The sequence below is a fragment of the Acinetobacter sp. Z1 genome, from assembly GCF_024296945.1.
Taxonomy (GTDB): domain Bacteria; phylum Pseudomonadota; class Gammaproteobacteria; order Pseudomonadales; family Moraxellaceae; genus Acinetobacter; species Acinetobacter beijerinckii.
This window is the reverse complement of sequence record NZ_CP101115.1, coordinates 1038082-1153424: the sequence shown is the minus strand read 5'-3', so window position 1 is coordinate 1153424 and position 115343 is coordinate 1038082. Positions and strand designations below refer to the sequence as shown.

The 115343-nt window shown below is 37.7% G+C and carries 91 protein-coding genes, 1 other RNA gene and 3 pseudogenes (1 of these 95 running past the window's edge); 40 read left to right on the top strand and 55 right to left on the bottom strand.

The window, feature by feature from the left end; all coding sequences use genetic code 11:
* Positions 1–119 precede the first annotated feature (119 nt).
* Positions 120–1058, top strand: a complete 939-nt coding sequence (locus NGC85_RS05285; protein ID WP_254805085.1) for a hypothetical protein — start codon at positions 120–122, stop codon at positions 1056–1058.
* 252 nt (positions 1059–1310) lie between these two features.
* Here the strand turns inward: NGC85_RS05285 and serC are convergent, their stop codons facing one another.
* Positions 1311–2390 (bottom strand): 3-phosphoserine/phosphohydroxythreonine transaminase, encoded by a 1080-nt coding sequence (serC, locus tag NGC85_RS05280; RefSeq protein ID WP_254805084.1) that lies wholly within the window; start codon positions 2388–2390, stop codon positions 1311–1313.
* 346 nt (positions 2391–2736) lie between these two features.
* Between serC and NGC85_RS05275 the strand changes: the two genes are divergently transcribed.
* From NGC85_RS05275 to NGC85_RS05260, 4 genes are read left to right on the top strand one after another with little or no spacing between them, the layout of a single operon-like run.
* Positions 2737–4233, top strand: a complete 1497-nt coding sequence (locus NGC85_RS05275; protein ID WP_254805083.1) for a TolC family protein — start codon at positions 2737–2739, stop codon at positions 4231–4233.
* A gap of 12 nt (positions 4234–4245) precedes the next feature.
* Positions 4246–5400: an HlyD family secretion protein gene (locus tag NGC85_RS05270; RefSeq protein ID WP_254805082.1), complete on the top strand. Its 1155-nt coding sequence runs from the start codon at positions 4246–4248 to the stop codon at positions 5398–5400.
* A gap of 3 nt (positions 5401–5403) precedes the next feature.
* Positions 5404–6534, top strand: coding sequence for an ABC transporter permease (locus NGC85_RS05265; RefSeq protein ID WP_254805081.1), 1131 nt, complete (start codon positions 5404–5406; stop codon positions 6532–6534).
* On the top strand, positions 6531–7643 hold the full coding sequence (locus NGC85_RS05260; protein WP_254805080.1) for an ABC transporter permease: 1113 nt from the start codon (positions 6531–6533) through the stop codon (positions 7641–7643). The genes NGC85_RS05265 and NGC85_RS05260 overlap by 4 nt, the downstream gene beginning before the upstream one ends.
* A 26-nt stretch (positions 7644–7669) precedes the next feature.
* Here the strand turns inward: NGC85_RS05260 and gyrA are convergent, their stop codons facing one another.
* A complete protein-coding gene (gyrA, locus tag NGC85_RS05255) occupies positions 7670–10399 on the bottom strand; it encodes a DNA gyrase subunit A (RefSeq protein WP_254805079.1) in 2730 nt (909 codons plus the stop codon).
* A gap of 223 nt (positions 10400–10622) precedes the next feature.
* On the opposite strand from gyrA, the gene NGC85_RS05250 reads away from it, so the two are divergent.
* Entirely contained in the window at positions 10623–11216 is a 594-nt protein-coding gene (locus NGC85_RS05250) for a hypothetical protein (protein WP_254805078.1), read from the top strand.
* A 209-nt stretch (positions 11217–11425) separates the two neighbouring features.
* Here NGC85_RS05250 and NGC85_RS05240 read toward each other — a convergent pair whose 3' ends face one another.
* From NGC85_RS05240 to xerA, 5 genes are all read right to left on the bottom strand, one after another.
* Positions 11426–12073: a hypothetical protein gene (locus NGC85_RS05240; RefSeq protein WP_254805076.1), complete on the bottom strand. Its 648-nt coding sequence runs from the start codon at positions 12071–12073 to the stop codon at positions 11426–11428.
* 179 nt (positions 12074–12252) lie between these two features.
* Complete coding sequence (locus tag NGC85_RS05235; protein WP_016164293.1) at positions 12253–13188, bottom strand: FAD-binding protein; 936 nt, start codon at positions 13186–13188, stop codon at positions 12253–12255.
* Positions 13189–13205: 17 nt separating this feature from the next.
* Positions 13206–13955, bottom strand: coding sequence for an electron transfer flavoprotein subunit beta/FixA family protein (locus NGC85_RS05230; protein ID WP_005055047.1), 750 nt, complete (start codon positions 13953–13955; stop codon positions 13206–13208).
* A gap of 470 nt (positions 13956–14425) precedes the next feature.
* Positions 14426–15004 carry a phosphohydrolase gene (locus NGC85_RS05225; protein WP_254805075.1) on the bottom strand — a complete coding sequence of 193 codons (579 nt, stop codon included), beginning with the start codon at positions 15002–15004 and terminating at the stop codon, positions 14426–14428.
* Entirely contained in the window at positions 14994–15887 is an 894-nt protein-coding gene (xerA, locus tag NGC85_RS05220; protein ID WP_254805552.1) for a site-specific tyrosine recombinase/integron integrase, read from the bottom strand. The genes NGC85_RS05225 and xerA overlap by 11 nt, the downstream gene beginning before the upstream one ends.
* Positions 15888–16044: 157 nt before the next feature.
* On the opposite strand from xerA, the gene NGC85_RS05215 reads away from it, so the two are divergent.
* Complete coding sequence (locus NGC85_RS05215) at positions 16045–16656, top strand: LysE family translocator (protein ID WP_254805074.1); 612 nt, start codon at positions 16045–16047, stop codon at positions 16654–16656.
* Between the two features lie 52 nt (positions 16657–16708).
* Here the strand turns inward: NGC85_RS05215 and dapF are convergent, their stop codons facing one another.
* The 5 genes from dapF to NGC85_RS05190 form a co-directional block, all read right to left on the bottom strand.
* The gene (dapF, locus tag NGC85_RS05210) at positions 16709–17563 is read right to left on the bottom strand and encodes a diaminopimelate epimerase (RefSeq protein ID WP_005062796.1); all 855 of its coding nucleotides are present in this window, start codon (positions 17561–17563) and stop codon (positions 16709–16711) included.
* A 6-nt stretch (positions 17564–17569) separates the two neighbouring features.
* Positions 17570–18820 (bottom strand): diaminopimelate decarboxylase, encoded by a 1251-nt coding sequence (gene lysA, locus NGC85_RS05205; RefSeq protein ID WP_254805073.1) that lies wholly within the window; start codon positions 18818–18820, stop codon positions 17570–17572.
* Positions 18821–18857: 37 nt separating this feature from the next.
* On the bottom strand, positions 18858–19082 hold the full coding sequence (locus NGC85_RS05200; protein ID WP_254805072.1) for a lipoprotein: 225 nt from the start codon (positions 19080–19082) through the stop codon (positions 18858–18860).
* A gap of 116 nt (positions 19083–19198) precedes the next feature.
* The gene (locus NGC85_RS05195; protein ID WP_005055064.1) at positions 19199–20611 is read right to left on the bottom strand and encodes an amino acid permease; all 1413 of its coding nucleotides are present in this window, start codon (positions 20609–20611) and stop codon (positions 19199–19201) included.
* Positions 20612–20912: 301 nt separating this feature from the next.
* On the bottom strand, positions 20913–22406 hold the full coding sequence (locus tag NGC85_RS05190) for a sodium:alanine symporter family protein (RefSeq protein WP_254805071.1): 1494 nt from the start codon (positions 22404–22406) through the stop codon (positions 20913–20915).
* Positions 22407–22766: 360 nt separating this feature from the next.
* Here NGC85_RS05190 and radA point away from each other — a divergent pair, with 360 nt between their 5' ends.
* Both radA and NGC85_RS05180 read left to right on the top strand, forming a co-directional pair.
* Positions 22767–24158: a DNA repair protein RadA gene (gene radA / locus NGC85_RS05185; protein WP_254805070.1), complete on the top strand. Its 1392-nt coding sequence runs from the start codon at positions 22767–22769 to the stop codon at positions 24156–24158.
* 82 nt (positions 24159–24240) lie between these two features.
* Positions 24241–25212: a Tim44 domain-containing protein gene (locus NGC85_RS05180; RefSeq protein ID WP_254805069.1), complete on the top strand. Its 972-nt coding sequence runs from the start codon at positions 24241–24243 to the stop codon at positions 25210–25212.
* Positions 25213–25729: 517 nt separating this feature from the next.
* On the opposite strand, the gene NGC85_RS05175 is transcribed toward NGC85_RS05180, so the two are convergent.
* Positions 25730–27358, bottom strand: a complete 1629-nt coding sequence (locus NGC85_RS05175; protein ID WP_254805068.1) for an inorganic phosphate transporter — start codon at positions 27356–27358, stop codon at positions 25730–25732.
* A gap of 437 nt (positions 27359–27795) precedes the next feature.
* On the opposite strand from NGC85_RS05175, the gene metH reads away from it, so the two are divergent.
* Positions 27796–31482, top strand: coding sequence for a methionine synthase (metH, locus tag NGC85_RS05170; protein WP_254805067.1), 3687 nt, complete (start codon positions 27796–27798; stop codon positions 31480–31482).
* A gap of 174 nt (positions 31483–31656) precedes the next feature.
* Positions 31657–32490 carry a TIGR02391 family protein gene (locus tag NGC85_RS05165; RefSeq protein ID WP_254805066.1) on the top strand — a complete coding sequence of 278 codons (834 nt, stop codon included), beginning with the start codon at positions 31657–31659 and terminating at the stop codon, positions 32488–32490.
* Positions 32491–32582: 92 nt separating this feature from the next.
* On the opposite strand, the gene NGC85_RS05160 is transcribed toward NGC85_RS05165, so the two are convergent.
* Together NGC85_RS05160 and NGC85_RS05155 are read right to left on the bottom strand one after the other, a co-directional pair.
* Positions 32583–32966: an endonuclease domain-containing protein gene (locus NGC85_RS05160; protein WP_254805551.1), complete on the bottom strand. Its 384-nt coding sequence runs from the start codon at positions 32964–32966 to the stop codon at positions 32583–32585.
* Between the two features lie 146 nt (positions 32967–33112).
* Complete coding sequence (locus NGC85_RS05155; protein ID WP_254805065.1) at positions 33113–34333, bottom strand: MFS transporter; 1221 nt, start codon at positions 34331–34333, stop codon at positions 33113–33115.
* Positions 34334–34439: 106 nt separating this feature from the next.
* On the opposite strand from NGC85_RS05155, the gene NGC85_RS05150 reads away from it, so the two are divergent.
* Positions 34440–35222, top strand: coding sequence for a helix-turn-helix domain-containing protein (locus NGC85_RS05150; RefSeq protein WP_005055082.1), 783 nt, complete (start codon positions 34440–34442; stop codon positions 35220–35222).
* Between the two features lie 6 nt (positions 35223–35228).
* Here NGC85_RS05150 and NGC85_RS05145 read toward each other — a convergent pair whose 3' ends face one another.
* Positions 35229–36512 carry a glutaminase gene (locus tag NGC85_RS05145; protein ID WP_254805064.1) on the bottom strand — a complete coding sequence of 428 codons (1284 nt, stop codon included), beginning with the start codon at positions 36510–36512 and terminating at the stop codon, positions 35229–35231.
* A gap of 185 nt (positions 36513–36697) precedes the next feature.
* Positions 36698–37180: a peptide deformylase gene (gene def, locus NGC85_RS05140; RefSeq protein WP_254805063.1), complete on the bottom strand. Its 483-nt coding sequence runs from the start codon at positions 37178–37180 to the stop codon at positions 36698–36700.
* Positions 37181–37310: 130 nt separating this feature from the next.
* Between def and NGC85_RS05135 the strand changes: the two genes are divergently transcribed.
* Positions 37311–37514, top strand: a complete 204-nt coding sequence (locus NGC85_RS05135) for an amino acid transport protein (protein ID WP_254805062.1) — start codon at positions 37311–37313, stop codon at positions 37512–37514.
* Between the two features lie 46 nt (positions 37515–37560).
* On the opposite strand, the gene NGC85_RS05130 is transcribed toward NGC85_RS05135, so the two are convergent.
* Positions 37561–38052 (bottom strand): DUF2505 family protein, encoded by a 492-nt coding sequence (locus tag NGC85_RS05130; RefSeq protein WP_005062818.1) that lies wholly within the window; start codon positions 38050–38052, stop codon positions 37561–37563.
* A gap of 108 nt (positions 38053–38160) precedes the next feature.
* Positions 38161–38451, bottom strand: coding sequence for a hypothetical protein (locus NGC85_RS05125; RefSeq protein WP_169109620.1), 291 nt, complete (start codon positions 38449–38451; stop codon positions 38161–38163).
* 213 nt (positions 38452–38664) lie between these two features.
* Between NGC85_RS05125 and NGC85_RS05120 the strand changes: the two genes are divergently transcribed.
* Both NGC85_RS05120 and NGC85_RS05115 read left to right on the top strand, forming a co-directional pair.
* Complete coding sequence (locus tag NGC85_RS05120) at positions 38665–39105, top strand: universal stress protein (protein ID WP_005055092.1); 441 nt, start codon at positions 38665–38667, stop codon at positions 39103–39105.
* Positions 39106–39341: 236 nt separating this feature from the next.
* Positions 39342–40583: pseudogene (locus NGC85_RS05115) on the top strand (OmpP1/FadL family transporter).
* A gap of 96 nt (positions 40584–40679) precedes the next feature.
* On the opposite strand, the gene NGC85_RS05110 reads toward NGC85_RS05115, so the two are convergent.
* The 4 genes from NGC85_RS05110 to icd all read right to left on the bottom strand — a co-directional run bounded on the left by NGC85_RS05110 (position 40680) and on the right by icd (position 46557).
* Entirely contained in the window at positions 40680–43439 is a 2760-nt protein-coding gene (locus NGC85_RS05110) for a pitrilysin family protein (RefSeq protein WP_254805061.1), read from the bottom strand.
* 144 nt (positions 43440–43583) lie between these two features.
* Entirely contained in the window at positions 43584–44402 is an 819-nt protein-coding gene (locus NGC85_RS05105) for a PhzF family phenazine biosynthesis protein (RefSeq protein WP_254805060.1), read from the bottom strand.
* 235 nt (positions 44403–44637) lie between these two features.
* A complete protein-coding gene (locus NGC85_RS05100) occupies positions 44638–45147 on the bottom strand; it encodes a hotdog fold domain-containing protein (RefSeq protein ID WP_254805059.1) in 510 nt (169 codons plus the stop codon).
* A gap of 153 nt (positions 45148–45300) precedes the next feature.
* On the bottom strand, positions 45301–46557 hold the full coding sequence (gene icd, locus NGC85_RS05095) for an NADP-dependent isocitrate dehydrogenase (protein WP_005062826.1): 1257 nt from the start codon (positions 46555–46557) through the stop codon (positions 45301–45303).
* Between the two features lie 193 nt (positions 46558–46750).
* On the opposite strand from icd, the gene NGC85_RS05090 reads away from it, so the two are divergent.
* Positions 46751–47569 carry an rRNA large subunit pseudouridine synthase E gene (locus NGC85_RS05090; protein ID WP_254805058.1) on the top strand — a complete coding sequence of 273 codons (819 nt, stop codon included), beginning with the start codon at positions 46751–46753 and terminating at the stop codon, positions 47567–47569.
* A 249-nt stretch (positions 47570–47818) separates the two neighbouring features.
* On the opposite strand, the gene NGC85_RS05085 is transcribed toward NGC85_RS05090, so the two are convergent.
* Complete coding sequence (locus tag NGC85_RS05085) at positions 47819–48367, bottom strand: hypothetical protein (RefSeq protein ID WP_254805057.1); 549 nt, start codon at positions 48365–48367, stop codon at positions 47819–47821.
* A gap of 154 nt (positions 48368–48521) precedes the next feature.
* Positions 48522–50753, bottom strand: a complete 2232-nt coding sequence (locus NGC85_RS05080; RefSeq protein WP_254805056.1) for an NADP-dependent isocitrate dehydrogenase — start codon at positions 50751–50753, stop codon at positions 48522–48524.
* Between the two features lie 481 nt (positions 50754–51234).
* Here NGC85_RS05080 and uraH point away from each other — a divergent pair, with 481 nt between their 5' ends.
* On the top strand, positions 51235–51633 hold the full coding sequence (gene uraH / locus NGC85_RS05075; RefSeq protein WP_169109627.1) for a hydroxyisourate hydrolase: 399 nt from the start codon (positions 51235–51237) through the stop codon (positions 51631–51633).
* A 528-nt stretch (positions 51634–52161) separates the two neighbouring features.
* Here uraH and pepP read toward each other — a convergent pair.
* Together pepP and NGC85_RS05065 are read right to left on the bottom strand one after the other, a co-directional pair.
* Positions 52162–53484, bottom strand: a complete 1323-nt coding sequence (gene pepP / locus NGC85_RS05070; protein ID WP_254805055.1) for a Xaa-Pro aminopeptidase — start codon at positions 53482–53484, stop codon at positions 52162–52164.
* A gap of 64 nt (positions 53485–53548) precedes the next feature.
* A complete protein-coding gene (locus NGC85_RS05065) occupies positions 53549–54181 on the bottom strand; it encodes a UPF0149 family protein (protein WP_254805054.1) in 633 nt (210 codons plus the stop codon).
* 66 nt (positions 54182–54247) lie between these two features.
* Here NGC85_RS05065 and NGC85_RS05060 point away from each other — a divergent pair, with 66 nt between their 5' ends.
* From NGC85_RS05060 to ssrS, 3 genes are all read left to right on the top strand, one after another.
* Positions 54248–54802: a hypothetical protein gene (locus NGC85_RS05060; RefSeq protein WP_254805053.1), complete on the top strand. Its 555-nt coding sequence runs from the start codon at positions 54248–54250 to the stop codon at positions 54800–54802.
* A 2-nt stretch (positions 54803–54804) separates the two neighbouring features.
* A complete protein-coding gene (locus tag NGC85_RS05055; RefSeq protein WP_005052918.1) occupies positions 54805–55092 on the top strand; it encodes a cell division protein ZapA in 288 nt (95 codons plus the stop codon).
* 79 nt (positions 55093–55171) lie between these two features.
* Positions 55172–55355, top strand: a non-coding RNA gene (gene ssrS / locus NGC85_RS05050) — 6S RNA.
* A gap of 52 nt (positions 55356–55407) precedes the next feature.
* Here the strand turns inward: ssrS and NGC85_RS05045 are convergent.
* From NGC85_RS05045 to NGC85_RS05035, 3 genes are all read right to left on the bottom strand, one after another.
* Positions 55408–55848: an SMI1/KNR4 family protein gene (locus NGC85_RS05045; RefSeq protein WP_254805052.1), complete on the bottom strand. Its 441-nt coding sequence runs from the start codon at positions 55846–55848 to the stop codon at positions 55408–55410.
* Between the two features lie 172 nt (positions 55849–56020).
* Positions 56021–57259: a putative solute-binding protein gene (locus tag NGC85_RS05040; RefSeq protein WP_254805051.1), complete on the bottom strand. Its 1239-nt coding sequence runs from the start codon at positions 57257–57259 to the stop codon at positions 56021–56023.
* Between the two features lie 159 nt (positions 57260–57418).
* The gene (locus tag NGC85_RS05035) at positions 57419–60133 is read right to left on the bottom strand and encodes a heavy metal translocating P-type ATPase (RefSeq protein ID WP_254805050.1); all 2715 of its coding nucleotides are present in this window, start codon (positions 60131–60133) and stop codon (positions 57419–57421) included.
* A 98-nt stretch (positions 60134–60231) separates the two neighbouring features.
* Here NGC85_RS05035 and NGC85_RS05030 point away from each other — a divergent pair, with 98 nt between their 5' ends.
* Positions 60232–60624 carry a MerR family transcriptional regulator gene (locus NGC85_RS05030; RefSeq protein ID WP_005057971.1) on the top strand — a complete coding sequence of 131 codons (393 nt, stop codon included), beginning with the start codon at positions 60232–60234 and terminating at the stop codon, positions 60622–60624.
* 36 nt (positions 60625–60660) lie between these two features.
* On the opposite strand, the gene NGC85_RS05025 is transcribed toward NGC85_RS05030, so the two are convergent.
* The 13 genes and pseudogenes from NGC85_RS05025 to NGC85_RS04965 form a co-directional block, all read right to left on the bottom strand.
* Entirely contained in the window at positions 60661–60861 is a 201-nt protein-coding gene (locus tag NGC85_RS05025) for a hypothetical protein (RefSeq protein ID WP_005052909.1), read from the bottom strand.
* 245 nt (positions 60862–61106) lie between these two features.
* Complete coding sequence (locus NGC85_RS05020; protein WP_254805049.1) at positions 61107–63251, bottom strand: SWIM zinc finger domain-containing protein; 2145 nt, start codon at positions 63249–63251, stop codon at positions 61107–61109.
* Entirely contained in the window at positions 63248–64384 is a 1137-nt protein-coding gene (locus NGC85_RS05015; RefSeq protein ID WP_254805048.1) for a VWA domain-containing protein, read from the bottom strand. The genes NGC85_RS05020 and NGC85_RS05015 overlap by 4 nt, the downstream gene beginning before the upstream one ends.
* Positions 64384–66879 (bottom strand): DUF5682 family protein, encoded by a 2496-nt coding sequence (locus tag NGC85_RS05010; protein WP_254805047.1) that lies wholly within the window; start codon positions 66877–66879, stop codon positions 64384–64386. Before NGC85_RS05010 ends, NGC85_RS05015 begins: the two co-directional genes overlap by 1 nt.
* A gap of 256 nt (positions 66880–67135) precedes the next feature.
* Complete coding sequence (locus NGC85_RS05005; RefSeq protein WP_005057962.1) at positions 67136–68227, bottom strand: AAA family ATPase; 1092 nt, start codon at positions 68225–68227, stop codon at positions 67136–67138.
* Between the two features lie 12 nt (positions 68228–68239).
* On the bottom strand, positions 68240–72028 hold the full coding sequence (locus NGC85_RS05000; RefSeq protein ID WP_254805046.1) for a DUF4132 domain-containing protein: 3789 nt from the start codon (positions 72026–72028) through the stop codon (positions 68240–68242).
* Positions 72029–72280: 252 nt separating this feature from the next.
* Positions 72281–72427 (bottom strand): annotated as a pseudogene (locus NGC85_RS04995) (outer membrane assembly protein BamE); the annotation flags it as partial.
* Positions 72428–72706: 279 nt separating this feature from the next.
* On the bottom strand, positions 72707–73840 hold the full coding sequence (gene proB / locus NGC85_RS04990) for a glutamate 5-kinase (RefSeq protein WP_254805045.1): 1134 nt from the start codon (positions 73838–73840) through the stop codon (positions 72707–72709).
* Between the two features lie 15 nt (positions 73841–73855).
* Positions 73856–75073 carry an Obg family GTPase CgtA gene (gene cgtA, locus NGC85_RS04985; RefSeq protein WP_005057986.1) on the bottom strand — a complete coding sequence of 406 codons (1218 nt, stop codon included), beginning with the start codon at positions 75071–75073 and terminating at the stop codon, positions 73856–73858.
* 153 nt (positions 75074–75226) lie between these two features.
* Positions 75227–75703 carry a hypothetical protein gene (locus NGC85_RS04980; RefSeq protein WP_254805044.1) on the bottom strand — a complete coding sequence of 159 codons (477 nt, stop codon included), beginning with the start codon at positions 75701–75703 and terminating at the stop codon, positions 75227–75229.
* A gap of 47 nt (positions 75704–75750) precedes the next feature.
* On the bottom strand, positions 75751–76431 hold the full coding sequence (locus tag NGC85_RS04975) for a hypothetical protein (RefSeq protein WP_254805043.1): 681 nt from the start codon (positions 76429–76431) through the stop codon (positions 75751–75753).
* A complete protein-coding gene (locus tag NGC85_RS04970; RefSeq protein WP_254805042.1) occupies positions 76431–77174 on the bottom strand; it encodes an MFS transporter in 744 nt (247 codons plus the stop codon). Before NGC85_RS04970 ends, NGC85_RS04975 begins: the two co-directional genes overlap by 1 nt.
* A gap of 353 nt (positions 77175–77527) precedes the next feature.
* The gene (locus NGC85_RS04965; protein ID WP_254805041.1) at positions 77528–79228 is read right to left on the bottom strand and encodes a M61 family metallopeptidase; all 1701 of its coding nucleotides are present in this window, start codon (positions 79226–79228) and stop codon (positions 77528–77530) included.
* A 170-nt stretch (positions 79229–79398) separates the two neighbouring features.
* Here NGC85_RS04965 and NGC85_RS04960 point away from each other — a divergent pair, with 170 nt between their 5' ends.
* From NGC85_RS04960 to NGC85_RS04920, 9 genes are all read left to right on the top strand, one after another.
* Positions 79399–80718 (top strand): D-alanyl-D-alanine carboxypeptidase PBP6B, encoded by a 1320-nt coding sequence (locus NGC85_RS04960; RefSeq protein ID WP_254805040.1) that lies wholly within the window; start codon positions 79399–79401, stop codon positions 80716–80718.
* 93 nt (positions 80719–80811) lie between these two features.
* On the top strand, positions 80812–82098 hold the full coding sequence (locus NGC85_RS04955) for an NAD(P)/FAD-dependent oxidoreductase (protein WP_254805039.1): 1287 nt from the start codon (positions 80812–80814) through the stop codon (positions 82096–82098).
* A gap of 122 nt (positions 82099–82220) precedes the next feature.
* On the top strand, positions 82221–82703 hold the full coding sequence (locus NGC85_RS04950; RefSeq protein ID WP_005055116.1) for a peptidylprolyl isomerase: 483 nt from the start codon (positions 82221–82223) through the stop codon (positions 82701–82703).
* 121 nt (positions 82704–82824) lie between these two features.
* The gene (locus NGC85_RS04945; protein ID WP_254805038.1) at positions 82825–84267 is read left to right on the top strand and encodes a deoxyribodipyrimidine photo-lyase; all 1443 of its coding nucleotides are present in this window, start codon (positions 82825–82827) and stop codon (positions 84265–84267) included.
* Positions 84268–84433: 166 nt separating this feature from the next.
* Positions 84434–85180: a hypothetical protein gene (locus NGC85_RS04940; protein ID WP_254805037.1), complete on the top strand. Its 747-nt coding sequence runs from the start codon at positions 84434–84436 to the stop codon at positions 85178–85180.
* Positions 85181–86086: a hypothetical protein gene (locus tag NGC85_RS04935; RefSeq protein ID WP_254805036.1), complete on the top strand. Its 906-nt coding sequence runs from the start codon at positions 85181–85183 to the stop codon at positions 86084–86086.
* The gene (locus NGC85_RS04930; RefSeq protein ID WP_254805035.1) at positions 86073–87323 is read left to right on the top strand and encodes a glycosyltransferase family 2 protein; all 1251 of its coding nucleotides are present in this window, start codon (positions 86073–86075) and stop codon (positions 87321–87323) included. Before NGC85_RS04935 ends, NGC85_RS04930 begins: the two co-directional genes overlap by 14 nt.
* On the top strand, positions 87324–89171 hold the full coding sequence (locus NGC85_RS04925) for a hypothetical protein (RefSeq protein ID WP_254805034.1): 1848 nt from the start codon (positions 87324–87326) through the stop codon (positions 89169–89171). It abuts the gene before it with no gap.
* Positions 89149–90051: a hypothetical protein gene (locus tag NGC85_RS04920; RefSeq protein ID WP_254805033.1), complete on the top strand. Its 903-nt coding sequence runs from the start codon at positions 89149–89151 to the stop codon at positions 90049–90051. The genes NGC85_RS04925 and NGC85_RS04920 overlap by 23 nt, the downstream gene beginning before the upstream one ends.
* Here the strand turns inward: NGC85_RS04920 and wecB are convergent, their stop codons facing one another.
* Positions 90052–91179 carry a non-hydrolyzing UDP-N-acetylglucosamine 2-epimerase gene (gene wecB / locus NGC85_RS04915; protein ID WP_254805032.1) on the bottom strand — a complete coding sequence of 376 codons (1128 nt, stop codon included), beginning with the start codon at positions 91177–91179 and terminating at the stop codon, positions 90052–90054.
* A gap of 2 nt (positions 91180–91181) precedes the next feature.
* Positions 91182–92396, bottom strand: coding sequence for a M48 family metallopeptidase (locus NGC85_RS04910; protein WP_254805031.1), 1215 nt, complete (start codon positions 92394–92396; stop codon positions 91182–91184).
* A gap of 229 nt (positions 92397–92625) precedes the next feature.
* Here NGC85_RS04910 and NGC85_RS04905 point away from each other — a divergent pair, with 229 nt between their 5' ends.
* Positions 92626–93327 (top strand): VIT family protein, encoded by a 702-nt coding sequence (locus tag NGC85_RS04905; RefSeq protein WP_254805030.1) that lies wholly within the window; start codon positions 92626–92628, stop codon positions 93325–93327.
* Between the two features lie 112 nt (positions 93328–93439).
* Positions 93440–94483 carry a nitronate monooxygenase family protein gene (locus NGC85_RS04900; RefSeq protein WP_254805550.1) on the top strand — a complete coding sequence of 348 codons (1044 nt, stop codon included), beginning with the start codon at positions 93440–93442 and terminating at the stop codon, positions 94481–94483.
* 44 nt (positions 94484–94527) lie between these two features.
* Here the strand turns inward: NGC85_RS04900 and ppk1 are convergent, their stop codons facing one another.
* Positions 94528–96606, bottom strand: coding sequence for a polyphosphate kinase 1 (ppk1, locus tag NGC85_RS04895; RefSeq protein ID WP_254805029.1), 2079 nt, complete (start codon positions 96604–96606; stop codon positions 94528–94530).
* Between the two features lie 112 nt (positions 96607–96718).
* The gene (gene mtgA, locus NGC85_RS04890) at positions 96719–97393 is read right to left on the bottom strand and encodes a monofunctional biosynthetic peptidoglycan transglycosylase (protein ID WP_005055138.1); all 675 of its coding nucleotides are present in this window, start codon (positions 97391–97393) and stop codon (positions 96719–96721) included.
* A 72-nt stretch (positions 97394–97465) separates the two neighbouring features.
* On the opposite strand from mtgA, the gene NGC85_RS04885 reads away from it, so the two are divergent.
* The gene (locus tag NGC85_RS04885) at positions 97466–98272 is read left to right on the top strand and encodes a rhomboid family intramembrane serine protease (RefSeq protein WP_254805028.1); all 807 of its coding nucleotides are present in this window, start codon (positions 97466–97468) and stop codon (positions 98270–98272) included.
* Here NGC85_RS04885 and NGC85_RS04880 read toward each other — a convergent pair.
* Together NGC85_RS04880 and NGC85_RS04875 are read right to left on the bottom strand one after the other, a co-directional pair.
* On the bottom strand, positions 98269–100755 hold the full coding sequence (locus NGC85_RS04880; protein WP_254805027.1) for an ABC transporter permease: 2487 nt from the start codon (positions 100753–100755) through the stop codon (positions 98269–98271). The genes NGC85_RS04885 and NGC85_RS04880 overlap by 4 nt on opposite strands.
* The gene (locus NGC85_RS04875) at positions 100752–101456 is read right to left on the bottom strand and encodes an ABC transporter ATP-binding protein (RefSeq protein ID WP_005055143.1); all 705 of its coding nucleotides are present in this window, start codon (positions 101454–101456) and stop codon (positions 100752–100754) included. Before NGC85_RS04875 ends, NGC85_RS04880 begins: the two co-directional genes overlap by 4 nt.
* 36 nt (positions 101457–101492) lie before the next feature.
* On the opposite strand from NGC85_RS04875, the gene NGC85_RS04870 reads away from it, so the two are divergent.
* Positions 101493–102122 (top strand): arylesterase, encoded by a 630-nt coding sequence (locus NGC85_RS04870; RefSeq protein ID WP_254805026.1) that lies wholly within the window; start codon positions 101493–101495, stop codon positions 102120–102122.
* A gap of 377 nt (positions 102123–102499) precedes the next feature.
* Here NGC85_RS04870 and NGC85_RS04865 read toward each other — a convergent pair whose 3' ends face one another.
* The 3 genes from NGC85_RS04865 to NGC85_RS04855 form a co-directional block, all read right to left on the bottom strand.
* Positions 102500–102832 carry a lysozyme inhibitor LprI family protein gene (locus NGC85_RS04865; protein WP_254805025.1) on the bottom strand — a complete coding sequence of 111 codons (333 nt, stop codon included), beginning with the start codon at positions 102830–102832 and terminating at the stop codon, positions 102500–102502.
* Positions 102829–103278, bottom strand: coding sequence for a hypothetical protein (locus tag NGC85_RS04860; protein ID WP_254805024.1), 450 nt, complete (start codon positions 103276–103278; stop codon positions 102829–102831). Before NGC85_RS04860 ends, NGC85_RS04865 begins: the two co-directional genes overlap by 4 nt.
* Before the next feature lie 489 nt (positions 103279–103767).
* A complete protein-coding gene (locus tag NGC85_RS04855) occupies positions 103768–104382 on the bottom strand; it encodes a carbonic anhydrase (RefSeq protein WP_005055153.1) in 615 nt (204 codons plus the stop codon).
* A gap of 234 nt (positions 104383–104616) precedes the next feature.
* On the opposite strand from NGC85_RS04855, the gene NGC85_RS04850 reads away from it, so the two are divergent.
* Both NGC85_RS04850 and NGC85_RS04845 read left to right on the top strand, forming a co-directional pair.
* Positions 104617–105621: an alpha/beta fold hydrolase gene (locus NGC85_RS04850; protein WP_254805023.1), complete on the top strand. Its 1005-nt coding sequence runs from the start codon at positions 104617–104619 to the stop codon at positions 105619–105621.
* A gap of 25 nt (positions 105622–105646) precedes the next feature.
* Positions 105647–106657 (top strand): hypothetical protein, encoded by a 1011-nt coding sequence (locus NGC85_RS04845; protein WP_254805022.1) that lies wholly within the window; start codon positions 105647–105649, stop codon positions 106655–106657.
* A 28-nt stretch (positions 106658–106685) separates the two neighbouring features.
* Here NGC85_RS04845 and NGC85_RS04840 read toward each other — a convergent pair whose 3' ends face one another.
* Together NGC85_RS04840 and nfuA are read right to left on the bottom strand one after the other, a co-directional pair.
* Positions 106686–108950: a TonB-dependent siderophore receptor gene (locus NGC85_RS04840; protein ID WP_254805021.1), complete on the bottom strand. Its 2265-nt coding sequence runs from the start codon at positions 108948–108950 to the stop codon at positions 106686–106688.
* A gap of 226 nt (positions 108951–109176) precedes the next feature.
* The gene (gene nfuA / locus NGC85_RS04835; RefSeq protein WP_005062874.1) at positions 109177–109815 is read right to left on the bottom strand and encodes a Fe-S biogenesis protein NfuA; all 639 of its coding nucleotides are present in this window, start codon (positions 109813–109815) and stop codon (positions 109177–109179) included.
* Between the two features lie 153 nt (positions 109816–109968).
* On the opposite strand from nfuA, the gene NGC85_RS04830 reads away from it, so the two are divergent.
* The 4 genes and pseudogenes from NGC85_RS04830 to NGC85_RS04815 all read left to right on the top strand — a co-directional run bounded on the left by NGC85_RS04830 (position 109969) and on the right by NGC85_RS04815 (position 114636).
* Entirely contained in the window at positions 109969–110586 is a 618-nt protein-coding gene (locus NGC85_RS04830) for a rhomboid family intramembrane serine protease (protein ID WP_169109640.1), read from the top strand.
* A gap of 130 nt (positions 110587–110716) precedes the next feature.
* Positions 110717–112399 carry an arylsulfatase gene (locus NGC85_RS04825; protein WP_254805020.1) on the top strand — a complete coding sequence of 561 codons (1683 nt, stop codon included), beginning with the start codon at positions 110717–110719 and terminating at the stop codon, positions 112397–112399.
* On the top strand, positions 112396–113391 hold the full coding sequence (locus NGC85_RS04820) for an SUMF1/EgtB/PvdO family nonheme iron enzyme (protein WP_254805019.1): 996 nt from the start codon (positions 112396–112398) through the stop codon (positions 113389–113391). Before NGC85_RS04825 ends, NGC85_RS04820 begins: the two co-directional genes overlap by 4 nt.
* A gap of 118 nt (positions 113392–113509) precedes the next feature.
* Positions 113510–114636, top strand: a pseudogene (locus NGC85_RS04815) (helix-turn-helix transcriptional regulator).
* Positions 114637–114656: 20 nt separating this feature from the next.
* Here NGC85_RS04815 and epmA read toward each other — a convergent pair.
* Positions 114657–115343, bottom strand: partial view of an EF-P lysine aminoacylase EpmA gene (gene epmA, locus NGC85_RS04810; RefSeq protein WP_254805018.1) — the 3' portion only. The gene runs 297 nt beyond the window's last position; 687 of the gene's 984 nt are visible here — the last part of the coding sequence; the start codon falls outside the window, past its right edge — the gene reads right to left on this strand; the stop codon is at positions 114657–114659.

Here is a 115343-nt window from a genome sequence, read left to right as displayed (position 1 = left end):
ATGAGACTAAATAATTTTCAAGATTAAATTAATTTTAGAGTTTTACATATCAGGACTTGAAAAACGCAGCTTACCCTCGATTTAATAGAATAAGTTCAATCTTTTTAGCATCATGCTTTATGAAAAATCAAAACAGTCCAGAAATCATTAGAATTCAAGATCAAAACTTCGGTAACCATGTCGAGCATTGGAATATACTAACTGATACGCCTGAAACTGATGTTCCTAAATGGTTGGGATTAGCACTTGATTCTCCTGTCATGCCGATGGGTCTGTGTGAAGATGAACATGAGATGGATCAATCATTTTGGTTAATACAAGGACCAAGTGGTCAAGCAGCCTCAATTAACCAAATTATTGCAGTCGAAGATCAAAAGCCCCGCGCATTAAAAACAGCATTTCCAAGTTTTGAAAGCCCATATAAATATGATGCGAAAATTGACCGTATTATTACCTGTGATTCTGAAACGCAGGCTGTATTGCGTTTAAATTTAAATACCAATACGGTTATTTATGCATTCGATAATTTATTCAGTGTAAATAGTTGTCAATATGATAAGGATCAGACCTATCAAGTTCAATTTAATGCTTGGGCATATGAATTAGAAACTGTCGCAAAAGATGAGAAAATCATTGTTGATGATCCAGCTTCAATAAAACATCATCGTGCTTTAAATGCCATTTTGACTGAACATAATGGCGTTGCTCCAGAAAATTTACAAGAATTGATAAATGACTGGCAACCAAAAACACCTGAAGATCAAGAACCTGTCACTGTAGACTTTTCTAAAATGGTCGCCTATTTATTCGGTGAAACATTAGGTCAAGAAGATGAAGCTTGGTTTCAAGGTAATATCGTAGGTAAAACAACGATGCAGTTTATGGATGTTGAATATACGCTTTATGACGTCACTTTAGTTTTAGAAGATGATTTACCAGCAATCTTAATTCGTATTGCAACTAAAAATGATTTGTATAAAAACTTTATCATTGGCGAATATATTCGCGGTAACCTATGGATTCAGACCAATATTTATGCTAAAACTGCAATTAAGTGACAAAAAATCACATAAATGGCATTTTTAGGCGTTCTAATGAAAATTATACCAGAACAGACGACCACTAGTCTTATTCACACAAGTGATCAAGGTCTTAAACTTGATGTTGGTGCTTTTTGCTTTTTTTTACTTGGTATGTTTTTAGCAGCACTTATATTTCATCAAATTGGCTTATTCTAATTTTCGACCATATTCCAATTATGAAAAAGCCCTCAATCAATGAGGGCTTTTATTTTATACAAAAATCATGAATCAACCATGACGTTTAGCAAAATCATCCATAAAGTTTACAAGTGCTTGTACGCCTTCTAAAGGCACAGCATTGTAAATACTTGCACGCATACCACCTACAGAACGATGCCCCGCCAAATTAAGCAAATGATTTTGCTCTGCTTCTTTTAGGAATGTCTTTTCCAGTGCTTCATCCGCTAATGTAAACGGTACATTCATCATTGAACGGTTTGGAACAGCGATCGGGTTATTATAAAAACTACTTGCATCGATATAACCGTAAAGTAATTTTGCTTTCTCTTGGTTTACTTTATAGATTGCATCTACCCCACCCTGCTCAAGTAACCATTCAAAAACCAAACCAGATAAATACCATGCATAAGTAGCAGGAGTATTCACCATTGAACCATTTTTAGCTTGATCAGCATATTTAAGGATACTTGGGATTTCTGGTTTTGCCTGATCAAGTAAATCATCACGAATTATGACAATCGTTAAACCAGCAGGACCAATATTTTTTTGTGCCCCAGCATAGATTAAGCCAAATTTACTTACATCTAACGGTGCAGACATAATACTTGATGAATAGTCACAAACTAGCGGTGCATCCACTTCTGGAATAGATGCAAATTGCAAACCACCAATCGTTTCATTATCTGCATAATGTACATATGCAGCATCATTTGAAAGATTCCATGTATTTTGCTCTGTGATTGCATGCTTACCATCAATTAAAGTGCCTGCTTCCACGATATTAATATCGCCATAACGCTTTGCTTCTTTTAATGCTTTTTCAGACCAAATCCCAGTATGAATATAGTCAGCTTTAGCATTCTTACCTAATAAATTTAATGGAATTGCTGAAAATTGTAGAGAAGCACCACCTTGTAAGAAGAGTACTTTATAGTTTTCAGGAATATTCATGAGCTTACGTAAATCAGCTTCAGCTTTTTCTGCTACAGCAACATAGTCATCACTACGATGACTCATTTCCATGATCGACAGACCTTTACCTTGCCAATCCAACATTTCTTGTTGAGCTCTTTCTAAAACGGCAGTAGGTAATGCAGCAGGACCAGCGCAGAAATTATAAGCACGCATGAGTTTTCCCTTGTGAAAGTGAAACAAATTGAGATGGGAATTTAATCATAGATTGGCGAAGCTTGCAGCAGCTAATCAAGTAAATATTTCAATTAGAATGAAAAAAGATGATAAATTTTTCAATAAGCTTTTCTCAATTATTTATTTTAACAATGCTTTTGAAACGATAATGATTTAAGTTAAAAACCCTCAGTTTAATGCAATTTAATTAGATTAAAAACTCTACTTTTTACAAATTCACAACACCAATAGGAGTGATATAACTATTTAATTAAAAACATAATATTTAAATTTTAAAAAAAGAATTTAGACTAGCGCAGGTATTATTAAATTGCGACATAATCGAATGTTGAATCGACATGATCGATCTTTCCATAAGGTCAAACGGTTTCCTAAAGAATTAAGCTTAAGTATAGGCTTAATCAGTTGTGCTTTATTTTCAACTTATCTATACGCCCAACCATTGAGCTATAGCGAGGCTGAGCAATATGTTGTAGAAAATGCTTATGCAACTCAAGCTCAGCAAGCACTTCAACAAGCGTCTCAGCTCGAAATGGAAGCCGTTAAAAATCTCGGTTTACCTCGAATTGATCTTAATGCGCGTGCTTATTCATTTCATAGTGAAACCAGTGTTCCTTTAGAATCAAGTAAACGCAGACTCGAGAACTCACTAACGCGTGGTTTTGATGATAAGTTATCTCAATGGGAAAATATTTTACCACCAGAAGTGATCGATCAAGTCAGTCAAGGATTCGATCAAGTTGTCAGTGATGGTCTAAACAAAGTTCCAAATAACTTAGATGTCACGATTGAAGATCATGACGTAAGAACATCAATTTCTATGGTAATGCCTTTATATGTGGGCGGAAAAATTAATAGTGCCAAGCAAATAGCGTCAATCCAAGCTCAAAGATCCAATATCAGTGAAAAGCAACAGCAAGATAGCCAACGTTTAGAAATGATTCAGTCATATTTTAATGTGCAATTACAACAGCAGTTGGTGAATACAACACGCTTCAATTTAAATGCAATGCAAGAACACTATAACAACGCACTGAAATTAGAAAAACAAGGATTTATAAACAAGGGGCAGCGCATGCAATTTGAAGTTGCCCGTAATAATGCTGAACGTACTTATCAAAATGCTCAATCTAATCTTCAAGCCAGTCAATTTAGTTTGCAAAATCTTCTAAAAACCAAACAAGGTTTAAATCTTACGACTCCACTTTTTGTGAATACAACACAAAATCATTCACTAGATAAGCTTCTCGCCAATTATGATCAAAACTCCAGTTTGATTAAAAAGCTGCAAATGGATACTCAACTCGCCAATGAAAATATCAAAGTTCAGCAAGCTGCTAAAAAACCAAGTGTTTTTGCTTTTGGTGAATATGGATTGGACAGTAAAGAGAATTGGATTGTCGGTGTGATGGCAAAATACAATCTATTTTCAGGTATTGATAATAATAAAAATATTCGGGCAGCAGAATTAAAAAAATATGCAGCAGAGTTAATGACTGAGCGAACTAAACAAGAAGTTGAAAATGTTTTGTATAAATCCTTCAGTGAATTAAATTCTGCGCAAACCAGCCATCAATTACTTACCCAAAATACGAAAGCAGCTCAAGAAAATTTGCGTATTCAACAGCTTTCATTCAAAGAAGGTATGGGCACCGCGACTCAAGTGATTGATGCACAAAATGCATTAAATGCACTTCAATCTGAAATGGCACTCAATGCTTATAAATATATTTTGTCTTTAGCAACCTTACTACAAAGCTATGGTTCTGTTGATGAATTTAAGCTGTATGTCAATCAACCACGTACTGACTATATCCGCTAATTGGAGAAAATTATGAGCCAGAATCAATCATCATCCAATTCAGAACGTGATAAAGATCAAACTGTTGAAAATCAAGAGACAGATAATCAATCAGAACAAGCGATGAGTTCAGATAAAGCGGAAGAGACAGAATCAAACGCTGCAATGTCTCAGCAACAAAAGCAACAAAAGCAACCACCAAATCGTGGAAAGATTAAGCTTATTATATTTGTCATCATTATTTTAGTTTTAGGTTTAATTGCCTATGGCTTATGGAAAGCTTATTCACCAAAAACAATCGAATTACAGGGTCGTGTTGAAGCTGAAACAGTACATATCAGTACTAAAGTCCCTAGCCGAATCGAAGAGTTTTATGTAACCGATGGGCAACCTGTAAAGAAAGGGCAAGCGCTTGTTCGCTTTATTAGTCCAGAGCTAGAAGCCAAAAAAGAACAAGCTCAAGCTGCGTTACAAAGTGCAATGGCCTTTCAATCCACTGTTTACCGAGGTTCTCAACAAGAAAACATTGAGACCTTATATGCCAATTGGCAAGCAATGAAAACTCAAGCTGATTTAGCAGCGACAACGTATAAACGTGGAGAAAATCTCTATCAACAAGGTGTCATTTCTCGTCAACGTCGAGATGAAATGCTCGCTGCACAAACCTCTGCCAGTGAAACATCGGAAGCAGCTTATCAACAATACGCACGAGCTAAACGTGGTAGTACAGAACAACAAAAATCGACTGCCGATGCTCAAGTTGCAATTGCTCAAGCGGCTGTTAAAGAAGCCGATGCGCTCACGGCTGAAACAAAACTCTATTCGCCTACTGATGGCACTGTATCGAAAACCTACGGTAAACCCACTGAGCTTGTTGCTACAGGTGTACCTGTCGCCAGTATTATTGAGGATCGTGATTTATGGGTAAGTTTAAATATCCGTGAAGATCTTTATGACTCCGTTTATAAAACTAAGACCCTCGAAGGTTTCATTCCTGCGCTCAATCAAAAAGCACAGTTCAAAATCAAAAAAATTGATGCTGAGGGTGATTTTGCAACGATTAAAAGTACACGCCAAACAGGTGGCTATGATATTCGAAGTTTTAAATTTCACTTAACTCCTGAACAGTCGATTTCGGATTTAAAAGTCGGCATGAGTGTTTTATTTAAAATTGAAGAGGCTAAATAACTCATGTTTGCAGTGATGCTGCGAGAATGGCGTTATTTAAAACGCCATAAAGCCGATTTTTTTATGGCAATCATTGCACCATTACTTGTGATTCTTCTCTTTGGAAGTATGTTTTCATCGGGAAAAGCTGAACATTTGCCCATAGTGGTGATCGACCAAGATCAAAGCGAAATGAGCCGCAAAGTGATTCATGCACTCAGCATTAATCATACTTTAAACATAAAAACTATTACCACTAGTCAAGATGAAGCTGAACAACTGATTAATAAAACAGATGCTTGGGGTTTTGTATTGATTCCTGAAGGAGCTGAACAACGACTGGTTAGAGCACAAGATGCGCAAATTAGTATTGCCTATAATCAATCCTTTTTTAGTATTGGTAATACAATTTCATCTGCCATGCTGATCAGTACTTTAAATGGTATGTCGGATTACTTGGGAGATAGTTATTTTTCAAACGTTATCCCCTATCTAGATATCCCAACGCCACACATCAAGATTTCTACACTCTATAACCCGAATATGAGTTATGAATTATTCCTTGAGCCATTCATGGTTCCAGCAGTATTACATCTATTACTGTGCTGTTGTGTGGCATTTGCGATTGGGCAAGAATTTAAAAAGAATACGCTAAACCAATGGGTCAGTACAAAACATATTGCTACTAGTTTATTGGGTAAAATATTAGTTTATGTCTTCATCTTTTGCGCTTGGACATGGGCTTGGATGTTTTGGTTAGCGCACATTCGAGGCTATTTTATCGCAGGGTCATTGAGTCTCATTCTAGTCGCACAATTCTTACTTTACTTTTCTTATGCTGTTATTAGCAGCACCGTGGTTCTCGCGACTAAGGATTTACCAAAAACTTTCGGATTTATTGCACTGTATGGTGGCTCATCACCAAGTTTTTCAGGCATTACCCTTCCCTTAAATAATGCCCCTGCATTTACCCAATTTTGGTCAATGATCATTCCTTATACACCTTATGCGAAATTGCAGACTGAACAATGGGTCATTGGAAGCGATATATTGGTATCTTTAGTACCTTTAGGCATTCTAGTTATTTTTTCGGGGCTTTATCTCGCGTTAAGTATTCATCTTTTAAAAAAGAATACTTTGGAGCTTAGCTCATGAAAACATTTTTGGCTTATTACTTACAAACTTTTAAAAATATCATCGCAAATAGTTCCGTATTTACGACGTTGATTGCCGCAGTTTTTTTATATAGTTTTTTCTACCCGACTGCTTATAAAGCCCAATCTGCGGAAGATATTCCAATTGTTATCGTAGATAAAGAACAAAGCATCCTAACTTCTAAAATTATTAGCCAAGCCTCAAACAGTCCACATATTCGGATTACTACAGTTACAGACAATTTTTTAGAAGCAGAACAATTGGTTAAAAACCAAAAGGCTGAAGGTATTTTACTGTTACCTGAAAATCTGACCAATAGCTTAAAACGTGGTGAAATGGGAGGGATTGGACTTTATTTAAGCACTGCTTATTTTATTCGTACCAAAGAAGTAGGACTTGGTTTAGCGGGTTCAATTGAATATACCTTACAGGAATATTTAGAAAAATTTGGTCAAGTTACTCAATTTCATCCTGAGATTTCTATTCATCAAATTCCACTGTTTAATACGCTATCAGGTTATGGAAGTTATATTTTTCCAGCAGTTTCAAGCTTGATTATACATCAAACGCTTTTGCTTGGGCTTGCTATGCTGATTGCAAGCTATCGAGAAAGGGGATGGATTGCAAAGCCCGCTGAATTTTGGGCTATTTTCACAGCGATATTAACAATCGGCTGTTTGGGTTGCCTTTATTTATTTGGTTTCACTTTCTGGTTATATGATTACCCTCATGGAGGCAATTTTTGGGGAATGTTGCTTGCTGTTCCAATTTATGTAAGCTGTATTATTGGCTTAGCCATGTTGGTAGGTTCGCTGGTTGATATGCCTGAACGAGTTGGGCATCTAATTGTTGTGACCTCAGTGCCTTTATTTTTATTGACTGGTACAGCATGGGCTCATGCAGCTATGCCTGAATGGATGCAATGGTTCGCATGGATTCTCCCCTCAACGCATGGAGTTCAAATGTTTGTACAACTGAATCAAATGGGCGTACCTATCTCGATTGTTATCCCAAAATTAATTTATTTAGCGACGCTTGGCTCAATTTTATTAGCATGTTCTTACTATCGCCTTGTCATGATGGAACCAATAAAAAAGGAAGCTAATTAGCTTCCTTTTTTACGATCTTAAAGCAATTATGCTTCAGGATTATCTTCTTTAGGTTCAATAGCAACTTCTTCAGAAACGGTTGTTTCAGTTTCAGTGTTCGTCACTTCGTCTATAGCATCTAACTCTTCGTCATCTTCTACAGCATCAATCGAAACAACACCAACAAGTATTTCTGCATCACTTAAGCGAATTAGACGAACACCTTGCGCATTACGACCTGTTGTAGCAACTTCGGCAGCACGAGTACGTACTAAAGTACCACCATCAGAAATCAACATGAGCTCTTTGGTTTCATCGATCGATACAGCACCAACGAGTTCACCATTACGCTCACTCATCTTGATCGCAATAACACCCTTACCACCACGTTTCTTAGTAGGGAAATCATCGACAGGTGTACGTTTACCATAACCATTCGCACTTGCACAAAGCACTTCGCCCGTTTCAGGCACAACCACAAGTGATACGATACGACTCACTACATCTGAGTCAGATGAATCATCATTGTCATCACTTTCGTCATTTTCAATTTCAGATTCTTCAACGTCTACGCTAGCACTTGCTAAACTTACGCGCATTCCACGCACGCCTTTAGCAGTACGTCCCATGGCACGAACATCGGTTTCAGCAAAACGAATTGCTTTCCCTTCATTCGAGAACAACATGATTTGTTGATTGCCATCAGTAATTGCAACGCCAATCAGTGTATCTTCTTCATTCAACTCAATTGCACGTAAACCATTCGCACGAATATTACTGAACTGCGATAACTCTACACGCTTCACTGTACCTGAAGCAGTCGCCATAAATACATAGTGGTTTTCAAGGAATTCTGTCAACGGTAAGATCGCAGTTACTTTTTCATTGGCATCCAATGGAAGTAAATTAATGATTGGACGGCCTTTTGCACCGCGAGAAGCTTGTGGCACTTCAAATACACGTAAACGATAGACCTTACCGACATCTGTAAAACATAATACGGTTGCATGGTTCGAAGCTACGATTAAATGCTGAATAATATCATCATCTTTCATCGAGGTTGCCGACTTACCACGACCACCGCGACGCTGAGCTTGATAGTCAGAAAGTGGTTGGGTTTTTGCATAACCCGTTTGAGAAACAGTCAATACGACTTGCTCTTCTGGGATCAAATCTTCACGACAGAAATCCACACCAGATTCAACAATTTCAGTACGACGCCCATCACCGTATTGCTGCAAGATCAAAGCAAGTTCTTCACGAATCACATTCATCAATAAATTAAAGTCATTTAGAATCGCTGTTAATTCAGCAATTTGACCTAAAATCTCAGTATATTCAGCGTGTAATTTGTCTTGTTCTAAACCTGTTAAACGATGTAAACGTAACTCAAGAATTGCAGATACTTGCGTTGGTGAGAGGCGATAAATTTCACCTGACAAACCAAATGGACGTGTAGTATCTTCGCCTTCAATCTCATCTGGGCGAACTGATATTGCACCAGCCTTCTCTAATAAAGCAACGACACCACCACCTGCCCACTCACCTGCTTGTAAACGCTCACGCGCTTCAGCTGGGTTTGCAGAGGTTTTAATCGTTTCAATAATGGTATCAATATTAGCTAAAGCAACTGTTAAACCTTCTAAGATATGACCACGTTCACGTGCTTTACGCAATTCGTACATAGTACGGCGCGTAACAACTTCTTGGCGGTGACGAATAAATGCCGCAATAATATCTTTCAAGTTCATTAACTTAGGTTGTCCATTATCTAGGCAAACCATGTTAATACTGAACGAGTTTTGAAGTTGAGTATGTAAGAACAGATTATTGACGATAACTTCTGCGTTTTCACCACGTTTTAAATCTATGGCAATACGCATACCATCTTTATCAGATTCATCACGTAACTCAGAAATACCTTCTAATTTCTTTTCTTTTACCAGTTCAGCAATACGCTCAATCGTTCTTGCTTTGTTAACTTGATAAGGAATCTCAGTAAAAACAATAGTAGTACGACCTGTTTTTTGGTCTTCCTCAAAATGGTACTTACCACGGATATGTAGGCGCCCTTTACCTGTACGGTAGGCATCCACAATACCTGACTTACCATAGATAATGCCGCCTGTAGGAAAATCTGGACCAGTCACATGTTCCATTAAACCTTCGACAGTAATGCTAGGGTTATTTGCATAAGCCAAACACGCATTAACGACTTCAGTCATATTGTGTGGCGCCATATTGGTCGCCATACCTACTGCAATACCTGTTGTACCATTAATCAAAAGATTTGGAATACGCGTTGGCATTACTTGAGGAATACGTTCTGAACCGTCGTAGTTGTCTTCCCAGTCAACCGTATCTTTTTCCAAGTCAGCCAAAATTTCATGGGTTAACTTTTGCATACGGACTTCGGTATAACGCATTGCTGCTGCGCTATCCCCATCAACAGAACCGAAGTTACCTTGACCATCCACCAACATATAGCGCAAGCTAAAGTCTTGCGCCATACGAACAATCGTTTCGTATACTGCACTGTCACCATGAGGGTGATATTTACCGATCACATCCCCGACAACACGAGCAGACTTTTTGTACGCTTTGTTATAATCATTACCCAATTCATGCATTGCAAACAACACACGACGGTGAACAGGTTTTAGACCGTCTCTCACATCTGGTAATGCACGAGATACAATTACGCTCATCGCGTAATCTAAATATGAATGCTTGAGTTCGTCCTCAATGGCAATCGGTCTGATTTCCGATACGCTCATGCATACTCCTTGTTTACAAGTAGATATTTCTACTTGTTTTTATGTATTCAATCTTGCAAGTCTTTAGCTCAGAAACTTGAACTAAAAATAAAAAATATAGCAAAAAATTATAGCATAAATGGCTATTCAACAGGGAGTCTTTTGATACAAATAGATTGTCGTATTTTCTTTATTTATATAGAATTTACATAAAACCATTAAGCAAAAATTTACTTTAAAAAATATGTCAAAACCAAATCAAGAATATCGTTACCGTGTCTCAAAACGCATGTTCAAATACTATAATGACGAAAATCGCAATATGTTATTTGGAATTGGTCGTATGCTATGTAATGCCCCATTTTCAAATGTATTTTCTCAATCAATTTATCCTATAAAAAACAAACACAGAAAAATTGATATTGAAATTTTAAAACAAAGTCTTATCCCTCATCAGTTAGATTATTTTAGTAACACCCTACATTACAATCCATACATCGAAGGTGGCATTTCTTTACATAAAGATGATATTCATTGGAATCTTGAAATTTTTCCATCAGAAAAAATCCAAAGCTATATTTCTGAACAACTCACCAGCACTTTACAAACATTGGAATCATCTGAAAACCTAGAAGAAATATTTAAATACGGTATTCAATATATTTCATGGAAACTGACTGACAATCTTACATTTATGAATAATGATTGGAGTATCAGAGTTCCTACATGGAAATGTGAAATCTCATCACCTTACTACAAATATCATTTATTAATCATGCAATTAACACATGGTCTAGTCCTTATTTCCTTTTGTTATCCTAATCAGCGATATAAATAGGCATATTCTCTTTGAAAGAAAATTAAGTCTAGCTCCAAGGACTTTGTTATTTGCTCAAAGAGCATGCTATTAATTTGACCTCGATGATGCGTGTGATGGCTAAATACGTATGCCAACATTCAATCAAAGGCTCAGTATAAACTTCACCTCGATGCACATAAGTAATTGCTTGATGGAATGAAACTTCATCCTAGCGATAAAGGTTTATTTTACTTATGAAATAATTTTAAATCTAAAAATGTCTCCAACCGTTCCACTTTAGATGATTTATCCAACTTCATAAAGTATAAAGCGGATAGAAATAGCGCCAAGATAAATGGAAACTCATATAATTCTTCAATCAGATCAACGTTACTCCCCTCTCTCATTAGCCATGTATCAATAAAACGATGATGTTCAATACTATCTGCGAAAAATAAAGATAGGATTGCAATAAACAAATACCAAAAAGGAAACTTTACAGACTGAAGCTTATATTTAATCTCAGTGCGTAACTGTGCAGAAAACAACATGAAGATAACAGGCGCAATCACAAAGATAGAGATGATACGGAAATACAAATGTGGAACTTCGGGAAAGAAATCACGCCCCCAACTGATACTACGCCCAAAGAACATTGCCCACCATGCAATTGCCCAAAGCCAAAACCATTTTTTCTGTTCCGACAGCGTTTTAGGCTTCATGTAAAACCACGTAAATGGAACACAGAGCAGCAATATAAGTGCCTGAATATCCTCTATTAGATGAACATTCCAATTTGATAATAAATGAGTTTCTGTAATCGCTAATAATAAAATACCAAATAAAAGGACGAGCAAAACTAGCGCTACAAAATTAAAGCGAAAATTAAATTTCATTGACGGGAGATAACCTATCCAAATTGGATCAAAGACAGTACATCTGTTATTTTAGCAAAAGTGTACTTACAAGTACACTTTTGGTAGTAATTAATATTATTAGAAATTTAGTTGTATTAAATTTTCGTTTCAATAAAAAACGCCCCTTTCGGAGCGTTTTTTCAACTTAATTCAAAGAATTAAAGTTTAGATACCAACTCTGGTACAACAGTATTCAAATCACCAACTAACCAGTAGTCAGCAACGCTGTTGATTGGCGCTTCTTCGTCTTTGTTGATTGCAACAATAACTTTAGAGTCTTTCATACCTGCTAAGTGCTGAATCGCACCAGAGATACCGATTGCCATGTAAAGATCTGGTGCAACGATTTTACCCGTTTGACCAACTTGGAAGTCATTTGGTACGAAACCAGCATCAACCGCAGCACGTGAAGCACCTTGTGCAGCACCAAGCTTGTCAGCTAATGGGTCAAGTACTTTGTGGTAGTTCTCACCAGAACCAACACCACGACCACCAGAAACAACGATACGTGCAGCAGTTAACTCTGGACGATCAAGCTTCACGATTTCTTCGTTTACAAACTTAGAAATACCAGCGTCTTTCGCTTCAGCTACAGCTTCAACAGCAGCAGAACCGCCCTCAGCAGCAACCGCATCAAATGCTGTACCGCGAACTGTACCAACGATAATTGCTTCGTCAGATTGAACAGTTGCGATTGCGTTACCTGCATAGATAGGACGCTTGAAAGTATTTGCAGACTCTACAGCAATGATGTCTGAAATCATGCTTACGTCAAGAAGTGCAGCAACACGTGGAAGAATGTTCTTACCAGTCGTTGTAGATGCAGCTAAAACGTATTTGTATCCGCCTTTCGCGATATCAGCGACTAAGCCAGCAACGTTTTCAGCTAATTGGTTTGCATAAGCAGCGTTGTCAGCAAGCAATACTTTGCTTACACCAGCAACTTTAGCAGCAGCGTCAGCAACTGCTTGAGCGCCTGAACCAGCAACTAGTACAGTAATATCACCACCGATTTTTTGAGCTGCCGCAACAACGTTTAAAGTTGCACCGTTAAGTGTCTGGTTGTTGTGATCAGCGATAACTAAAATACTCATGATTGTATCCTTCTGTATTAGATCACTTTCGCTTCGTTTTTCAATTTTTCTACAAGCTCATCTACAGATTTCACTTGTACGCCAGCTTTACGTTCAGCAGGTGCTTCAACTTTAATTGTTTTAAGTTTGGTACCAGTTGCAACGCCATAATCAGCAGGAGACTTAGTATCAAGCGGTTTTTTACGCGCTTTCATGATGTTTGGAAGAGCAGCATAACGTGGCTCATTCAAACGTAAGTCAGTTGTGATGATTGCTGGAAGACCAAGTTCAACAGTTTGCAAACCACCGTCAACTTCACGAGTAACTTGTACTTTACCGCCGTCAACTTTAACTTCAGATGCAAAAGTACCTTGACCAGCACCAAGTAAAGCGCCAAGCATTTGACCTACTTGGTTAGAGTCGTCATCAATTGCTTGTTTACCAAGAAGAATAAGTTCTGGTTTTTCAGCATCAACAACGCCTTTTAGAATTTTAGCAACTTCTAAAGCGCCAACTTCGTCAGCAGTTTCTACTAAAATACCACGATCAGCACCTAAAGCCATTGCAGAACGAATTTGTTCTTGCGCGTCTTTAGAACCCACTGAAACAACAACGATTTCTGAAATCGTTCCTTTTTCTTTTAAGCGAACCGCTTCTTCCACTGCGATTTCACAGAATGGGTTAATTGACATCTTAACGTTGGTAAGGTCAACCCCACTATTGTCCGGCTTAACACGAACTTTAACGTTGGCATCAACCACACGTTTTACAGCGACAAGAGCCTTCATGTAATCCTCGGCTGTTCTAAGCAAGTAAATGTAGTGAAGAGTATTCTATCTCTTCGATCGAAACTTTTTAGGTGCCCTATCTTGCAATGTATTTGGCATTTCGGTCAAGTCACAATTTCCGTTCAACTCATAAAAAAGATGAAACGCTCAGTTCATTAATTGAAAGTTATGTTTAATCATTGCTATTCAAAACAATTAAACTGAAATTATTATGCTTTGATTTATTTAATATTTTAATAAATTCAATGCTCTAAAAAACGCGTGATTCATTTAAAAGGTAAATCGTTAATTGATGCATTTAACTCATGGTTTGACACATTTTTCATTTTAATAAAATTTGGCAAAAAAGTAAGAACACGAATTAAACATTCTCTAACTGAAAAGCATGCATATAGCTGCTTATTAATCAGCCAATTTTGAAACATAATGTATCGCTAAAAGTTAATCGACAATACGATCATTCATTCTTGCTACAGTTTAAACATTGGTAGTGGGCTCCACGGCTTTTGCAATAGACGCTTTATTCCCAAATAAATTAAGGTCTTATGAAAGCCTCTATTTGGAAAATCTCTTGTCAGTTTGCGAAATTCATCTAGTGGAATACTTGATCGGACCAATCCCAATGTAAAATCTGCATAATCAGCCCGCCGAAAGTTTTCAACTAATTGATCTTCAGAGCATTCAACCTTAGTCATTTTGTGATGCTCCGTAATCATTAATGTGATTTCTTTTTCCCACATTAACAACTCATTTGATGCAAGGTATTGTCGCATTTGCTCAACCGAAGGCTTGATATAATCTATGGTGTTCGCAGTCCATATGCCAATATCATGAAAGGCGACAGCAATAGCAATTTTATGCAATGTTTCATAACTGCGATCTGCACTTAAAATCAAACAACATGCAGCAACACGTTTACAATGATTGGAATAACCTTGATAACTTCGATTTATAACTACTCGATAATCTTGCAAAATCTCATCTATTAAGTCACAACATCGTTTAAATGCAATTTGATCTAATAATTGTGGATGTTTTTCAGTGTTCATTCTTTTGTGCTCTTGGGTGAGCTTGATCATAGACTTTTGCGAGTTGATCAAAATCGACATGGGTATAGATTTGGGTAGTAGATAAATTACTATGCCCAAGCATTTCTTGTACAGAGCGTAAATCACCACTTGCTGAAAGCATATGACTTGCAAAACAATGTCTCAATAAATGTGGATGTAAATCAACATTTACCCCCGCTCTTTGTGCTTGTAGTTTGACACGATTTTCAATTTGTCGAGGTGTTAAGACACCACCTTTTTGTGAAATGAATACCGCAAAATCGGCACTCAAATTGCCTTGCCATATTCGATAAATTTTAAGCCATTCGATTAAACTTTGTTTGGCTTGCTGCCCAAAAGGAACAATTCTGGTTTTATTTCCTTTACCTGTAATACGTAATAATTGTCGATTAAAATCGATATCTTTAATGGTCAATCCTTGCAATTCAGCCAAACGTAGACCACTTGAATACAATAATTCAAGCATAGCCTTATCACGTAACCATAATTGTTGTTCTAAAGGTTTTTCTGGTGCTGGTTGATCCAAAATTTGATGCACTGTTTCAATATCTACCATCCCAGGTAAAGGTCGCGGTTGTCGTTTTAACCTAAAATCTTCAGATGGATTTTGTTGTAGATATTGACCTTGTTCTGCCCACTTCATAAATTGACGTATTGCAGTTAAATGACGTTGTAAGCTACTTGAACTGAGTTGATTCTTTTCAACACGAGCTGCCAAATATTCTCTTAAATCTGAAGCCTCTATATCTTGTAATTGTAACTGCTTAAGCTCGCAGAAATGAAAGAAATCTGTGAGATCACGTTGATAAGCTGAAATCGTATGCTCAGACTGATTTTGAATGATGCGTTCTTTTAACCACATGGATAACAGTTTTTCAGGGCTTTCCAACATGCTCTCCAATGTTTTAAAAAATATCTAAAATTTAGCAAATTTCAATGTGATTGATGATTAAACAAATATCGAAGTATATACAGCAGTGTAATACAATAGATTTCAAGTTTTAAGTGATGATATAAAAATGTCAACAATGCTTATCCCCTATCTTTTTGCAATTACAATCCTAACAATTACACCCGGTTTAGATACAACATTAATTATTCGTACGGCAACGATTGAAGGTAAAACAAAGGCATTTCAAGCAGCACTAGGCATTAATCTAGGCTGTATTGCTTGGGGAGTCATTGTGGCATGTGGTTTAGGTGCTTTACTGATGGCTTCAGATTTCGCCTTTAATGCATTGAAGTGGATGGGGGCAATCTACCTGACATGGTTAGGACTTAATCTTATTTTAAAACCGCGTAGTCAACTTGCCAATATCGATGATATTGCAGCTACTCATAATTGGTTTATGAAAGGCTTTTGGGGAAATCTACTCAATCCCAAAGTTGGTATTTTCTATATTTCTTTTCTACCACAATTTATCCCGCAGTCTTCGTCTCCAGTCATTTGGACCATGGGACTTGTAATGATTCATGTCGTGATTGGATTTATATGGTCAATCTTTTTAATTACAGCAATGCAATCAATATCTAAATTTTTAAAGCAACCCAAATTTATTCAATATATGGATCGAATTACAGGCAGTATTTTTATTTTATTTGCACTCAAACTCGCCTTCAGTAAAAGATAGATCATAAAAAAGCGCGTTCCAATCAACGCGCTTTTTCTTAAACCTTAGATCATCAGCCTTGGAAATATCGTAAATCCAAACGCGCATCATAAACATGAGTAGTTGGACCTGTCATCCACACCACATCACCTTCACGCCATGCAATATGCAACTTACCACCAGCTAATTGCACTTCAACTTCATTCGCAAGTAAACCACGACGCATACCACTGACTGCTGCTGCACACGCGCCAGTACCACAAGCCAAAGTCTCACCTACACCACGCTCAAATACACGTAACCGAATATGCTTTTCATCAATAATTTGCATAAATCCAGCATTTACACGCGCAGGGAAACGGACATGCGACTCAACTTGTGGTCCCATTCCAGCGACATCAGCCGTTAAAACATCAGGTACGATAGTTACAGCATGGGGGTTGCCCATGTTTACCACATCGATATTGATGCTTTTATTATCTGCAAGCTCAAGTTCATATAAGCCTTCAGCATCTTCATGTTCCTGAGTAACAAATGGGATTTCTTCAGGAAGAAATTTTGGTGGACCCATGTTGACACGTACCCAACCATTTGCACCCAACTCTGGCTCTACAATACCTGCTTTAGTTTGTACACGAATTTTAGTTTTGGTCGTGAGTTGACGCTCATGTACGAAACGAGCAAAACAGCGTACACCATTACCGCACTGCTCGACTTCTGAACCATCTGCGTTAAAAATACGATATTTAAAATCAACATCTGGAAAATCAGGTGGCTCAACAATCAACAATTGATCAAAACCCACGCCAAAATGACGGTCTGCTAAACGTTGAATAGTTACCGTATCTAAATAAGCGCGTTGGGTAATTAGATCAACAACCATGAAATCATTGCCCAAACCATGCATTTTGGTGAATTCTAAATACATGCCAATTTACTCCTCAGGTAACAAACGCTCTTTTTCCCAGAGTGATTCTATTGTTTCGCGCTCACGAATTAAATAGGATTGATCACCACTGACCATAACTTCAGCAGCACGACCACGTGTATTATAGTTTGAGCTCATCACAAAACCATAAGCACCTGCACCTAATACAGCAAGCACATCATTTTCTTGAAGCGCTAAATCACGCTGTTTACCCAAGAAATCACCCGTTTCACATATTGCACCGACCAAATCCCAAGTTTTCACTTCAACGTGAGTATTTGGATTGACCGATTGAATATCCATCCATGCTTCATATAAAGCTGGACGAATTAAGTCATTCATTGCAGCATCAATAATTGCAAAATTACGGTGATTGGTTGGTTTTAATAAATCAACTTTAGTCAGTAATACGCCAGCATTTGCTGAAATACTACGCCCCGGTTCCATATAGACTTTTAAACCCAGTTTTTCTAAAGCTGGACGCATTGAATTTGCATATTCTGCAACACTTGGCGGTGTTTCATCTTTATAACAAACACCTAAACCACCACCGATATCAATATGTTTGAGGTTGATACCCAGTTTTTTCAACTCTTCAATCATTAAAATCACACGGTCAAGTGCATCAACAAAAGGTTTAGTTTCCGTAAGTTGAGAACCAATATGACAATCAATACCTACAATCTCTAAATTTGGTAGTGATGCGGCATATTGATAAGTTTCATTCACCGTATCACTTGGAATACCGAATTTATTTTCTTTCAAGCCTGTTGAAATATAAGGATGCGTCTTTGCATCGACATCTGGATTAACCCGCAATGAAATCGGCGCTTTTTTAGCTAATTTTGCCGCAACTTTTTGAATACGATCTAGCTCAGCATAAGATTCCACATTAAAGCAAGCAATACCGACGTTTAAAGCTTTTTCAATATCTGCTTCAGATTTACCTAGACCTGAAAATACGATTTTTGCAGGATCACCACCAGCAGCTAAAACACGCGCAAGTTCACCACCTGTAACAATGTCAAAACCAGCACCCAACTTTGCCAACACGTTTAGAACAGCGATATTTGAGTTTGATTTCACCGCAAAACAGATTTGATGATCTATAAAATCAAAAGCACGATCCATATCTAAATAATGTTTTTCCAAAGTAGATTTTGAATAAACATAGAGTGGTGTGCCGAATTGCTGGGCGAGCTGATCTAATGAACATTGCTCCGCATGCAATACTCCATTAATGCGCGTGAAACTCATGAAGGTGTCCTTGTTTACAAACTTGAAAGGTTGTTGTCTATGGTTGAGCTATAGATGATGTTTCTGGAGTTTCCGTATTTTCATCATCTGCTTTGACATCAGAAGAATTCTTTGCTGAAGATGCTTCATTTTTATAAAGCAAATATTTTGCACGTTTGTCGTGATTTGGGTCTGAAGGTAATTGTAATGCACCCGATTGACCACATGCAGTTAATAGCATACTACTGAGCAACAAACTGATAGAACAAATGGCTTTAAGCATCTGCGCACCTAACTTTTACATTTTGCAGCAGTATAGCGTGATCAATCGATGCGCTAAAGCCTAAACATAAAAAAACGCCAACTTCTTGTTAGCGTTTTTATTTTCAACTGACAAATTTATTTTCTTTTCGCAAAGAAATATCCTATCGCTAAGATGATGAACCAAACTGGACTTACTTTTAATGATTCTAAAGTTGTTTCATCCAATGCAAGGAAATAAATTGTCGCTAAGAAAAAGACAATCACAACCCAACAAGTGAATACGCCGCCAGGTAGCTTAAATGTCGATTGCGCATGTAATTCAGGACGATTTTTACGGTAGTTAATATAACTCCACATAATAATCATCCAAACACAGATGAACAGAATCGTAGATAAGGTTGTTGCCAATGTGAAAGCTGTTACTTCATCATTGGTGCCTGTTTTGACTTTATAAATAAACTGTACGAATGCACCGATAAAGATACAGATCGAAGAGAATACCAGCGCTTTAGATGGAACAGCAGACTTTGATAAACGAGCAAATAGTTTTGGTGCTTGCTTATCCGTTGATAAACCAAACAACATACGACTCGTTGAGAACACACCACTATTCATCGATGACATCACTGAAGATAACACCACCAAATTCATGATAATTGCTGCTGAAGCAATCCCCGCTTGCGAGAAAATATTGACGAATGGGCTGACCTTAGGATTAATCTGATCCCAAGGTGTCACACACATCACAACAAACAATGCCAAAACATAGAAAATAATGATACGGATTGGAATTGAGTTAATTGCTTTCGGCAAATTACGCTTTGGATCTTGAGTTTCCGCAGCCGTTGTACCTACCAGTTCTACACCAACAAAAGCAAAAATAGCAATTTGGAAGCCTGCCAAGAAACCATCCAAGCCTTTAGGGAACATGCCGCCATGTGTCCACAAATTACTGATACTTGCAGTTGTACCAGCGGTATTAGTAAAACCAGTGAAAATCATCCATAAACCTACAAATATCAGTACGATAATTGCAGTAATTTTGACCATCGCAAACCAGAATTCCATTTCACCAAATAGTTTTACAGTGACAAGGTTTAATCCCAGTACAAAAAGAATTGCGACAGAACTAATCAGTAAACCACCTAAAGCAGTAAACGACTCTCCGCCATTAAAGAATTCTAGATAATAGATAATCGCAGACAAGTCAGCGATACCAATCGTGACCCAACATAACCAGTACGTCCAACCAACAAAATAGCCTGCCCATGGACCAATAAGATCAGTAGATAAGTCAATAAAAGACTTATAATTTAAGTTCGATAAGAGTAATTCACCTAATGCTCGCATAACAAAAAACACCATCAAACCGATGGTCATATAGATGAATAAAATTGAAGGACCAGCCAAACTAATGGTTTTGCCAGAGCCCATGAAAAGCCCTGTTCCAATTGCTCCACCAATCGCAATCAACTGTAGATGTCGATTAGAAAGACTACGGTGAAGTCCGCCTTGATCGGTCGCTTCACTCAGATTTTGATTCGACATTTTACAAAAATCTCCAGTATTGTTGTCCGTTAACCTGAAATCGAATCAAAATAACCTGCACCATTATTAGGCATCTTTTTTTAACACGTATTTTTGAAACGCTTTCAGTTCAACAATTTCTGCCTGTATTACTCAATATTTCAAGTGAAATAAAAATTGGATAGGATGATACGCACTAGAATAGGACAATACAATCAAGTCGCTTACAGATACTGTGACTTATTAGGTTTTAAAAAAAAAGCAGCGATAATCGCTGCTTATTTTTATTGAAATATAGAGTTATATTTCGACTACTTAATACTTATTTTTGTTTGTTTTTAATACGCTCTTCCCAGAAGGTTGCATTACGAATGCCGAGCTTAACAGGATCAAAGGTAAACTCTTTAACGCCTGCTTTTTGCTGCTCTTCATAATCTCTCAACGCTTTAATGGTTGGTTTCCAAATGAAGTAGGTCATGATAATACCAATGATGTTAATCCAAGCCATTAAACCAACACCGATATCTCCAATTCCCCAAATATACCCAGTTGCACTGAGGACACCGTATGAAACTGAAATAATGATAAAACATTTAGTTAGAAATAAAAGAGAAGGTGTTTTAGTAATGTAACTTAAATAAGTAATATTGGTTTCAGCAATATAGTAGTAAGCAACAATCGTGGTGAATGCAAAGAAGAACACAGCTAATGCTACGAAAACTTGCCCAAAACCACCAAATACTGTACTTACTGCCATCTGTGTAAATGCAGGAGAGCCAATTTCAGCTGTTGCAGCAACATTCTGTACAATAAATTGACCAGCTTCTAAAGTACCTTGAACATTATACATTCCAGTAATAAGAATCATAAATGCGGTAGCTGAGCAAACAAATAAGGTATCGATATAAATTGAGAAAGATTGAACAAGTCCTTGTTGGGCTGGATGTTGTACCTCTGCTGCTGCTGCTGCATGAGGACCCGTACCTTGTCCTGCTTCGTTAGAATACACTCCACGTTTCACACCCCAACCAATTGCAGCACCAATGCCTGCCATCGGTGAAAAAGCATCTGCAAAGATTAATGAGATCACACCCGGTAGTTTATCAATATTGATAAAGACAATAATTAATGCCATTACAATATAGCCAGCTGCCATAAATGGCACTACAAATTCAGCGAATTTTGCAATACGTTTGATACCACCAAAAATGATGACTGCAAGTAATGTGACAATCACAATTAAAGCGAGTAGTTTATAAGTGCCGACATTTCCGAAAACGATCGCACCTTCGCCTGTGATTTGTGTAAAAGCATTACCTACTGCATTTGCTTGAATACCGGGTAAAAACAAACCACATGAAATGATCGCGGCAATCGCAAATAAAATACCCAACCAGCGCTGACCTAGACCTTTGTCAAAATAAAAAGCGGGTCCACCACGATATTGTCCTTGATATTCAACCTTATATATTTGACCTAAAGTTGATTCCACATAAGCAGTACTTGCACCTAAAAATGCAACCACCCACATCCAAAATACAGCACCAGGACCACCAAAACCAATTGCGGCTGCAACACCAGCAATATTACCAACACCGACACGACCTGAAAGCGACACAGCTAAGGCTTGAAAAGATGAAATACCCTGCGCTGATGAAGTTCCTTTAATTAAGAGCCTTATCATGTCTTTAACTTGACGGACTTGAACAAACCGAGTCAAAACAGAAAAAAATAAACCTGCACCTAAACATAAATAGATCAGAGCTTTGCTCCAAATAATACTATTTACCCAATCAACAATTTCTGCTGCACTCATAAACACCAACCTTTTTTATATATGTTGAAAATATAGCGAACGTTATATTTTCATATGTTTGAGCAAGAGCAATATCTATGCCATTGATTATTAATATCCTGACAATAAATAATCAAATGCTCAAAATCCTTCCATAGTAAAAGTGAACCGAACGAAATATTGATCAAAAAAACACATCGTATCTTACTTGTAAAAGTCACATATCATGTTATTTTTCTGAACACTTCCCTTTAACTAGTGAGTTACGAAAAACGCTCTATTTCCTTTAATCCTTTTGAAGAAAATAAGTTCTAGGTTTTCACCTTGTTTCCGTAATTACTCTACTTTTATCCAATTTACAGAATTTTTTCAATTTTATATATGGCAAAAATTAAAACTATTTATCGATGTGAACAATGTGGTGCAGATCATTCTAAATGGGCTGGTCAATGTTCTGAGTGTGGCGAATGGAATAGTCTAGTAGAAGTTCGACTAGAACCAACAGTTAGTCATAGAGCTCAGCCTAAAATGGGCGGTGGTTATGCTGGTCAAAGTGCCAATATCACAACCCTTAATCAAATCTCGGTTTCGCATGAAACTCGTCTACAGACAGGTATTAGCGAATTCGATCGTGTCCTCGGTGGCGGTTTGGTTACAGGCTCTGTAGTGTTGATTGGTGGTGATCCTGGTATTGGTAAATCAACCATCTTGTTGCAAACTGCAACACACATGGCCAGTAAAAAAAGCTCAGCGCTTTATGTGACTGGTGAGGAATCACTTTCACAAGTAGCCTTACGTGCACAACGTTTAGATCTCCCCACAGACTCACTTAAAGTCATGGCTGAGACCTGTGTCGAGCGTATATGTGAAGTATTAACACACGAACGTCCTGCTGTTGCGATTTTGGATTCGATTCAAACCCTATATACAGAAACTCTGCAATCTGCGCCCGGCGGTGTTTCACAAATCCGTGAATCTGCCGCCCTTCTGACTCGGTTTGCAAAAAATAGTGGCACGGCGTTATTCCTTGTAGGTCATGTCACCAAAGAGGGTGCATTGGCTGGTCCACGTGTTTTAGAACATATGGTGGATTGCGTGCTCTATTTTGAAGGTCAATCGGACTCACGTTATCGAATGATTCGTGCAGTCAAGAACCGTTTTGGTGCAGTCAATGAATTAGGCGTATTTGCAATGACCGATAAAGGTCTCCGTGAGGTTGCTAATCCTTCCGCAATTTTTCTAAGTCGATACGATGAAGCCATTCCTGGTTCAATCGTGATGATCAGCCGTGAAGGTACTCGTCCATTGTTAGTCGAAGTACAAGCTCTAGTCGATGATGCACATGGACAACCTCGACGCGTTGCATTAGGTCTAGAACAAAACCGTTTGAATATGCTCCTTGCAGTGATGCATCGTCATGGCGGAGTGCAGACTGCGGGTCAAGATGTTTACGTCAATGTTGTTGGTGGTTTGAAGATCACTGAAACAGGCTCAGATTTAGCGGTATTACTAGCTTGTGCCTCCAGCCTACGCGGTAAAGCCTTACCACAACAATTGGCTGTTTTTGGTGAAGTCGGTTTGTCAGGTGAAATTCGTCCTGTGCCAAACGGACAAGAGCGCTTAAAAGAAGCGGCTAAGCACGGTTTTAAATATGTGATTTTACCTAGAGCGAATGCTCCACAAAAAGCAATCGAAGGCGTTCAAATCATTACAGTTGCACGTTTACATGAAGCTTTAACTGAAGCAATGCAATTGAGTGACGAATTGACATAAAAAAACATACTTTTTTAGTTGAAATTAATGCTTAATACCTGCATAAATACACTTACAAATTAAATTTGAATAGGAATTTTCGATGCAAGTACACCAGCGTGGCTTGATGGCAGCTCTTTTAATGGCAACACTTGTTGCTGCACCGCTTGCAGAAGCAAAACGTGCAGGTGGTGGAAAAAGTCATGGTATGAGTAGATCTAATTCATCTAGCCAATCTTATCAACCATCACGTCAAGCTGCTCCTGCTCAACAACAAACTGCACCACAAAAATCAGGTCCAGGCGTTGGCTCTATGGTTGCAGCTGGTGTAGCTGGTGCTGCTGTAGGTGCTGTTGCAGCGAATGCCTTAGCAGATGATAAAAACCCTACTTCAACTGAACAACAGCAAGCTGCTCAACAGCAGGAAGAAAAAGGTGGCATCCCAAGCTGGATTTGGGTATTACTCGCTGCCGCTGCTGCTTTCTTCCTATTCCGTAAAATCGGCGCAAAAAAAAAATTAGCAGCTAATAATCCATATGCACCAAATAATGGCGGTCACAATAATTTTGGCCGTCAAACTCCGCCTCAATCAACTGTTCGTCAAACGAGTGACAACACCAATATTTTTGGTCAGTCAGTTGCAGGTGGAACATCAACAGCAACACAAGCACCTTTCGGCTCAGCTTCGATGAGCAGTGGCAACCAATTACCAGATGGTACTGAACCTGCTGCATTCTTACGTATTGCACGTCAACGTTTCAATCATATCCAGTCGGTAAACAGTGCAAATAATGTAGAAGAAATTCGTCGTTACTTAACACCAGAACTTTATAGTTCGATGTACAGCGATATCATGGCGAACCAAGATCAAGATGTAGCAGAATTCAGCAATCTCAATGCTATGGTAGTTGAAAGCACGACTGAAAATGGTCAATACCTTGTCAGTGTGCGTTTCACGGGTACTGTAAGCGAGGATTTGAACAGTTTGCCGCAACCTTTTACAGAAATTTGGCACTTTGTTAAGCCTGCTGGCTCACAACAAGATTGGGTTGTTGCTGGTATTCAACAAGCTTAAACATTGCGTATGGTCTTTTAAAAGAGCTATTTAAATAGCTCTTTTTTATTGTCTACACTTTTAAAAAGAAAGATACGATAAAAAAAGCCACTCTCTAGTATCGAGAATGGCTGAGTGTAAACAAAATCAGAAAGTATTATTTGAGTTTTAAGCACAACCGAAGCACGATCGGTAGATTCATACTAGCTGATAAATTTTTTAAAAAATATTCCTCGTTTGGGGAATAAAGCTTATTGAAATTTGAAAAGTATTTTTTGGATATTACAAAAATAGTTTTATTTAACTCAGCTCTACAGCAATCAAAGAGAATCAAAATGCTACTCTGGCATGAAGTACTTATCTGCTATTCCTAGCAATCAATAAGATATTTTCAGCTATGACTCATGACTCTAATCAAAGCAAACAGTTTGCTAAACTATGTCTCACTTCAGCAGAAGATATTAGGACTATTCAAATAAAAAAAGGCTTTGCCGAAGCAAAGCCATAAAACGAGAAACTCAATAAACTACTAATTTTATCAGCCAACAAATTGTAAAAACAACCAGTACAAGCCACCGGACAATGTAATTGTTGCTGGTAAAGTAAAGACCCAAGCTGAAAGAATTGTTTTTACTGTCGCAAAATTTAAACCTGATCGATTGGCTACCATAGTACCCGCAACCGCACTGTTTAAAACGTGTGTAGTTGATACTGGCATACCGAGACCATCAGCAGCAGCAATGGTACTCATCGCCACTAATTCAGCAGACATACCTTGACCATAAGTCATATGGTTTTTACCAATACGCTCACCTACAGTAACTACGATACGTTTCCAACCCACCATTGTTCCTAAACCAAGTGCCAATGCAACTGCAACTTTCACCCAATTTGGAATGTACTGAAGGAATGAATCTAAGCTACTACGATATTCTTTTACCACCTTCGCTTGAGCAGTATCCATAGCAGGTAAAGCTTCAGCTTTATCCAGACGCTTAAACGTTGTTGTACTTAAATACATATCATTGCGAATTTCACTCACCGCAGCTTCTGGAATCGCTTTCAGATCACCATAAGTTGCAACACGAGTGCCCAAATGCGCAGTCATACTTGCAAGTGCTGGAACAACCTCAGCTGTTTGCTCTTTGGTTTGAATAAATTTCGTTAATACTTCACGCGACTTTTCGTCAGATAACTCATTTTGACTTACATTTAATACGGTCGCTGTTTGAGCAGATAGCTGTTCAAATGACTGTAAATGTTGAGCATCTAAACTTTTGTTTAAAGAATAAGCCAACGGTACTAAACCAATCAAAATCAACATGATTAAACCCATGCCTTTTTGACCATCGTTTGAACCATGCGCAAAACTTACACCAGTACAAGTGAAAATTAGAATGGCACGAATTAATGGTGGCGGTGGTTTATTACCTTCTGGTGGCTGAAATAATTCCAATTGGTTTTTAAATATTTTTTTCACCAATAAAAATACAACCGCAGCAAAAGCAAAACCAATGAGTGGAGAGAATAATAACGCTTTACCGACTTTAATCACTTGATCCATATCAATGCCACTGGTTGCGCCAGTTGATGCATTTAACAAGTGATTCATGATGCCCACACCCAAGATTGAACCAATCAATGTATGTGAACTTGAAGCAGGAATTCCTAAGAACCAAGTTCCTAAATTCCACAAAATAGCAGCAATCAGCAAAGCAAATACCATTGCAAAACCTGCGCCACTACCTACATTCATAATCATTTCAACAGGAAGTAATGCAATGATGCCATAAGCAACCGCACCACTTGCAACCATAACTCCTAAAAAGTTACAGAAACCTGCCCACATTACAGCAACTGGTGCAGGTAATGCATTTGTATAGATTACAGTTGCAACAGCGTTTGCAGTGTCATGAAAACCATTTACAAACTCAAAAGCGAGTGCAATAAAAAGAGCTGTCGATAAAAGAATGACAGAGTACAAACTCAATGGCGGTACATGTGCTAGATCAGCACTGACCTGAAAACCAATATAAATAAGTGTTGCAACAATAATTGTCAAAAACACCGGCATGAAAAATTTCGGTGTTGGTACATGTACATTCGTCGATTTTGCCGTAGAGCTGGCAAGCGGTGAATCCGAAGCAGGAGGAAGATTTGAATTCATGTAGACGGTTAGAGGATAGTAAAATCCCCTGTATTGTTTAATTAAATTGTGACAATTATATGACAACGACTTGTCATATAAAGGCTAAATTTCATATTTTTTTGAAATTATCTTGTGTTTTTCTAGCAAAAATTCACCCTAAATTTAAAAATAAACCATATAAAACAATAAATTAAAATAAAACAAACTTCTCAATAACTGTTTGTCTGAATTTGCAACAAACGCACCAAAATATGAAATTTATTTGTCATATTTCATCTGATGAGCTTTTACTATGACCATTATTAAGACGAATTATTGCACTTTGATGAAAGTTTTATGACATTTAAAATGTGTACTGATGAATCACCACTCACTCGTGCTTAAAATACGCGCTTTATCGTAGCTTCTGTTACAATGCCCCTGCTTTTTATATTGACTATCTACTGGGGTTCCTTATGTCCACGCTTGCCACCCTAAAATCTCTTCTTACTCAACGCATTCTGATTATTGACGGTGCAATGGGAACCATGATTCAACGCCATAAACTAGAAGAAGAAGATTATCGTGGTGAACGCTTTGCAGATTGGGCATCAGATCTAAAAGGCAATAACGACTTATTGGTTTTAACCCAGCCGCAGATTATTCAAGGCATTCATGAAGCTTATTTAGATGCTGGCGCAGATATTATTGAAACCAACAGCTTTAACGGCACTCGTGTTTCAATGTCAGACTATCACATGGAAGACCTCGTTCCAGAGATCAACCGTGAAGCGGCACGCTTAGCTAAAGCAGCATGTGAAAAATACTCGACCCCAGAGAAGCCTCGTTTTGTTGCAGGTGTCCTCGGTCCGACATCTCGCACCTGTTCTATTTCACCCAATGTAAATGACCCAGCTTTTCGTAACATTACCTTTGACGAATTAAAAGAAAACTATATTGAGGCAACACACGCCCTGATCGAAGGTGGTGCTGACATCATCTTGATCGAGACTGTATTTGATACATTGAACTGTAAAGCTGCAATCTTCGCAGTTAAAGAAGTATTCAAGCAACTTGGTCATGAACTGCCATTGATGATCTCAGGTACGATTACCGATGCATCGGGTCGTACTTTAACAGGTCAAACAGCAGAAGCTTTTTGGAACTCGGTGCGCCACGGTGATTTACTCTCGATTGGTTTTAACTGTGCTTTGGGTGCAGATGCGATGCGCCCACACGTTAAAACGATTTCTGATGTTGCTGATACTTTTGTTTCTGCGCATCCAAACGCAGGTTTACCAAATGCCTTTGGTGAATATGACGAAACCCCAGAACAAACAGCGGAATTCATTAAAGAGTTTGCCGAAAGTGGTCTGATCAATATCACGGGTGGTTGCTGTGGTACAACGCCTGATCATATCCGTGCCATTTATAATGCAGTTAAAGATATCAAGCCGCGTCAAATCCCTGAAACCAAACCTGCCTGTCGTTTAAGTGGGTTAGAACCATTTAACATTTATGATGATTCACTATTCGTCAATGTCGGTGAACGTACCAACGTTACGGGTTCAAAAAAATTCCTACGCCTTATCCGTGAAGAGAAATTTGCCGAAGCTCTAGAAGTTGCACAACAACAAGTGGAAGCTGGTGCACAGATCATCGATATTAACATGGATGAAGGGATGCTCGATTCGCAAGGTGCAATGGTGCATTTCCTGAATCTGGTTGCATCTGAGCCTGATATCTCTCGTGTGCCGATCATGATTGACTCATCAAAATGGGAAATTATTGAAGCAGGTTTAAAATGCGTTCAAGGTAAACCCGTCGTCAATTCGATTTCCTTAAAAGAAGGTTATGACGAGTTCGTCGAAAAAGCACGCCTATGCCGCCAGTATGGTGCTGCGATTATTGTGATGGCCTTTGATGAAACAGGTCAGGCCGATACGGCTGCACGTAAACGTGAAATTTGTAAACGTTCTTATGATGTTTTGGTCAATGAAGTGGGCTTCCCTGCTGAAGATATTATTTTTGACCCGAACGTGTTTGCCGTGGCAACAGGGATCGAAGAACACAACAACTATGGCGTCGATTTTATTGAAGCAACTGGCTGGATTAAACAAAACCTACCACATGCGATGATTTCAGGTGGCGTTTCTAACGTTTCGTTCTCATTCCGTGGTAATGAACCTGTACGTGAAGCGATTCACTCAGTATTCCTTTATCATGCCATTAAACAAGGCATGACCATGGGGATCGTGAATGCTGGTCAAATGGCGATTTACGACGATATTCCAAAAGAACTGAAAGAAGCGGTCGAAGATGTTGTTCTGAATCAAAACCAAGGTGAGTCAGGTCAAAACGCGACAGAAAAACTGCTTGAAGTAGCGGAAAAGTTCCGTGGTCATAGTGGCGCACAGCGTGAAGCTGAAAACCTTGAATGGCGCAATGAGTCGGTAGAAAAACGTCTTGAATATGCCTTAGTCAAAGGCATCACTACTTATATTGATGAAGATACCGAAGAAGCGCGTTTAAAAGCAAAACGTCCACTTGATGTGATTGAGGGCGCATTGATGGATGGTATGAATGTCGTTGGTGATCTATTTGGTTCGGGCAAAATGTTCCTACCACAAGTGGTCAAATCTGCGCGTGTGATGAAGCAAGCAGTGGCTTGGTTGAATCCATACATCGAAGCCGAAAAAGGTAATGCACAATCTAAGGGTCGTGTATTAATGGCAACCGTAAAAGGTGATGTACACGATATTGGTAAAAATATTGTAGGTGTGGTGTTGGGTTGTAATGGTTACGACATTGTTGATCTTGGCGTGATGGTACCTGCGGAAAAAATCTTGCAAACAGCGATTGATGAAAAATGTGACATCATCGGTTTATCTGGTTTGATCACCCCGTCTTTGGATGAAATGGTGTTTGTTGCCAAAGAGATGCAGCGTAAAGGCTTTGATATTCCTTTATTGATCGGCGGTGCAACTACCTCTAAAGCACATACCGCAGTCAAAATTGATCCGCAATATTCAAATGATGCCGTGATTTATGTGGCTGATGCTTCTCGTGCGGTCGGTGTTGCAACGACCCTGCTCTCTAAAGAAATGCGTGGCAACTTTATTGCTGAGCATCGCGCTGAATATGCCAAGATTCGTGAACGTTTAGCCAACAAGCAACCGAAAGCTGCAAAACTTAGCTATGCCGAATCGATTGAAAATGGTTTTAAGGTGGATGACAACTATGTCCCACCGATTCCAAATAGTTTAGGTACGCAAGTTATTACCAATTATCCATTGGCGACCTTGGTTGAATATTTTGACTGGACACCATTCTTTATCTCTTGGAGCTTGGCAGGTAAATTCCCGAAAATCCTGACAGATGAAGTTGTGGGTGAAGCAGCCACTGATTTATATAACCAAGCGCAAGCGATGCTGAAAGACATTATCGAGAATAATCGTTTCGATGCCCGTGCTGTATTTGGTTTATACCCTGCACAACGTACAGGCGCGGATACAGTCAGCGTGTTTGATGAATCTGGTCAAAGTGTTACACATACCTTTGAGCATATTCGTCAGCAATCTGACAAAGTGACAGGCAAACCGAATTTATCTTTGGCAGACTTTATTAGTACTTCTAAAGAGAATACTGATTATCTCGGTGGTTTCACTGTATCGATCTTTGGTGCTGAAGAGTTGGCAAATGAATATAAAGCCAAAGGTGATGATTATTCAGCAATCTTGGTTCAGTCTTTGGCTGATCGTTTTGCAGAAGCTTTTGCAGAACATTTACACGAACGCATTCGTAAAGAATTTTGGGGCTATAAAGCCGATGAGACTTTGGCCAATGAAGAACTAATCAAAGAAAAGTATGTCGGTATTCGTCCTGCACCAGGTTATCCTGCTTGTCCTGAGCATTCTGAAAAAGCAGTGTTATTTGACTGGTTAGGTTCGGAAGCGAAGATTGGTACCAAGTTGACTGAACACTTTGCGATGATGCCGCCATCTTCGGTGAGTGGTTTCTATTATTCACACCCTGAAAGTGAATACTTTAATGTGGGCAAAATTTCTCAAGATCAGCTTGAGGATTATGCAAAGCGTAAAGGCTGGACATTGGATGAAGCGAAGCGTTGGTTAGCACCGAATTTGGATGATTCGATTGTTTAATTAATCTCCCCTTGCGAAGCAATGCTTCTCACCTTCTTTAAAAAAGGGGAACTTTTGCGTATCAAATGAATTACGTGACAGCTCCTCCCTTTTTCAAAGGGAGGTTGGGAGGGATTGAATTGATATTCCAAAAACATATACTTAGAATATACCCATCCTTAAAAATTAAAGTAAATGATGGCAATAATTAAAAATATTGATCTTGGTAGCCTAGAAAGTATTTGTAAAATTTTGGGTGATACAAATAATGGGATTTCAGGAACTGAAATTTCCAAATATCTTGCTGAAACAGGTATCAAAGACCCACAATTAAACTCTACAAAATGGAAACGTTTGTATGATGCTCTTAGTCTCAAGCAAAGTGAAGATCGCTGTTCCAACAATGTCCTAGCATTTATCAAATATGTTCTACGCCCATCCCGACACATCCATAGAAAAGAATGGTTTAAAAATATAAGAACCGAACTAAATTATGTATTGTCATTTGAAGGCTTTGAACTAACTGAATGTGGTGAGATTAGAGCAACCGATAAAGTAAAAACTTTTTCTGAAGCTGAGGAACGAGCTCAAAATTTAAGAAAAACATTATTAGACCGAAAAATTCATTCTGACATCCTTACTTTTTGCAAAGCTGAATTACTTGTCGATAATTATTTTCATGCTGTATTTGAAGCAACTAAAAGTATTGCAGAAAAAATTAGAACAAGAACTAACTTAACTACTGACGGTTCGGAATTAGTAGATCATGCTTTTTCATATAAAGGTAAAATTCCTTATTTAGCCTTAAATAACCTAACAACTGAAAGTCATGAAAGCGAACAAAAAGGATTTATGAATTTATTAAAAGGGGTTTTTGGAACTTTTAGAAACACTACAGCGCATGCTCCAAAAATAACATGGGAAATCAATGAACAAGATGCTCTTGATATTTTATCAATGATTTCTCTTATTCATCGAAAACTAGACAAAGCAGTAGAGGCTAAAAAAATATACGAAGGAAATTTATAATCCCTCCTAACCTCCCTTTAAAAAAGGGAGGAACTCCGCGAAACAATACCACCATCAAATTCACGGAAAGTCCCCCTTTCTCAAAGGGGGATTTAGGGGGATTCTAATTTGACAAGTTCTAACCTTTGCTCAACAACATAATAAATCCTCTCCACCACAGCATCAATCTCAGTCAAAATCTGATGATTACTAAATCTTAAAGTTATAAGGCCTAACTCACTTAAAGTTTGATCTCGATTCTGATCAGCCTCCAATCCCTCTTTTGTATAGTGCTGCCCACCATCACATTCAATAACTAAATTTGCTTTGGGACAATAAAAATCCACAATAAAATTTAGAATTGGCTTCTGTCTATAGAACTGCAATCCTAAAATCTGTTTACGTCTGATTCTTTGCCATAGCAGTTGCTCAGCATCAGTCATATTATTTCGTAAATCACGAGATGGCTGTTTTAAATTTTTGTTATAGGGTTGCATCAATTTACCATCTTTAAAATTATTAATTTGCCGAAAATTATTTTAATTTACAAAACCTAATTCACTTTTAGTTGAACTCATTCAAAATATCTCAAATAAAAAAGTCTCTCAATTCTTCAGAACTGAGAGACTTAAATATGAACGAGCTATTTAGCTTTTGTATTTGGCAAAAAGACCGTTGCAAAACCAAGCAAAGGTAAGAGTGAACATAAACCAAATACCCATTCGATTCCGTTCACATCAGCCAAATGCCCAAGCCCTGCTGCTGCAATACCACTGACACCAAACATCAAGCCAAACATTAAACCTGAGATCATACCAACACGCCCCGGAACAGCCTCTTGAGCATAAACCACCATTGCAGCAAAAGCAGATGACAACACTAAACCTGTGATCACTGACAAAACAGTTGTCCAAAATAAGTTGGCATACGGCATCATCAAAGCAAACGGCGCCATCCCTACAAAAGACACCCAAATCACCGCTTTACGCCCAATTCGATCGCCAATCGGTCCACCTGCAAAAGTACCTAAAGCAACAGCTGCCAGAAACACAAATAAATGTAATTGAGCCGTTTGAAGACTAATCTGGAACTTATGAATCAAATAAAAAGTAAAATAGTTACTGATACTCGCAATATAAGTAAATTTGGCGAACATCAACACACTAATCGTAGTTAGAGCAATGATTAATTGGCGACCATGCAACTTGGTTTGTGCTTGATTAACCTTGGCCGAAAATGAGTTTTTTGCATGGCTAATCGTCCATCGACTTACTCCAAACAAAACCCAAATCGCTAATAGTGAAAATACCACCAACCATGCAACCGCATGTTGTCCAAAAGGTACAATAATTAAAGCAGCCAATAATGGTCCAATTGCAGTGCCTGTATTACCGCCAACCTGAAAGGTCGATTGAGCTGTACCAAAACGTCCACCCGATGCCATTCTCGCCACACGTGAAGCTTCAGGATGAAAGGTAGCAGAACCTACGCCGATGAGTGCTGATGCAAGCAACAATACGGTAAAACTAGGAGAAAATGCGAGTAGTAAAATACCGCACAATGTCACCATCATTCCTAATGGCAATAGATAAGGTTTTGGATGTTTATCAGTATAAAGTCCAATCCAAGGCTGAAGCAGCGAACCCGTAATCTGATACACAAAGGAAATCAGCCCGACTTGCGCAAAACTGAGTGCAAAGTTTGCTTTAAGCATGGGATAAATAGCGGGTAAAACTGCTTGAATTAAATCATTAAGTAAATGTGCAAAAGCGACTGCACCTACAACCTTCATAATCATACCTTGCGGCTGATCATTTGCTACGGTATCAGCAATGCCATCTTTCAACTGTATTGAAGACGTCATATCTGAAAAACTCCAATATTTTTAGATAAGGTGCTTATTGTAAATTGTCGCTTATAAAGTTATCTTCCAATAATCATCGTATAAGTGACAAAATTTAGAGTGATATATGCATGATTCTCTTATTCAGTCCGATCAATCTGAATTGGTGATTGGACTGTCCTCAGAACATACCTATCGTGAGCTTACACCTACACATACTCATAGCAGAGCACAGTTTTTATACGCTTCAATGGGAAACATCCAAGTTTTCACACCTAATAATGTCTGGCTAGTACCGCCGATGTGTGCGTTATGGATTCCTGCAAATGTTGAACACAGCGTCATTTCACTGAGTCACGTCAAGCTAAATACTGCCCTCGTTGAAGTGAGTGCCGCAGCATTAATGGGCAAAGAATGTTTTATTATTCGAGTCAGTAATTTGCTTCATGAGTTATTGATTCGGCTCAATCAAATTACACAAATCGACCCTCCCAATATTGTTTCTTCTCAAGAAATTTCAGAGGCTTTGCAAATTTTAATTTTTGAAGAAATTCATCGAGCCAATTTATTAAGCATTCAAATTCCTTGGCCCAAAGACAAACGATTATTGAAAATCTGTCAACAACTACTACATTCTCCAAATCACTCAAAAGATTTAACTGATTGGGCAGATGATATTGGTACAAGTTCAAGAACCTTAATGCGTATGTTTCAAAAAGAAACGGGGCTGTCTTATCGCGCATGGATTCAACAGATGCATATCGCTCATGCCCTTAGTAAGATTTCTAATGGTGAATCGATTGCTCAAATCTCTGAAGCACTGGGTTATACCAATCCAAGTGCTTTTAGTGCAATGTTTAAACGGCATTTGGGGAAAACACCGCAGCAATTTAGGGCTGGTGAAATTTAAGTTCCCTTATTTTTCAGCATCCTTTAGTTGTGCAATTAAATCTTCAATATCTTGATAAACATGTAGTGTTCGATCCTTATGAGTTCGTGCATGATCTAAACGTTGCTCAGGATCAACCAAAAGCAAGGTATGACCATCATCAATCAAGCGATCAATACCCTCTAAAAACATACGTTTACCAACATCGTGAATAATTGAAATCTGAGTTAAGTCAATCACGATAGTGCTTTGATCCATCGGCTCAGCTTGTAGGATACGCAATAACATTTCAGCTTCAGTAAATTTCAATACACCTCGAAGTACATACACACTCAATGAAGCATCTTTTCCAGTTCGATAATGACTCTGAACAATCGTTTGTGCAGAAGGCGTGCCCTCCATCAGATGCAAACCCATATCTCGTGATAGTCGCTCTAAAATATCGATACCACGAACACTATTACCATGCTCATCTAACTTTGGAGAAAATGCGGCAATACTCACTTGCCCTGGTAACACACCCAATATCCCGCCAGCCACGCCACTTTTGGCAGGAATTCCAACCGTAGAGAGCCAATCACCAGCAGCATCATACATACCACAACTCATCATTACACTGAGCACTTGTCTAACCACAGAACGATTCAACAATCGTTTTCCTGTCTTTGGATCAACACCACCATTGGCAAGTACACTCCCCATCCGTACAAGATCTTTCACCGTGACCAAAATCGAACATTGGCGAATATAACCATTCACAATATCCACAGGGTCAGTTTCTAAAATACCAACTGTCCTCAGCATATAACCGATAGAAAGATTCCGATAAGCTGTTTTCACCTCAGATTCATAAACTGCATCATCAAAACGTAGTTCACGCCCTGCAAGCGCACTCATAAATTGACGTAAAATTTCTGCACTTTCCAAATCATCTTTAATTGGAATCAATGAATGTGTCGTGATTGCGCCTGAATTAATCATCGGATTTTTGGGACGGCGATCATTGCCCAATGAAATCTCATTAAACGCTTCTCCCGAAGGTTCTACTCCAACTTTATCCAATACGGCATCAATGCCAAGTTGTTGCAACACATAGGCATATGTAAAAGGTTTAGACATCGATTGAATGGTAAATTCAATATCATCATCCCCAACTGAATAAATTTCGCCATCTACCGTCGACATTGCTAAAGCCAACCGATTGGGATTTGCATTGGCTAACTCAGGAATATAATCAGCTAGATGTCCGCTGTTATCTATGTCACACGCCTCTATTACATGCGCTAGATAATCAGGAAGTGGGGTTTGCATAATGAGTAACCTTAAAATGTATAAATTTATAATTAACTATCACTTTTATAGTACAGAGTGTTGATAATATTAAAATTATATCTTTTGTAATGATTTTAAAATCACGAGACTAGTATTGTAATTTCACAATCACGTATTTTATTTTTTAGTCTCATTCAAATTTTTCAAAAACTGATTAAACAGGGCTAAGCTAATCGTTCTACAAATAAAATGCCATCTAAATGATCGACTTCATGCTGTACAATTCGCGCAGGAAAACCTTCATATACTGTTTCGATGACTTCACCTTGTAAAGTGTAATATCGGACTTTAATTGCCTGCGCACGTTCAACTTGCCCACGTTCATTCGGTACGCTCAAACAGCCTTCTTCGCCTAAACAAGTTGTTTGCGAAAATTCTAAAATTTCAGGATTAATCATCACCACGGCATCCATTTCAGGTGCATCGGGATAACGCGGATTAGATCGAGATGCCACAATAATTACGCGTTTAGATATATAAACTTGTGGTGCGGCTATCCCTACCCCGTTTCGCTCTAACATAGTTGCATGCATCGCAGAAGCAAGTTGGATTAACCATTCACTATTAAATTCAGTTGCTGCAATCGGAGCAGCTTTTAGTTGTAAAATGCCTTCGCCACGTTGTGCTACAGGTAAAATCACACTCATCAGTTGACCTTATAATTTTTGACCGTTCAGTGAATATCATACTATTTGATATTTACATCAGCTTCCATAATTTTCATTTAAGAATCTTGTCATAAAGTATGTAGCATAAAAATAAAGCGTGATATTTGGCATGAATGCAACTCAACTCTTTTTAGGCGTAATTTTTAGTTCAATTGGCTTAGGCTATTTTATTTATGGGAAAAAGCAAAAGATGACCGTGCCCTTAGTTTGTGGCTTAGCATTAATGTTTTTTACTTATTTTATTGATAGCACCACCATGATCAGTGTAATTGGCATCATTCTATCCATCGCCCCCTATTTTCTTCGTTTCTAAATTAAAAAACTCTCCAATTTGGAGAGTTTTTCAAGTCAATTAAAAATCAGAGTTGTTTTTTTAATTCATCCTCAACGATTTCGATTTCAAGTTGGCTGAATTTACGAATTTCACCTTCAGCATGTTTTTCAAGCATGCCACCAATCAAAGGTACTTTAACTTTTACAGTCCAAGTTAATGAAATATCAACCTTTTCGCTATTTCCTGTCACTTTACGTTCCGCTTTCGCTTCTAAAGGCAAATTAGCCCCTAATTCGACAGTCGAGGTTAAATTTTTGAGATGCGTTACATCTGAACGTTTTAAGCGGAATGCATTTTTTAATAATTTTTTTGCAACCTCAGGAATACTCACATCAAGGTTATATTCACGACGTAATGTGTAAATATCACCATTGATATTCGATTCAATAATCTCTAGGTTTTCCCCAGGAATGCGCTTACATACTGCTTCATGCAATGATGTTTGAGCGACTAAACGTGCAAAATCTTCAATCGAAACACCATGAATTGTTTCATTAACCGTAAATTGATGTGCCATCTTTAAAATTTCCGTTTCGTTTTATTAGGATTTGATCATTACGCAAAAGTATATCATTCTCGTTTAAATGTAAAAAAAAGATTAAACAAAAATGGATGACTGCTCGGATTAATCATTTTTATTGTAATGATGTCGCATACCTAGTTTGACCGTTACTCGATCTGTACGGCTGATATAGAGATAATGATCACCATACTCGATCACTGCATAAAATTGCTCTGCACCATCATCTAAGCCGGTTGCAGACCATGTTGTACCTTGCGGAAATTCATCTAACCAAATTGACTTATAGAAATCTGAAACGGACTCAAAAGCCAAATAACTTTCTGGATCATCCATAATTTTGGCAGCAACTTGATCGAATTTTTGTTGTTTAAACGCTTCTAAACTGAGTAACACAGAGCTTCCTATTCTTTTATCATTAGAATTAAATTACAAAAATACAGAGATTTTCCTAGTGCGCTATTTTGCTAAGATATTTCTATTATTTCTAGGTTATTTTCTGTTTTATCACAAGTTTTTGATCATAGTCTAATTTGCTAGCAGCAGCTCAATGTGCTATCAACTTAAAGTACTTTTATTTTTTACAACGATAAACTATAAGGAGTAAATATGTCTTATCAAAATATTTTAGTTCCAGTCGACGACTCTCCAATTTCTTATGCTGCTGTCGAGCACGCTCTTTCATTGGCAAAACTTTCAGGGGCAAAAGTCACTATTCTGAGTGTGGTTGCTGTTGATCCATTTGTCGGTGTAGATTTTTATCAGGTTGCGCCAGCGATTACAGATTATTTTATGCAAGCTGAATCACACGCCAAAACGCAACTACAAGATATTTCGCAATCCTTTGTCAGAGACGGTATTCAAGTCAATACCAAGATTTATCACGGTTCAGCAAGCGAAGGAATTATTTTTGTTGCCGATGAAGTGGGTGCTGATCTAATTGTAATGGGTTCTCATGGTCGTACTGGTGTTAAGCGTTTATTACTCGGCAGTGTGGCTCGCGCAGTTTTAACAGAATCACATATCCCTGTGCTGATCGTTAAACAATAAATGCTGATTTGAAATAGCAAACCCTGTGCACAATCACAGGGTTTTTTAATCACCGAATTCTAATCATTTGACCGATAAGCCCCCCATATTCATCATTTGTAACCCTATTTCATCATTTAAAAAAATGTTTCACTCAAACAAGGTCATGACACTTTCTTTCGGATGGGAGTTAGAAAATGACTTTGATAAAAAGAGTACAGCTAAGAATAAAACATGATTTTACAAGGATGATAAAGATGAAGCTCAATCCAATTGTAATCGGAATATGTGGGATATACGCAAGCACATTCAACCATGCAGCGGCACTAGATCAATCAGGTCAATCGATTTTACCCTTTTTGGAAAATGGAAACTATGTTGAAGCGAATGCCACTGCAGTCGATCCTGATATTTCAGGAAAAATCCGTAACCGCCCCGAACTGACCAATGACTCGCAAAATCTTCGCTCAGGAAATATGAGCAATAGCTTTCAATATTATAGTGCTGCGCTGAAACTACAATTGAATGATCGATTCAGCTTTGGTGTACTTTATGATCAACCCTTTATGGCAGATATCGCTTATCCAATTCAATCGAATAATACCTTTTCAGATAATCAATTCACTCAGCAAGGAACATCAGTGAATGTCGATACTGAAAGTGTCAGTATAATTTTGGGAGTGAGTCCGTTTAATCATTTTCAACTTTACGGCGGTGCAATCTATCAATCTGTTAAAGGCGATGTAGCCTTACGTGGCAACTCATATGGTGAAGCATTTAATGGCTATGATGCAAAATTTAAACAAGATCATGCTGTCGGATGGTTAGCAGGGTTAAGTTATCAAATCCCTGAAATTGCATTAAAAGCAGCAGTGACTTATCGCTCTAAAATCGATCATGAGATGCAAGTCACTGAAACGATGTTGAGTGAGCCAATTACATTCACAACAGCAAATAAAACTAAAATCACGACTCCTCAATCGGTCAATTTGGATTTTCAAACAGGTGTTTATAAAGATACGCTCGCCTATACCAATATTCGTTGGGTCAATTGGAAAGACTTTCATATTCGACCAACGCAATTTGGAGCAATTACCGAATATTTAACAGGCTTAATCAGTGAAGGAAGTTATACAGGTGGCTTTGACTTAGACAGTTATCAAAAAGATCAATGGAGCGTGAACTTGGGGCTTGGACATCAATTTACCGAAAAATGGAGCGCTTCAACTGAAGTCAGTTGGGATTAGGGTACTGGAAATCCAGCATCAACATTAAATCCGACCAAAGGTGCTTGGGGTATTGGTCTAGGCGTACAGTTTAATCCCGCACCGAATTACTTTATTGCAGGTGGCGTAAAGTATTTTTGGTTAGGTGATGTAGTTGCTGAGGATGGTACCTATTACTTGCCTGTTGATGGAGTTAAAGCTTTAGCAGAACAAGCTGATTTTAAAGATAATCATGCAGTCGGCTATGGTTTAAAAATCGGTTATCATTTTTAAAAAATTATTTAGGTTCAAAAAATTGAAAAGAGGTCGAAAGTAATCACTTTCGACCTCTTTTGATGTACTTAGAAAAAGCAAGGTTCTTTTCAGGAATTACTGAGCTTTACCATATTGGTCTGCCATGACTTCGACAAATTGATCAAGCTTAATATATTTTTTGATCACAGCATCAACATCAGCTTTTGATAATTTAGCGATTTCTTGATCTCGTTTCGCTCGATCTAACAAAGTTCTTTGTCGTTCAAGTTGTCCTGTTAGCATGCCATGAATATTTCTTTCATCTTGTAGTGAAGTTACTCGCTTCTTCATGATGTCAGCTTTTGCTGCTTCAACTTCTTGTTCTGTAACACCTTTCTCTAAAAGATCAGTTAATACCCTATGAACAGATTTTGAAACTTGATCAGAACGACCAGCGGTATAATTCGCAGTGATACTTAACCAACCGCTATCAATATCGGAATCTAAATCTAAATTACTGCCAAAGCCATACACAAGTGCATTCTTTTCACGTAGTTCTTGTGCCAAACGCGAAGATAATTGAGAGTTCCCCATTATATGACTCAGAATAATCAATGCGGGAGCATCCTGATGATACGAACCCACTGGCATCGTTAAAATACTCTGATAACTACCAAACTCACGCTGTTCAGAGAGTGCATGAACTTTTTGCGCTTTATACGGCGTATATTGACCATTCACTTTTTTATATGGCTGTTGAGTTTTCCAACTTCCAAAAGCATTCTGCAACGTTTTTTGCATTTTCTTGGCATCAAAATCACCTGTGACCGCAATTTGAGCATGATTGGTTACGAAGAATTGATCATAAAATTGTTTAACTTGTACTTGTGTGGCTTCCGTTAATTGTTTTTTTGCTAACTCAGGATCAAAGTGATAACGCAAATCCCCAGGTTGATAAATTTCAAGTATTTTTGAAATCGCCATTGAGGAAACAACATCAGGCTCTGTATAAGGACGATCTAATGCAGATAAACTTTGATTTTTAGCTAAGTCAAACTCTGTCTGAGAAAATTTTGGCTGCTTAACCACATCAATAACAAAGTTTAAGAAATCCTCAAATTTGTCTTTCTTGGCTTGTACCACAATGGTCATACCATTGCCATTGGTACTTACTGACGCGCCACCACTTGCTGCGATTGCTCGATCGGTAATTTCTTGCAAGCTATGCTTTTCTGAGCCACGCAACATAAGATAACTGGTTAAATCAAGCGTGATACCTTTACCAAATAAAGACTTCTCATCACCAAAATCTAAACTAATCGTGGCATAGGTTTTATCATCGCGTGTTGACGTTGGAAATAAAGCGTAACGGATACCATTTTTTAACTCACCACGCTGAATTTTCTGCTCATTTTTTTGCAACTCTTCAGCAGATTGCGAGACAAATTGAGCTACTTCTTGTTTATAAACACCAACATCTTTTAACGGTTCTGGCTTTTCACTACTTTGATCTAAAGTCTTTTTTGGCTCTTCAGATTGAAGTGTCATGGCTTTTTTCTGATCTTCAGGAGTCGGTAAAATATCACCAGAGATACGGTGCGAAGCAACTAAAAACTGCTTTAGGGTTTGATTTGCTTCGTTTAGTTTTAAATCTTTAATTGCATTTAAATCTTTAAAGTACTGATTCCATTCACCATGGGAAGATACCGCATAATCACTGAGACGCGAACCTAAGGCAACTGCATCATTCATAATCGAATCAGCAGAATTTTGGGTAATATTTTTGATACGCTGCAATTCAACCTCAGAAAATGCTTGGCTATTTTCAACACCTTGAGTCAATGATTCATTCACTTTCTTAGCATCATGATTCGGCGCATATATCGCCCCCATAAATACTAAATTAAAATCCTGATCTAACCATGTGGTTGATTGTACTGCTGTAGAAATCCCTGTTTCGACCATGCTTTTATATAAAGCACCACTTGGCTGCATGGTATACAGTGCTGGAGCAAGAGCTAAAGCGGGTTGTAACTTACTGTCTTTTCCATTCATATAAATATGGAATTTCGCAAGATCACTGCCTTTTTGTACCGTAAACTGGCGTTGTTGAATCTTAGTAGAATCGAGTACAGGCACTTTCACTTGTTCAGGAACTGATCGAGCTTGGATCGGGCTAAAATACTGATCAATTTTATTTAATACTTCAGTTTTATCAAATTTTCCAGAAATGACCATAATTGCATTATTCGGTGCATACCATGTTCGATAAAACTGATTCAGCTCATTCATTTTGATTGATTTTAATTCAGGCAAGTCACCAATTGGCAACCGACCTAAATATTGATTGCCATAAGCTGCTTTCCAGACTTGATCCATCATTACGGCAAAAGGTTGATCCATACGAATCTCTCTTTCACGTTTTACGATTTCGATTTCAGAAGGCACAAATTTTTCTTGTAACACCAATTTATCCATACGCTCAGATTCGAGGTATAGAATCTCATTGAGTGCATCTTTTTCTGGACGAACAATATTTAAATATTTGGTAGAGTAATAATCGGTACTCGCATTGGTCATTAAGGTGTATTGATCAAGACGGCGTTGAAACTCATCACCTTTGACATTTTGAGTACCCTTGAATGCCAAATGCTCTAACAAATGAGCAAGACCACCTTTCCCTTTTGGATCGTTGAGTGAGCCGGTCAAGTAAATCGTGTTCACATAAACTTTGTTTTCTTTTTCATTTGGCGCAAGAATAACTTTAAAACCATTATCTAATTTATATTCTTCAATATTTTTTTCACTTTTTACGAGTACAGCCTGAGACCAAGACGACGCACTCAACCCGATCAAACAAAGAGAGAGAGTTAGTTGCTTAAACCGCATTAACATAATTTATCCAAGAATTATTGGTGATTTAAATAAAAACAAGGAACTATACTAGTGAACGATTTATATTTTTAATAGTTATGTTTTGAAAAAAGCTGCCGATTTAAGCAGCTTTTTTCTTGGTTTTTATAGTGCTTGAGTAAAAATTTAGATTACGAGTTCAGCTTGCATATAGAGTTTTGCATAGCCCGAAATCTCAATTCGATCTTCAGATTGAATAACGCAATCTAAAATACCGCCTCGTTTTGAAGCTTGAAAGGCAACCAATTGCTTTTTATTCAGTTTATCAGCCCAAAGTGGAACGATCGCGGTATGAATTGAACCAGTCACAGGATCTTCATCAATACCAACCGCAGGTGCAAAATAACGTGACACACAATCAAACTGTCCTTCACCTCTTGCTGTAATTGCCACGTCTGGTTGAGAAGCAGTAATCGCTGTACGTACTTTACCAAGCTGCTTTAACTTTTCTAAGTTGGGTTGCTCATCCAGTACGTCTTGCACTGTTTCGTACTCAACAATATATGCCTGAGCATTTAGATACACAGCTTTAAACGGTTTCGTTAAACCTTCACGCAATACTTGTGGATATTCCGTGATTAACTCTGCTCTACGAATTGGGAAATTCATCTTAATTTTACCGTCGTCATCTTGAGTAACGATAAAAATGCCCAAGTCTTTCACATGAAATTGTATCGTCTTTACTGTGGTAAAATCTTTAAATAAAACAAAGGCACTGGCTAAAGTCGCATGTCCACAGAAGGCAACCTCATCTGTTGGTGAAAACCAACGAATTTCATAATTAGCATCATCTTGTTTTTTTACAAAAGCTGTTTCAGATAAATTATTTTCCAATGCGATATTTTGCATTAAGTTTTGATCTAACCATTCATCAACCACAATCACCGCTGCGGAATTCCCTTTGAACAAGGTTTGAGTGAAAGCATCGACTTGATACATCTTCATTGCATATAACTCTTCAAGTTTTTTAACATTTTGAACGTATGATATAAAAAATATAGATACAGATTTTCCTAAATTTACGATACACCACATATTAGATTCGGATATCTTCTCAATTTATTTCAAATCATGGTGATCAATTATATTTTCTGCTTAAAAACACAATCGAATTTGATTGAGTTCAATCCATGATAACGCTCAATAATATTTCTGAATAAATGAACGTTTAAAATTGCTCTTATTGCTTTTCTGTCACCCAAAGCGTGATCACACCTTGCACAACTATGACTCCATCTTCACGATAAGCTTCAATCGTAACATTCAGATCGCCAGCTTTCCATTCATCTTCAACACGCGCAATCAGTTTAATATCTGAGTTAGATTTAGCGACATAGTTGACCTGCATCCCTTTTGGCAACCATCTGAGATGGGCTGGAATAGATGCTTCTGTAAGTACCCCCATCACATATTCCAAACCATTACAAATCGCAATCACATGAACTGTACCAATATGATTTTCTACGCTTTTATTTTTTAACATTCTTGCTTCGCAATAATTGCGTTCAAGTTTGATAATAATTGGATCAACCGTTTGAAAGTAAGGTGCTTTGCGACTAACAATCTTTGAAAGTATTGTTAATCCACCTGGAATTTTTTTCAATTTAGTGTAGGCATCTAATACATAATTTCCGTGCGGACTTATGCTTTTCTTTAAATCATGAACGAGGGTATTCAATAAATTAGACATTTTATATTCGATCTGAAGCTGTTTTAATCAAGTTAACATATTGATATCTATGTGACTCAATTTTACAAAGACATTATGTGAATACCCAGTTTAAGTATGTGTGAAAAAATAAAAAAGAGCAGTCGTTACTGCCCTTTTCTTGTTGAATAACAATCAATCTCCCATATGATTGATGATCGCCTGTCCAAATTCAGAACATCTTAATAAAGTTGCTCCTGGCATTAAACGCTCAAAATCATAGGTGACTGTCTTCGCTTCAATTGCGCCTGAAACGCCTTGAATGATGAGATCGGCTGCCTCAGTCCACCCCATATCACGGAGCATCATTTCCGCTGAAAGGATGATCGAACCCGGATTAACTTTATCTTGTCCTGCATACTTAGGTGCAGTGCCGTGCGTTGCTTCATAAACTGCAATTGCACCACCAATATTTGCACCCGGTGCGATACCAATCCCCCCGACCTCTGCGGCAAGTGCATCAGAAATATAATCACCATTTAAGTTAAGCGTGGCAATCACAGAGTAATCAGCTGGTCGCATGAGAATTTGCTGTAAAAATGCATCAGCAATCACATCTTTAATAATAATGTCTTTGCCTGTTCTTGGATTTTTAATTGTTACCCAAGGTCCACCATCAAGAAGTTTTCCACCGAATCGTTCCATCGCAAGCTCATAGCCCCACTCTTTGAACGCACCTTCGGTATATTTCATGATGTTACCTTTATGCACTAAGGTCACAGAAGGTTTATCATTATCAATCGCAAATTGTATCGCCTTACGGACTAAGCGTTGGGTTCCTTCTTTAGAAACAGGTTTGATACCAATACCACAACCTGTATCAAAACGAATTTTTGTTACACCCATCTCTTCTTTTAAGAATTTAATAACTTTTTTCGCTTCGTCAGAATCAGCTTTCCACTCAATACCAGCATAGATGTCTTCTGAGTTTTCTCGGAAAATCACCATATCAGTCAGTTCTGGATGTTGCACTGGGGAAGGAACGCCTTCAAACCAACGTACAGGTCGCACACAGACGTATAAATCTAATTCTTGTCGTAATGCCACATTTAAAGAGCGAATACCACCACCAACAGGTGTCGTTAATGGTCCTTTAATCGAAACAATAAATTCTCTTAAAGCTTCAAAAGTTTCTTCTGGCATATAAGTGCCATAAATTTTGTCTGCTTTTTCACCACAATAGACTTCCATCCATTCAATCGAACGTTTGCCACCATAAGCTTTTAATACAGCAGCATCTACTACTGACTTCATAGCTGGTGTAATATCCACACCAATACCATCACCTTCAATAAAAGGTATGATTGGACGATTTGGAACATTCAGTGACAGGTCTGCATTTACTGTGATTTTATCACCGTCTGTAGGAACCACGATCTTCTGATAACCCATTTTGCAGGTTCTCCCTCATGTATTTAGCGATTATCACTATGCCTTCTGTGGCATACTTTCGTTTTTATTGCATGAAACAGTTTAAGTTCAAAACAGGTTTTTTTGTGATTTATACGTGAAATAACAACATTTTTGCGTTAAATAAAAACCTTTATTGTTATGATGCCGCCCATAGCCAAAGCAGTATACTCATATGAAAATAGTCGTATTCAACAAACCTTTTGACGTTTTGTCACAGTTTCGTGAAGATGAAAAACATTTAACGGTTTCAAGCTTTATTAAAGACCCTGAACTCCGTATTGCAGGTCGTTTAGATTTAGATTCTGAAGGCTTAATGTTTCTTACTGATCACGGAGGGTTAAATCAGTTTATTACCCATCCTGACAATAAGAAATATAAAACCTATCTTGCTCAGGTTGATGGTGACGTTACAGACGAAGCCATTGAACAATTACAAAAAGGTGTGGAACTGTCTGATGGTATAACCTTGCCAGCTAAAGCTCGAAAAGTAGATGAGCCTGAATGGTTATGGGAACGTAATCCACCTGTTCGCTTTCGCGCGAGCATTCCAACCACTTGGATTGAATTACAAATTTGTGAAGGACGTAATCGCCAAGTTCGTCGTATGACTGCGGCTGTAGGCTTCCCGACTTTACGTTTGATTCGTACTCAAATCGGTTCTATTGATGTGGTCAAATTAGGTTTACAGCCTGGCGAACAAGTTGAAATTGAACCTTTGTTATATCCTGACTTTAAAGATGTTCCTGCGGATAAACCGTATGAAGGACGTTCTTTCGCTAAAAAAACGAATAATAAACCGCATTTCTCTCGTGCCAAAGATAAAGCACGTGAAGAAAAAGGTGAAAAACCGTTTAAAGGGAAGAAAAAATCAGGTGGCGGTACAACACGTATTTGGCAAACTGATGAAGCTGATAAACCACGTCGTAAGACCAATGGTACAACACGTCCAAATACTAAAGCGCCACGCGGACGTAGCCGCAATAGTCGCTAAAATTTAGATGTTTTAAAGCCCACTCTCTCATGTGGGCTTTAAAATTTTAGTCTATTTCAAAAATCCATTCTCTTTAAAAAGAGATTTACACCATAAAAAGGATAGTTCGTCTGGAATACATTAACAAGCAATTCATATTTCACTAAACGCCCATTTTTACATTCATAAAAGAAATCTAATGAATCTTCTGACTCTTTTTTTTGATTTAATTGATCTATTTGAAATTGCGTTAATTCAAATCTAATTTCTTCAGATGTAGATGCTTTTACAGTACCAATTTTTTTTAAAAATCTCCTTACTCTTCGGATGAGTTATCCTCAAGTTAAAAGCATCTCCTCCTAAATTTTCTATATTGTAATTGATCACAACAAATACTATATTATCGTTAATATCTATATTAGGATCTGTGCTAGTACCATATACAGGAGAATTTACTTTAGATTGAGAAATAATAAATCTTGGTTCGAGTATCCTATGCTGTTCATCAAGCTGTTGTCGTTGAAGTTTAACTAATTCAACTTGCTGTTTTATCCCTTCTCTCATCTCATCAATCTGAAGTTGAAGCGCTCTTTCTTGTTGCTCTAAAGCTTTAGTATTTTGCTCTAACTGTTTGCCCTGTTGCATATACCCTAAAATTAACCAAAAGAAAGCAATTGATGCGAAAACACCAGCTAAGAAATCACCTAATTCATTTAAAGATCTAGGTTGCTCTAATCCCGTAAAAATCGAAACATACGCAATAAATCCAATCCAAATCGCTGTAGCTATGATTCCTATACTTAAACTTCGCTTGTTCATCTATTCTCAGATATTTCGAACTAATTTTTATACTTTATTAGAATTTAAATACGTAAACAAACAACGATTAAATTTAAGAAAATTTATAAAAAAACCGATGTTTTCACATCGGCTTTCTTACATCACTTACAAAATTATCATTAAGTATTAAAACTTAAATCGTTTCAAGCGTAGCATTAAGCGTTGAGCTTGGACGCATTACAGCACTTACTTTCGCTGGATCAACTGCATAATAACCACCGATATCTGCTGCTTTACCCTGCACTTCACTCAATTCAGCAAGAATTTTCTGTTCATTTTCAGCGAGTGCTTTTGCTAGAGGAGCGAACTTCGCTTTTAACTCAGCATCTTCATCTTGAGCAGCTAATGCTTCTGACCAATACAACGCTAAATAGAAATGGCTACCACGGTTATCAAGTTCACCTGTACGACGTGATGGAGATTTGTCGTTATCCAACAATTTTCCTGTCGCTTGATCAAGTGTCTTGGCAAGCAATTTCGCACGATTATTGTCTTCTTTGATACCAAGTTCTTCTAAAGACACAGCCAATGCAAGGAACTCACCAAGAGAATCCCAACGTAAGTGGTTTTCTTCAACTAACTGCTGTACATGTTTCGGTGCTGAACCACCCGCACCTGTTTCATACATGCCACCACCCGCCATTAACGGCACGATAGAAAGCATTTTCGCAGATGTACCCAATTCCATGATTGGGAATAAATCTGTTAAGTAGTCACGAAGAATATTACCTGTCACAGAGATCGTATCTAAACCACGCGCTACGCGCTCAAGCGTATAACGCATTGCACGAACTTGTGACATGATTTGAATATCAAGACCATCTGTATCATGTTCTTCAAGATACTTTTCAACTTTCTTGATCAATTCATTTTCGTGTGGGCGGTATGGGTCAAGCCAGAAAATCGCAGGCATACCCGAATTACGTGCACGTGTTACTGCAAGTTTCACCCAGTCACGAATTGGTGCATCTTTCACCTGACACATGCGCCAGATATCGCCTTCCTCAACATTCTGAGACATCAACACTTCACCTGTTTCAAGATCAGTGATGTTGGCAACACCCGCTTCTGCAATTTCAAACGTTTTATCGTGTGAACCGTATTCTTCTGCCTTTTGCGCCATCAAACCTACGTTTGGCACAGTACCCATCGTACGTGGATCAAAGTTACCGTTCCACTTACAGAAATTAATCATTTCTTGGTAGATACGTGCGAACGTTGACTCAGGCATTACTGCTTTACAATCGTAAGGTTTACCGTCAGCACCCCACATTTTACCGCCACCACGAATCATTGCAGGCATTGAAGCATCTACAATCACGTCATTTGGTGAATGGAAGTTGGTAATACCTTTTGCAGAATCAACCATTGCAAGCGCTGGACGGTGTTCTTGGCAAGCATGTAAATCTTCGATGATTTCTTCACGTAAAGATGTCGGTAAAGTAGCGATCTTTTCATAAAGACCCGCCATACCGTTGTTAACATTGATACCGAGTTCGTCAAATAACTTGCCGTGCTTTTCAAAAGCATCTTTGTAGTAAATTTTCACACAGTGACCGAAGACGATCGGGTGTGATACTTTCATCATTGTCGCTTTTACGTGTAATGAAAACAGAATGCCTGCTTCACGACAATCTTCGAGTTCTTTCTCGTAGAAGTCACACAATGCTTTTTTGCTCATAAACATTGAGTCAATGATTTCACCGTCTTGAAGCGCAACTTTTGGCTTAAGCACGATAGTTTCACCAGACTTGGTGATGAGTTCCATTTTCACATTACGTGCACGGTCAAGCGTCATTGATTTTTCACCGTGGTAGAAGTCTCCTTCATCCATGTGAGAAACATGAGTTTGTGACCACTGTTTCCACTCGCTCATTGAATGCGGGTGTTTTTTCGCATAGTTTTTAACAGCAGCTGGCGCACGACGGTCAGAGTTACCTTCACGTAATACAGGGTTTACAGCAGAGCCAAGACACTTGCCATAACGTGTTTTGATTTCTTTCTCTTCATCAGTTGTTGGATTTTCTGGATAATCAGGAATTGCATATCCTTTAGCTTGCAACTCTTTAATACACGCTGTTAATTGAGCAACCGAAGCACTGATATTTGGCAGTTTAATGATATTTGTATCTGGATCCTGCGTGAGACGACCTAACTCTGCAAGGTTATTTGTCACTTTTTGCTCATCGCTAAGATATTCTGGGAATTCCGCGAGTACACGTACAGCCACAGAGATATCGCTTTTCACGATTTCGATGCCAACTGGCTTAGTAAAGGTTTCAATGATCGGCAGCAACGAGTAGGTCGCTAACAGTGGCGCCTCATCAGTTAGTGTGTAAATGATTGTTGACTTTCCACCAGCCATATATAGCCCCTTGTGTTGAATTGAGTTTAGAAGCGAGCTTTTGGCCCATCTTCTTAGAACCGGTTTGCTTGAAATAAGGCTTGAGAGTATCAATCCTCATCGAATCTCAGTCAACGCAATATCTTGTGATAGTGACATTTCGCTACGAAATAATAAGAGCAAGTTTAAAATTCAGCTCTTGCGAACCGGTTAGCTTAAATAAAACATGAGAGTATCAGCTCTGATTACTTCTCAGTCAATGTAATATATCGTGATAACGACATTTCGCTACGAAATAATACAAAATGAAAATTATTTCTGCCCTTTGAAAATATTTGGAACTTTAATTCTCAGATAGCAGTATTAGATTTTAAAAACTTAACCTACTTATCTTAAATTATTTAGATGACAACTTATATTCGACTCAAGTTCCATTTACACTTTTTAAACCTATATTTTGAACAAATGATTAAAATATTTTTTTATTTTTAGGTTGAATCAAATGACAAAGCTATTACTGCCTTTTTTAACATTGACACTATCGACCTTCAGCTTTGCTCAAAACCCTTTAAGTGTACATGTACTTAACTTAGAAAATGGGCTGCCATCTGCTGGAGTAAAAGTAATCTTGGAAAAGCAAGAAAACAACCAATGGAAGCAGCTGAGTACGAGCACAACAAACCAACAAGGTCGCATTCCAGATCTTTATCCAAAAGATGCAGCATTTCAAAAAGGTATTTATAAAGTCACTTTTAAAACTGGTGAATGGTTTGAACGTGAAAAACAGACTTCATTTTTTCCAGAAGTCCCTGTGATTTTCACAGTGGATGGAAAGCTTGAACATTACCATATTCCGCTTTTAATCAGTCCTTATGGTTATTCAACCTATCGCGGTAATTAATAGCACTAAATATCTTTGAGTAAGTTTAAATACGTAGTTTATAGAAACCGTCAAATGAGAGTTATTTGGCGTTTTCTATTCTAAAAATATTCATGACTCTAATTATTAGTAAAAACTTTAAGGCTTCCTGTACATCTTAAAATTAAGTCTTATAAGCGAAGTCTTTTAGGTAGAGAATATAAAGAATATCTATGAATTTTTAGCATATACCTAACTGTCTTTTTTTTAAATTATTACCATATATAATACAAATATTTTCTTATCTTACCGACCAAACAACAACATAAACTTTTGAAATACATAAAACCAACAAAGTATTTTAATGTTCAAAAAAACTACTAATACAGATTTTTATTGGTAAAACACTATGAATTTGATCACTATTTTGATTAGTATTTTTGTACACCGCCAATATACAATCGCACATAAAAATTATCATAAGCTAAAATTACGTTGAATAATTTATTAAATTGATATCTTAAAAGGATAGAAAAGCCAATTCTTTAGAATCAGCTTTTCTATATAAAATTAGTCTGATTGACCCATCAAACTTTCAATTTCTTCAACGGTTTTCACCACATTTTTAGTCAAAACCAATGGACCATTTTCAGTTACCACAATATCATCTTCGATCCGAATACCAATGCCACGCCATTTTGCATCGACTGTTTCATCATCAGGCGCAACATATAAACCTGGTTCAACTGTAACCACCATACCTGCTTCATAAGCACGCCAGTGTTCACCTGTCTTGTACGCACCGACATCATGTACGTCCATACCAAGCCAATGTCCTGTGCCATGCATAAAGAATTGACGGAACGCTTCGCTTTCAATCAACTCATTTACATCGCCGCTCAACAGACCTAGATCAACCAAACCTTGAGTTAAAATCTTTACAGCCACCTCATGCGGATATTTATAGTGATTACCAATACGTGTTGCATCAATCGCAGCAAGCTGCGCTTCAAGAACAACGTTATATAAAGCCTTTTGTTCAGGGCTAAATTTACCATTTACAGGAAAAGTACGAGTAATATCTGACGCATAGAATTGATATTCACACGCTGCATCAATCAGCACTAAATCACCATCTTTTAGTGGTTTGTTGTTTTCAACATAATGCAAAATACAGGCATTTTCACCACCACCAACAATACTGTTATACGATGGTACGCAGCCGTTTTTACCAAAGATATAGTTGAGTTCCGCTTCAAGGGCGTACTCCATCATCTCAGGTTCAACCGTTTGCATTGCACGAGTATGCGCTTCGGCACTAATATTCGATGCGATCTGCATCAACTCGATTTCCTGCGCCGATTTTTTCACTCGCATTTCATCAACAATACGATCAAGTTGAATCAATTCAGCTGGTGCTGCATTACCACGGCGCTGTTCTGCATCTGCTGTTTTAATCCACTCACTGACACGCGCATCAAACTCTGCTTGTTGACCAATACGATAATAAAGACGTTGTTTATTGATCAGTTTTTCGATGATTTCTTCATCTAATAAATCAATTGCATATGCTTCATCAGCATCAAAAGTTTCAATTGCGCCATCAACGCCAGCACGGTAACCATGCCAAATTTCCATTTCACGATCGCGTTCACGACAGAATAAACTGTAACTATAGTCTTCACCTTCTGCAAAGGTTTCAATAACGGCAACTGATTCAGGCTCGGCAAATCCAGTGAGGTAATAAAAACTACTGTCTGCACGATATTTATAATCAGCATCACGATTACGATACATTTCTGCTCGTGTCGCAATAATTGCAATGCTGTTATTACCTATTTTCTCAGCAAGAAGATCACGGCGTTTTTTAAAATCGGCTTGACTTAATTTCATACTATCCTACAACTAGAAAGTCCCTCTTTTACAAAGAGGGATTTAGGGAGATTTAATTACCTTATTAACTCGGACGATGTGGAGTAAACATTTCAACCACAGTTTGTGGATCGACAGCTACTTCTTGATTTCTACTTTTAGCATGAAAGTTTTTTAATAATGAACTCTCAGCTACAGAAATTTTAGTGCGACCAATCGACAAACTCACTGGAATCAAGCGTACAAACTCATATAACTCTTGATAACTTTCTTCGCCGTCTTCATCGTCATCTGAGTCTTCAAACTCGACAGCTGCAACATCTTGTAAATGTTGAATCAACTCTTGTTCTTCGCCACGAATATGACCCGATGCTAAACCAAAACCAAGGACTACACCTGCACACCAATCTGCCAATGCTTGAACACGCTCTACAAGCAAATGACTATCATCGGGTAACATCGGTAAATAATCTAATTCGTCATCTGATAAAGCATTCGCCACATCTTCTGCTTCTTCAGTTAAAGCTTCTAATGCTTCTCGTTGTAAAGCAGGCACATTCAAGGTGTTTAAGATTTGTGACCATTCATCTGTGGTTGGCGCTTGTGTCACACAAACTATACCTGTGAGCAACCCATGTAACTCACTTGGACTTGATATTTCTTCAATTCCATCAAAATGAGTGTTCCATTCGTTCCAACCTGAAATATCGTCTTGCATTCGTTTATCCAATCTCTATACTGCTGTATATATTACCTTTGATTGCAACTCTGTGCGACCTTCGTTATGTTAGAACAATTACAGCGTCTACAAGCGCATATTGGTGTTTTAAAAACACGCTTACATCATTTAGAGCGAGAGAACACTTCGCTCACTGAAGCTAAACAATTAGCTGAAACTGATCATCATGCACAAGTTGTGCAGAAAAATAGCATCATCACGCAAAAGCAGGAAGAAGTTGATAACTTAACTGAACAACTGGCTCAGTTACAAGATCAATTTAAACAATTGAATAATGATGCAACAACTTTAGCTGAACGTTATAGCCGTTTGGAAAAAAGTACCACTGATCTGAAAAATCGTTTCCAAGAGATTTTGGCTGAACGCAATGATCTACGCGTCAATAAAGAGAAATTACAAGCGCAACAAAGACACAGTCAGCAAGAAATTCAAGATTTACAGCAAGATCGTGATCGCTTAGTTCAAAAAAATGAATTGGCAAAATCCAAGGTTGAAGCAATTATTCAACGCCTTGCAATTTTAGGTACTGCGCAAGATCAACATGCACAAGAAATTCAGCAACTCGCGCATCCGAATGCTGAAACTCAAGAGGAGAACTGATCATGAGTGAACCAATTGTTGTAGAGCTTCGCTTAATCGAACAGACATTCCGCCTAAATACGACCAATGATAAGCGTGAAGAATTAGAGCGTGCGGCAGAGTTATTGAATCAGAAATTTCATGATATGCGTCGTAATGCACCACGAGTTGAACACAATAAATTGGTGATTATGGTTGCACTACAAATGGCACAAGAAGTATTTAGTTTAAATAAATCTTTGCAAGAATATGCACATTGCGAACACTTGTTGCAAACCATTTTGGAAGATGTTGAACAAACTGTTGAGTAAAATTGCACAAAGCCCCATCAATTAATAAGTATCTTTACATGTAAGCATTGCGATCATCTAAAGATTAGTTATACTAAAGCTATCTCTAGGATGTTCGCCAGCGGGTCTGATTCCCCTGAGCCGATATCATCACATTAGGATGGTGTTCTGTGTATTTAGAGCGTATGCCTACCCCGTGTAGGAAACCCAGCAAGTATGCGTCACCTCCACCTTGAACTTTAGGGTTCAAGGGTAACGACATGCAGCGGCATCTCTGGAGTATCTATTTTCTATACCCTCTTCGCGCATTCAACCGCACTAATATTTCCTATAATTCTATAATAATTCATCACTATCAATTAAATATTGCTGTAAAAATGCTGTGAAGGAATCTGCAACTTTTCTTTTTGATGACCCAGCCACTTGATATATCACACCATCTGAACCTATTTGGTCGAGTTGTACTGCATATCCCCAACACCACATTGAATAATCTGAAAATACAAAACAGTTCGGATATAAAAGATTATCTTTATCACCATAGCTTAAAATAGTTTCAACAGACTGAAATTCGGCCAAAGAAACAAATGTAAAATAATTTTCATCCATATCTCCAGCAGCGATACCATTAAATTCTAAAAAGTAAGCGCTTAAAATGGGTGATAATTTAACTCGATATTTATATTCAAAAGCCAATATCTGTTGCCATGTTGCTGGCTTATTTAGCTTAATATTTTGTTGTAATAATTTATTTTTGAGTTGATGAATTATATTCATAATTTATCCCATAGTTTTTAATTTCTATAAAATAAATCATTTCTATCCACCCAATGATCAGTTCTTTGGATATGAATTATCATTAAATTGATCAAAAATTGGAAATACTAAGCTTATTAATCAATCATAGTATTTCCATTACTTTTTCTATGCTGTAACAGCAATTAGAAAATTATTCATCTTTTAGAGCACATTCATAATTACTCGGATCTTGTGCGCAGCGAACTTGTTTTAGTAATTTCATCATATCTGGATCGTAATAGCCTTCTTTGGTCATTTGAATACGTGCTTCACGCATTAATCGAATGTATCCAGGCTTATCACTTTGATTTAATGTCATCCAATACTTCTCAGGAATTTGACCTTCAAGCTTATCTACAAATTCAAAAGCTGGTGTTAATTGTTTTGAAATAATCTCACGCGCAATTGAACCCATACCAGCTGGGAATTTATTACGATGCATGATCAATGTTCCAGTCACTTGAATCACAGGAAATTTAATAATTCCACCAACCACTTTACCTGATTTGTCGGTCATACCTCTACGCAATTCCATTGGTTCAAATAGGATTGCTGGCGCCGCCATGATATCAACTTCTTTATTATTAAATTTTGGTCCAACGGTTAATAAGTCCACTGCGACAGGCTGCCCTCCTACATTCTGTACCAGTTTCTTTTGGGTTTCATCAAACTGCAAAACCGCAATTTTCTTTCCCGCTGCCTTAGCTAATGTATTGATATTACGGTCTCCAACCATAATATAAGCACCACCTAACGGCACAACTCCAACAACTTCAAAATCCTTATTGATCATTTTTTCATCAAATTTTGGATTAGCTAAAGTTTGAATTACCGCAGTTAATTGTTTATAGGTTTGCACCGCGCCAATTGCATCTATACTGCCAACAAACTTGTTAAACTGTTTAGCTCTTAAATTACTGATGCCTGCCCCATCGCAACGTTTACTACGAAAATCCTCAGTTAAAACACTTTCATTGGTATAGACTTTAAGACTAACCAATGTCGAGGCAGATTTTTTTAGTTTTGGATAATCGAAACTTAAATTCATTTGAAGATTAGATGGGCGTGTCACATTCATATTCACGCCATATTGCTTTGCAATACGGACAATTCGTGGAATTTCTGTTAAATAACTGGTTGCCTGTTCAAATGCCTCACCATGTTCCCCACTCGGTGAATAAACACATAAAGTTACTTGCTTTGGAATTTGATCCCAAACCTTCGGATCATTCAGCAGTTTTTTAATTTTATTCTGTGAATGCGCGGAAAGGGTTAAATCAAGTTTTTCTGCAGGTGCAGCATAACTTAGGTTGCTAAATAACAAAGAAGATGCGATTAGGCTTGTCGCGAGTAAAGATTTGATAACCGTTTTAGGTTTATTATTTTGCATTTGATCGTCCATTTTAGCTATTTCCCAATAGTTTTATCCACGTTAAAGACAAAGACTGGAAATAGAAATGACTGCTTTCTTTTTGATGATGTCAATTGAGTCAAAAATAAAAACCTATTCTCAGCCTGTGAGAATAGGTTATTCATTTTCAGACTCAAATTATGATTTATTTAAACGTAAAGCATTTACGACAACAGACAATGAGCTGAGCGACATTGCAACTGCCGCAAACATTGGCGTAAGCAATAAACCTGTAAGTGGATAAAACAATCCTGCTGCCACAGGCACTCCAAGTCCATTGTAAATAAAGGAAAATGCAAGATTTTGCTTCATATTTTTGACACCTAATTTTGCCATATGCACCGCTTGTGCAATACCTTGAATATCACTTTTGACTAACGTCACCTGCGCTGTCTGTTTGGCAATATCTGTTCCAGTTCCCATTGCAATACCTACATTCGCCTGTGCAAGTGCTGGCGCATCATTAATACCATCTCCAGCCATAGCAACAATTCGTCCTTGTGCTTGTGCCTGTTGTACAATTTCAAGCTTTTGCTTAGGATCAAGATTGGCATAGACCTTTTGGATACCTAAAATATCTGCAACCATCTGCGCATTTTTTTCATGATCACCCGTTGCCATGATCACGGTAATACCATCTGCATGTAATTGATCAATGACTACTTTGGCATTCTCTTTAATCGCATCATGAATCGAAACATAGGCAATCACCTCTTGTTCTGACATTAGAAAACTGATTACATCACCTTTTGCACGTTTCTGATCAAGCTCTTTGAGCAATGTATCGCTTAGTGATAGATCTAATTGTTCAATCAGTTTCTGACTGCCGATATATAATGTTTTTCCTTCAATATTTCCTTTCACTCCAAAGCCCGTAACATCTTCAAATGCTGAGACATTTAATAATTTTGTTGGTTCGACCAATTTCGTTAAAGTCTGCGCTATGGGATGCGTAGAATATTGTTCAATTGACGCAATCCATAATTCGATTTGTGCTTGATCATAAGTTTTTGACAAAGGCTGAATTTCTTTTAGGCTGGGTTTACCTTGCGTCAATGTTCCTGTCTTATCTATAATCAACGTATTGACTTTACTTAAGTTTTCAATCGATTCAGCATCTTTAAATAATACTCCCTTTTGTGCTGCGCGACCTGTTGTAGCCATAACGGACATAGGCGTTGCCAAACCTAATGCACAAGGACAGGCAATAATTAAAACCGCAACGGCACACATTAATGCTAAGTCAAATTGTGCTTTTCCAAATACCATCCATGCAATAAAAGTCAGCACACTAATACTTAGCACAGCGATCACAAAGTACTTTGCGACCACATCTGCAATTCGTTGTAACGGCGCTTTTGAGCGTTGTGCATCTGCAACAGTTTGAATCATTTTTGCAAGCGTTGTGTTGGTACCCACTGCCGTCGTTTGGATTCGAATAGAACCTTGTTGATTAATTGTTCCACCAATGACCTGATCATCTTTTTCCTTTTTCACAGGTACAGGCTCACCCGTCATCATCGACTCATCAACATAGGTTTTCCCATCGATCACGACACCGTCTAATGCAATTTGCTCACCAGATGATATTTGCAAAATATCACCCTGTTTAACCATTGAAATATCGACTTCTACAACTTGACCATTTTGAACCAATTTCGCTTTGCTTGGCTGTAAGCGTAAAAGTTCTTTTAATGAGTTTGCCGTTTGAGAACGAGCTTTTAGTTCTAAAATTTGTCCTAACAGACTCAGAGAAACAATCATACACGCTGCCTCAAAATAGACGGCGACTCCATGACCTGTTTTTGCTTCAATAGGAATCAGCGCAGGGAAAATCGTAGCAATCACACTATAAATAAATGCCGCTAACACCCCTACACCAATCAAGCTCCACATATTGAGATGTTGTGTTTTATACGATACCCAACAACGTTGTAAAATTGGATAACCTGCCCATAACACCACTGGTAAGCTCAGTACTAATTCGATCCACGGTTGAATATGTGGCGATATAAAAGCGTGGATATGTGATCCCATTGCCAAGATCATCACCAATAAACTTAAAGGCAAAGTCGTCCAAAAACGCTTACTAAAATCAACTAATTCAGGATTTGGACCATCATCTAAACTAGGTTGCATGGGTTCGAGTGCCATACCACAGATTGGACATGTACCCGGTCCTTTTTGCACAATTTCTGGATCCATCGGACAGGTATAATCCATATCCATTGCACCTTCAGGAACAGAACGTTGATCTAGTGGAATGAGATAAAACTCAGGATCGTTTTGGAATTTATCTACACAAGAAGGATTACAGAAATAATATGTTTTACCTTGATAATCTGTTTTTAAAGTTGTCGTCGTTTTAACCGACATACCGCAAACAGGATCAATCTCTGCTTGATTAGGATCTGCTCCATGTTGGTGTTGATTTGATCCGCCACCACAGCAAGACGATTGTTTTATCGATTCTGGAACTGATTGTGCTTCTGTTTTAGGATTACAACAAGAACTGTTGTTTTTCTCTTCAAGCTTTGGGGCACAACATGTCGATGTCTTAATGACTTCATTATCTTGTTCTGAAATTGCATTACAGCTTGAAGAACGCTTTTCTTCACTCTCTTGAGAACAACATGAAGATTTTCCAGACTGTTTTTTATTCAAATAATGCTCAGGCTGCTCAATAAACTTTTGCTTACAACCCGCCGAACAGAATAAATAACGAATTCCTACATAGTCAGAATAGTGCTCAGAATCTTCTTCAACGTACATACCACAAACGAGATCAATGTTTTGATAAACGATTGTTTTATTAGATTGACTGCAACATGAAGATGTATGTTGATGTGCCATTACTAGACCTATCTTTTCATTCTTGATCGGTTTAGGATAAAGTCTGTACCTAGGTACAGAGTCAAGTGCTTTTTATGAATAAAACAGAGGTACATAAAATGAATCTTACGATTGGAAAATTGGCAAAATCTTGCCATATCAATGTTGAAACTATTCGTTATTATCAACGTATTGGTTTAATGCGTATCCCTGAAAGTACGCAGAGTTATCGATATTACAATCAACAGGATGTGGAAACTTTGAGTTTTATTCAAAAAGCAAAAGATGCTGGCTTACAACTCAACGAAATTAAAGAATTGCTTAGCTTAAATTTAGAGGATCGTATTGAAGTACGTCATGTCATTGAGCAGCGTCTTACTAAAATTGATGAGCGTATACAAGAATTACAAGGACTTAAACTGCGACTTTCTTCTTGGTTAGACGAATGTAAAACTACTCAAGATACCTGTTGTCCAATATTAATGGAACTGAAACAACAGGTTAATTCGTGATTAAACATTAATTAAAATTGATGTTTAATATTCATACTATATGAAAGACCATACTAAATTTTCATCTTGTCTTTTCAATAAAAAACTAGTTTTATGATCATCCTCTACAACAATATGTTGATTTGAAATCATTTTAACTTTGAGTAAAGTATCATTCTCATAAACCAAATCATTTTTACCTTCTTTGGTTAGAATAAGCATTTGATCAAGTACAATTAATTTCTTTGAGTCCAACATCACTTTTCCCTCTTTAAAGATTTAGCCAATGTCGAGTATTTGATAAGTTCGATAAATACATATCATCAACAACATGATTTATGAATGATATTGCTACTTAACCATACTCATTTTAATTATTGAAATACCTCAAACTTGTATCTGAATATTCAAGTTCACGATGCGCATTTTAGTTTATTTTTTATACAAGTAAAGTGCTTTTCGTCAGATCTATCACAAAAAAAATTATTATTGTGAATAAAAAACTATAAAACTGGCTTATCTTCAACGGTAAGTTGTATTGGTAGTTTCACTTGCATTCTTAAAGTTAAATCACAGAGATAAATAAGCCGTAAAATTGAATCAACATTGATTTTAGATGCTGCTAAAAGTGATGTGAGCTGCTTTGCAAGTATGCTCATACCAGCATCTAATGCCAACTGACGTTGCTGTTGCAGCGTTTGGATCTGTGATGAACTCAGCATCATACGTCCTGAGCAACTCAAACTAAGTAATACATCAAAAATTGGTTCACACACTTTTTGACTCAAACTCATTTGAATAGAAGAAAGTTTTGCTCTCTGTTGTTGTTTCTTTATTAACAGTTGTTCAATACGTCCAACGATACTTTCTTTCAAGGTCTTTTTTGATTCAGTGAATTGATCAAAATCTAGGTTAAACAAGCGAGTTTTTTCTTTTTGCGTGATCAATAAACTCATTGGCGATAACACCAACGTATGTCCTTTAATCTGGCAATATACAAAAACAGAGCCGATTTGAATTTTTTGAGTACACAAACGTTCGAGCTGACGAATTTTTTCTATTTCTGACGTTTTCCAATCTAAACGTAAATGTATCGCTGATTGATGCTGATCATAGACTGTCCACCACAAACATTGCTCAATTTCATCAACTTGAGGTTTGTCATAGCTAGAAATACTGAGCATTACTGTTTGATCAACACCTTCAATACTATGTAATTGTTGCTGCCAACGTTGCTGTATTTTGTGCCAATTATCAAATCCAATGTGTTGATAAATACTAAAATCTTGAAGATCTTTTAAGCTATGAAGTGGTAAGGCTCGACTTTGTCCTGAAGCAGATAAACGATCATCCTCAGAAAATCGTGGCTGTTGTAGTCGTATCTTTTTCTGCATGAGTTGTTGAGCTGTCATCATCCAAATACTTTGCTGAGACCATGCATTGTAACGATTAAAGTTTGGGTCATTATTTTCCGTACGCGCTAATGTCACCTCAAAAATTTGAGGGTTTTCTTGCTCTGAGAAATATAAAGTTATTCCTCTAGCACCACCCAATGTTCGCCACCAACGTGCGCCTAAAGGTAAAAGCTCTAAATCTATTTGTTCCTGATCTACTTCATATTGACGACGTGACTTCCCTCTTAAGCGAGCTAAAACCTCAGCCTTAGCATGTTCTAACTGGTAAAGATATGCATTAATTTGCGCTAAATACAATAATGTTTCGTGTTCAGAACTATGTTCGTCACGATTTAAAAGTCGAGTAACCTGACCGCTCAGTTGCCTTAACATTGCAGCCAAACGAGGTAATGACTCACTTCTAGCAGACATATTCAGTAGATGTAATTGTCGTGCAGTCATTTCATTGACATGCGATAAACCAAACTCAATCAACTGAGTAAGATCATCTTTTAATTCAATAATAAATTGACGTTCACTCTCACTCAGTACTGCGGGATTCTCTGTTTCATCGAGTTCTAGCTCAGTCCAGAATTTTCCTTGCAGTCTCTGTACCTCACTTAAAGCAGCTAGATAATATGCGGACTGATCCTTTTCTAAATTGGACAGCATTCCAGCAAAGCCCGTCCCTGCAACATAAATAATGTCTTCAGCTAGACTCGTGATACGAATTTTTAAACTGTACTCTTCTTTCAATAATTCCGTTTGTTGCTCTTGTTGCCAAAGCCGAGCTAGTTTGATGGCTTTTTGAGTCTGAGCTTTACCGATTTTCTTGGCGATTTGGTTGAGATCAACTGTCAATATTTCTTCGATTAGATTGGGTTGAAAATTATTTTCATGTTGTTCAACCGATTCAACCGTTGTACTTTGAATATCCTCAGCTGAGTCTGTTGTTTGATTTACGATTGGTTGCTGAACTGAATTTTGTAAATGTTGTTGCAAATATAAAACGGCTGCAATAATGTGCTTACAAGCACCTGTTGCTGGGCAGGTACATGATGCATTAACTAAACCTGCCGACGATAAACCAACCTGTTGACCATCACTCTCAATGGTGATCTGTTCTGATTGCTCCGTTTGTAGAATAACCTTGCCTGCCTCAAGATCTTTTAAGGCACGACGAACTAAACCTGCATTTGCATAAGTAGCAAGACTGTCTTGATCATAAGCCAAATATTGGTGTTGCCAGCTCATTGCATCACCTCCGCCATCCATTCAGCAAAATGTTCAGGGGTTAGCGCTGCAACAGACATGCCCCTCTCATTCAGCTTCTGTGCCATTTGAATATCATAGACTGGGTTAGCTTGTTCATCTAATGCAGCTAAGCCCAATAACTTTACGTGTTGACTTTGCAAGCGACTAATCGCATTGAGTAAATGTGCTACAGAACCACCTTCTTCAAAATCGCTTATTAAGGTAAAAATCGTGCGATTTGGTTGTGTGATAAAACGTTCACAATAGTTCACCGCTTTGGCAATGTCTGTGCCACCACCGAGCTGAACAGTCATCAACACTTCAACGGGGTCATGAGCCATATGAGATAAATCAACAATATTGGTATCAAATAATACGAGATGTACTTTCACAGCAGGTAAACTTGCGAGGATGCTGGCACAAATCGCACTGTACATGACAGAGTTCATCATTGAACCACTTTGGTCCACGCACAACACGACAGTCCAAGGTAAATGACGTTGTACCCGCGCATTGAAGAATGGTTGTTGAATAATGAGCTTATTTAAATCAGCGTTATAGTGTTTTAGATTTTCCCGAATCGTTCGTCGCCAGTCAAAGTTCTGACTATTTGCAATCAAAGAACGGCGAAAACGATTGCGTCGACCATGAATCGCATTGATAAAGTTAGGTTTTAATCGTGCAACGATTTGCTCTACTACGGTTTGAATAATCTCTCGGACAGCATCTCGAGTTTGCGCATTCATTCGCCCACGCATCGTCAACAAGGCTTTAGCAAGCTGAGGTGTAGGTTCTAAACTTTTTAAGCTTTGCGGATCTTTGAGTAATGCATCTAATTGGTAGCGTTCAACTGCTTGAGTTTGAATACGTTCAAAGGTACTTTGCGGAAATAATTTTCGCGCTTGATTGAGCCAATTAATTGCGGTGAGCTGTGAGTCATCTAATGAGCCATGACGAGACTCCCCTGCAACATGACCTCGTTGTTCATACTCACGGTTGTATAAATAATCGAGAGTACGTTCCAAACGTAATTGTTCTGCATCAAGCTGTACCTGATCCAAAGCTCGATCACTATAGCGGCCCAAAATTAACCGCCAACGCGCTGCAAGGTTATTAGAGTTTGAATCATTCATTATGCTAACCAACCTTGTAAATTTCGCTCGATCAAAAATTCTTGTAGTTGTTGATTTAATTGAACACCTTGTAGCATTTCAGCTTGTGAAACCTCACTGATATATTGAGAGATATCCAAACTTGAAACATCATTCAGTTGCGCAATCTGCTCCGCAAAAGCTGATGTTTCTTTCGGTTTAAAATGAGTAAATGCTTGGCGTAAATCAGGCAGAATCGCCACAAAAGCAGCCTCGTCCCATTTTAATAACAGTTGATTCAGTAATTGTGCCATTGCGGGATAACGCAATAATAATTCAGGTGCGCTTTGCATCATTCCAGATAGATAGGCAACTGCATGTTCAGGGTTTGCACCTAAGCCAAAATGTCGCAGAACTGATTGCTGTAAATCCTGTTCGGTCAAATTACCATCAATAAAACGTAAGGCATCCACCGCACCCGCCAACACATCTAGCTTTTGCCAGTCGGTATTTAATCGTGCTAAAGCATTATAAAATTGTGCTAGGAAATTTAGCTCACCACCCACTACACGATTTATCTGCTTAGACAAATTACGTAATTGCAAAACTTGATTAAGAATTTGCTGTTGTTGATCTGCTGGTGGCGTTGCCAACTGAGACAATAAAAATAATGCTGTGGGAATGACTTGCTGCATCAGCGCTTTAAGTTCAAGTTGTTGCTGAAAAGCTAAGAAATCTTTGCCTGTCCATAAATTTAATAATTTCTGTCCACACTGAATCACCGAATCCAAATCAGGATCAGTGGGTAAGAATTGTTGAACTTCAGCAAACAGAATTGGAATTTGTTTGTGTAATCCCATCAATGCTGCTCGAATTAAAAGCTGTACTGCAAGATGAGATGATCTTGCTTGTCCTGTCTGAGAAAAAGTCTGTTTGATATGCAAGAGTTTTTGTATTGCAACAGTATTTAACTCACTTCCTAACTCTGATAATTCAATCAACTGAGCTTCAACATGGGGTGTCCATGCATAATCCCATTCTTCAAATAATAAATGTAAGCGTCCACCACCTAAGAAATCAGGACCACTCACCGATTTGGCAAATCCCACTTGCAAGAAGTCAAGTAAATGTAGAAAACGACTGCGCAAACGATGTTTCTGATTACGAAAGACATCCAGTTTTGCACGTTTGGTCGTCGTTTCATCCAATTTAAAACGATGAACTTTTGCTAAATCATAAACTTGAGCTAGCAATGGTGGGGTTTGCGTGGATTGCACTACTTGTCCTAGACGCGCACCACTCAGAATTTGCTTTAACAAGCTTTGGAATGCTTGTTGCCCCTCATCTAAACTGCCTTTCACAAAACTACTTTGACAGGCATCAATCAAATCAAAACGACTAATTAAATGATGCCCTCTTAGAGCCGCTAATCTAATCGCCTGTTCAGTCGCATTTTTAACCGTAATAAAACTGCTTTCCAAAATCTGCTGGTCGCGTAATTGCCTAGAAAAATCAGACAGTAACTCAACGATTAAGGCTTGTCGCTGTTCAGCATCATCAAAGGCTTTCTCTATCATATGTTGCCAACAACGTTGATAAAATGCAGGCGATGGCATACCAGAAGCATAACCATTTAAAGCATCAAGACGATCAAAACTATAACGAATCAACCATGTTTGGTCATCTTGATCGGCTGACTTCATTTTTTTAATTTTCTTAGGTTTCTCAACCAGTAAATATGCTGCCAATTGCTCAATTAAGGCTAAGGTGTGAAAACCACCAGTGAGGATACAAATGGTGCCTTTGTTATTTTCATAGCATTCTAAAATGCTTTGCAACATACATTGTTCACGAATTAAAGAAGCATCGACTTCTAAAACGCTATCCTCATAATCTAAACGAGACATAGCACACCAGACGAGCACCTCATGGAAAAAGCTTTGCCAATCATGCATCTCCAGCTTCGGCTTTAACTCAAATAAGTGATCCCAAAGTTCATCATGATTTCGACAGTGCAACTTCTGTGCTAGGGTTTGTAAATACTGACTATGAGCCAAATAGCGCTCTTGCTGTAAGCTTCGACTTTGCCAAGTTTGTTTGGTGATCGTCTTTAATTCATGATCAATCTGACTTGTCCATGCTAAATCAATAAACTCAACCTCAGCATTAATTTCTGGCGCATATCGCAGCGCAACCCATTCAGGTGAATAATCGCAAAATGGATAATAAGCCGTACGGATTTGTTTCTGTTCCGTCTTTTCATCATCAGCAGCATTATTATTTGCTTCCATGATTTCGGTTTGACACAGTACAGCTAGTGGTGGCTGACTATCTGGATGCTGTAAATCTGCAATTAAACGATTAAATGAACGTGGTGCTTCAATCAATATGTGTTTAGGCTGTAATTGCTGCAACGATTGTAAAGCAGCATAAGCACACGCTGGGCTATGATGGCGAATCGGTAAAAAATGAATGCCCTTATCAGCCAAAGCCGCTTGCTGTTTTAAGGCTAGTTGTAAGCGTTGTGGTATCGTCATATTCTTTATTTCAATAAATTTTCACTTTTTATATAATCTACATACAACATCTGATACTCGGAACGTCATTCACAGCCTGCGTGATATCTGTCAAATGTTGTTTCTGTGACTCGATTAACTAAATGTAAGAAGTCAACAGGTTCTGTGAATGACAAATGGTTTTGCCTACTTTTGTCGAAACAAAAGTAGGTCGAGCCGAAGGCTTATCCTCAAATAAGATTAGAACTCGGCGCGACTCAGTTAAGACTCAAAAAATCTACTGCCAAAACGTTTTTCCAGCATCAAAAAAAGCCTTCCAAGTTACATCCTGTTTAGCACGTTCACGGGCAACATTATCCATATAAAAACGCATCCGCTTGGCATCGTCAGTATTATCTTTTAACACCACGCCAATCAACTGACGCGCAATCGCAGCACCACTCAAAGATTGATCACCCAAATAATAGCCTTCTAAAGCAGCTGCATAAGCGATATTGACCGCTTCAGCAGTCGACATCACAGCATCAGGTGTTTTAATTGATGTCCCGTCTTTGGTTGTGCCTTGACGTAACTCTTGAAAAACTGTGACCAGTAGATCAACCACAGATTCAGACATTTGAATCTGATCAGATAACTCTCCTAACTCGCGTTTCAACTGAGTCAGTACAAGCTCACGTTCAAAAACAGGATCAGCAATCGGTCGTACAGTTTCAAAATTAAAACGACGTTTCAATGCCGATGACATCTCATGCACACCGCGATCTCTTAAATTGGCGGTAGCAATAATATTAAATCCTGCTTTGGCATAAACACGACCTTGATCCCCAAGCTCAGGAATCATCATGGTCTTTTCAGACATTAATGAAACTAAGACATCCTGAATTTCAGGTGGACAACGCGTGATTTCCTCGAAACGAATGATCTTGCCATGCTGCATCGCTTGGTAAACAGGTGATGCAACTAAAGACTTCTCATTAGGACCTTCAGCAAGTAATAAAGCATAGTTCCATGAATATTTGAGATGATCTTCAGTTGTGCCTGCTGTTCCTTGAATGGTTAATCCTGAATCACCACTAATCGCTGCTGCTAATAATTCGGACAGCATAGATTTTGCTGTACCTGGTTCACCTACTAACATGAGACCTTGTTTACCCAGTAAAGTCACAATTGCTCTGTCGACTAAAGCATCATCACCATAAAATTTACGGCTAATCGCTAATTTCTCATCACCGAGAATAAATTGGCGTACCGCACGTGGTGAACGTAACCAACCTTGTGGTTTAGGCGCATGGTCATGCTCACTGATTATTGCAAGTTCTTCTGCAAAACGTTGTTCAGCACTTAATTTAATAATGTCTTGTGGATTCATATCTTTACCATTTTACCAAGGTGTTTTCTTCTGCCATTCAGGATCAAAACCAGAACATGCCTCAGCAACTTTTAAATAATCAGCATAAGTTTCAGCTAATAACACTGGCGGTACATCTACTAAATTCATTCCACTGTCACGCCAAGAACGTACATTCTTTTTCTCAAAACTCAGGTCGTACAATACAGCTGCAAGATTTTCCTCAGGCACATAACTGCCACTAAAACGAATCACCGCAGATAAACCAATTTGGCTAAATGGTTTAAAGTAACTATCAAAAGAGCCACCATCTTCAATTGAAGCACGTTGATAACCAAGCTTGGTAATCACACCACGTAAAGTAAATGTATCGGTTAACCAGCCTTTACGATCCTCAATAATTTCCGCATGTGCTTCAAAAACAGGAAGCTGGTGTGTCATCTGCTCAAATAGGAACGTCACTTTATAATCTTTAAAATGTGCTTGCCATGCTTCTGCATCTTCAGCGCTGATCAAAACACCATGTGCAACTTTGATTTGGCTATCTTGTGCTAATTCAATTTCATCATCTTCAAGATTTAATAAACTGCCGTCATCACTAGGACGGAAACTTTGTAAAATAGTACCTTCTGAAGAAAGCTCCAACCAAACTAAACGTTGAATCAAACGTATCATAATTGGGTGTGCAAACAGGTATTCTTGCCAATCCGTACTGCTCCAAACTCGCTCACTACACATCGCTTCATATAAGCGTTGTGTTTGTAGATCAATCACTTGTTTAAATTCTTTCTTACTACTGCTGAATAATGATTTAGCTTCTTTAATTAAGCCTTCGTCATCACCTTGTCGTGCAGCAGGCAAGGCTTTAATTATTTTTCCATCTTCATTTTTAAGTACGAACTTATCTTTATCGTCTACATAGGCAGTTAAGACTCGAGAACCGTACTCTAGACTCAATACACCTGCATCATCTAAGCCTGCGGTCGGAATTGTACGATCTGCCAATTCATCACTACTCCATTGATTGCGCTCTGCAATTTGTTCAACCAATTGTTTCGCTAGATTCTGAACAGATGCTGTGCGGTAACGACGTGACAAACTCAGAAGTAATTGAATAATCAATGGATCATCACTGATTGAAAAACTACTCAACATCGCTTCGATTTGTGCACGACGTTGGTAATGTAGCTTCATATAATCTTGCAACAATTTCACCGCAACACTGCCTTGCGTTTTAAAAGTCAGTGCCAACATTCCTTTACTTTTAATTGCAGAACCTAAATAAATTGCTAAACGCTCACGTTTAATTTCTTCAACCACTTCTTCCAGTGTGATGTGTTCATAACGTCCATAATATTCAGGGTACTTTTGTCCCCAGCGTTTAAATGAATCTTGATAAGATGCTAAACGACTCGGTGCTTCTTTCGTTGCAACCTCCATCGCCTCTTCTAAAGTTGGATTACGAGTGTCTTGATATATAAAGCTTTGCAGTAAATACAATGCAAGCGTTTGTTGGCTTTTATCATTTAACAGTCCCATATAACGCTGTAACAGTGCATTGGGCACAGGGTCTTTCAATTTGTCTGCTAAAACGACCCACCATTGAATAATTTGAGGATCAACTGTTGTACCATCTTGCCACTGCGCTTGAGGTAAATGCTGTAAATCAAACCAAGTAAAACTACTAGCAATCTTAGCTTTCAAACCCTTTTCAGCATCTTTAAGCAATGCTTTTGGCGAAAGATAAATATTAATATCCTCACCTAACTGCTCTAAAGCCGTCAGAATTGCAGCAATAACAACTTCTTTTTTCTCTTTTTTTAATAAATTATAAAGCGCTGTGACCGCAGAGGGATGTTGTAAACGCGCTAACCATTCGACTGCTGTAATACGAATTTCTTGTTTACCATTTTCTAAAGCTTCAATCGCTCTTAAATGAATATCAGGGAGTTTTCTCAATACTTCCTGAGCGTCAAAACGTAAACGTTTTCCATCACCCAAAGCGAACTCAAGTAATCGAGGAATAAACTGTTTAGGCACTTGTGGAAAACGTTGTAATAGAGCCAATGCCTTGATCGGATCATAATAACGCCATGAATTTTGATTTTTACTTGGAAGTAATCCTAAGGCCTCAGCAATTAAATCAATATTTTCCACAAAAAAAGGAATGACTTTTTCATCATCAGCAATTCGAGTATTTAGTTCATCACCGCTATAGTTTTCTAGGTATTCATTTGCAATACAACGTTTACTACTCTCTTCTGAAATACCGACTTGTTGCAAAACTTGGGCTAACTGACGTAACTCAATTGTTTCCCAGTTCTTTGAATCTAAAAATTGGAAAAACTGATACCAGTTGATCCAATCATTGTTTCGATGCCCTAGCACCAAACGCGCTGCATGAATCAAACTAAACTCAGGTAACTGCTGTAATTTTTTTTGATAATTAGCAATTTCTTCAATATACGAACGATAGTTTTTTTGACCATTTAGATGACCAAGAATTAATTGTCCAACATTTTCAACTTTGTCATATGATTTGCAGAAGTCTCGGTAGTTATTCTGTCTCCAATGGCTTTTGTATCCACCTTTTTCAACAGCTTTATTATCTTCAACTTCTTGTTCAGAAGCTTGACGATATTTTTCTTTTACCGCCAAATAATTATCCTGTAGAACCTGAGCAAAACTTTCAGGAATGTCTTGAGCCTCAATCACTTCAATTTCAGGTAAGGTATATTCAAGCTCGACCACTTGACCCAAAGATTCGAGTCTTTGTAAAGCAGAAAGGATATTTGCCTGTACTGATTTTAATTTTTCATTTTCTGCTGCTTGCTGCAAGATTTCCCGATTTTGCTCACCTAAACGAGCTAGCAAATCGGCAGCGAAACTACGTTGTTTGCTCTCGCCATTGATCAAATAATGTTGCAAATGTTGCTGACTTTTAGCATCGTCAAGATGTGTGAGTAAAACAGTCGCTTGCTCGCGAACACCTTTGCTCGAACTTAATGCGAGCATAATGATAAGTTCAGTTTGCTTTTGTAATAAGTCGTGATGCTGAGCAATAAACTCTAGGAAAATTCCTTGCGCTGCGGCAGAAAGTTTAGGTAAAGTTTCACGAACTTGTTGTGCATAATCAGTGAAGAACTGGACACTATCCGAAAGCTTAAACAAGAAATTCAATTGATCATAGTGATAACTATTTACACCATTACGCTCAAATAAAGTCGTAATAAACCCTTCAATATTATTTTCAGGTTCAAATAAATAAAGTTGCTTTAATGCTGTAAGTGACCAAAGATCGCGATGTGATTTTTTCTGACGGTCATCAAAACTTTGATGATTAAAACTTGTTAATAATCCATCTACCAATACATAGCTAAACCATGCTGGAGTTTGCTTAGACAGTTGAGAATAATTACGTTGTTGTGTTGCCGCTTCTAAGAATTTTCCATAACGAATAATTTGTTCACTATTCAGTTTTGTAAAAATATTGATATACAGCTTATAACGCGCATTTTGTGAGGCTTTACATAATTTTTCTTGTGCTTTGGTTAACTCAGCAGATGGCCAGTACCAGCCATATGTACCAGGGCTACCAAGCAAAGCACATACTTTATCGGTCGCTTGCTGCTGTAAGGTCAATAAAACCTCTGGGTTTTGACCATTCACGATATAGTTTAGAACTTGATTGGGTAAGGACGAATCAAGTTCTGTTAAAGGCTCAACAATCGTACTGAATAATGCCAAAGTTTCTGACTCTATCGCATTTTGACCTTGTGGGTTGATGAATTGATTCACTTTATTCTTAATACTTTCAAACATTAAATAGCCTCTTATTTTCCCCAATTTTAATCACTTTTCATTTATTGATTTAAAAATCAATATTCGTTTTTTTAATTTAAAAATTCTATAACAATCATTTTTACACATCGAATATATTCTCATGTTTTCATTATAAGCAAATACAATTTTAAGTCAGCCTCTTGTTAAAGCATCTGCGACATTTATTGTCGTACTTTTTTTAAGATAAAAAATGGCCACTTCAAAGAGTAGCCATTTTGTATTTAAGAAGAATTACCAACTTATATTTACACGTCTGTTTGGTGCTAAACAATTTACAAGTTGGTTATTGGCTTTATGTCCAGCACATTGTTGATATAAATCCGTTTGGCTATTTGCTTGGATTTGAATACGATTGATATCAACGCCTTCATTTATCAATTTCTATATAGCGAAATTCAGTATAACTATGAATAACACATTCTAATTATACTTTGAAATTATCCAAGGCGATTTAAGAAGTCTAGTTCTATCTAACAGAGAAACACTCTATTCTTTTCTTAAGCATCAAATCTGATTTAGTACTTATTCAATGACCACTAAAATATAATTATATAATTCAAGGATACCGTCGAAAAGTGTATTTAATAAGCACTTTTTCATAAAAAATTAAAGCTTTATTAGGAAGTTAGAATATTCATAACTTCCTAAATTTGGAAATCAATAAATTGCCATATGATCACGGTGAATCATTTCTAAAGAACGTGCTTCGCCTAATACTTGGTATACTTTTTCAGAAGATAAGCCTTTAACCATTTCTGCAGAAGATGAACTAAAATTCACTCGGCCAACAGCAATTCTACTACCACGTTGATCAATACACTCAACCACATCCCCCCGAGCGAAATGCCCTTGGATAGCCTTGACCCCAACAGGTAATAAACTGCGATGTTTGAGTTTAATTGCTTCAACCGCACCATCATCTATCACTAGACGACCAGCCGTTTGCAAATGTGCTGCTAACCATTGTTGATGTGCTGTGACTCGATCATTATCAGTAGTGAATAATGTTCCTAACATCTCTCCAGCCATCAAGCGCGCAAGTACATGATCACTCTCACCACTAGCAATCAGTGTTGGGCATCCAGATTTTGCTGCAAGTCTTGCCGCTCGAACTTTAGTGACCATTCCGCCACGACCCAGAACACCGCCGCCGCCAGCCATTTCAAATAAGGTATCGTCTAAAGCACGTACCGAAGAAAATAGCTTAGCATTTGGATTACTTCGTGGATCTGAATCAAACATGCCTTGCTGATCAGTTAAAATAATCAACAATTCTGCATGAACTTGTCCTGCAACCATGGCAGCTAAAGTATCATTATCACCAAAACGAATTTCATCTGTGGAGACTGTATCATTTTCATTGATCACGGGAATCACGCGCCAATCAATCAAGTTTTGCAATGCATCACAAGAATTGAGATAACGACGACGATCAGCAAGATCGTCATGCGTAAGTAAAACTTGTGCCGTTTGAATTCCATGCTGATCCAATACACTAGACCATGTATGAATCAAACCCATTTGACCAATGGCCGCACAAGCTTGCAAACTGGGTAAATCAGTGGGTCGACTCGCAAGTTTCATGCGTACCATCCCTTCTGCGACTGCACCTGATGACACAAGTATAATTTCGTGCCCAGCATTGTGTAGATCTGCAATTTGTTTCGCCCAATGCGAAATTGCTTGCAAATCTAAACCTTGACCATTTGCAGTCAGTAAAGATGATCCGATTTTAACAACGATTCGTTTACACGCATTGAGCTGACGTTGCCCATCGACCACTTCTATCATTTTTTCCTCGATTTACTAGTCACGTACATAGACACTTTCTACGTCGCCTTCATCCTCATCTTCATCAAAATCTTCATCATCGTCCAAGCCAGCCTCACGCTGAGCCTTCCGCATTGCACGATATGCTTCTTTCGCCGCGATGGTTTGTTCACGTGTTTCAGCTTCAAGCTGTTCACGGAATGCTTTCACTTCTGCTGCATACTCAGGATCTTCAATTTCGCGTTCACGTTGTTGCTCGATTTGATCCATGAGGTAATACACAACTTCTTTAGTTCCTTCAGACATCAAACCAGAAGTTTTAAATACAGGGCCTTCCCACTGCAATTCATCAAGAATATGCTGACACCACTCTTCTCTTGATTCTTCAGGAAGTTGGTCAAGCTTGTTCAATACAAGAACTACGGGAAGTTTTGCTAAAGTTGGCGAGAATTTTACTAACTCACCTAAAATAGCCTTTGCATTATGTGCAGGATCCGAACCATCAATTGGTTGAACATCAACAATATGCAACAAGATACGAGTACGCGCCAAATGCTTGAGGAAACGAATTCCTAGCCCTGCACCTTCCGCCGCACCTTCAATTAATCCTGGAATATCCGCCATTACGAATGAGCGATGACGATCGGCATCGACCACACCTAAGTTAGGCACCATAGTTGTAAATGGATAATCTGCAACTTTTGGTTTTGCTGCGCTGACTGCGCGAATAAACGTTGATTTACCAGCATTCGGCATACCAAGCAAACCAACATCAGCAAGCACTTTCAACTCTAAACGCACTTCACGGTATTCGCCTTTAATACCATGTGTACATTTACGAGGAGAACGATTGGTTGAAGATTTAAAATGCGTATTACCTAAACCACCATCACCACCATGTGCAACTTTTACGCGTTGACCATCGGCGACCAAGTCACCAATAATATCGCCAGACTCAGTGTCCACGATGGTTGTACCCACAGGTACTCTTAGAATAATGTCTTCACCACCACGGCCTGAGCAGTTTGCACCACGACCATTTTTACCACGTTCAGCGCGGAATCTACGTGTATAACGATAATCTACGAGCGTACCTGTGTCATCATCTGCTTGAATATAAACACTTCCACCACGCCCCCCATCTCCACCATCAGGGCCACCAAAAGGGACAAATTTTTCACGGCGAAAACTAGCTACGCCATTGCCACCGTCGCCAGCCTCTACGGTTATGACTGCTTCATCAACAAAGCGCATGTGCCAATCCTCTGAATTCTGTAAAGCCGGCTATTTTGCCACATTTTAAGAAAATTCTCGAATAGAAAAATCAGCAAATTGATTTTTTTAAATTTACTCTTCGTTCAATATGTATTTTTACTATTTTTAATAGTTACAAAAGACAGTGAGAACTTAATTCATCGCAAAATTAACGTCTGGCCAATAACAATGCACTGAGACTAAAGCCCCTTTTTTCTCAACATCTAGTCCAGCATATTCTTTGTTTTGCTGAACATTAAATTTGAGCTTGCTAAAGTTCTTTTGCGCTTTGAGTGTCGACAAATCAAAGTACAGTGTTTGATTCATTTGCTTTGCCATATTTCCATAAGAAAAGTCAATTTTCTTCACTGGAACACCACGATACTCAACATTCTTTAAGAAAAAGGTATTGCTTACGTAAGCTCGCTCCTCAACAAATCTATTTTTAATAACATAAGGCTTTATCACTTTAGCAACGCTAGTAAATTCATACAGATCATAATCATCACGGATAGCACAATCTTTTTCATAACGATCCTGCATGGCTAGCTTCAAATCATATACCGCTGCTTTTGTATAAGTTGGCACCACAACCAAACTGATTAACAAAACCCCAAAAGATTTTTTCATTTTATTTGTCTCTTTTAAATTATAAAAAATGATTAAGAATATATCATCTATGGCCGGACATTCTTCAACGGTAATTCCATCTGCATATCCAAATTGGCTTTAGTTTGCTGTACCGAGTTATACATGATCGCATCAAACGACGATATCTTACTCATATTAATCGAATCATTCATATAAAAGCTTGGCTTGAATTGATGTTTCACTGGTAAATCAACTGACTCATCAAAAGCAAAATGCACTGGTCCATCAAAAATAATTTTCACAGGCACGGTATAAGTTCGTTTTAGTTGAAATGGAATATCCAACTTGACAGGGATATTCAAACTTAAAGGGAATTTAGGTAATAATTTGTTCTGATAAATCAAATCCGTACTTGTTTGAATCGGTAAAACCTCATCCACTTTCAGCATCGTTTCATAGTTAATATCAACCGTAATAGGTGTTTCCACCTCGAAACTGAGATCAGCCAAATACTTACCCTTTAAAGGTAATTGTAGCGTCCGATCTATATCCAAAACCGTATTCAATTGACCTTCAGATCTTACTTTTAAATGATCACCAACTTGGATTTTAGTGCCTAATGATTCGGGTAATCGAATATCTGCCTGTTGTGCAGAAACAATCAAAGAAGCCTGAATGTTTAAGTAAAACCAAAACAAAATAGCAACCAAGGTCGTGACTATTACGAAGCTAATCAATAAACTTTTCAGTGATTTAGTAATATCCATTACTCTCTCGCCTTTACGTTATGTTCAGCAGCTTGAACTTCGACAGGTTTTGCTTTAACACGGTTCAAATACATTGTTGATAAAGGAATTTTTAACTCACCCTGTACAATTTTCACGGGTAAAGTGTTTTTCACATATACAGAAGCATTCAATTCCGAAGTAATCGGAACATTCAGCTTACCTTGTATTGGAATATTGGCATCCAACTCTGCTTTCAAAGGAATATTTAAATTTTCTTTCAAAACTGTTTTTACTGGTGCGTCAAATTTTAAATGTACTTTTTGCTGTAATGGGACTTTTATATCAATCGGGACGTCTAATTGCAATGGAATTGAACCTTTTAAAGGCAAGGTCACATCTTTACCAAGAATTTTTACTTGAACCTTAGTATCAATTGGTAAATTTTGATTTACTTTAATCGTTTCTTTAACAGGAATCGTGGTGCTGATTGGAACTAAATTATCAAAATAGACACGTGGTGTAAGAGTTTGAGTGAGCGGAACACTTAATTGTTCATTAATTGGAATTTTGGCATTCACACGTCCATTTACATCAACATTTAGTGCATCTTTAACTTTTACTCTCACCTGCAAAGGCTCTTGTAAATCAATTGCGACATCTTGATTCTTTAACGGAATATAAATATTAAAGTGTTTGAAGACCCACATTGCGATATAGACACCGCATAGATTAGCAATAATAATTAAAACAAATACCATGAACACACGTTTGAACTGAAACAATGAACTTTCCCTAATTGATTACATCCTTTCTGTTATTGTTATCTAATTTTAAGTTTTTATCTGCATAAATTACGTACTTATTAGGTTGTTTAAAGCGCAATTAGTATGACACTAGGTCTTAAATTCAGTAACTTTCAGACTTACATTAACAATTGAAATATAATATTATTTTCATTAATCTTAGTTAATTCAGCTCTTGTTTATATTTTTAAAAGCACAATATTTCCACTTTAACCATCTCTCTACTTATGTGACTAACAAAAATAAATTTCCCGTTCAATTCAATAATTCATGTTATATGAAATATCGAATTAAACAGGAGCTGACATCAGAACACGATCTTTACGGTGTTATTATTTTAGCCAACGATCTAGAGCGTTTTGATCTTCAACGTTTAATTCAACATGTGTTAATTTATTTTCAGCCGCTTTGAGTTCAAATTCTAATAATTCATCACGACGGAAGGCATAAACGGTAAACGTTCCAACTTGTTTTGCATATTTAGCTAATAGCTTTTCTGATGCTTTGATGCCATCAATTGCAATAATGACATCATTAGCAGATAAGCCAGCCTGAGCGGCCGCACTGTCACGACGTACATTTTGCACTAACACGCCTTCGGATTTATCTACTGCTTTTAATCCAAATGGCAAAGCTTTGTCATTTTTAAGGTTATAACTTAAACCAAACTCAGGAAATAATTGATCTAAAGGTAATTCATCTGTGGTGTTGATCAAATGATTAATTTGTTCGACCCAATTATCGCCAGTTAACTCATTACACAGCTCGAAAATTGTCCGTTCATTAACCTGAATACCTTTTTGGGTATTTTCATACAAACGACGCATTAAGCGATCAAGATTTGATCCCCGTAAGCGCAAACCTAAATCCAAACACAATGCGACCAAGCTTCCTTTATTATAGTAGCTTGTCCCTGCATTATTAGAGTTTTCATCTTGACGATAGAATTTAATCCACGCGTCAAAACTCGATTCAGAAACCGATTGGATAAAGCGTCCTGAATTTTGCAAGTATCGATCTATTTGCGCTTTAAGCAACTCTAAATACGACTTTTGAGAAATCACGCCACTACGTAATAAAATCAAATCATCGTAATAAGAAGTAAAGCCTTCAAAGATCCACAATAAGCTAGTGTAACCTTCTTTGTTTAAATCATAATTGGCAAAATTTTCTGGTCGAATAAATTTTACCAACCATGAATGAAAATACTCATGGCTACAGAGCCCCAAGAAACGTTGATAATCCTTAGATGGTTCTTCTGGCTCATTGGCTTTAGGTAAATCATCACGTGGAGTAATCAAACTGGTACTATTACAATGTTCTAAGCCGCCATAACTATTGCCTGTCGCCATAGTCATAAAGGTATAGTTTTTGAATGGTGCCGAACCAAACATGTCAATTTCAGTACGACATATTTTTTCTATATCAGCTTGCAAACGTTCTAAATACGTATTGTGCTTTCCTGAAATCACAAATTCATGAGGAATACCATTCGCATCAAAGCTAAAACGACTTTGGTCCGCTAGCTCAAAAGGGCTATCTATTAATTGATCGTAATGATCTGCTTTCAGCGTAAAGCGCCCTTTGACTAAGCTTTTATTTGGCAAACCCGTAGCAATTTGGAAGTGTTTCAATTCATCTGGCAAGAACAACTCAACTTCACAAGGTGCTTGCTCTTGATCTTGTAGCCCTAAACACACGCATGCTGGGTTTACATATAAACGAGTTTGATCGACATATGCACCACGTACTGATAAATCATAAGCATATACATCGTATTCAACTGTAATCAGCTCATGATCAGTGTTAAACAAACGCCAGCGATTTTTTTCTGTTTTTTTTATGCTTAATAAACGTCCTGCTTCATCTGATGCTTTTACTGATTCGATATGTTTTGAAAACTCTCGAATCAAATAACTCCCTGGTATCCAAGTCGGCAACCAAAGCTCTTGGTTGGGATTTGCAAGAAAACGAAGCGTGACATGAATAAGGTGTTGGCGATAATCGTCAAACTCAATTTGATAGTGCAACATAGTTTTTAATCATGAAAATAGGAACAGTTTCACACAGCTTAGCATTTTTTTACAAAGTCATGCGCGGATGTATTAATTGTCAGCAAAAGTTGCTGGATTCTTCAACAAAAAAGTCATAGCATGCTTTTTTCGCATTTCATGCCATCGGATCGGCAACACAAGGTATTCACGTGAAATTTCTCCTCTCCCTCTTTACGTTGTTTAGTCTGTTGTGTGCAAACCTTGCACATGCAAATTTACTTAACATTGCCCCTGAAACGGTAGAAGCTCAAGCTTGGTCAATTGTCGATGCACAATCAGGACAAATCATCGCTGAGCATAATAGTCATGTCCAGCGTGCACCTGCCTCACTCACCAAAATGATGGTTGCATACATCGCTCTAAAAGAAATCGAAGCGGGTAAATTACGTAAAGAAGAGATACTCACTGCAACACCTGTCGTGAGCACAGTGATGTGGGATGAGTCACAAATGTATTTGAAGGCTGGTGAACAAATTTCAGTTGATCAACTTTTAGCGGGTTTGATCGTCATGTCAGCGAATGATGCAGCAGTCACGCTAGCTGAAAAAATTTCGGGCAGTGTGCCGCAGTTCGTTACACGTATGAATCTAGAGGCTCAAGCATTGGGCATGAAGGATACGCACTTTAGTAATCCTGCTGGGATTACCATGACTGATCATTATTCAACAGCTGCTGACTTGGGTTTATTAGCAAAAGCGATTGTAAAAGAAACGCCTGAATACCTCTATTATTCAAAAATGCCAAGTTTTAGCTATAACCAACACTTCCATCACGCCACCAATCTTGCATTAAAAATGGATCCTACAGCAGATGGTTTAAAAACAGGTTATACCAAAGCGGCAGGTTATAACTTAGCTTTAACTGCTGAACGACCAACATCAAATCAGCATTTAGAAAAGCGTCGCCTTATTGTTATTGTGCTTGGTACGCCAAGTGCTGTGAAACGAGCTGAAGTTGCACATAAGTTAATGAATTTAGCTTATACCTATACCCGTGATGAAGAAGTCATTCCAAAGCAAAGACTTATCGCAGAACTTCCAGTGATCAAATCAACATTAAAAATATTTAAAGTAGAGACAAAACAACCAACTATCGTGACCACTTCACTCTATGATCAAGCAATGCCAATAGATTTGAATAATTTTAATCTATTGACACAACGCATTCATTTGGTCGATGCAAATCAACAAGTGACTACAATCGAGCCGCTGCAAACCACCAATACGCATATTAATATTGAACTTAATGAGCAACATTTAACGGCCCCATTGACTCAAGTGATGAACTTGGCAACCGTATCAATTTATCAAAATAATCAACTCATTCGTAGTTTACAGATTGAAAATGAAGTGCAGATTGAAGAAGCCAATATCTTTCAGAAAATTATGATTTGGTTTTCTAATCTATTTTCATTTTTTTCAAGTAATGATACCAGTACTGCCAAACTCTATCCTTTAAATCAAGGGTAGAAACTTGACAATTTTAATCAAGATTGACCATACAATGTTGAAAAAAGGATGGCATAATCCAACCATCCTTTCACAAAAATAATTAGGTTAATCATGAGCAAAACCTTACATCATATCGTGATTGTGGGTGGTGGCGCAGGTGGTTTAGAACTTGCAACACAATTAGGTGAACGTTTTGGCAGTCGAAAGAAAGCTAAAATCACACTAGTTGATCAAAACCTCACCCACATTTGGAAACCACTTCTCCACGAAATTGCTGCTGGCTCTCTCAATCCCCACGAAGAACAAACCAATTATTTTGCTCACGCAGAAAAACATCATTTTGAGTTCCTACTTGGTACCTTAATTGATGTAAATAAAGACCAAAAACAAATTACCATTTCTCCCCCACAGCTTTCTAAAGAACACACGCCTTTTATTCAGAACTTAACTTACGATACATTGGTGCTTGCCGTAGGTTCTGTTTCAAATGACTTTGGTACTGAAGGTGTTCGTGATTATTGCCATTTCTTAGATAGCCGTAAACAAGCGGATATTTTCCAACAAGACTTATTCCATTTGTATATTGAAGCGCAAAATCAACCAACAGAGCGTGCGTTAAATATTGGCATTGTTGGTGCAGGTGCAACAGGCGTTGAACTAGCAGCCGAACTCATTGAAACCACTAAAAACTTTTATCGTTATGGGTTAAAGAAAATTAATCCTAAACAAGTCAAAATCACTTTGATTGAAGCTTCAGATCGTATCTTGCCTGCTCTGAACGAAAAGACGGCTGCACATAGCGCCAAACAATTGAAGAAGATGGGCATCGAAATTTTGACTGAACATAAAGTTCAAAAAGTTGATGAAACAAATGTTTATTTCAGCAATGGCGATGTCATTCATTCAGACATTACCGTTTGGGCTGCTGGTGTGAAAGCGCCGAAGGTCTTGGAATCATTTACCGACTTTAAACGTGACAAGATCAATCGTTTAATGGTCTATGCAACACTACAGGCTTATTCTGATCCAAACGTTTTTGCCTTTGGCGATTGTGCTAATTGTCAACTCGATGCGCGCCAACCACCACTTGCTCCACGAGCGCAAGTTGCAAGTCAGCAAGCCACCTTCCTCGTCGATGCAATGGCAGCACGTTTATCAGCTTCACCACAACCAATGTTTAGTTTTAGCGATAAAGGCTCTTTAGTGTCGTTAAGTCGCAATCAGGCTGTCGGTGAATTACTTGGTGATGTCAGTGTGCAAGGTTTTATTGCAAAAACCATGTACGTTTCGCTCTATCGACTTCATCAAGCAAATATTCATGGCTACACTCAGGCTGGGGCATTAACTGTAAAAGATTTCCTGACCCGTCGTGTACGTCCAAAAATTAAGCTTTATTGAGTTGAAATCTTGAATTTTGCTCCCATAAATAACGAAATCGTTTCAAAAAGTGGAAAATAGTCAACAAAATCTATTTTTCACTTTATGATATACATCTAAATTGATTGAATGGATCAAACAACATGACTGCTATTGCAAATAACCACGTGGTTTCATTCCACTACACTTTAACAAACGCTGAGGGTGAAACACTTGATCAATCTCAAGGTGAACCACTTGCATATTTGCACGGCGCAGGCAACATCATTCCTGGTTTAGAAAATGCTCTTACAGGTAAAACTGTTGGCGAAAAATTCACAGTAAATGTACCAGCAGCTGAAGGTTATGGTGAATATAATCCTGATCTTGTTCAAGAAGTTCCAGCTCAAATGTTCCAAGGTGTGGATAACATCCAACCAGGTATGCAATTCCAAGCTCAAACTGATGATGGCGTGCAAATCGTAACTGTTAAAGCGGTTGAAGGCGAAAACATTGTTGTTGATGCAAACTTCCCACTTGCTGGTCAAGATCTTACTTTTGAAGTAGAAATCATTGAAATTCGTGATGCTTCAGAAGAAGAATTAGATCACGGTCACGTTCACGGTGCAGGTGGTCACCACCACTAATTCATTTTTGAATCAGTGCACAAAAAAGCAAAGCTACGGCTTTGCTTTTTCTTCACATATAATTTAATAAAATAATAAAAATTAACCTTCTTTCTCATTATTTAGCTGGTCGTTATTGTTTATGTCTCATCATTATCAATTGATTTGGTTTCGTCAAGATTTAAGAATTCAAGACCATGCTGCTCTTTGGCATGCGACCCAAGCAGGTCCATGTATCGCCTTGGTGATCCTCTCTCCGAAACAATGGCAGTTACATGATGATGCAGCAATAAAAATTGATTTTTATTTACGCCAATTGAAACAACTCAAACAAGACTTGGAAGCTCTTAATATTCCCCTCATTGTTCAAACAGTTGATTTATGGAAAGGCATTCCCCAATTTATTGAAAATTTGCTCAAACATATCCCTTTTCAAAATATTTACGCCAACATCGAATTTGGTTTCAATGAGTTAAAACGTGATAATGCGATTCATCACATTTTAAATCTACAGCAAAAACAACTGATTTTACTGCAAGATCGAACCTTATTTCCGATCGCATCCATCCGTAATCAATCCAATCAGCCCTATCAAGTTTTTGGCGCATTTAAGAAAACATGTTATCAACGTCTAGAACATGGACTTCCTCAGTGCTATCCATCTCCATTACAACAGTTGCCAATTGAATTAAATCTAACCGAGCTAACAAATACAGATATTGAACAATTACGTTCGGTTTTCCAAGACCAACTGAGTGAAAACACTGAGTGTGAATGGAAAATTGGTGAAGCGCATGCCTTAGCACTATTAGATCAATTTGTGGAAGAGCATTTAGCAGAATACAAATTGGCTCGAGATTTTCCTGCACAGTCAGGTACAAGTCAGCTTTCACCTTATTTAAATATAGGTGTTCTTTCGATTCGCCAATGTCTTCAGGCACTATTTAGAAAGCAGTTAGGTCATTTTACTATTCAATCTGAAGGTCAACAGACTTGGTTAGATGAGCTCTTATGGCGAGAATTTTATCAACATATTTTGTTTGATTTCCCTCAAGTCTCTAAACATTTACCATTTAAAGCATCGACTCAAAATATCGAATGGCGAGATGATCAGGAAAGTTTAAAACGGTGGCAGCAAGGTTTAACAGGTATCCCGATTGTTGATGCTGGAATGCGACAACTCCTTGCAACAGGTTGGATGCACAATCGTGTCCGAATGATTTGTGCGATGTTTTTAAGTAAAAACCTATTAATTGATTGGAGAATAGGTGAACAATGGTTTATGCAGCAATTAATCGATGGTGATTTGGCTGCAAATAATGGTGGATGGCAGTGGTGTGCATCAACAGGTACCGATGCCACGCCCTATTTCAGAGTGTTTAATCCAGTCAGCCAATCCATTAAATTTGATCCCCAAGGTGATTACATACGGAAATGGGTGCCCGAATTGAAAGGATTGGATGCAAAGACAATTCATGAGCCTTATGCAAAAAATTCATCGATTAAATTGAATTACCCTAAGCCAATAGTCGATTTAAAATTGAGCCGTGTTCGTGCTATAGAAGCATTTAAGCATTCTCAATAATCTTTAAATTTTGTGACCATCACGTAACATATTACATTCAGCGATGTCTGTAATATGTTACTTTTTTCACAATTATTTAAAAAAAATAGAAACATAAAACATATCGAAAAAGCGAGTTATCGATGTTAGTTTTATTCTAAAACAAGCTAAAAAAATTAAAATTATTATGCAAAATAACCCAGCACCCGCACTCATCTTATGGATTGTTTCTTCTCAGTTGTTTATGGGAGTCGTTGCATATGAATGGTTACCAGCAACCTATCGAGGAAGTTGGGTTTTTTTAGTTATCTTATTAATTGTTGGTGCTTTTTTAAATGTTGGCCTTGCCCTTGTTTTAGGATTAATTGCTTTCATAAGTATGGCAATTTATTTTTCACTTGATCTAGCCAATCAAACGTATATTGAAAGACAACTTCTACTATTATTTGTGATTCCAATAGCACCTATTTTTATGAGTGCAATTCGTCACAATATTCAAAATGCTCTAAGAAGCTTTCGTGCAATTCAAAGTTACGATCGAAATTATCAACATGATATTCTACCTGTTACTGCTCTTAAACATTTCCAAGTTGAACTTAAAAAACTGTTAAAACTCACACAAAAAGATCATTATAAAATTTATAACATAAGCATTATCAACACTACTTTAATTCGTGAAATGTTAGGAGAAGATATTTGGAAAGAAACACAAAATAAAATTATGTCAATATTATCAAATGATCATAACAATGTTATTTATCATTTTATTAATGAAGAACTGAGTCAAATTAAAAGTATCGTCATTCATCAAGATCAATTAACAGAAGGGTTTGCTGAACCTGAATTTATTGAAAAACTCAAATCATTAACAGTACTCAAACTTCAAATTGTAGATCGAACTGAATATTTAACTCCCCAAATAGGAGATTTTTAAATGTCAGTGATCATCAATATATGTGGTGTCTTAATTGCAACATCTAACTTTCCTGATCCAACACTCCGAAGTTTTTATCAGGATTATTATCATTGCAAAATTGAATATACAAAGGAAGAATCATCCTATGAGGTTCAACCAACCCAAACGATTTATGATTTATTTCCTAAAAATCCAACATGGTGGCCCATATTTACCTCAGATCAATTAGACTCAGAAAGCTATAAAAATATTGTTAGGCATGGTATTAACCCCGGGGTTATTTTACCAAATGATTATTTTAGTTTTATTGAATATTTTAAAATAAAAAAAGCAGTCAATGAGGGTGCTATACCAATTGCCTTATATCAAATGAAAACGCCAAAGTATTTTGCAGCGAAAGCCACCTTTTCTACAGCGATAGGTCTTAGACCTCTTGGGGCAATGATTGAGACTGGATGGGATCAAAATATTATTTCTCAACCTGCTGGTAATTACTTCATTCAATCAAAAAACTCAAATGATCTAAATGTTCCTGCAAGAATAATTCAATATAAACAACAATTTTTTTATAACACCACAATCGACCCAACACAAAGCAGCGGTTATCAAATTATTTTAAATCCGCCTCTGAATATGTCAGTTAATAATATTCAATATCCAAATTTAGGTATTTCATGGAAGATACATAATACGAATTATCGGAGTACCACAGAAGGAATTGAAACAAATCTTTTGGGTTATGTCTTCATCGTACTAAGTATCGTAGTCATTCCATTAGATTATATTTTTTCCGCTCATTACCCAAGTCTACTCAGTACTTTTGGCAGCTCTATTTCTTGGATTTCTTTACTCTTTGGAGGAATTTTATTACTCATTTTAATCATCTCAATTATCCGTAGGAGAAGAATAAATGCCTGCAATTGATGTTCTTTTCTTATTTGGATTTTTAGGGATTTGGATTCCTCAAGCTTTTTGGGCGTGGTTAAGTTTCCAAGCTTGGAAATATTCAAAAAATGCTGCTCGTGAATTAGAAAATTTACCCATACCTGAACAATGGCCAATTTTGAGTGTACTGATCCCAGCGTATAACGAAGGTGTTGTGATTGAAGATACTTTGCATGCCATCGCTCAACAAGATTATCCTGAGCATGCATATGAAGTACTACTCATTAATGATGGCTCTAAAGACGATACTTTGGAAATAGCTGAAAGAATGGCAGCTATTTACCCGTGCATTAAAATTGTGAATGTTCCTAAAGGTATGGGAGGTAAAGGAAAATCTCGCACACTAAATAACGGCCTTCCTCATGCAAATGGCGAGTTAATTGTGGTTTATGATGCAGATAGTACGCCTGAACCTGATTGTGTTCGTCTTTTAGCACAAACATTACTCGCTGATAAAAAATTAGTTGCGGTGAATGGTAAAGTGCGCACACGTAATTGGCGCGACAGTATCCTGACTCGTTTTATCGCAATTGAATTTATTTTTTTTCAATGGATATTCCAAGGTGGTCGTTGGCAGCGCTTTGAGCTTTCAACGTTAATGGGTACAAATTATATTATATGGCGTGATGCTTTAGAAACGTTAGGTGGCTTTGATGAAAAGTCATTGGTTGATGATACTGAAATGAGCTTTAGAATTTTCTTGGGTCAAAGACGGATTAAATGGGTTCCTTATGCTGTAGGTTGGCAACAAGACCCACCATCATTAAGTGTTTTTATTAAGCAGCGTTCTCGTTGGACTCAAGGGAACTTCTATGTAACCAGTAAATATTTACCGATTGCTCTTAGAAAACCTTTTCCAATCGGTATTGAAATATTTAATAACATTATGTGTTATGTGCTGTTTGTTCCAGCCTTAATTTGGAGTCACATTACACTCTCATTAGGTTTATTAGGTATTGCAGGTATCACCTTAGCAGGTCCTTTTACCCTGTTATGGGGCTTGTCTTTCTGTTTATATGTCGCACAAATGTGGTTTACCCTTTCGTTGGAAAGAGCTAAACCTCAACTATATTTCTTTTCAGTCTTATCTTACATAACGTATTCTCAAATATTTTTGTTTATCGTTTTTAAAGCTGCTTACGATATGCTGAAAAATAAAATTCAAGGTAATTCTTTACAGTGGTATAAAACTGAACGTAGCAAAGAGAGAAAATAAATGAAAAAAAATCTATTGAAACCACAGATTCTTCGGGCTCTTTTAGTAACAGCGACCCTCTCTTTGCCAGTATTTTCCTCAGCGGATACATGGAATACTTGGACTTTTGACAATATAAACACGTCAAATAAATATACGATTGAACCACACTTTTTTTATATTGGTAAAGGGTCAGAATGGCAAAGTATTCAATTTAGTACCGACTATTCTACGGAGCATTTCACAACATTGCTCGTAAAATATGACGACAAATTAATTTATAACACTACACTCAATGGCGCTGGTGATTTAAGCTTCAATATTCCCCCAAGCCAAAGTGGCTTCCATCGACTAGATTTTATTTTACAACATTATTCTCCTCCAACCTCTCCTGCAGCAGATCGAACCACCTTCTGTAGCGAAGATGTTGATCAAGTAACCTATCTGACCAACTCAAAAATTAAGTATTTACGTTATAGACCTGTTTATAAACTTAAAGATTTGCCTGATGCATTATTTAATCCACAAATTGTACGTCCTTCCAAATTTGTTGGCGTTTTAAAGTTTAATTCTTCTCAATTAATTGAAGCCTCTATGCTTGGTCGCTTGATTAGCGCTTGGAGTGCAGCAACGCCTATAAAATGGTACGAAAAAACTGCCCCTGCTGATCAGCCTGCAAATTTTTACATCGAAATTGTTAAATCTGCTAAGCCAATGCCAAATGGAACTTTAGTACAGATTAGTGCTCAAAATGATATTCCAACCTTAACTATAGAATATGATCATCCTGAAAAATTAGTATCAGCGATAAACGGATTATTAAATTCAGATTATTTGCAACAGCTTGATACTTCAGCAACATACCTACCCAATAAATTGGCGGAACCTAAATGGGCTGAATTAAAGCAGATCAAAACACTTGCCGATTTAGGTATTAGTGATTTCCGCCTTAATCAAGCGGAGAAAAATCTATTTTTAAATTTTCCTGCAGTATGGCAACCCACAGATATTTTACAGGGACAAATTGCACTTCGAGTCCAAAGTGGTTTATTAGAAGGCTCTAATATTACAACGTGGATTGACGGCGGTTTAGCAGGAAGCCTCAAGACTGCTGACTTAGCTTCCGATCCAGTCAATAGACAATTTAACTACTTTGCTAAAACCATTTCGGACAGTACTACTTTTAGCATGAAGCTAGAAAACTCTGTCATCGTAAACTCTCAATGTCTACCCACAGCAAAAGGCTCACTCTGGATTGATACGCAAAAATCGACAGTAAAATTACCTCACAAATTAAAAAATGGGGTTGCATCTCTACCGATGAGTTTTGCGACGCATCCAACAATTGCCATCGATAGTCATGCTGGCAGCTTAGATATGGCTATTGCAATTAGTCAAACTACTAAGAAAATGTTAATGACGAATGCTCCTGTGCCATTAAATGTTGTTAAATATGATCAAAAGAAACCTGAAGTCTTAAATGTTCAAGTCAATCCGAGTATTTATAAACAACAAGTTTTAATGCACCCCAATATTATTTATGCACCAGCTGCTGATCGCGGATTTTTAATCAATTTTCAAGATCAACGCTTTGATATTATTACCGACTCGGTCGAAGGTGCACAAAATTTCAGTAAAATTTGGGAGAAAATTCAACAAAACATTCCCAATAATGCGAGTAAAATTTTAGTTACTGAAAATGGGCAAGTCTTTACTTTACAAAAGATTATTGTTGGAAATCAAAAGGCACCTTTAGTTCAACAATCTTCTTTCTTTGTACTGATCATAATTATCTCTGCTATTATGATTTTAGCAATTCTGCTTTGGTATTGGCGCAAAAGACCAAATGATAAAAAAAAGGCTAACTAAAAAAGCATTTATTATAATTTTTACTTGCTCTTTAATCTTATTAGGTGGTTGTATGCATGACGTTCAAGCAGATGACATACAGCCTCCTCAAATTGAAGGTATATTTTGGCAACCAGACTTAGCCACAACTGCACCTAGAGGAAATTGGGACTTATTGGGTGTGGATACTTTTCTGCCACAGTGGTCTGTGGTTGAATCTAAATCTTGGTTTGACCATGATTCCCATTTTTCAAAATGGGAAAAAAATATAAATATTAAAAAGCTTAATCAAGAACCATGGGCACAAAATATTATTCTTGGTTTAGCTGGTGAATATAATGAAACTATTGCCCGAGCTAATGTACTTGAGTTAGCAAAACATTCAAATAAAATTATTGAAGATACAAAAACCATTCCTTTGAAAGGATATTATTTTCCTGTAGAAGCTGATCCTACATGGATCTGTGTACATGAACTTGCTAAAGCCATCACGAGCTTATCAAAACCCGTTTGGATAAGTATTTACAGCGCTGAACCATCACCACAATATTTGGATTCTTGGTTAAAAAGTTGGCTACCAAAACATACAGGTGTATTTTTTCAAGATGGTGTAGGCGTCGGAACTCGATCACCTCAACAAGCAAGAATTATATTAGAAGACTTACAGAAAGATTTTGGAAAAGATCAAATCATTATTGTTCTGGAAGCATTTCGTCCAATGAAGAATGGAAAATTTCGATCTGCTTATCCGTGGGAAATTATCGAACAACTAAAAACTTATGAGGGTCAAAAAGTTTATATTTTTGATGGTCCTCATTATATGAATCGTTGGACGGTTTATAGCGTTGCATTGTGGTACAAATTACACTACAGCTCACACCATACAACGAAAGTTACTTAATTAATCTTCAAAAATTTTGTCTAGAATTCTCAACGAAGCCTTACCATCACCAAATGGATTTTCAGCATTCGCCATAAGATTATAATGCTGCAAATCAGATAATAATTTCTCAGATTCAGCAATAATTTTTTCTCGATCTGTACCGACTAAAATTCCAGCACCAACTTGAACGACTTCAGGTCGCTCAGTTGTATCGCGAAGAATTAAAACAGGTTTATTGAAAGAAGGACTTTCTTCTTGTAATCCACCAGAATCAGTTAAAATGAATGTAGCTCGATCAATCACAGCCAATAAGCTCGGATAATCAAGTGGTTTAACTAAATGCACCTGGGCATCCTGAGCAAATTGGCTATGAACTACATCATGAACAGCAGGATTTAAATGTACCGGCCAAACAAAATGAACGTCAGGAAATTTTGCTACCAAATATTGTACTGCGTGACAGATATTTCGAATTCCCTCGCCAAAATTCTCTCGGCGATGTGCAGTGATGAGTATAACTCGGGCATGTGCTGGAAATGTTAATCCATGCAGTTTTAAATAATTCTGTTGAGTCGCTTGCTGAAGAATCAAATCATGCCCTAAATAAACTGCGTCCACCACAGTATTGCCTGTTACGGTAATAGCATCATCAGAAATATGCTCTTGCAGCAAATTCTGTCTTGATTGAGCCGTAGGTGCAAAATGCCAATGAGTAATTCGAGAAACAAGTTGACGATTACCCTCTTCTGGAAATGGATGATCTAAATCAAAAGAACGTAAACCAGCTTCCACATGTGCAACAGGGATTTTCATAGAAAATGCAACTAGACCTGCAGCAAGTACAGTGGTTGTATCACCTTGAATAATTATTGCATCGCGTTGCTGACCATCATTAAAAATATTTTCTAACTGTTCTAAACCTTGTATTAATAATTTATTTAAGCTCTGACCTGCTTTCATCATTTTTAATTGATGATCTATTTTTATTTGGAAGAATTCAATCGCATCACGAACCAACTCTTCATGCTGTCCAGTGAAAATAACCTCTACATCAAAACGATCATCCTGACGGGCTAACAAAATAACTGGTGCTAATTTAATTAATTCTGGTCGTGTTCCAAAAACAATAGAAATCATTTTTTTCATTATTAAAAGTCCTTATAAAATACAAGTTCAGTTCGCGTATTATTATAGTCTTCAGTTCCATCAGCCAAAGCATCTTTAAAATAGTGTCCATACAAATGCTCTACTCTAAGTTTTACTGGAACATAATTAAAGGGTTGCCACGCTACTCCAGCACCATATTCATATAGATTGTTATAGTTTTCACTTTTGGAATCAGCTAAAGCATGTAGTTTTCCATAAGCTTGTACTGTACCTGTCTCACCTCGATAAATATTAAAACCTGATCGTAACCTTAAATCTGCAATCACGTTATAATCTTCTCTAGAATAAGTCGCTACATTTCCATAAAAATCAGTAAAATAATCATTCCAAACTGTGCGCTGATCTGTATTTGGATTGGCATACCATTCTTGATAACCCGTCACACCACCAACAATACTTTCTCGAAATTTATCACGATTTCGGTCGATCAGGTCATAACTTCCACCCACTTCTAAATAAGTACGCACAGGTACTGATTGCCACGGTTGATAATTAGCACCAACCCCTAATGTTACTGAATTTTCGTCAATAATCTCAGGACGAACGCCACCTTTTGATTTAGTGTCACGATTGAGATTTAGAAATCCATAGACTTGTGCTCGACCACTATCAAGGTTTTTGCCATAACGCATTTTTAAGGGAAAGATAAAATCGTCATAACGCGACTCATAAGACGGCGCAAAATAAACATCTTTAAACGTAGATGGAACGGTTGAACCTCTCAGGTTTTGCACAGCTTGTTGCGCCTTTTCAGCAATATCCGAATTAGGAGAGGTTGTTAAATCTTTAAAAAGCACCAATGCTTCTTTATCTTTTTTGAGTTGATTCAATAAATAAGCTTGCTGCAATTTTAGTTGATCATCATTTGGTGCAAGCTGTGATGCACGCCTAACACTATTCAGTGCTTGATCAGGTTTATTTAAACGGATTTGTAAATAGGTTAAACTTTTCCAAACTTTTACATCTAATGGCGTTATTTGGCTCAATTCTATTAAAGTTTTTTCAGCGGTCTCAGGTTGGCTTGATTCAATCTTATAAAATTTATCCCAAAGATCATAAATTTGATTGCCAGGCTTATATTCAGCATCACCCTCTTTGACAAAATTAGCTTCAACACTCAAAGCTGGTTGCGAAAATAAAATGAGACAGATCACGAATAATGATTGGTTTATTGGCTTTTTTTTCGATTTTTGCATTTTATATCTCAACCATTAATTTCAGCTATTTTTATAGCGAATAGTAGATTAAACAAAGAGTTAAAATGTTAAATATTTCACATATTATAACTAAATACTTTCTCCACAATCGTTAAAATACGTTATTTTGTAATTGAGTTAAGTTGATGAATGATTGATTAAGCCGAAGTAAAATCTCAGAAAATCATCACAATAAATACATAGCACACTTCCATAAGAGCTCAATATTATGTCTTTTTCTTATCACCCAGAGCCCCATGTTATTCAACGTTCAGGCTGGTTACGTGCATCTGTATTAGGTGCAAATGACGGCATCATTTCAGTAACTAGCTTAATTATGGGTATGGCAGCGAGTGGTGCAAGCTCTCAAACTTTACTTATTACGTGTATTGCAGGTTTGATTTCTGGCGCAACTTCAATGGCAGCAGGAGAATATATCTCGGTTAAATCTCAAGAAGACATTGAAAAATCAGATTTAAGATTTGAAGCAAGAGAACTAGAGAAAAATCCTCAAGCCGAGCTTAAAGAACTTACAGAGATTTATATTTCTAGAGGATTAACACCAGAGTTAGCTCATGAAGTCGCAAAACAACTTACTCAACACGACGCACTTGGTGCGCATGCTAGAGATGAAATTGGGATACATGAAAATACCGCAGCAAATTCTGTTCAAGCGGCATTGTCATCAGCAGCCTCATTTTCATGCGGTGCAGCACTCCCAATGCTCGCAATATTACTGAGCCCTAACACATGGATTGCTCGCTCAGTGCTCATTACAGGGATCATTTCACTGGCTTTATTAGGAGCATTGTCTAGTTATTTTGCAAAAACATCTATGCTCAAAGGTAGTCTACGCATCACACTTTGGGGAATTTTAGCGATGGCTTTTTCAAGTTGGGTGGGCTCACTGTTTCATGTCACCCCCATCTAATAAGTAATTGCAAAATAAATACGTGACTATTCATAGATTAAATAGCGATTATTATTTGCAGGTTTTTTTATTTATACGTTAATGTGATTAAAAATGAAATGAGCATACAATGATGTCTATTCAAGAATTATTAGAAATAAAACACCCAATTTTTGCATCGCCAATGGCAGGTGTCTCCACTCCTGAATTAGCAGCAGAAGTTTCTAACCACGGTGCTTTCGGTGCTTTAGGATTGGGCGCGAATAGTCCAGAAACTGCAAAAAGTCAAATTTTGAAAACCAAAGAACTTACAGAAAAACCATTTCAAGTTAATTTTTTCTGTCATCAATCGCAGACTATAACTTTGGAAAACTCGCAAAAATGGATTGAATATTTACGCCCTCAATTTAATAAATTTGGCGCTGAACCGCCTACTGAACTTAAATGTATCTACCCCAGCTTTTTAGATAATGACGATTTTCTAAATGTTGTACTAGAAACAAGCCCTAAAGCGGTCAGCTTTCATTTTGGGATTCCCCATCCTCATCAAATCCAAGCATTAAAAAATGCTGGAATCATTACCATGGTTTCTGCGACGAATCTCATTGAGGCTCAATTAATTGAAGCAGCGGGTATTGATATCATCATTGCGCAAGGTATTGAAGCTGGTGGACATCGAGGTATCTTTAATCAAACATTTGATGCAGCTATTAAAACCAGTGATTTAGTACAACTGATTTCAGCATATTGCACAATTCCTGTGGTTGCGGCAGGTGGAATTATGAATGGTGAGCAGGCAAATCTTATGTTGGAACGTGGTGCCGCTGCCGTACAATTGGGTACAGCATTTGTTCAATGTAAAAGCTCAAGTGCAAATACAGCTTATCGTAAAGCATTATTTAGCCAGAAAATTACTCAAATTAGTACCAGTCTTTCAGGTCGTCCTGCTCGGGGATTATTAGGAAGCTGGCATACCGAAATTGATTCACCAAATCGTCCTACTCCACCTGCATACCCTTACACATATGATTTAGCCAAACAGTTGATGGCTGTTGCTAGCCAAAATAATGACTTCAGTTACGGGGCATTTTGGGCAGGCAGTAATGTTGCCCAAATTCGAGAATTAGAAGCAGCTGATTTAATTAATCAGTTAGTTTTAGAAATGAAAAATATTTAAAATCTATTAAAAAGAAACCGACCTAAATAGGTCGGTTTCTTTTCTTATTTAATTGCTTCAAGCAACGTATGCTGTGCATTATGCGGAGCTTCACCCTCTGCTGGTTTTGCACGTTCCCAAACGCCATCACCTTGTAATAACCAAGCTTGTTGATTGTCTTTAAGGTAATTCAATAGACCAAGCTGATAAATACGTTTTTTTAATGCTGGTTCTTCAATTGGGAAACATGCTTCTACTCGATTGAATAGATTACGATCCATCCAATCCGCACTAGAACAATAGATTCGAGGATTACCATTATTACTGAAATAATAAACACGCGTATGTTCTAAGAAACGCCCGACGATAGAACGCACACGAATATTTTCTGAAAGGTTCGGTAAACCTGGGCGTAAACAACAGATCGAACGAATAATCAAATCAATTTGTACACCAGCTTGAGAAGCTTCGTAAAGTTTATTGATCAGCTGAACTTCTGTTAATGCATTTACTTTTACAATAATCTGAGCAGGCTTACCCTCTTTGGCATTCGCAATTTCATCATCAATAAAATTAATGAGTTGGGCATGCAAAGTGAATGGAGCATGAAGAAGCTTTTTCGGCTTCGCCATTTTCCCCATTCCTGTTAATTCCTGAAAAATACGATGTACATCTTCACAAATATCTTTATCTGTTGTCATCAAACCATAGTCGGTATAAATACGTGCATTATTCGCATGGTAATTACCCGTACCTAAATGAACATAACGAATCAGTTTGTTGTTTTCACGGCGCACCACCAAAATCATTTTGGCATGTGTTTTATATCCGACAATCCCGTATACAACCACCGCACCTGCTTCTTGCAGTACATTGGCAACTTCAATGTTTGACTCTTCATCAAAACGTGCACGTAACTCAATCACAGCGGTAACTTCTTTACCATTGCGTGCGGCTTCAGCTAGAACTTGTACAATCTCAGAGTCAGCGCCACTACGATATAAGGTTTGCTTAATCGCAAGTACTTGCGGATCACGAGCAGCTTCACGGAGCAATTGAATCACTGGTGCAAATGATTCAAAAGGATGGTGCAATAGAATATCTTGCTTCTGCATCGCAGCAAAAATACTTTCTGTCTTTTTAAATACTTTTGGTAGAACAGGTGTATGCGAATCATAACGTAAATGAGGACGTTTAAAATTTGAAAGTAAACGCGCTAAATTGACCGGCCCATCGACACGATACAGTTGTTCTTCATCTAAATGGAATTCATCAAGCAAATATTCATAAATATGTTTTGGACAATTATGCGTCACTTCTAAACGCACAGCACGACCAAAGCGACGTGAACTCAACTCACCTTTCAAAGCTTTGGCTAAGTCTTCTACATCTTCATTTAAAGCTAAATCGGCATTCCGTGTGACACGGAATTGATAACAGCCAGTCGCTGTCATTCCTGGAAATAAATCAGAGACATGCTCATGAATAATAGCAGACAACATCACATGATGCTCTTTGCCATCGGTTAATTCATCAGGTAAACGGACTACGCGTGGTAAAGAGCGTGGTGCAGGTACGACTGCTAAATCAATTTGACGACCAAATGCATCTTTCCCTTCCAGCGTCACAATAAAGTTTAAGCTTTTATTGACTAAGCGTGGGAATGGATGAGCTGGATCTAGACTAATTGGTGTTAAAACGGGTGCAACTTGCTCTTGGAAATATTTTTTAATCCATGCAGATTGTGCAGGACTCAATTCACCTCGACGTAAGAAGCAAATATCTTCTTCACGAAGCTTAGGTAAAATTTCTTCATTTAAAATACGATACTGACGTTCTAATGCAGCATGTGCTGTTTTTGATATTTGATCTAAAACTTGTTTAGGCGTCAAACCATCAGGTGTGCGACTTTCATTACCTAATGTCAGTTGCTCCATCATCCCCGCAACACGAATTTCAAAAAACTCATCTAAATTGCGCGAAAAAATAAGTAAAAAGTTCATCCGCTCTAAAAGTGGATGGAGTGGATCGACTGCCTGCTCAAGTACACGAAGATGAAAATCGAGAATTGAAAGCTCACGATTTATATATCGATCATTGTAACTATATTCTATTGGCGCTGTTGTCGTCACTGCAGTATTCATACCGAACCTTGTTGCATTATCATTTATCAAGTTATGGATTTAGTATGCTGCAAAATTATGTCAATTTGGTAAAAAAGCCCAATAATTTTGGGCTTTTTTTAAATTAAATGACTTATTCAGGAATTTGAGTGCCATTCATATATTTTAAAATCACACGTTTGCGATATTGCAATTTACGGTCATTACGATTGTCTTGATAATATTTAGGGTTAGGTAAAAGCGCAGCTAAAAAGGCAGCTTGTTCACGCGTTAAACTTTTTGCACTTTTTCCATAATAGAATTGTGCTGCGGCCTCTACACCATAGATATTTTTACCGAACTCAACAGAGTTCATATACACTTCTAAGATTCGGCGTTTTGACCACATTCGCTCCATCATCCAAGTTGCAACAGCCTCTTGTCCTTTACGAATAAATGAACGCTGATTATATAAAAATAAGTTTTTTGCGAGCTGTTGAGAAATGGTTGAACCTCCAGCGACCACCTCACCTTTTTCATTATTACGCTCTAATGCATGTTGAATACCAGCCCAATCAAAACCATGATGATGAATAAATTTTGCATCTTCACCTGCTAAAATCGCATGCTTAAAATTATTGCTAATATCATCATAATCACGCCACTGTTGTTTAATTGGATTAAAATCTGTCAAATAATCTAATCGCATAAACATTGTTGTTTCAACAGGATGAGTTCTCCACCATACTAAACTACTAAAAATCCATAACTGAATCAGTAGAATAACACCGAGAACCAACATTACTGCGCGTGCTAAAAAGGCTTTCATTAAAGTGCATCTCTCCATCGTGCAACAAATTCATGCTAAGCTATTTTTTACATCAATAACTAGCGCAAATGTATGACTGAAACGACTCCACCACAAATTAATCAAAAAACACAGATACAAACTTGGTGGTTCACTGCGGTACTGATTGCAGTCAATGTCGGATTATTTGGCTGGCAAATTCTTTCAGGTGTGAATATTACCGACCCTTCACCTGTAGATGCAATTGCTTGGGGAGCAGATTTTACTCCACTGACCTTTTTAGGGCAGCCTGAACGTTTATTTAGCAGTATGTTTTTCCATTTCGGTCTCATTCATTTAATGCTAAATATGTGGGCGCTTTATATCTTCGGTAGCGTAGCAGAACAACTATTTGGTCGAGTTTATTATATTGGTTTATATTTTCTCGCGGGTTTGATGGGAAGTGTCCTGTCTAGTTATCTCACGATTCGTGATGGTTATGCCTTATTGCAACACTTTGATCCTAAGCTACTTCCTCACATTAGTGCAGGTGCTTCTGGAGCAGTGATGGGTTTAGGTGCGGCGTTGACAGCAATGTCCCTGTTCCCAAGATTACCGCAGTTACGTTTTTGGCTCGATAAAAAATCATTATTGATGGTGATGGGTATCAACCTTATTTTTGGTTTTACCGTTTTAGGTATTAATAATGCAGCGCATATTGGTGGCATGATTATGGGGGCTTTGCTCGCCAGCACATGGTACTTGAGTCAAAAATCGCTAAGTAAATTGCTATTTCAAATGATTTCACTTATCTTAGGTAGCGTATTACTCGGTGCATTTTACTTTTATTGTACTCAACTTAGTACAGGACTCACCCCGTTATGGAGTGAAATCCTGCGCCAGAATCAACTTGGGTTTTAAGATTGATTCATTTCTCTTAAACTTTGCAAAGGTGGAATATCGCATAAATAACTCAAGCGATAACGCCCAATTAAAGTACAAACAATCATCATACTCAAAGGTAAAATCAACCAAATTTCAGGATGCAATTGCATTGCCATTTGCATCTTATAACTCGCAATCGCACTAATCACCTCAGCAAAAAGACAGGCGACAATACCTGATAATAAGCCGATAAAGCCAATTTCCAAACTTAACATCTGCTTTAACTTATTCTTGGCGACACCAAAAGAACGCAATAATGCGACCTCTTTACGGCGTTCATCCATCAAGACATTCAAACATGCGATCAATACCAATATCCCAGATAAACCAACCAACATTGCGAGTACCGTGACAATTTGCACCAATACGTTCATAAGTCGCTTCACTTCATCCAATACACGTCCCACATCAATAAATACAGTATTGGAATACTGCTGAATCAATTGCACCATTTTTGTTTGATCAGTCGGTCGTACATAAAAACTCCCCAAATAACTGCCAGCATTTTCATCCATCGTTTGAGGCGAAAAGATAAAGAAGAAATTCGGACTAAAGCTTTCCCATTCGACAGAACGCAAGTTAATAACGGTGGCTTGTAATGTTCCCTCAGGCAAACTGAAACTTAATTGATCACCTATTTTTATTCCCAACTCAGTTGCTAATTTTTCTTCTACTGAAACTTGACCAGTTTGGGTAAAGTTTGAACGCCCCTGAGTAATGAGATTATCTTTCGGATAATGCGCTGCCTGAGTGAGATTGAGTTCACGTCGTAATGAGTTACTTTGTTTAATCAATTCTGGCGTAAATGCTTCACCATTTTTAGCCACTAAACGTCCACGAATATTAGGATAAAGCGGCGTTGACTGCCATTTATTTTGTTCAAGTTGTTGTTTAAACTGTGGCATGTCAAATGGAGGCAACCCATAGACAAACTGATTTGGTGTACCTTCTGGCAGCTGTTGTTGCCAGCGCTCAAGTAAATCAGTTCTTAAAACACTGAGCACTGTAATTAAACTCAATCCTAACGCAAGTGCAGTAATCTGAAGTGCAGTTTGATGCGGTATGCGAACATAAGCAGATAATGGATGTTTTAACTGTTTAATCGCTTTTAATAACAACCAAATGACAAGATATAACAGCGCGCAAAGCGCAAGAATCGCGGTGAGAACCATTAAGCTAAGGGTTAAATTATCGCTCAGCACTAAACTAAACACCACAAGACTCAACACACCTACTGCAAACATAGTGAAATAGGATTTACGTGAACGCTCTTGCTGACGGATCACACGTATAGGTGGTGTATTCAGTAACTCCCAGATACTAGGCAAAATAAAACCAATCAAGACCATTACACTTGTAAAAATCGCAATTGGTAAAGCCATCAGCAAATCAAGCACCGCAAAACTCATTTCTAACTGTGGAATGAGTTGCAGCATTAATTGCAATAGACCATAACCTAAAGCAATACCAATCAGACTTCCCAACACAATAGACAATGCGCTCACAATGCCTAAAAGCGCGATATAAGCAAATAAAATTTGTCGCTTGCTTGCACCCAAACAACGCATCAAAGCAATATGATCTTGATTTTGTTGTACATAACGTTGGCTTGTTAAGGCAATTGCAATACCACAGAGTAAAATAGTTAATAAATTGGCAAGCTGTAAGAAAGTATCCAAATTTTCAATCGGTTTCATTAATCGAGTATTCGACTGACTCGCATCTCTAAGCTTTAATGATGTTTGCTCGCTATTCTCGATTTGTTGCTCTTTTTCTGATTCCATTTTCAGATCATGATTTGTTTCTTGCTTAAATATCTTCTTATATGTCTCAACTTGCTCAGGTTCACCTGCCATCAATAATCGATATTCAATACGGCTTCCCACTTGAACTGCATTGGTTTTGGCGATATCCGCTTGATGAATAATCACAGTCGGAGAAAAACCAGAAAAGCCTAATTCTTGGTTTGAATCATGCTCAATAACACCTGTCACTTTAAACTGACCATCAGCAATCGCAACTTGATCACCAACTTTTACTCTCAATAAATCAAGTGCTCTTGGGCTTAACCACACCTGCCCTTGTTGGATCGATTGAGCCCTTGGCTTTATTTCTAATTTACCGCGTAAAGGAAAATGCTCATCAACTGCTTTCACATTGACCATAACAAACTGATCTTGTGTATGTGCCATAGAGCCAAATAAAGTCACTGGCGCTTGCTTGAGTTTGAGTTTTTCTGCTTGTTGCTGCCAGTTTAACTGTATTGGATCGTTATCAGATAAAACGAGATCAGCACCTAACATTTCAGCCGCTTGAAGAGTGACAGCATTTTGAACTTGCGTATTACTAAATTTTAATGCTGTAGTGGCACTAATTGCTAAGGACAAGGCAATTATTAGTAAATACAATCCACCTGTTCGAAAACTTTGCAGAAGTAAAGGTTTAAGGACTGAACTCATGTCGCCTCCTGTACTTTTACAATTTCTTGGATTTGACCATCGACTAGTTTTACATGGCGTTGACACATGTTTGCTAAACTCTGATCATGTGTGACCAAAATAAGTGTTGTACCCAATTCTCTATTTAAATCAAATAATAACTGTTCAATTTCTTCTGCTGTTTGTCCGTCTAAATTTCCTGTAGGTTCATCCGCAAAAATAATTTTAGGCTCAGCAATTAATGCGCGAGCAATTGCAACACGTTGTTGCTCACCACCAGAGAGAACTTTTGGGGTTTGCTGCGCTTGGCGAACCAAACCAACACGTTCTAACCATGCCAGTGCTTTTTGTTCGGCTTGTTTAAAATCAAAATTCGGTTGCAAGCGTAGCGGTAACATCACATTTTCTAATGCACTTAGCTGAGGTAATAGTTGAAAGGACTGAAATACAAAACCAATATTTTGTAAGCGGACTTCGGCACGTTGTTCTTCTGTTAATGTATGCACCGCTTTTTCACAGACCCACAACTCACCAATACTTGGTCGATCAAGGGTTGCTAAAATACCCAATAGCGTTGATTTTCCTGAGCCTGAGCGACCTGTAATTGCAATCTGTTCACCTGAGTAAATATCTAAATCAATGTCTTTTAATATCGTTAAAGTTTGCTGATTGATTTGAATATTTTGTGTAACTTTTCGGGCAGAAATAATCGGTTGTGGCATGATGTCACGTATCCTTTAGGACAAATTTAAAGTGTTATGCAAATATCTAAAGTCATCTTGTTTACGTCTAAATTACTCGCAACCATAACGATTTGCTTAGTACCGACAATCGTTTCTGCAAAGACTATTTTAGTATTGGGTGATAGCCTGAGTGCAGGTTATGGCATAGATGCAAAACAAGGTTGGGTTAACTTATTACAACAACGTTTAGACCAACAGTATCCGAAAAAACATAAGGTGGTCAATGCAAGTGTCAGTGGTGAAACAACCAGTGGTGGGCTTGCAAGGCTGCCGAAATTATTAACAACTTACAAACCAGATGTGGTTGTGATTGAACTCGGCGGCAATGATGGTTTACGTGGACAACCGCCACAAATGATCCAAAAAAACTTAGCTCAATTGGTTCAACTCAGCCAAAAACAAAAAGCGACAGTTTTACTGTTCGGTATGAAAATACCACCTAATTACGGTAGCGCATATAGCAATGCTTTTGAAAATAATTATAAAGTTGTAAGTCAGAAATATAAAATTAAGCTATTACCCTTTTTCTTAGAAGGCGTTGCTGGGCAAAAAGGATTGATTCAGAATGATCAGATTCATCCAAATGCCAAAGCCCAACCAATTATGCTGAATTTAGCTTATCCTTATATTAGAGGAGCGTTATAAATATTAAATTCCGCCGTAGATGAGAGGGACATGTCACAAGGGCAATTCCACCGTATTTGCGTTTACGTAATAATTGCCTCGTTCCTCCGCTATTGTTCTGTACTTCGGAATATGATGAGCATATTTAGTCTATCTCTGGACTATCATCGAATCTTTAAACAGTATTATTCGTCACGCAACCAATAAAAGAAAATATACTCAACAGATGACTCTGTGAAAAAGGTGGTGTATTTAGCCTATTATGGCAATAAGCGAAAATGAACGATACTCATTCGGAACTGGAAAGCTGATACAAATCGTTTTGGTATCATGCTTGAAGAGTGTGTAACCAAGTATTTTAAAACTGCATAAACACAGAATTTTTACAGGCTCTACCTTTATAGGTTAAACATTTCTTTAATGAAAGTGATTCGTTGCTTATAAAGAATTGATTGACAGGTTAAATCATAGCTTACAGTTGCAGGGCTACCCTGAGTGTCCGCAACTACAAAATTTCCACACTGTAATTCTTTAAACTTAAGCCATGATTTTTGTGCAGCTTCCAACTCTTGCTTAGCCTCAGTTTGTGAATATGCTTGTTTATAAACAAGGTTGAGCTTATTTTTCAGATTCTTAATTTCTTTATCTAACCTTTGCATATCCTCAAAACTACCAGCAAACGAGGAGCTACCAGTAACTAATATACTAAGAAGTAAAATTTTCTTCATCATTCTGATTCTCTGGTGGTTTCAACAATTGTTAGATTATCGGATTTATGAACCTTCTGTGTCTGCTCTAATTTTTTATAATCTTCTTCAGTTGGTATGTATTCATGAGCAGCTTTTTCAGATCTTTCAGCCTCTACGGCTTCCTCTGCCTCTCGAATTTGTTCGCTATTGTCTTGGGTAGACTTGTTTTCTTGGCTGGCTGAAGGAGAACTTCTTTCTTTATTTCTATCTATGGCAATAAATACAGACATACCAATGATCACAATAATTATGAAAGCAATTATTTTAACGATTGATCCTAAACAACCACTTTTAACACTTAGAGTTTCATTTTTTATAAAGAAATAATCACCGCAACCTTTACAGGAATATCGTGTTGCCAAAATGTTCGATTTGCTTGGGGTGACTCTTGTTTGCTTACTGTTGCAACTTGGTCTTGAGTCGCTCAATTCAACATCCTAATTCATTTTAAATAATAAATAGTTACAGCAATTAGGTGAAATATGTCAATAGATAGATTAATCGATGTTGGTTTAAGCACAGTCACGTCATATCAAGATTCGGAAACATGGTTCTCTTTTACCTACTGACCGCGGTCGAATAATCATGAACCTATTGGCAAATATGACTATTACGGAAAACATAAGGACGAATTAAAAATCATTGAGCATTCAACAAAAGTTGATGCAACAATTTGAGATTGCTTAATTCCACCTTTGTTGATCTGTACTCCTAAAGTTGGATTAGACTAATCTACAAACCAAGTTCTTTTGCTATTGGTTAGATTTCCATCTCCCTCTTACAGTACTAAATCCAATACTTTTAGGGGGTTGATAACAATCACAAAAGATAGCGTCATTAACATTGCATCTTACAATGACACAACGAGAAAAACTTTTTGCATTAATGAAACGATTGCCAACGTTCCCCGCAGCATTTTAAAAATCAAAGAAAATAACTTCACCAGATTCTAGCGAATATTCTGCTCCAACCACAATCATCTTGCCTTTTTCAATCAGGCTTTCTAAAACGGCTGAACCATGACGTAACTGATTCACAGAAGCAAAGACATTTGAACGCACTGCATGAGCAGATAGTTTTTTCAAATCATCTTTTAACTCAGTTTGCATTAAAATTTCTACTGAAGGGCGAACACGATTTACAATTGACATTAAATTCGAAGAAGGAGCTTGATCAGGATGCTTTAAGGTATCAATAGTTGCCTGAATTGCACCACAGTGACTATGACCTAATACCACTACCACTGCACAATCATAACGCTCAGCAGCGAACTCAACGCTACCAACTTGTGAAGGTGCAACAATATTACCCGCCACGCGGATAACAAATAAATCACCTAAACCTTGATCAAATACCATTTCGGCAGGTACACGTGAATCAGAACAACCTAAGACAATTGCAAAAGGATTTTGTTCACTTGCCATCTCGGCGCGCTCTTGGTGAGTGAGCAACTTTTGTTGCGTTGCTTCCCCTTTCACAAAACGAGCATTACCAGCTTTTAAACGTTCTAGAGCTTCTTGGGCAGTGAGCATGCGTACATCCATCTATGATTAACATGAGCAAATAGTTTAATGTGCGCATCTTCGAAAGTCACTGACAAAAACAGAAACTATCATCATTGATGAATAATCTTTTAATCAGCTAAATCGTGGAAAATTTATGATTTCATTGGCAAGAATTTCCATACATCTGTAGATTATGCAAATGACTCCAATACAAACTTCCACAATAATCAATTGGTTTAAAAATAAATCAAGGACAGAACAATGACTACTCTATTTAGCTTGCCCATTCGTAAAACATTAACCGCAACATTACTTTCATTCAGTCTAGCAACTTTTTCCATCAGCACCACTCAAGCGGCTGAAATCGAGATGAGCTTCCAAAATGTATTACAACAAGAACGGGCTTGGGCAGGATTGCAAAGTAAAACACTCAAAGTGGGCGATATTACTTGGTCTTATAGTGAAGGCGGTCAGGCTGGAAAACCAATCGTAGTCTTAATTCATGGTTTAGCTGGTAGCCGTGATAATTGGAACCGAGTAGCTCGTGCATTAACCGCAAACTATCATGTTGTAATCCCAGATTTACCTGCAAGCGGTGAGACTCAAGTCCCGAAAGATTTCGATTATTCGGTTCCAAACGTTACAGAAAAATTACGTCGATTTATTGAAGCTGCGAACTTAACAGGTCCTGCTCATGTTGCAGGACATTCATTAGGTGGCTCTATTGCGATGCTTTATGCCGGTCAGTATCCATTTGAAACCAAAAGCCTATTCTTAATTGATGCTGCGGGTGTTTATAAGTCGGCAACAACCCCTTATTTAAAAGACCCAAATCAAGTTAAGAATATGATCGTAAGTAAGAAAGGCGATTTCAATTTCTTAATGCAGCAAGCCATGCATACCCCACCATTTATACCAAAAGAAATTGCGCAAGCGCAAGAAAAAATGATGATCGCTCAATCTGAACAGACCCAAAAAATGGTTGATCAAGTGATTGCGCTTAATAAATTGTATACACCAGATTCATTCGCATTACTTGCGAGATCAATTGATGCTCCAACGCTGATTTTATGGGGTAAACAAGATAAAATTATTAATGTTGAAGTTGCACCTGAGTTAAAATCTCTGCTGAAGAATGCTCAAGCACCTGTGATCTTAGATAATGTTGGTCATATGCCAATTTTAGAAGCAGATCAATTGGTGGTTCAACAATACTTGCCATTTTTGAATAAAGTGCAAACACAAAAGCCTGCAACGACACCTTAAAATTTAAGCAATAATTTGAGTCTTTATGCCTAAACATCCAATGATAGAACAACTGATTGATGCACAACTTGATTTTCTCGATCTTGAATTTGCCCAACCAGAAACCATTCAACTTGAATTTAAAGCGTTCTATCATTGGTTGCGGTTACAACAACTGCAACATATTTGGTCATTTGAACAAATTTTTAATTTAATTGAAAAGCAAATTTTAGCAACGCCAGCAAGCTCATTTTTAGTCGAACAGATTGCAGAGCATATTCGTTTTGCTTTAATCCATCCATTAAATGACAGCACCATTATAGAAGACGTGATTCCTGTACTCACGATTGATTCTATTGCCCAATATGTTGCAAGTAAAAGCGCTCATAGGGAACGTTTAATTAAAACCATTGTAAATAATCCAGCTTTTTCAGCCCTAATTACCCAACTGATTCAGCATTCAATCCAAGATTATTTAGATAACTCGTTGATGTCTAAACGTGTACCTGGTGTTGGGCACTTTATGAAAATGGGGAAATCTGTTTTAGAGTCGGTCACTGATTCCAACTTGAATGAAACAATTGCGCATTATTTACGTAAAAACATTCTAAAAATTAGTCAAATGAGTGAGCGAGTTTTAAGTCAACATTTCAATGATGATAAGCTTTATCATTTTCAAGCAAATCTTTGGCATAGAATCAAAGTTATGCCCTTATCTGTATTGAAAAACTATGTCGAAGTTCAGGACTTACCTAAAACCGTCGGCATGGGACATGAGATTTGGAATCATATTCGTCAAACACCTTACTTAAAACAGCAAGTACACGATGGCGTATATGCTTGGTATGCACGTAATCAAGAACGATCATTCGATTTATTATTGCGTGATTTAAATATTGATGAAGAGCTGATTCAAAATGAATTGAGTCAATTATTAGTACCTGTTCTAAAGCAAGTCATAGCAACTGGGTATTTAAGACAAAGAGCGCGTATTCACTTAGAGAAATTTTATTATTCAGAGAAAACACAACAGATTTTAATAAAACAAGACGCTTAAAGCGTCTTGTTTTATTTCATACAATTGATTAGAAAGAATATTTCAAAGAAGCATAGTATGCTCGACCTGGCTCATTATAGGTTTGGCTAGTCGAATTACTATCTCTTAAAATTTGTTTATCAAATAAGTTACTGACACCAACTCGCGTACTGAATTGATCGGTAAACTTATATCCCATATTCAAGCCAACCAAACTGTAGCTCTTAACTGTACTCGGCTTTAACGCAGAACTTGCACCGCCAGATCCAATTCCAGATTCAATTCTACTTTCAGCAAACTGACGTGATTTTTGACGACCATATTGCGTATATACAAAGTTAACATCAAGCTGATCATTGATGTCATAGTCAAAAATAGAGTTGATTGTATAATTTGGAACTAAAGAAAGTGGATTGCCCGTTTTCTTATCTTTAGAGTCCATCATATAAGTAAAATTATTGGTCCAACGAATATCACCAAAATCTAGACCTAAACTGCCTTCAAAACCTTGAATCAATGCTTCTGGTGTATTATCCCAACGTAAAATATTCCATTTAGTTTGACTCACAGTTCCACTTGAGTTGGTACTTGATGCATCTACCGTACCCACCACATCTGTTCCCGCGACAATTTTATTTTTATAATCATTTCGGAACCACGCCAAACTTGCATTTACAATATCTTTTTGGAATTGAATACCGATTTCTTTATTCACTGATGTCTCAGGTTTTAAATCACCATTGCCTTGCAGTAAGCAACGCGAAGCAATATTGGCAGGACATCCGTTTCCGTTTGTACTTAGTAAATATCCTTCGGCATTTTGATACATATTCGGTGCTTTATATGCTCTTGCAATCCCCCCTTTCAAAGTAAAGTTATCATTGAGTTTTTGAGTAATATTTAAACTCGGACTCCAATTTGAACCTGATTTGCTATGATCATCAAAGCGTAAACCTACTACAACATCGGTTAAATCTGTGACCTTAAAATTATCTTCAACATATGCAGATGCAATACGTGATTCCATCTTACTGCGATTGCCTTTTGCAAGTTGATCACCATAGCCAGCACCACTTTGGTCACTACCTTGACCTGTTGAAGCATTGTCAGTGAATTTGTCTTCAACCCATTCCGCACCTATCGTGAATGCTTGAGGGATATAAAAGTCAACAGGGATATTAAGCTCACCGTTCAATCTTAAAGTATCTAACTTTGACGTGACCCGATCTTCTAGATTATTAATTTTTCCTTCTACACTCCCTGCTAAACCCTCTGGAAGTCTTTTATTACGTGTTTTGTCATATTGAGCAATGATTTTACTTTTACCCCAACTCCAATCACCTTGATGAGTTAAAGCAAGGCTATCTCGATACATGGTATTGGTTTCTTTACCTATTAATTCAGAAAGAATTGGGTCTGTTTCTGCGTTCGCATTTAACTGGGAATCACCCGAATAGATATTACCTTGACGCCCTGAAGAAATATCCAATAAAACAGTTTGCTCATCTGTCGCTTGCCAAGCCAACCGTCCAGCAATATCTTTATTTTTTACCCCTTCTCGACCTGCTGCATTGCTTCCAATTGATTTATTTATATCTACAGCATCAGCATCGGTCTTATTGTAATTCCCGTACAAGCGATAAGATAAAATATCTTTAATGATTGGGCCGCTTAAATTAAAACTGACGCGATTAGAATCGCCTTCTTTTGAATCTTCTGGTTGATTTGTATAAAGCTCGACAGAACCATGAGTTTCATTGGTCACTTTTTTAGTAATAATATTAACTACACCGCCTGCCGCGCCAGAACCATAGCGCGCAGCAGCTGGACCACGTAATACTTCAATTGATTCGATTGCTTCTGCGGGTACCCAATTCGAGTCACCTCGCGTGTCTCGTTCACCTCTCCAACCATAACGAACCGAGTTACGTGAAGAAATAGGTTTACCATCGACCAAAATAAGCGTGTTTTCAGGTCCCATTCCACGAATGTCGATTTGACGATTATTACCACGTTGTCCTGTTGAACTATTGCCTGTTAAATTTACCCCAGGCATCCGACGCACATATTCTGATATGTCATTTCTTACAGGTATTTTCTCTAAATCTTCTGCTGTTATTTTTGAGACGCCTAATGATTGTTTAATCTGTTCCTCTGCTGTTAAAACAATAGTCTCTAATCTAACAGTTTGTGTTTCTTCTGATTTTTCTACCGAACTGTTTTCGCGAACTGTGGTTTCATCAGCATGAGCAAGGATCATCATACTAACGACTGAGATTGCGAGTAATGATTGACGAGCTAATTTATTGGACATATTCCCACCTAAATATGGCAAATCTCAAGATTTGCTTAAAAAATTCATGAGAAGTCTAACAAAAAAATAATAAAACTCAATACAAATGATAATTATTATTATTTATGTATTCATTTATAAATTCTTATTTTTAGTTATGAAACAATGGACTGCTCTAAATCATACAGATTTAAAAATAAAAAAAGCTCCCGAGAGAGCTTTTAAAATACAATAAATTTCAAGCAAATTATTTAAAATAAGCACCTTCTGCTTGAGAATGATCCGTTTGATCCACAACACGTTTAAGTTCAGGAACGTGCTGCTGCAAGGTTGTTTCAACGCCTTGTTTTAACGTGACATCAATTGCAGAACAACCCTGACATCCGCCACCAAATTTCAATACCGCAGTAAGACCATGTTCAGGATCATCTTGAACTTCTACAAGACTGCAATTACCGCCGTGACCTTCTAAACCTGGATTAATTTCAGATTGTAAAATATAAGTAATTCGCTCTTCAATTGACGCATCTGGACCTACACGAGGCACTTTTGAGTTTGGAGCACGGAATGTTAACTGACCGCCAAAACGATCTTTATTGTAATCAATCACTGCATCGCGAAGATATGGGATGGACGGCGCATCAACATAAGCAGGAAAATCTGGATAATCCTGTTTGTAGTCGGTCGGTACGACCTCATCAGGTGCGCTATATGCCATACAGCATTCCGCGCGTGGTGTACCTGGGTGTTCTACAAAAACACGAACGCCAATCCCTGGAGTATTTTGCTTGTTCAATAAATCGCTTAAATACTCTTGCGCAGAGGGAGTAATCAAAAGGTTTGGAATTTCTTCTGCAACGGCAGTATTGGTGTTCTCAGTCGACATAACATTAATCCTCAAGCTGATGTCGTTATATTAACCGAAGATGGAGGGTAATTAAAAAAAATCAACCATTTTTGTAGGAATTCTATGCAAGATGATTGTTTATTCAGTTTTTAATGGCATTATTGCCTAGACACTGATCAATTTAAAACATTTATGTTACATCTACCCTTCGGTCACACTGTGACAATCATCATTATTACTGTTGCGATTTCTTTATTGGCTTTCTCCAATCAAACAGTAATGAATCGTTTAATTTTTTGGCCACCCGCAATGCAACGTGGGCAATACGATCGTTTTATCACACATGGTTTCATTCATGCCGATGGAACACACTTATTGTTCAATATGATTACGCTGTTTTTCTTCGGCAATATCATTGAAAGTTTTTATCGTCAGTTTTTTTACGATATGGGCTTTGTTTTATTTTATCTTGGCGGTCTGATTGTTGCTATTTTACCAAGCTATTTAAAACATCGTCATGACGCACGTTGGGCGAGTTTGGGAGCTTCTGGGGCAGTTTCTGGCGTGTTATTCGCCTATATTCTATTTCAGCCTTGGAACCTAATTTTTGTGTTCTTCATTCCTGTCCCTGCGATTATCTTTGCTATTTTATACGTGGCTTATAGCATCTGGTCAGGGAAAAAAGGCAATAGTAATATCAATCACAGTGCGCATCTTTGGGGTGCTGCCTATGGCGTAGTGGTAACCATCATCTTAGAGCCTAGAGTTGTTCCTCATTTCCTAAATCAATTGACCAAACTACCTTTTTAAATTGTTTTAAACATCAGCCCCGATTTAGGGGCTTTTCTTTTTTTAAGATTAACATTCAAGTTTTAATTATTTTTATCATAAAAATCATCTATCTAAACTAACTAAAATTTTAGAAAATAAGTCGATTACAATGTCACGTAAATATCTACTCTCTACTCTTTCATTTGCATTATTTAGTCTTACGCTCACAGCTTGTAATAATGATGATTCAGAAAATACAAATATTGTTGGTGAAACCAAGAAACAACCCAATGTTCTATTTATTATGGCGGATGATTTAGGCTATTCAGACTTAGGTGCTTTTGGTGGTGAAATCAATACACCAAATATTGATGCCCTCACCCAAGAGGGTCGTATTTTAACCGACTATCATACAGCCCCTACTTGCTCTCCCACTCGTTCACAGTTGATTTCTGGTACTGATCACCATCTAGCAGGTATTGGGGCTATGGCGGAACTTACGCCCACTCATTTGAAGGGCCAACCCGGTTATGAGGGTTTACTAAATCAACGTTCTCTATCAATTGCTGAAGTGCTGAAAGACAATGGCTATCGAACTTATATCAGTGGAAAATGGCACTTAGGCTTAACGGATGAAACCAATGCTCATGCCAAAGGTTTTGATCATTCATTTACCTTATTACAAGGATTAGATTTACATTTTAAACAAGCGCCTGACGCTTACAAACGCAATGCAACATATACTGAGGATGGCAAAAAAATTCCAATTTCATCCTTACCTGATGATTTCTTTTCGACTAACTATTTTACTGACAAACTGATTAGCTATTTAAATTCAGGTAAAAATTCAGGTAAACCATTCTTTGCCTATACTGCTTACACCGCACCGCATTGGCCCTTACAAGCCCCTGCCGAATATCGTGACCGTTATCGTGGTGTTTACGATGTCGGTTATGACGTAATTCGTGATGCACGTATTACACGCCAAAAACAACTGGGTTTAATTCCAACCAATTTCAACGCTGCTGAACCAATTGCTACTGAAAATGCGCCGCAAAAATATGGCAAATGGAATGAACTTTCAACTGAACAAAAAGCGCTGGAAGCACGCAGAATGGAAATTTATGCGGGTATGGTTGAAAATCTAGATGCCAATATCGGTCGTATCATTCAATATCTGAAACGCAATAATTTATATGACAACACTTTAATTTTCTTTGTTTCAGACAATGGTGCAGAAGGCTTTATCCGAGGGAGTTATGGAGCAGAATCAGGTTTTGATAACAGTACTAGTAATGTCGGTGCAGCGAACTCTTATCACTATGTTGGACCACGTTGGGCAGAAGTCAGCGCTGCGCCATTTCATTTATGGAAAGATACAGCGGGCGAAGGTGCAACGACAGCACCCGCCATTGTAAAACTCCCCTATCAAAGTAAAGCTCAAGCCACTCATCATAGTTTTGCATCTGTGCTGGATGTTTTCCCAACAGTTTTAGATTATGCCAATATTTCCATACCACAAGGTCAGTACAAAGGTCGTCAAATTAATACACCAAGCGGTTACTCATGGAAAGCCGTACTTGAGAATAAGACTCAAAACATTCGTCCAGTTAACTTTAGCTTTGCTGATGAATTACATGGTAGTAAATATGCTCGTCAAGGTGATTGGAAAATCGCACTACAAGGTAATGCCAAACTCGGAACAGGCTCTTGGGAACTCTATAATCTGAAAAATGATCGTGGGGAAACTCAAAATCTTGCTCAAAACAATCCTGAAAAACTGCAACAACTTGTAGATGTATATAACCAATACACGCAAAAAAATGGCGTTCAGGAATACAAACTTAAATGAAGTGGATTTACTTTTTAGTTTCACTCAGCAGTCTGTCTCTTCTGACGGGCTGTAATAAGGTCGGAGATGATGATACTAAGCCCCGTAATACTGTAGTGGCACAATTGGGCACGTTGCAGCAATGCCAACAGTATTCAGGTCTACCCGATGCATGGCAACAAAATAAAACCGCGGGCATGGTTTGGATTCCTAAAGGTTCGTTTCAACTAGGTTCTAATCTCGCTTATCCAGATGAGTTGAACTTCGGCAAACAAAAACGGCAGATTGAGGGCTTTTGGATCGACCAAACAGAAGTTACTGTGGCGCAGTTTTCTAGTTTCATCAAAGCGACAGGTTACGTTACTGATGCAGAAAAACAAAAACAGGCTGCGGTATTTTCTCCTGATGTGAGTAATCCGAATCAATGGTGGCAACTAAAAGCAAACTACACATGGAAAACGCCTCACGGCACAGTAGGTCAAGCTCCTCTACCTTCTGAACCCGTTCGTTATGTCACTAAAAATGATGCTGAACATTATGCGGTTTGGTTAGGTCGGGATTTACCTACAGAGCAAGAATGGGAATATGCTGCTAAAGCTGGATCAAAAACGGATACGCCGCTACATCAAGCACCTAAAGATTCACATCAGCATTCACAAGCCAACTATTGGCAAGGCGAATTTCCATTTACCAATACCAATGAAGATCACTTTAAAGGAATTGCACCTGTGGGCTGTTATGCTGCTAACGCATTCAACTTATACGATATGATCGGCAATGTCTGGGAATGGACGTCTTCGGTATATCACGGCGCACATGATAAACATATGGGAAATTATGCTGAATTACGACAACAGAATAATTCTACTACTCAATATGTGCTAAAAGGTGGATCTTTTTTATGTGCTTCCAACTTTTGCGCTCGTTATCGCAATAGCAGCCGTTATCCGCAAGAGTTTGACTTAGCAGCAAGCCACGTCGGTTTTAGGACAGTCTTACGCTCCTTAGAATGAGTATTTTGTCACTCGATCACAATAAAAATGATATTTTCATCTAATTAGTAATTTTATTTTTAAAAAACCCATATAAACTACATGGAAATATACTCCATTTATTTTAAAGGGATTTTTAATGAATATAACCCAATATGACATAGCTACAGGAATCTTGAATAAGGTCCAGTGTGCTGATGATTGGGTTAATTTCTTAGAACAACTGAATCATCGTTTCAACATACAAGCCTCTCAACTCTTAGCGGTGGATCTTGAAGTTCAAGCACTTTCTTTTAGTGTTCATCACGGCGTAGATTTTGACTCTAATCAACTTGAACAAGCGGCATTAAAGCAAATACGTTTAAATGTTGAAGATGATCCGCGTTTAAAGAAAATCTTACTTGCTCCAGTCGATGGCTGGATGCATTGTTCTGAACATTTTCAGAAGATGAAATCCTAGAAACTCAGATTTATCAGCAAGTTTTACAGCCGCTTAATTTACGTTTTTGTTCAGCAATTCAAATCATCTATGACCAAAAAGTTTGCGTGATCTTAGCTTTTTTGACCAGTCCAGAGCGAGGTGCACTTTGCTGCTCGGAGTTACATGCTGTCTATGAAATCTTGCCCGTCATGCAGCAAAAAATTCAGCAGTATCGTCACCATTTTGAATATTCCACGATGACTTTACTTGGTTCGCAATTAATTCAGAAAATGAAACAACCAATTGCTCTTATTAACTTAAATGGAGATATTCTGGAAATAAATCCTGAAGCGCAAAGCTTATTAGAACAAAATGATCACATCGGAATAAAACAACGTCGTTTCATTTTCACTGAAAAAAATCAAAGCCAGTTTGATCAACACTTAATCGAACTTGAGCGTAATTATAAAAAAAATTACGATTTAAGCTCGACTGAGCGCAGCAAAATCATCAAGTTTGATCACCATTTATTTTTAACTTTAGATTTACTCAGTCCCGAGAAAACCCATAAGATTTTTGGTTTACGCCCCGTTTTACTCGCTACATTCTCTGGTTTAAAACATAAACCCAAATATCAAAAAGATGTCTATGCACAACTTTTTATGTTCACCCCTGTCGAACACAAAATATGTGAACAACTACTTGAAGGTAAAACCACTAAAGAGATTGCACGCTCGCATGAAATTCAAGCTGATACCGTAAAGAAACACCTGCAATCCATTTTCAAAAAAACAAAAACGCATCGACAAACTGAATTGATTCAACTGTTGATGCAATTTTTATAAAAAGTTTCAAAATCTATGTGTTAAGCAATTTCAGCAGGGAAAGTAATGACTTGTTCAATTTTCATTTTATTCATTGCAACCATAAGTAAACGATCAATTCCAAGTGCAATACCTGAACATTCAGGCATATTTGGTAAAGCTGCTAATAAATATTGATCTGTTGGAATCACAGGCAACCCCTGATGAGCACGTTCAGCATTATCCGCATCAAAACGTGCTGCCAATACTTCGGCATCAAGAAGTTCATCATAGGCATTCGCAAGCTCTAATCCTTCAATGTACACTTCAAAGCGCGCTGCGACTAGCTCACCCTCTTCATCTGTTTTTACCTTGGCTAATGATGCCATTTCAGGTGGAAAATCAGTTAAAAATACTGGAGCATCAAAACCTAAACTCGGCTCTACAAAATGCGAAAACAATAAATCCATATAAGCCAAGCGATCATTTCCTAAATCAAGGTTAAGACCAACTCGATTCGCAGTTTCTTTGAGTTGCTTTAAAGTCGCTTGTAAAGGGTTAATATCTAATCGATCTTGAAAAGCATGTTTATAGCTCAAAATATAAGGACGAACTTCACCAAAGCGATGTGCCAAACAAACTTCTAGTAATTCTGCTGTTTCATGCATTAAGCCTTTTAAATCTAAATCAGGACGATACCATTCCAACATGGTAAATTCGCTATTGTGTTTACGCCCATGCTCATCATC

Coding starts and splice junctions, on each gene's coding strand:
- NGC85_RS05285 (WP_254805085.1), top strand. CDS start 120: ATGAAAAATCAAAACAGTCCAGAAATCATTAGAATTCAAGATCAAAAC.
- serC (WP_254805084.1), bottom strand. CDS start 2,390: ATGCGTGCTTATAATTTCTGCGCTGGTCCTGCTGCATTACCTACTGCC.
- NGC85_RS05275 (WP_254805083.1), top strand. CDS start 2,737: ATGTTGAATCGACATGATCGATCTTTCCATAAGGTCAAACGGTTTCCT.
- NGC85_RS05270 (WP_254805082.1), top strand. CDS start 4,246: ATGAGCCAGAATCAATCATCATCCAATTCAGAACGTGATAAAGATCAA.
- NGC85_RS05265 (WP_254805081.1), top strand. CDS start 5,404: ATGTTTGCAGTGATGCTGCGAGAATGGCGTTATTTAAAACGCCATAAA.
- NGC85_RS05260 (WP_254805080.1), top strand. CDS start 6,531: ATGAAAACATTTTTGGCTTATTACTTACAAACTTTTAAAAATATCATC.
- gyrA (WP_254805079.1), bottom strand. CDS start 10,399: ATGAGCGTATCGGAAATCAGACCGATTGCCATTGAGGACGAACTCAAG.
- NGC85_RS05250 (WP_254805078.1), top strand. CDS start 10,623: ATGTCAAAACCAAATCAAGAATATCGTTACCGTGTCTCAAAACGCATG.
- NGC85_RS05240 (WP_254805076.1), bottom strand. CDS start 12,073: ATGAAATTTAATTTTCGCTTTAATTTTGTAGCGCTAGTTTTGCTCGTC.
- NGC85_RS05235 (WP_016164293.1), bottom strand. CDS start 13,188: ATGAGTATTTTAGTTATCGCTGATCACAACAACCAGACACTTAACGGT.
- NGC85_RS05230 (WP_005055047.1), bottom strand. CDS start 13,955: ATGAAGGCTCTTGTCGCTGTAAAACGTGTGGTTGATGCCAACGTTAAA.
- NGC85_RS05225 (WP_254805075.1), bottom strand. CDS start 15,004: ATGAACACTGAAAAACATCCACAATTATTAGATCAAATTGCATTTAAA.
- xerA (WP_254805552.1), bottom strand. CDS start 15,887: ATGTGGTTAAAAGAACGCATCATTCAAAATCAGTCTGAGCATACGATT.
- NGC85_RS05215 (WP_254805074.1), top strand. CDS start 16,045: ATGTCAACAATGCTTATCCCCTATCTTTTTGCAATTACAATCCTAACA.
- dapF (WP_005062796.1), bottom strand. CDS start 17,563: ATGTATTTAGAATTCACCAAAATGCATGGTTTGGGCAATGATTTCATG.
- lysA (WP_254805073.1), bottom strand. CDS start 18,820: ATGAGTTTCACGCGCATTAATGGAGTATTGCATGCGGAGCAATGTTCA.
- NGC85_RS05200 (WP_254805072.1), bottom strand. CDS start 19,082: ATGCTTAAAGCCATTTGTTCTATCAGTTTGTTGCTCAGTAGTATGCTA.
- NGC85_RS05195 (WP_005055064.1), bottom strand. CDS start 20,611: ATGTCGAATCAAAATCTGAGTGAAGCGACCGATCAAGGCGGACTTCAC.
- NGC85_RS05190 (WP_254805071.1), bottom strand. CDS start 22,406: ATGAGTGCAGCAGAAATTGTTGATTGGGTAAATAGTATTATTTGGAGC.
- radA (WP_254805070.1), top strand. CDS start 22,767: ATGGCAAAAATTAAAACTATTTATCGATGTGAACAATGTGGTGCAGAT.
- NGC85_RS05180 (WP_254805069.1), top strand. CDS start 24,241: ATGCAAGTACACCAGCGTGGCTTGATGGCAGCTCTTTTAATGGCAACA.
- NGC85_RS05175 (WP_254805068.1), bottom strand. CDS start 27,358: ATGAATTCAAATCTTCCTCCTGCTTCGGATTCACCGCTTGCCAGCTCT.
- metH (WP_254805067.1), top strand. CDS start 27,796: ATGTCCACGCTTGCCACCCTAAAATCTCTTCTTACTCAACGCATTCTG.
- NGC85_RS05165 (WP_254805066.1), top strand. CDS start 31,657: ATGATGGCAATAATTAAAAATATTGATCTTGGTAGCCTAGAAAGTATT.
- NGC85_RS05160 (WP_254805551.1), bottom strand. CDS start 32,966: ATGCAACCCTATAACAAAAATTTAAAACAGCCATCTCGTGATTTACGA.
- NGC85_RS05155 (WP_254805065.1), bottom strand. CDS start 34,333: ATGACGTCTTCAATACAGTTGAAAGATGGCATTGCTGATACCGTAGCA.
- NGC85_RS05150 (WP_005055082.1), top strand. CDS start 34,440: ATGCATGATTCTCTTATTCAGTCCGATCAATCTGAATTGGTGATTGGA.
- NGC85_RS05145 (WP_254805064.1), bottom strand. CDS start 36,512: ATGCAAACCCCACTTCCTGATTATCTAGCGCATGTAATAGAGGCGTGT.
- def (WP_254805063.1), bottom strand. CDS start 37,180: ATGAGTGTGATTTTACCTGTAGCACAACGTGGCGAAGGCATTTTACAA.
- NGC85_RS05135 (WP_254805062.1), top strand. CDS start 37,311: ATGAATGCAACTCAACTCTTTTTAGGCGTAATTTTTAGTTCAATTGGC.
- NGC85_RS05130 (WP_005062818.1), bottom strand. CDS start 38,052: ATGGCACATCAATTTACGGTTAATGAAACAATTCATGGTGTTTCGATT.
- NGC85_RS05120 (WP_005055092.1), top strand. CDS start 38,665: ATGTCTTATCAAAATATTTTAGTTCCAGTCGACGACTCTCCAATTTCT.
- NGC85_RS05110 (WP_254805061.1), bottom strand. CDS start 43,439: ATGTTAATGCGGTTTAAGCAACTAACTCTCTCTCTTTGTTTGATCGGG.
- NGC85_RS05105 (WP_254805060.1), bottom strand. CDS start 44,402: ATGAAGATGTATCAAGTCGATGCTTTCACTCAAACCTTGTTCAAAGGG.
- NGC85_RS05100 (WP_254805059.1), bottom strand. CDS start 45,147: ATGTCTAATTTATTGAATACCCTCGTTCATGATTTAAAGAAAAGCATA.
- icd (WP_005062826.1), bottom strand. CDS start 46,557: ATGGGTTATCAGAAGATCGTGGTTCCTACAGACGGTGATAAAATCACA.
- NGC85_RS05090 (WP_254805058.1), top strand. CDS start 46,751: ATGAAAATAGTCGTATTCAACAAACCTTTTGACGTTTTGTCACAGTTT.
- NGC85_RS05085 (WP_254805057.1), bottom strand. CDS start 48,367: ATGAACAAGCGAAGTTTAAGTATAGGAATCATAGCTACAGCGATTTGG.
- NGC85_RS05080 (WP_254805056.1), bottom strand. CDS start 50,753: ATGGCTGGTGGAAAGTCAACAATCATTTACACACTAACTGATGAGGCG.
- uraH (WP_169109627.1), top strand. CDS start 51,235: ATGACAAAGCTATTACTGCCTTTTTTAACATTGACACTATCGACCTTC.
- pepP (WP_254805055.1), bottom strand. CDS start 53,484: ATGAAATTAAGTCAAGCCGATTTTAAAAAACGCCGTGATCTTCTTGCT.
- NGC85_RS05065 (WP_254805054.1), bottom strand. CDS start 54,181: ATGCAAGACGATATTTCAGGTTGGAACGAATGGAACACTCATTTTGAT.
- NGC85_RS05060 (WP_254805053.1), top strand. CDS start 54,248: ATGTTAGAACAATTACAGCGTCTACAAGCGCATATTGGTGTTTTAAAA.
- NGC85_RS05055 (WP_005052918.1), top strand. CDS start 54,805: ATGAGTGAACCAATTGTTGTAGAGCTTCGCTTAATCGAACAGACATTC.
- NGC85_RS05045 (WP_254805052.1), bottom strand. CDS start 55,848: ATGAATATAATTCATCAACTCAAAAATAAATTATTACAACAAAATATT.
- NGC85_RS05040 (WP_254805051.1), bottom strand. CDS start 57,259: ATGCAAAATAATAAACCTAAAACGGTTATCAAATCTTTACTCGCGACA.
- NGC85_RS05035 (WP_254805050.1), bottom strand. CDS start 60,133: ATGGCACATCAACATACATCTTCATGTTGCAGTCAATCTAATAAAACA.
- NGC85_RS05030 (WP_005057971.1), top strand. CDS start 60,232: ATGAATCTTACGATTGGAAAATTGGCAAAATCTTGCCATATCAATGTT.
- NGC85_RS05025 (WP_005052909.1), bottom strand. CDS start 60,861: ATGTTGGACTCAAAGAAATTAATTGTACTTGATCAAATGCTTATTCTA.
- NGC85_RS05020 (WP_254805049.1), bottom strand. CDS start 63,251: ATGAGCTGGCAACACCAATATTTGGCTTATGATCAAGACAGTCTTGCT.
- NGC85_RS05015 (WP_254805048.1), bottom strand. CDS start 64,384: ATGAATGATTCAAACTCTAATAACCTTGCAGCGCGTTGGCGGTTAATT.
- NGC85_RS05010 (WP_254805047.1), bottom strand. CDS start 66,879: ATGACGATACCACAACGCTTACAACTAGCCTTAAAACAGCAAGCGGCT.
- NGC85_RS05005 (WP_005057962.1), bottom strand. CDS start 68,227: ATGAATCCACAAGACATTATTAAATTAAGTGCTGAACAACGTTTTGCA.
- NGC85_RS05000 (WP_254805046.1), bottom strand. CDS start 72,028: ATGTTTGAAAGTATTAAGAATAAAGTGAATCAATTCATCAACCCACAA.
- proB (WP_254805045.1), bottom strand. CDS start 73,840: ATGATAGAAGTGGTCGATGGGCAACGTCAGCTCAATGCGTGTAAACGA.
- cgtA (WP_005057986.1), bottom strand. CDS start 75,073: ATGCGCTTTGTTGATGAAGCAGTCATAACCGTAGAGGCTGGCGACGGT.
- NGC85_RS04980 (WP_254805044.1), bottom strand. CDS start 75,703: ATGAAAAAATCTTTTGGGGTTTTGTTAATCAGTTTGGTTGTGGTGCCA.
- NGC85_RS04975 (WP_254805043.1), bottom strand. CDS start 76,431: ATGGATATTACTAAATCACTGAAAAGTTTATTGATTAGCTTCGTAATA.
- NGC85_RS04965 (WP_254805041.1), bottom strand. CDS start 79,228: ATGTTGCACTATCAAATTGAGTTTGACGATTATCGCCAACACCTTATT.
- NGC85_RS04955 (WP_254805039.1), top strand. CDS start 80,812: ATGAGCAAAACCTTACATCATATCGTGATTGTGGGTGGTGGCGCAGGT.
- NGC85_RS04950 (WP_005055116.1), top strand. CDS start 82,221: ATGACTGCTATTGCAAATAACCACGTGGTTTCATTCCACTACACTTTA.
- NGC85_RS04945 (WP_254805038.1), top strand. CDS start 82,825: ATGTCTCATCATTATCAATTGATTTGGTTTCGTCAAGATTTAAGAATT.
- NGC85_RS04940 (WP_254805037.1), top strand. CDS start 84,434: ATGCAAAATAACCCAGCACCCGCACTCATCTTATGGATTGTTTCTTCT.
- NGC85_RS04935 (WP_254805036.1), top strand. CDS start 85,181: ATGTCAGTGATCATCAATATATGTGGTGTCTTAATTGCAACATCTAAC.
- NGC85_RS04930 (WP_254805035.1), top strand. CDS start 86,073: ATGCCTGCAATTGATGTTCTTTTCTTATTTGGATTTTTAGGGATTTGG.
- NGC85_RS04925 (WP_254805034.1), top strand. CDS start 87,324: ATGAAAAAAAATCTATTGAAACCACAGATTCTTCGGGCTCTTTTAGTA.
- NGC85_RS04920 (WP_254805033.1), top strand. CDS start 89,149: ATGATAAAAAAAAGGCTAACTAAAAAAGCATTTATTATAATTTTTACT.
- wecB (WP_254805032.1), bottom strand. CDS start 91,179: ATGAAAAAAATGATTTCTATTGTTTTTGGAACACGACCAGAATTAATT.
- NGC85_RS04910 (WP_254805031.1), bottom strand. CDS start 92,396: ATGCAAAAATCGAAAAAAAAGCCAATAAACCAATCATTATTCGTGATC.
- NGC85_RS04905 (WP_254805030.1), top strand. CDS start 92,626: ATGTCTTTTTCTTATCACCCAGAGCCCCATGTTATTCAACGTTCAGGC.
- NGC85_RS04900 (WP_254805550.1), top strand. CDS start 93,440: ATGTCTATTCAAGAATTATTAGAAATAAAACACCCAATTTTTGCATCG.
- ppk1 (WP_254805029.1), bottom strand. CDS start 96,606: ATGAATACTGCAGTGACGACAACAGCGCCAATAGAATATAGTTACAAT.
- mtgA (WP_005055138.1), bottom strand. CDS start 97,393: ATGAAAGCCTTTTTAGCACGCGCAGTAATGTTGGTTCTCGGTGTTATT.
- NGC85_RS04885 (WP_254805028.1), top strand. CDS start 97,466: ATGACTGAAACGACTCCACCACAAATTAATCAAAAAACACAGATACAA.
- NGC85_RS04880 (WP_254805027.1), bottom strand. CDS start 100,755: ATGAGTTCAGTCCTTAAACCTTTACTTCTGCAAAGTTTTCGAACAGGT.
- NGC85_RS04875 (WP_005055143.1), bottom strand. CDS start 101,456: ATGCCACAACCGATTATTTCTGCCCGAAAAGTTACACAAAATATTCAA.
- NGC85_RS04870 (WP_254805026.1), top strand. CDS start 101,493: ATGCAAATATCTAAAGTCATCTTGTTTACGTCTAAATTACTCGCAACC.
- NGC85_RS04865 (WP_254805025.1), bottom strand. CDS start 102,832: ATGATGAAGAAAATTTTACTTCTTAGTATATTAGTTACTGGTAGCTCC.
- NGC85_RS04855 (WP_005055153.1), bottom strand. CDS start 104,382: ATGCTCACTGCCCAAGAAGCTCTAGAACGTTTAAAAGCTGGTAATGCT.
- NGC85_RS04850 (WP_254805023.1), top strand. CDS start 104,617: ATGACTACTCTATTTAGCTTGCCCATTCGTAAAACATTAACCGCAACA.
- NGC85_RS04845 (WP_254805022.1), top strand. CDS start 105,647: ATGCCTAAACATCCAATGATAGAACAACTGATTGATGCACAACTTGAT.
- NGC85_RS04840 (WP_254805021.1), bottom strand. CDS start 108,950: ATGTCCAATAAATTAGCTCGTCAATCATTACTCGCAATCTCAGTCGTT.
- nfuA (WP_005062874.1), bottom strand. CDS start 109,815: ATGTCGACTGAGAACACCAATACTGCCGTTGCAGAAGAAATTCCAAAC.
- NGC85_RS04830 (WP_169109640.1), top strand. CDS start 109,969: ATGTTACATCTACCCTTCGGTCACACTGTGACAATCATCATTATTACT.
- NGC85_RS04825 (WP_254805020.1), top strand. CDS start 110,717: ATGTCACGTAAATATCTACTCTCTACTCTTTCATTTGCATTATTTAGT.
- NGC85_RS04820 (WP_254805019.1), top strand. CDS start 112,396: ATGAAGTGGATTTACTTTTTAGTTTCACTCAGCAGTCTGTCTCTTCTG.